113 protein-coding genes, 1 tRNA gene, 4 pseudogenes, 2 riboswitches and 1 other annotated feature (2 of these 121 cut by a window edge) are annotated in these 115,343 nt (G+C 38.9%); of the genes and pseudogenes, 39 read left to right on the top strand and 79 right to left on the bottom strand.

Features of this window, described 5'->3' with window-relative positions; translation table 11 throughout:
• Positions 1-1,329, top strand: partial view of a polysaccharide deacetylase family protein gene (locus ACXAE4_RS08505; protein WP_108674282.1) — the 3' portion only. Its footprint begins 81 nt before the window's first position; the window shows 1,329 of its 1,410 coding nt (coding positions 82-1,410); its start codon lies off the left edge, out of view; its stop codon occupies positions 1,327-1,329.
• Positions 1,330-1,357: 28 nt separating this feature from the next.
• On the opposite strand, the gene ACXAE4_RS08500 is transcribed toward ACXAE4_RS08505, so the two are convergent.
• From ACXAE4_RS08500 to ACXAE4_RS08490, 3 genes are read right to left on the bottom strand one after another with little or no spacing between them, the layout of a single operon-like run.
• Positions 1,358-2,473, bottom strand: coding sequence for a GerAB/ArcD/ProY family transporter (locus tag ACXAE4_RS08500; RefSeq protein WP_028415005.1), 1,116 nt, complete (start codon positions 2,471-2,473; stop codon positions 1,358-1,360).
• 17 nt (positions 2,474-2,490) lie between these two features.
• On the bottom strand, positions 2,491-3,720 hold the full coding sequence (locus tag ACXAE4_RS08495; protein WP_028415006.1) for a Ger(x)C family spore germination protein: 1,230 nt from the start codon (positions 3,718-3,720) through the stop codon (positions 2,491-2,493).
• Positions 3,710-5,332, bottom strand: coding sequence for a spore germination protein (locus ACXAE4_RS08490; protein ID WP_028415007.1), 1,623 nt, complete (start codon positions 5,330-5,332; stop codon positions 3,710-3,712). The genes ACXAE4_RS08495 and ACXAE4_RS08490 overlap by 11 nt, the downstream gene beginning before the upstream one ends.
• Positions 5,333-5,489: 157 nt before the next feature.
• On the opposite strand from ACXAE4_RS08490, the gene ACXAE4_RS08485 reads away from it, so the two are divergent.
• Complete coding sequence (locus ACXAE4_RS08485; RefSeq protein ID WP_028415008.1) at positions 5,490-5,723, top strand: YczF family membrane protein; 234 nt, start codon at positions 5,490-5,492, stop codon at positions 5,721-5,723.
• A 167-nt stretch (positions 5,724-5,890) separates the two neighbouring features.
• Positions 5,891-7,063 carry a hypothetical protein gene (locus tag ACXAE4_RS08480; protein WP_223546227.1) on the top strand — a complete coding sequence of 391 codons (1,173 nt, stop codon included), beginning with the start codon at positions 5,891-5,893 and terminating at the stop codon, positions 7,061-7,063.
• A 50-nt stretch (positions 7,064-7,113) separates the two neighbouring features.
• Here the strand turns inward: ACXAE4_RS08480 and ACXAE4_RS08475 are convergent, their stop codons facing one another.
• The 4 genes from ACXAE4_RS08475 to ACXAE4_RS08460 all read right to left on the bottom strand — a co-directional run bounded on the left by ACXAE4_RS08475 (position 7,114) and on the right by ACXAE4_RS08460 (position 13,053).
• Positions 7,114-8,547, bottom strand: a complete 1,434-nt coding sequence (locus ACXAE4_RS08475) for an amino acid permease (protein ID WP_028415010.1) — start codon at positions 8,545-8,547, stop codon at positions 7,114-7,116.
• Positions 8,548-8,777: 230 nt separating this feature from the next.
• A complete protein-coding gene (gene rocF, locus ACXAE4_RS08470) occupies positions 8,778-9,677 on the bottom strand; it encodes an arginase (protein WP_034270538.1) in 900 nt (299 codons plus the stop codon).
• Positions 9,678-10,067: 390 nt separating this feature from the next.
• Positions 10,068-12,146, bottom strand: coding sequence for a gamma-glutamyltransferase (ggt, locus tag ACXAE4_RS08465; protein WP_028415011.1), 2,079 nt, complete (start codon positions 12,144-12,146; stop codon positions 10,068-10,070).
• A 409-nt stretch (positions 12,147-12,555) separates the two neighbouring features.
• Positions 12,556-13,053, bottom strand: a complete 498-nt coding sequence (locus ACXAE4_RS08460; protein WP_028415012.1) for a tetratricopeptide repeat protein — start codon at positions 13,051-13,053, stop codon at positions 12,556-12,558.
• Positions 13,054-13,226: 173 nt separating this feature from the next.
• Between ACXAE4_RS08460 and ACXAE4_RS08455 the strand changes: the two genes are divergently transcribed.
• On the top strand, positions 13,227-13,313 hold the full coding sequence (locus ACXAE4_RS08455; protein WP_016765201.1) for a YjcZ family sporulation protein: 87 nt from the start codon (positions 13,227-13,229) through the stop codon (positions 13,311-13,313).
• Between the two features lie 188 nt (positions 13,314-13,501).
• Here the strand turns inward: ACXAE4_RS08455 and ACXAE4_RS08450 are convergent, their stop codons facing one another.
• The 4 genes from ACXAE4_RS08450 to ACXAE4_RS08435 form a co-directional block, all read right to left on the bottom strand.
• On the bottom strand, positions 13,502-13,582 hold the full coding sequence (locus ACXAE4_RS08450) for a YjcZ family sporulation protein (RefSeq protein WP_016765202.1): 81 nt from the start codon (positions 13,580-13,582) through the stop codon (positions 13,502-13,504).
• A gap of 327 nt (positions 13,583-13,909) precedes the next feature.
• Complete coding sequence (locus tag ACXAE4_RS08445) at positions 13,910-15,229, bottom strand: TrkH family potassium uptake protein (protein ID WP_154973208.1); 1,320 nt, start codon at positions 15,227-15,229, stop codon at positions 13,910-13,912.
• Positions 15,230-15,232: 3 nt separating this feature from the next.
• Positions 15,233-15,892, bottom strand: a complete 660-nt coding sequence (locus ACXAE4_RS08440; RefSeq protein WP_098999628.1) for a potassium channel family protein — start codon at positions 15,890-15,892, stop codon at positions 15,233-15,235.
• A 124-nt stretch (positions 15,893-16,016) separates the two neighbouring features.
• Positions 16,017-16,161: riboswitch (cyclic di-AMP (ydaO/yuaA leader) on the bottom strand.
• Positions 16,162-16,276: 115 nt separating this feature from the next.
• Entirely contained in the window at positions 16,277-16,735 is a 459-nt protein-coding gene (locus ACXAE4_RS08435; protein WP_028415015.1) for a carboxymuconolactone decarboxylase family protein, read from the bottom strand.
• Between the two features lie 120 nt (positions 16,736-16,855).
• Between ACXAE4_RS08435 and ACXAE4_RS08430 the strand changes: the two genes are divergently transcribed.
• The gene (locus ACXAE4_RS08430; RefSeq protein WP_028415016.1) at positions 16,856-17,311 is read left to right on the top strand and encodes an Lrp/AsnC family transcriptional regulator; all 456 of its coding nucleotides are present in this window, start codon (positions 16,856-16,858) and stop codon (positions 17,309-17,311) included.
• 288 nt (positions 17,312-17,599) lie between these two features.
• On the opposite strand, the gene ACXAE4_RS08425 is transcribed toward ACXAE4_RS08430, so the two are convergent.
• Complete coding sequence (locus tag ACXAE4_RS08425) at positions 17,600-18,502, bottom strand: peptidyl-prolyl cis-trans isomerase (protein WP_289578293.1); 903 nt, start codon at positions 18,500-18,502, stop codon at positions 17,600-17,602.
• A complete protein-coding gene (locus tag ACXAE4_RS08420; protein ID WP_028415018.1) occupies positions 18,499-19,773 on the bottom strand; it encodes a S1C family serine protease in 1,275 nt (424 codons plus the stop codon). Before ACXAE4_RS08420 ends, ACXAE4_RS08425 begins: the two co-directional genes overlap by 4 nt.
• Before the next feature lie 222 nt (positions 19,774-19,995).
• Here ACXAE4_RS08420 and ACXAE4_RS08415 point away from each other — a divergent pair, with 222 nt between their 5' ends.
• On the top strand, positions 19,996-20,667 hold the full coding sequence (locus ACXAE4_RS08415) for a response regulator transcription factor (protein ID WP_028415019.1): 672 nt from the start codon (positions 19,996-19,998) through the stop codon (positions 20,665-20,667).
• Entirely contained in the window at positions 20,664-22,013 is a 1,350-nt protein-coding gene (locus ACXAE4_RS08410; RefSeq protein WP_028415020.1) for a sensor histidine kinase, read from the top strand. Before ACXAE4_RS08415 ends, ACXAE4_RS08410 begins: the two co-directional genes overlap by 4 nt.
• Before the next feature lie 35 nt (positions 22,014-22,048).
• On the opposite strand, the gene cuyA is transcribed toward ACXAE4_RS08410, so the two are convergent.
• Positions 22,049-23,041 (bottom strand): D-cysteate sulfo-lyase, encoded by a 993-nt coding sequence (gene cuyA, locus ACXAE4_RS08405; RefSeq protein WP_475235839.1) that lies wholly within the window; start codon positions 23,039-23,041, stop codon positions 22,049-22,051.
• Between the two features lie 150 nt (positions 23,042-23,191).
• On the opposite strand from cuyA, the gene ACXAE4_RS08400 reads away from it, so the two are divergent.
• The 3 genes from ACXAE4_RS08400 to ACXAE4_RS08390 all read left to right on the top strand — a co-directional run bounded on the left by ACXAE4_RS08400 (position 23,192) and on the right by ACXAE4_RS08390 (position 25,403).
• Positions 23,192-23,710 (top strand): acyl-CoA thioesterase, encoded by a 519-nt coding sequence (locus ACXAE4_RS08400; protein WP_154973201.1) that lies wholly within the window; start codon positions 23,192-23,194, stop codon positions 23,708-23,710.
• Positions 23,711-23,784: 74 nt separating this feature from the next.
• The gene (locus ACXAE4_RS08395; RefSeq protein ID WP_028415023.1) at positions 23,785-24,465 is read left to right on the top strand and encodes a GntR family transcriptional regulator; all 681 of its coding nucleotides are present in this window, start codon (positions 23,785-23,787) and stop codon (positions 24,463-24,465) included.
• A complete protein-coding gene (locus ACXAE4_RS08390) occupies positions 24,462-25,403 on the top strand; it encodes a DMT family transporter (protein WP_028415024.1) in 942 nt (313 codons plus the stop codon). The genes ACXAE4_RS08395 and ACXAE4_RS08390 overlap by 4 nt, the downstream gene beginning before the upstream one ends.
• A gap of 41 nt (positions 25,404-25,444) precedes the next feature.
• Here ACXAE4_RS08390 and ACXAE4_RS08385 read toward each other — a convergent pair whose 3' ends face one another.
• From ACXAE4_RS08385 to ACXAE4_RS08375, 3 genes are all read right to left on the bottom strand, one after another.
• Entirely contained in the window at positions 25,445-26,023 is a 579-nt protein-coding gene (locus tag ACXAE4_RS08385; RefSeq protein ID WP_013084584.1) for a suppressor of fused domain protein, read from the bottom strand.
• A 224-nt stretch (positions 26,024-26,247) separates the two neighbouring features.
• Complete coding sequence (locus ACXAE4_RS08380; protein ID WP_033579912.1) at positions 26,248-27,348, bottom strand: M24 family metallopeptidase; 1,101 nt, start codon at positions 27,346-27,348, stop codon at positions 26,248-26,250.
• Positions 27,349-27,423: 75 nt separating this feature from the next.
• Positions 27,424-28,098, bottom strand: a complete 675-nt coding sequence (locus tag ACXAE4_RS08375; protein ID WP_028415026.1) for a hypothetical protein — start codon at positions 28,096-28,098, stop codon at positions 27,424-27,426.
• 312 nt (positions 28,099-28,410) lie between these two features.
• On the opposite strand from ACXAE4_RS08375, the gene ACXAE4_RS08370 reads away from it, so the two are divergent.
• Entirely contained in the window at positions 28,411-29,367 is a 957-nt protein-coding gene (locus ACXAE4_RS08370; RefSeq protein WP_372454540.1) for an LCP family protein, read from the top strand.
• Between the two features lie 225 nt (positions 29,368-29,592).
• Positions 29,593-29,958 carry a hypothetical protein gene (locus ACXAE4_RS08365; RefSeq protein ID WP_028415028.1) on the top strand — a complete coding sequence of 122 codons (366 nt, stop codon included), beginning with the start codon at positions 29,593-29,595 and terminating at the stop codon, positions 29,956-29,958.
• Positions 29,959-29,985: 27 nt separating this feature from the next.
• Here ACXAE4_RS08365 and ACXAE4_RS08360 read toward each other — a convergent pair whose 3' ends face one another.
• The 5 genes from ACXAE4_RS08360 to ACXAE4_RS08340 all read right to left on the bottom strand — a co-directional run bounded on the left by ACXAE4_RS08360 (position 29,986) and on the right by ACXAE4_RS08340 (position 34,509).
• Entirely contained in the window at positions 29,986-30,504 is a 519-nt protein-coding gene (locus tag ACXAE4_RS08360; protein ID WP_028415029.1) for an NAD(P)H-dependent oxidoreductase, read from the bottom strand.
• Between the two features lie 140 nt (positions 30,505-30,644).
• The gene (locus tag ACXAE4_RS08355) at positions 30,645-31,391 is read right to left on the bottom strand and encodes a YwaF family protein (protein ID WP_289578297.1); all 747 of its coding nucleotides are present in this window, start codon (positions 31,389-31,391) and stop codon (positions 30,645-30,647) included.
• A 306-nt stretch (positions 31,392-31,697) separates the two neighbouring features.
• On the bottom strand, positions 31,698-33,221 hold the full coding sequence (locus ACXAE4_RS08350) for an ABC transporter permease/substrate-binding protein (protein WP_154973198.1): 1,524 nt from the start codon (positions 33,219-33,221) through the stop codon (positions 31,698-31,700).
• Positions 33,221-34,171 (bottom strand): ABC transporter ATP-binding protein, encoded by a 951-nt coding sequence (locus tag ACXAE4_RS08345; RefSeq protein ID WP_014458647.1) that lies wholly within the window; start codon positions 34,169-34,171, stop codon positions 33,221-33,223. Before ACXAE4_RS08345 ends, ACXAE4_RS08350 begins: the two co-directional genes overlap by 1 nt.
• Before the next feature lie 265 nt (positions 34,172-34,436).
• Positions 34,437-34,509 (bottom strand) — tRNA-Thr (locus ACXAE4_RS08340).
• Between the two features lie 210 nt (positions 34,510-34,719).
• On the opposite strand from ACXAE4_RS08340, the gene ACXAE4_RS08335 reads away from it, so the two are divergent.
• Entirely contained in the window at positions 34,720-35,772 is a 1,053-nt protein-coding gene (locus tag ACXAE4_RS08335; RefSeq protein ID WP_108674290.1) for an aromatic ring-hydroxylating dioxygenase subunit alpha, read from the top strand.
• A 32-nt stretch (positions 35,773-35,804) separates the two neighbouring features.
• Here ACXAE4_RS08335 and ACXAE4_RS08330 read toward each other — a convergent pair whose 3' ends face one another.
• The gene (locus ACXAE4_RS08330) at positions 35,805-37,328 is read right to left on the bottom strand and encodes a DHA2 family efflux MFS transporter permease subunit (protein WP_028415033.1); all 1,524 of its coding nucleotides are present in this window, start codon (positions 37,326-37,328) and stop codon (positions 35,805-35,807) included.
• A gap of 265 nt (positions 37,329-37,593) precedes the next feature.
• Between ACXAE4_RS08330 and ACXAE4_RS08325 the strand changes: the two genes are divergently transcribed.
• Positions 37,594-38,514 carry a TetR/AcrR family transcriptional regulator gene (locus ACXAE4_RS08325; protein WP_028415034.1) on the top strand — a complete coding sequence of 307 codons (921 nt, stop codon included), beginning with the start codon at positions 37,594-37,596 and terminating at the stop codon, positions 38,512-38,514.
• Between the two features lie 109 nt (positions 38,515-38,623).
• On the opposite strand, the gene ACXAE4_RS08320 is transcribed toward ACXAE4_RS08325, so the two are convergent.
• The 6 genes and pseudogenes from ACXAE4_RS08320 to ACXAE4_RS08295 form a co-directional block, all read right to left on the bottom strand.
• Positions 38,624-39,445, bottom strand: a complete 822-nt coding sequence (locus tag ACXAE4_RS08320) for a carbohydrate ABC transporter permease (RefSeq protein WP_014458643.1) — start codon at positions 39,443-39,445, stop codon at positions 38,624-38,626.
• A gap of 17 nt (positions 39,446-39,462) precedes the next feature.
• Positions 39,463-40,365: a carbohydrate ABC transporter permease gene (locus ACXAE4_RS08315; RefSeq protein ID WP_098113586.1), complete on the bottom strand. Its 903-nt coding sequence runs from the start codon at positions 40,363-40,365 to the stop codon at positions 39,463-39,465.
• Between the two features lie 23 nt (positions 40,366-40,388).
• Positions 40,389-41,630, bottom strand: coding sequence for an ABC transporter substrate-binding protein (locus ACXAE4_RS08310; protein WP_165636141.1), 1,242 nt, complete (start codon positions 41,628-41,630; stop codon positions 40,389-40,391).
• A 72-nt stretch (positions 41,631-41,702) separates the two neighbouring features.
• Positions 41,703-43,823, bottom strand: coding sequence for an amylo-alpha-1,6-glucosidase (locus ACXAE4_RS08305; RefSeq protein ID WP_289578300.1), 2,121 nt, complete (start codon positions 43,821-43,823; stop codon positions 41,703-41,705).
• 87 nt (positions 43,824-43,910) lie between these two features.
• Positions 43,911-44,926: pseudogene (locus ACXAE4_RS08300) on the bottom strand (LacI family DNA-binding transcriptional regulator).
• A 146-nt stretch (positions 44,927-45,072) separates the two neighbouring features.
• Positions 45,073-46,347 (bottom strand): ATP-binding protein, encoded by a 1,275-nt coding sequence (locus ACXAE4_RS08295; RefSeq protein WP_028415039.1) that lies wholly within the window; start codon positions 46,345-46,347, stop codon positions 45,073-45,075.
• Positions 46,348-46,618: 271 nt separating this feature from the next.
• On the opposite strand from ACXAE4_RS08295, the gene ACXAE4_RS08290 reads away from it, so the two are divergent.
• Positions 46,619-47,383, top strand: a complete 765-nt coding sequence (locus ACXAE4_RS08290; RefSeq protein WP_028415040.1) for a sulfite exporter TauE/SafE family protein — start codon at positions 46,619-46,621, stop codon at positions 47,381-47,383.
• A 233-nt stretch (positions 47,384-47,616) separates the two neighbouring features.
• Positions 47,617-48,969: a cation:dicarboxylate symporter family transporter gene (locus ACXAE4_RS08285; RefSeq protein WP_028415041.1), complete on the top strand. Its 1,353-nt coding sequence runs from the start codon at positions 47,617-47,619 to the stop codon at positions 48,967-48,969.
• Between the two features lie 27 nt (positions 48,970-48,996).
• Here ACXAE4_RS08285 and ACXAE4_RS08280 read toward each other — a convergent pair whose 3' ends face one another.
• Complete coding sequence (locus tag ACXAE4_RS08280; protein WP_028415042.1) at positions 48,997-49,392, bottom strand: hypothetical protein; 396 nt, start codon at positions 49,390-49,392, stop codon at positions 48,997-48,999.
• Positions 49,393-49,462: 70 nt separating this feature from the next.
• On the bottom strand, positions 49,463-50,434 hold the full coding sequence (locus ACXAE4_RS08275; protein WP_289578301.1) for an NAD(P)H-dependent flavin oxidoreductase: 972 nt from the start codon (positions 50,432-50,434) through the stop codon (positions 49,463-49,465).
• Between the two features lie 172 nt (positions 50,435-50,606).
• On the opposite strand from ACXAE4_RS08275, the gene ACXAE4_RS08270 reads away from it, so the two are divergent.
• Both ACXAE4_RS08270 and ACXAE4_RS08265 read left to right on the top strand, forming a co-directional pair.
• Positions 50,607-52,649 (top strand): catalase, encoded by a 2,043-nt coding sequence (locus ACXAE4_RS08270; RefSeq protein ID WP_289578302.1) that lies wholly within the window; start codon positions 50,607-50,609, stop codon positions 52,647-52,649.
• 122 nt (positions 52,650-52,771) lie between these two features.
• Positions 52,772-53,485 carry a YoaK family protein gene (locus ACXAE4_RS08265; RefSeq protein ID WP_063248327.1) on the top strand — a complete coding sequence of 238 codons (714 nt, stop codon included), beginning with the start codon at positions 52,772-52,774 and terminating at the stop codon, positions 53,483-53,485.
• A gap of 26 nt (positions 53,486-53,511) precedes the next feature.
• On the opposite strand, the gene ACXAE4_RS08260 is transcribed toward ACXAE4_RS08265, so the two are convergent.
• Entirely contained in the window at positions 53,512-54,009 is a 498-nt protein-coding gene (locus tag ACXAE4_RS08260) for a GNAT family N-acetyltransferase (RefSeq protein WP_028415046.1), read from the bottom strand.
• 200 nt (positions 54,010-54,209) lie between these two features.
• Here ACXAE4_RS08260 and ACXAE4_RS08255 point away from each other — a divergent pair, with 200 nt between their 5' ends.
• Positions 54,210-54,791: a YitT family protein gene (locus ACXAE4_RS08255; protein ID WP_013058630.1), complete on the top strand. Its 582-nt coding sequence runs from the start codon at positions 54,210-54,212 to the stop codon at positions 54,789-54,791.
• Between the two features lie 37 nt (positions 54,792-54,828).
• Here the strand turns inward: ACXAE4_RS08255 and ACXAE4_RS08250 are convergent, their stop codons facing one another.
• The 7 genes from ACXAE4_RS08250 to ACXAE4_RS08220 form a co-directional block, all read right to left on the bottom strand.
• The gene (locus ACXAE4_RS08250; RefSeq protein ID WP_028415047.1) at positions 54,829-55,797 is read right to left on the bottom strand and encodes an LCP family protein; all 969 of its coding nucleotides are present in this window, start codon (positions 55,795-55,797) and stop codon (positions 54,829-54,831) included.
• An 87-nt stretch (positions 55,798-55,884) separates the two neighbouring features.
• Entirely contained in the window at positions 55,885-57,807 is a 1,923-nt protein-coding gene (ltaS, locus tag ACXAE4_RS08245) for a lipoteichoic acid synthase (protein WP_028415048.1), read from the bottom strand.
• A 406-nt stretch (positions 57,808-58,213) separates the two neighbouring features.
• A complete protein-coding gene (locus ACXAE4_RS08240) occupies positions 58,214-58,567 on the bottom strand; it encodes a cupin domain-containing protein (protein WP_028415049.1) in 354 nt (117 codons plus the stop codon).
• Between the two features lie 52 nt (positions 58,568-58,619).
• The gene (locus tag ACXAE4_RS08235; protein ID WP_028415050.1) at positions 58,620-59,519 is read right to left on the bottom strand and encodes a DMT family transporter; all 900 of its coding nucleotides are present in this window, start codon (positions 59,517-59,519) and stop codon (positions 58,620-58,622) included.
• A 151-nt stretch (positions 59,520-59,670) separates the two neighbouring features.
• A complete protein-coding gene (locus tag ACXAE4_RS08230) occupies positions 59,671-60,798 on the bottom strand; it encodes an NADH-dependent flavin oxidoreductase (RefSeq protein ID WP_289578305.1) in 1,128 nt (375 codons plus the stop codon).
• 194 nt (positions 60,799-60,992) lie between these two features.
• Positions 60,993-61,178 (bottom strand): Fur-regulated basic protein FbpA, encoded by a 186-nt coding sequence (locus tag ACXAE4_RS08225; RefSeq protein ID WP_033580328.1) that lies wholly within the window; start codon positions 61,176-61,178, stop codon positions 60,993-60,995.
• A gap of 109 nt (positions 61,179-61,287) precedes the next feature.
• On the bottom strand, positions 61,288-62,163 hold the full coding sequence (locus tag ACXAE4_RS08220) for a DUF4405 domain-containing protein (RefSeq protein WP_247807428.1): 876 nt from the start codon (positions 62,161-62,163) through the stop codon (positions 61,288-61,290).
• Between the two features lie 246 nt (positions 62,164-62,409).
• Positions 62,410-62,641: a binding site (T-box leader), on the top strand.
• A gap of 67 nt (positions 62,642-62,708) precedes the next feature.
• On the opposite strand from ACXAE4_RS08220, the gene ACXAE4_RS08215 reads away from it, so the two are divergent.
• Positions 62,709-64,079 (top strand): amino acid permease, encoded by a 1,371-nt coding sequence (locus ACXAE4_RS08215; RefSeq protein ID WP_028415053.1) that lies wholly within the window; start codon positions 62,709-62,711, stop codon positions 64,077-64,079.
• A gap of 42 nt (positions 64,080-64,121) precedes the next feature.
• Here ACXAE4_RS08215 and ACXAE4_RS08210 read toward each other — a convergent pair whose 3' ends face one another.
• The 4 genes from ACXAE4_RS08210 to ACXAE4_RS08195 form a co-directional block, all read right to left on the bottom strand.
• On the bottom strand, positions 64,122-65,348 hold the full coding sequence (locus tag ACXAE4_RS08210) for a DUF819 family protein (protein ID WP_289578306.1): 1,227 nt from the start codon (positions 65,346-65,348) through the stop codon (positions 64,122-64,124).
• A gap of 131 nt (positions 65,349-65,479) precedes the next feature.
• Positions 65,480-66,046: a TetR/AcrR family transcriptional regulator gene (locus tag ACXAE4_RS08205; RefSeq protein WP_289578308.1), complete on the bottom strand. Its 567-nt coding sequence runs from the start codon at positions 66,044-66,046 to the stop codon at positions 65,480-65,482.
• 121 nt (positions 66,047-66,167) lie between these two features.
• On the bottom strand, positions 66,168-66,806 hold the full coding sequence (locus tag ACXAE4_RS08200; RefSeq protein ID WP_028415056.1) for a hypothetical protein: 639 nt from the start codon (positions 66,804-66,806) through the stop codon (positions 66,168-66,170).
• Complete coding sequence (locus ACXAE4_RS08195) at positions 66,803-67,702, bottom strand: LysR family transcriptional regulator (protein WP_028415057.1); 900 nt, start codon at positions 67,700-67,702, stop codon at positions 66,803-66,805. Before ACXAE4_RS08195 ends, ACXAE4_RS08200 begins: the two co-directional genes overlap by 4 nt.
• Positions 67,703-67,858: 156 nt before the next feature.
• Here ACXAE4_RS08195 and ACXAE4_RS08190 point away from each other — a divergent pair, with 156 nt between their 5' ends.
• On the top strand, positions 67,859-68,608 hold the full coding sequence (locus ACXAE4_RS08190; protein ID WP_028415058.1) for a sulfite exporter TauE/SafE family protein: 750 nt from the start codon (positions 67,859-67,861) through the stop codon (positions 68,606-68,608).
• 21 nt (positions 68,609-68,629) lie between these two features.
• On the opposite strand, the gene ACXAE4_RS08185 is transcribed toward ACXAE4_RS08190, so the two are convergent.
• From ACXAE4_RS08185 to ACXAE4_RS08170, 4 genes and pseudogenes are all read right to left on the bottom strand, one after another.
• Positions 68,630-69,124 carry a GNAT family N-acetyltransferase gene (locus ACXAE4_RS08185; RefSeq protein WP_028415059.1) on the bottom strand — a complete coding sequence of 165 codons (495 nt, stop codon included), beginning with the start codon at positions 69,122-69,124 and terminating at the stop codon, positions 68,630-68,632.
• Between the two features lie 72 nt (positions 69,125-69,196).
• Positions 69,197-69,838, bottom strand: a complete 642-nt coding sequence (locus ACXAE4_RS08180; RefSeq protein WP_028415060.1) for an NAD(P)-dependent oxidoreductase — start codon at positions 69,836-69,838, stop codon at positions 69,197-69,199.
• Positions 69,839-69,888: 50 nt separating this feature from the next.
• Positions 69,889-70,086: pseudogene (locus tag ACXAE4_RS08175) on the bottom strand (hypothetical protein); the annotation flags it as partial.
• Positions 70,087-70,216: 130 nt separating this feature from the next.
• Positions 70,217-70,879 carry an MgtC/SapB family protein gene (locus ACXAE4_RS08170; protein WP_028415061.1) on the bottom strand — a complete coding sequence of 221 codons (663 nt, stop codon included), beginning with the start codon at positions 70,877-70,879 and terminating at the stop codon, positions 70,217-70,219.
• A gap of 105 nt (positions 70,880-70,984) precedes the next feature.
• Between ACXAE4_RS08170 and ACXAE4_RS08165 the strand changes: the two are divergent.
• A pseudogene (locus ACXAE4_RS08165) lies at positions 70,985-71,083 on the top strand (class I SAM-dependent methyltransferase); the annotation flags it as partial.
• Positions 71,084-71,138: 55 nt separating this feature from the next.
• Positions 71,139-71,858: a poly-gamma-glutamate hydrolase family protein gene (locus tag ACXAE4_RS08160; RefSeq protein ID WP_028415063.1), complete on the top strand. Its 720-nt coding sequence runs from the start codon at positions 71,139-71,141 to the stop codon at positions 71,856-71,858.
• Between the two features lie 51 nt (positions 71,859-71,909).
• Here the strand turns inward: ACXAE4_RS08160 and ACXAE4_RS08155 are convergent, their stop codons facing one another.
• Positions 71,910-72,419 (bottom strand): hypothetical protein, encoded by a 510-nt coding sequence (locus ACXAE4_RS08155; RefSeq protein ID WP_034270643.1) that lies wholly within the window; start codon positions 72,417-72,419, stop codon positions 71,910-71,912.
• Positions 72,420-72,441: 22 nt separating this feature from the next.
• Complete coding sequence (gene pdxR, locus ACXAE4_RS08150) at positions 72,442-73,851, bottom strand: MocR-like pyridoxine biosynthesis transcription factor PdxR (RefSeq protein ID WP_289578310.1); 1,410 nt, start codon at positions 73,849-73,851, stop codon at positions 72,442-72,444.
• 112 nt (positions 73,852-73,963) lie between these two features.
• Between pdxR and ACXAE4_RS08145 the strand changes: the two genes are divergently transcribed.
• Together ACXAE4_RS08145 and ACXAE4_RS08140 are read left to right on the top strand one after the other, a co-directional pair.
• Positions 73,964-74,362 (top strand): GNAT family N-acetyltransferase, encoded by a 399-nt coding sequence (locus tag ACXAE4_RS08145; RefSeq protein ID WP_028415066.1) that lies wholly within the window; start codon positions 73,964-73,966, stop codon positions 74,360-74,362.
• 233 nt (positions 74,363-74,595) lie between these two features.
• The gene (locus tag ACXAE4_RS08140; RefSeq protein WP_028415067.1) at positions 74,596-76,689 is read left to right on the top strand and encodes a TerD family protein; all 2,094 of its coding nucleotides are present in this window, start codon (positions 74,596-74,598) and stop codon (positions 76,687-76,689) included.
• 65 nt (positions 76,690-76,754) lie between these two features.
• Here ACXAE4_RS08140 and alaP read toward each other — a convergent pair whose 3' ends face one another.
• From alaP to ACXAE4_RS08125, 3 genes are all read right to left on the bottom strand, one after another.
• Complete coding sequence (alaP, locus tag ACXAE4_RS08135) at positions 76,755-78,158, bottom strand: alanine permease AlaP (RefSeq protein ID WP_028415068.1); 1,404 nt, start codon at positions 78,156-78,158, stop codon at positions 76,755-76,757.
• 316 nt (positions 78,159-78,474) lie between these two features.
• The gene (locus ACXAE4_RS08130; protein WP_016765258.1) at positions 78,475-78,633 is read right to left on the bottom strand and encodes a DUF1540 domain-containing protein; all 159 of its coding nucleotides are present in this window, start codon (positions 78,631-78,633) and stop codon (positions 78,475-78,477) included.
• Positions 78,634-78,733: 100 nt separating this feature from the next.
• Positions 78,734-79,078 (bottom strand): hypothetical protein, encoded by a 345-nt coding sequence (locus ACXAE4_RS08125; RefSeq protein ID WP_230624677.1) that lies wholly within the window; start codon positions 79,076-79,078, stop codon positions 78,734-78,736.
• Between the two features lie 63 nt (positions 79,079-79,141).
• A riboswitch (SAM riboswitch) is annotated at positions 79,142-79,243 on the bottom strand.
• A 121-nt stretch (positions 79,244-79,364) separates the two neighbouring features.
• Between ACXAE4_RS08125 and ACXAE4_RS08120 the strand changes: the two genes are divergently transcribed.
• Positions 79,365-79,634 (top strand): hypothetical protein, encoded by a 270-nt coding sequence (locus ACXAE4_RS08120; RefSeq protein WP_475235818.1) that lies wholly within the window; start codon positions 79,365-79,367, stop codon positions 79,632-79,634.
• Positions 79,635-79,672: 38 nt separating this feature from the next.
• Here the strand turns inward: ACXAE4_RS08120 and ACXAE4_RS08115 are convergent, their stop codons facing one another.
• The 6 genes from ACXAE4_RS08115 to ACXAE4_RS08090 form a co-directional block, all read right to left on the bottom strand.
• A complete protein-coding gene (locus ACXAE4_RS08115; protein ID WP_028415070.1) occupies positions 79,673-80,119 on the bottom strand; it encodes a GNAT family N-acetyltransferase in 447 nt (148 codons plus the stop codon).
• 81 nt (positions 80,120-80,200) lie between these two features.
• Positions 80,201-80,641: a hypothetical protein gene (locus ACXAE4_RS08110; protein ID WP_028415071.1), complete on the bottom strand. Its 441-nt coding sequence runs from the start codon at positions 80,639-80,641 to the stop codon at positions 80,201-80,203.
• Between the two features lie 107 nt (positions 80,642-80,748).
• Positions 80,749-81,738 carry a glycosyltransferase family 2 protein gene (locus ACXAE4_RS08105; protein WP_028415072.1) on the bottom strand — a complete coding sequence of 330 codons (990 nt, stop codon included), beginning with the start codon at positions 81,736-81,738 and terminating at the stop codon, positions 80,749-80,751.
• A gap of 12 nt (positions 81,739-81,750) precedes the next feature.
• On the bottom strand, positions 81,751-83,436 hold the full coding sequence (locus ACXAE4_RS08100) for a DUF6044 family protein (protein WP_028415073.1): 1,686 nt from the start codon (positions 83,434-83,436) through the stop codon (positions 81,751-81,753).
• Positions 83,437-83,473: 37 nt separating this feature from the next.
• On the bottom strand, positions 83,474-83,893 hold the full coding sequence (locus tag ACXAE4_RS08095) for a GtrA family protein (protein ID WP_028415074.1): 420 nt from the start codon (positions 83,891-83,893) through the stop codon (positions 83,474-83,476).
• A gap of 158 nt (positions 83,894-84,051) precedes the next feature.
• Entirely contained in the window at positions 84,052-85,377 is a 1,326-nt protein-coding gene (locus ACXAE4_RS08090; protein WP_034328197.1) for a metallophosphoesterase, read from the bottom strand.
• A 221-nt stretch (positions 85,378-85,598) separates the two neighbouring features.
• Between ACXAE4_RS08090 and ACXAE4_RS08085 the strand changes: the two genes are divergently transcribed.
• Entirely contained in the window at positions 85,599-86,984 is a 1,386-nt protein-coding gene (locus ACXAE4_RS08085) for a protoporphyrinogen oxidase (protein ID WP_028415075.1), read from the top strand.
• A 474-nt stretch (positions 86,985-87,458) separates the two neighbouring features.
• On the opposite strand, the gene ACXAE4_RS08080 is transcribed toward ACXAE4_RS08085, so the two are convergent.
• The 4 genes from ACXAE4_RS08080 to ACXAE4_RS08065 form a co-directional block, all read right to left on the bottom strand.
• A complete protein-coding gene (locus tag ACXAE4_RS08080; RefSeq protein ID WP_154973190.1) occupies positions 87,459-88,310 on the bottom strand; it encodes a VOC family protein in 852 nt (283 codons plus the stop codon).
• Positions 88,311-88,517: 207 nt separating this feature from the next.
• On the bottom strand, positions 88,518-89,456 hold the full coding sequence (locus tag ACXAE4_RS08075; protein ID WP_154973188.1) for an MBL fold metallo-hydrolase: 939 nt from the start codon (positions 89,454-89,456) through the stop codon (positions 88,518-88,520).
• A 24-nt stretch (positions 89,457-89,480) separates the two neighbouring features.
• Positions 89,481-90,407, bottom strand: a complete 927-nt coding sequence (locus ACXAE4_RS08070; protein ID WP_289578322.1) for a DMT family transporter — start codon at positions 90,405-90,407, stop codon at positions 89,481-89,483.
• Positions 90,404-90,886 (bottom strand): GNAT family N-acetyltransferase, encoded by a 483-nt coding sequence (locus ACXAE4_RS08065; protein WP_154973186.1) that lies wholly within the window; start codon positions 90,884-90,886, stop codon positions 90,404-90,406. Before ACXAE4_RS08065 ends, ACXAE4_RS08070 begins: the two co-directional genes overlap by 4 nt.
• A 220-nt stretch (positions 90,887-91,106) precedes the next feature.
• Here ACXAE4_RS08065 and ACXAE4_RS08060 point away from each other — a divergent pair, with 220 nt between their 5' ends.
• Together ACXAE4_RS08060 and ACXAE4_RS08055 are read left to right on the top strand one after the other, a co-directional pair.
• Positions 91,107-91,727 (top strand): LysE family translocator, encoded by a 621-nt coding sequence (locus tag ACXAE4_RS08060; RefSeq protein ID WP_028415080.1) that lies wholly within the window; start codon positions 91,107-91,109, stop codon positions 91,725-91,727.
• A 277-nt stretch (positions 91,728-92,004) separates the two neighbouring features.
• On the top strand, positions 92,005-93,438 hold the full coding sequence (locus tag ACXAE4_RS08055; protein ID WP_154973184.1) for an alanine/glycine:cation symporter family protein: 1,434 nt from the start codon (positions 92,005-92,007) through the stop codon (positions 93,436-93,438).
• Between the two features lie 61 nt (positions 93,439-93,499).
• Here the strand turns inward: ACXAE4_RS08055 and ACXAE4_RS08050 are convergent, their stop codons facing one another.
• Both ACXAE4_RS08050 and ACXAE4_RS08045 read right to left on the bottom strand, forming a co-directional pair.
• A complete protein-coding gene (locus ACXAE4_RS08050) occupies positions 93,500-93,952 on the bottom strand; it encodes a CBO0543 family protein (protein WP_028415082.1) in 453 nt (150 codons plus the stop codon).
• Between the two features lie 157 nt (positions 93,953-94,109).
• Positions 94,110-95,075, bottom strand: a complete 966-nt coding sequence (locus ACXAE4_RS08045) for a bile acid:sodium symporter family protein (protein WP_048019912.1) — start codon at positions 95,073-95,075, stop codon at positions 94,110-94,112.
• Positions 95,076-95,367: 292 nt separating this feature from the next.
• Between ACXAE4_RS08045 and ACXAE4_RS08040 the strand changes: the two genes are divergently transcribed.
• Positions 95,368-96,474 carry a mechanosensitive ion channel family protein gene (locus ACXAE4_RS08040; protein ID WP_025750169.1) on the top strand — a complete coding sequence of 369 codons (1,107 nt, stop codon included), beginning with the start codon at positions 95,368-95,370 and terminating at the stop codon, positions 96,472-96,474.
• 40 nt (positions 96,475-96,514) lie between these two features.
• Here the strand turns inward: ACXAE4_RS08040 and safA are convergent, their stop codons facing one another.
• The 5 genes from safA to ACXAE4_RS08015 form a co-directional block, all read right to left on the bottom strand.
• Positions 96,515-97,138 (bottom strand): SafA/ExsA family spore coat assembly protein, encoded by a 624-nt coding sequence (safA, locus tag ACXAE4_RS08035; protein ID WP_074677042.1) that lies wholly within the window; start codon positions 97,136-97,138, stop codon positions 96,515-96,517.
• Positions 97,139-97,275: 137 nt separating this feature from the next.
• Positions 97,276-98,640: a hemolysin family protein gene (locus tag ACXAE4_RS08030; RefSeq protein ID WP_289578326.1), complete on the bottom strand. Its 1,365-nt coding sequence runs from the start codon at positions 98,638-98,640 to the stop codon at positions 97,276-97,278.
• Positions 98,641-99,253: 613 nt separating this feature from the next.
• Entirely contained in the window at positions 99,254-99,484 is a 231-nt protein-coding gene (locus tag ACXAE4_RS08025; RefSeq protein ID WP_016765278.1) for a YuzI family membrane protein, read from the bottom strand.
• Between the two features lie 114 nt (positions 99,485-99,598).
• On the bottom strand, positions 99,599-100,318 hold the full coding sequence (locus ACXAE4_RS08020) for an NAD-dependent protein deacylase (RefSeq protein ID WP_098626901.1): 720 nt from the start codon (positions 100,316-100,318) through the stop codon (positions 99,599-99,601).
• Positions 100,319-100,330: 12 nt separating this feature from the next.
• Positions 100,331-100,729, bottom strand: coding sequence for a universal stress protein (locus ACXAE4_RS08015; protein ID WP_013058676.1), 399 nt, complete (start codon positions 100,727-100,729; stop codon positions 100,331-100,333).
• Positions 100,730-100,887: 158 nt separating this feature from the next.
• On the opposite strand from ACXAE4_RS08015, the gene ACXAE4_RS08010 reads away from it, so the two are divergent.
• Positions 100,888-101,031 carry a hypothetical protein gene (locus ACXAE4_RS08010; RefSeq protein ID WP_013058677.1) on the top strand — a complete coding sequence of 48 codons (144 nt, stop codon included), beginning with the start codon at positions 100,888-100,890 and terminating at the stop codon, positions 101,029-101,031.
• A 26-nt stretch (positions 101,032-101,057) separates the two neighbouring features.
• Here the strand turns inward: ACXAE4_RS08010 and pfkA are convergent, their stop codons facing one another.
• On the bottom strand, positions 101,058-102,017 hold the full coding sequence (gene pfkA / locus ACXAE4_RS08005) for a 6-phosphofructokinase (RefSeq protein WP_028415086.1): 960 nt from the start codon (positions 102,015-102,017) through the stop codon (positions 101,058-101,060).
• Positions 102,018-102,362: 345 nt separating this feature from the next.
• On the opposite strand from pfkA, the gene ACXAE4_RS08000 reads away from it, so the two are divergent.
• Complete coding sequence (locus ACXAE4_RS08000) at positions 102,363-103,040, top strand: C40 family peptidase (protein ID WP_155010509.1); 678 nt, start codon at positions 102,363-102,365, stop codon at positions 103,038-103,040.
• A gap of 134 nt (positions 103,041-103,174) precedes the next feature.
• Positions 103,175-103,717 carry a 5' nucleotidase, NT5C type gene (locus ACXAE4_RS07995; RefSeq protein ID WP_475235809.1) on the top strand — a complete coding sequence of 181 codons (543 nt, stop codon included), beginning with the start codon at positions 103,175-103,177 and terminating at the stop codon, positions 103,715-103,717.
• A gap of 150 nt (positions 103,718-103,867) precedes the next feature.
• On the opposite strand, the gene ACXAE4_RS07990 is transcribed toward ACXAE4_RS07995, so the two are convergent.
• The 3 genes from ACXAE4_RS07990 to ACXAE4_RS07980 all read right to left on the bottom strand — a co-directional run bounded on the left by ACXAE4_RS07990 (position 103,868) and on the right by ACXAE4_RS07980 (position 105,208).
• On the bottom strand, positions 103,868-103,993 hold the full coding sequence (locus tag ACXAE4_RS07990) for a hypothetical protein (protein ID WP_013058681.1): 126 nt from the start codon (positions 103,991-103,993) through the stop codon (positions 103,868-103,870).
• Positions 103,994-104,575: 582 nt separating this feature from the next.
• Positions 104,576-104,701, bottom strand: a complete 126-nt coding sequence (locus ACXAE4_RS07985) for a hypothetical protein (protein WP_016765283.1) — start codon at positions 104,699-104,701, stop codon at positions 104,576-104,578.
• A 102-nt stretch (positions 104,702-104,803) separates the two neighbouring features.
• A complete protein-coding gene (locus tag ACXAE4_RS07980) occupies positions 104,804-105,208 on the bottom strand; it encodes a secondary thiamine-phosphate synthase enzyme YjbQ (protein WP_098249144.1) in 405 nt (134 codons plus the stop codon).
• Between the two features lie 118 nt (positions 105,209-105,326).
• Between ACXAE4_RS07980 and ACXAE4_RS07975 the strand changes: the two genes are divergently transcribed.
• The 3 genes from ACXAE4_RS07975 to ACXAE4_RS07965 are packed head-to-tail and all read left to right on the top strand — an operon-like array spanning position 105,327 to position 109,000.
• A complete protein-coding gene (locus ACXAE4_RS07975) occupies positions 105,327-106,763 on the top strand; it encodes a spore germination protein (protein WP_289578329.1) in 1,437 nt (478 codons plus the stop codon).
• 15 nt (positions 106,764-106,778) lie between these two features.
• Positions 106,779-107,876, top strand: a complete 1,098-nt coding sequence (locus ACXAE4_RS07970; RefSeq protein WP_098113576.1) for a GerAB/ArcD/ProY family transporter — start codon at positions 106,779-106,781, stop codon at positions 107,874-107,876.
• Positions 107,873-109,000, top strand: a complete 1,128-nt coding sequence (locus ACXAE4_RS07965) for a Ger(x)C family spore germination protein (protein ID WP_289578331.1) — start codon at positions 107,873-107,875, stop codon at positions 108,998-109,000. The genes ACXAE4_RS07970 and ACXAE4_RS07965 overlap by 4 nt, the downstream gene beginning before the upstream one ends.
• A gap of 5 nt (positions 109,001-109,005) precedes the next feature.
• Here the strand turns inward: ACXAE4_RS07965 and ACXAE4_RS07960 are convergent, their stop codons facing one another.
• Positions 109,006-109,374: a hypothetical protein gene (locus ACXAE4_RS07960; protein WP_033579870.1), complete on the bottom strand. Its 369-nt coding sequence runs from the start codon at positions 109,372-109,374 to the stop codon at positions 109,006-109,008.
• A 230-nt stretch (positions 109,375-109,604) separates the two neighbouring features.
• On the opposite strand from ACXAE4_RS07960, the gene ACXAE4_RS07955 reads away from it, so the two are divergent.
• Positions 109,605-110,207 carry a DUF3885 domain-containing protein gene (locus tag ACXAE4_RS07955; protein ID WP_013058688.1) on the top strand — a complete coding sequence of 201 codons (603 nt, stop codon included), beginning with the start codon at positions 109,605-109,607 and terminating at the stop codon, positions 110,205-110,207.
• A 38-nt stretch (positions 110,208-110,245) separates the two neighbouring features.
• Here ACXAE4_RS07955 and ACXAE4_RS07950 read toward each other — a convergent pair whose 3' ends face one another.
• The 5 genes and pseudogenes from ACXAE4_RS07950 to ACXAE4_RS07930 all read right to left on the bottom strand — a co-directional run bounded on the left by ACXAE4_RS07950 (position 110,246) and on the right by ACXAE4_RS07930 (position 114,140).
• Positions 110,246-110,941 (bottom strand): hypothetical protein, encoded by a 696-nt coding sequence (locus ACXAE4_RS07950; protein WP_033579869.1) that lies wholly within the window; start codon positions 110,939-110,941, stop codon positions 110,246-110,248.
• Positions 110,941-111,809, bottom strand: a pseudogene (locus tag ACXAE4_RS07945) (ABC transporter ATP-binding protein). Before ACXAE4_RS07945 ends, ACXAE4_RS07950 begins: the two are co-directional and overlap by 1 nt.
• Complete coding sequence (locus tag ACXAE4_RS07940; RefSeq protein WP_028415095.1) at positions 111,806-112,174, bottom strand: GntR family transcriptional regulator; 369 nt, start codon at positions 112,172-112,174, stop codon at positions 111,806-111,808. The pseudogene ACXAE4_RS07945 and the gene ACXAE4_RS07940 overlap by 4 nt, the downstream one beginning before the upstream one ends.
• Positions 112,175-112,279: 105 nt before the next feature.
• Complete coding sequence (locus tag ACXAE4_RS07935; RefSeq protein ID WP_289578333.1) at positions 112,280-113,035, bottom strand: alpha/beta family hydrolase; 756 nt, start codon at positions 113,033-113,035, stop codon at positions 112,280-112,282.
• A 214-nt stretch (positions 113,036-113,249) separates the two neighbouring features.
• Positions 113,250-114,140 carry a YitT family protein gene (locus ACXAE4_RS07930; protein ID WP_013058693.1) on the bottom strand — a complete coding sequence of 297 codons (891 nt, stop codon included), beginning with the start codon at positions 114,138-114,140 and terminating at the stop codon, positions 113,250-113,252.
• Positions 114,141-114,400: 260 nt separating this feature from the next.
• Here ACXAE4_RS07930 and ACXAE4_RS07925 point away from each other — a divergent pair, with 260 nt between their 5' ends.
• Positions 114,401-115,210: a DUF4397 domain-containing protein gene (locus ACXAE4_RS07925; protein ID WP_033579867.1), complete on the top strand. Its 810-nt coding sequence runs from the start codon at positions 114,401-114,403 to the stop codon at positions 115,208-115,210.
• Positions 115,207-115,343, top strand: partial view of a class F sortase gene (locus tag ACXAE4_RS07920; RefSeq protein ID WP_028415098.1) — the 5' end (the start) only. 487 nt of this gene lie beyond the right edge of the window; only the first 137 of its 624 coding nucleotides appear in the window; its start codon is at positions 115,207-115,209; its stop codon lies off the right edge, out of view. Before ACXAE4_RS07925 ends, ACXAE4_RS07920 begins: the two co-directional genes overlap by 4 nt.

The following is a 115,343-nucleotide window of genomic DNA, read 5'->3' as shown; positions in this document are numbered from 1 at the left end:
AAAGCAAACAGTACAGAGAAAAAAACGGCAAGTATTCAAACAGATCAAACCTATCCAGACGTTGAAATTCAAACGCTAGTTAAGGACCTTACCGACGGAGGCTATGCCATTAGCTACCCTTCCTTTGGTAAAAAAGAAATTGATCAATCCATTCAAGCTTACGTAATAGATCAAGTGGCACACTATGAAAAAAAGCTGAAGAAGCAGTCAAAAAAGAAAAAATCTGAATTAACGATTACATATAAAATCGTCCATTACAGCAAGCAAACGCTAAGCGTTGTCTTTGATGAATATGAATCTGTAAATGGAGAGAAAGGAACGTCTTCTCTCAAAACCTTTACATTTGACCTGCCTGCTCAAAAACAAATGACGTTAAAAGATTTATTTAACGAGAATGCAAACTATTTAGATCGCCTTTCGGCTATTTCATATGCTGAATTAAAAAAACAAATGAAAAAAGCTGATTTTGACCCGGGCCTTCAAAAAGGAACTCAGGCAGCCAATCAAAATTTCAGTCAGTTTGCGCTGCTTGAAAACAGTATTGTGATCTACTTTAAGCCTTATCAGCTAGGTGCTGAACAAACGAAAACCAAAACGATCGCTATCCAAAAAGATTTATTTAAAGACATGCTGAGCGATGCTTACAAAGACGAAGCAGCAAATAAAAATAAAGTCAAAGAAACGCCTCCAAAACATATCGTTAACGAAATGCCGCAGCAAGGAGCGCCTATTGATCCAACTAAAAAAGTCGTTGCGATGACCTTTGATGATGGACCTAACCCTGCATCTACCAATGTGATTTTAGATGGATTAAAAGAAGTGAACGGACACGCTACCTTTTTTGTGTTAGGAAGCCGCGTTCAATATTATCCTGAAACAATCGAACGTATGGTGAAGGAAGGCAACGAAGTCGGAAATCACTCTTGGGACCACCCTCAGCTCACACGTTTAAATGAAGCGCAGGTCAAACACCAAATAGGCGATACCCAAGCCCTTATTAAACAAGTGAGCGGCTATGAACCACTGCATGTACGTCCTCCTTATGGAGCTGTGAATGCAAATGTAAGACGTTATGTCGGAAATGTTGGCGTGACTCTATGGGATATCGATCCTGAAGACTGGAAATATCGAAACGTTCCTCACTCCGTTCAAGCAGTTATGAGCCAAGTCGGAGACGGAAAAGTTATTTTAATGCATGATATTTATCAAACAAGTGCCGAAGCAGCGGTTGAAATTATGAAGCAGCTTCACGCACAAGGATATCAGCTTGTTACGATTTCACAGCTAGAACAAGTAAAAAAAGAGCGGGAACAGCTGCACTTGCAGTAGAGGATCGCAGACGAATGCGCTGCAGCCATTAGGATGGCTGCAGCGCTTTTGTTTTTTTTATGCGATGTTTAATAAAGGCTATACAGAGCAGCGTAAGCGGAATCACTACGTGAAAAGGGATAAAAAGTAGCACCGGCATAATCGTTAAGCCTTCTTTTAAATGCTCTTGAAAATTACTTGCAATCGTCAGAGAAAAAAATAAAATCACCGTGCCAACAGGATATGTCAGCGCAGAAGGTCGTTTTACCTTAAACAGCGTGGAAAGCCCCACAATTACCGCGTAAAAAAAGACGCTGATTTTAACAAACCCTCCAATGACTAACGCAATCATAAAAAACACGTCTAGCCGCTCTAAAAAATCAGCTACTCTAATGCTCTCTACCGTACTTAAAAGCGGAAAGACCGACCTGTTAGTCAACCCTATCCCTAATACACTCACGTTGATCGCCATTGTAATTGCTAAATTAATGCCGCTTAACACAATGCCGCAAAGGCCTACAAGCTTTACTTTTTTAGGATCTTTTACATATGGAAAAATCATCGTAAACACAACAGCTTCTCCATACGGAATATACAGAGTCTGAGTGGCGACTGTTTTTAAAACCGGCCAAATCCCATCTCCAAGTATCGGTTTTAAAGAAGTAAAATCAATTAATCCTGAAACAAAAATAAGCACAAATCCTGCTACAGCCAAGATATACATCAAAATAAACATGAGCTCTCCTGCCCGAGCCACTACTTCAAGTCCTTTGTGCACAGTATAAATAATCAACAGCATCAGCATCGCGTTCACGACAAACAAAGGGCTGTCGGGGTAGCCAAATGTCAGCAGCATTTCTCCAAAATCACGAAGTACGCGAGCGGCAGCATATGAAAAATGAAGCAAATATAAAAAAGCAAGTGCAGATCCCAAGACTTTCCCTAGCAGCTTTTGCATGTATTCTGTCGGCAGCATGTTAGGATAGTACCTATACAGCCGGTAGTAAATGAGGTAAAGCAATAAGCTCCCAAACATACCGAGTAAAATAGCAAGCCAGGCGTCTTGTTTTGCATCCATTGCAAGCGGAATGAGCAATGCGCTTCCATGTTCAAAAAGGACGATTAAAATAAAAAACTGCACAGAGCTAATTTTCACTTTTTCCACTCATTGCTCCCTCCTGTTTACTGGCGTTGTTTTACCGCATCAGACATAAACGACTTGTTTCGCAAACCTGCTCGTCTTACATACGCTTCTACTTTCACATCCATCTCCACTTCAGGAAAATACACATCGCTCCACTCATGCTGAAGCCTTTTCCACTGCCTCGGATAATTTTCGTGCACGACTTCTCCAAATCCCACAACATCCGTCTGTTTTTTTTGAGCAAAAGCAAACGCTTCTTTTATTTCGTTTTCAATCGCTGCTTCTATTTTTTTTTCAATATCAAGAATCACAAATGGATTTTTAATATCTATAGGTACTTCCATTTCACCAATATCTCCTTCTACTCTAGTTCGTACAATCATCTTTGGTTTGCCGTTTACCATATTTGCACTCACGTTTGTTCGCTGACGGACGACTTGATAAGCAATGGCTTTCTTTTTATCTTTCCATGAAATATTCACATCTGTTCCCTGCACTTTATCCCGCAGCCACATCACGCCTCGCGCTTTTTTTCCATATAAAAATGTAATCAACTTCCCATCTTTAAACATGCCGAGTCCTTCTGCACGAAGAGTCGATTCAGGAGCAGTTTGCTGAAGATTTTGCAGCGTTTGGGCTTTTTGAGCGCTACCTCTTATTCCAAACCCTGACATCAGCGCTTGACTTCCCGGGGATTCAAGGTTTTTCATAACTTCTTGAGCCGATACTTTCATATGTTCTCCCCACTTTTGTTCGGTGAGTTCCAGCGTTTTAAGGACTTTATTAGCTGGAATTTTATCAATTGGCGTAAGAGATTTTACAAAACTGGAAGCTTTTACGCCGTTTGCAATGACCATATCAGATGTAATTCGAAATTCCGGATCTCGGTCAATGCCATCAATAATAACATCAATGCCCTCCGTTCTCGCTAGGCTTTCTCCGATCACAATTAAGTTTGTATGAGCGTAGTACAGTCTTCTTGATACCGTGCTCGATGCTCTTCTGCTTGCTTCTACTAAGTTTGCGCCTTTTGCTCCGTATACGGAAACAGACGGACTTTGGGTACCACCCCCGCCGCCTTGAAGACCGCCGGCTACGTTACCTGGATTAATAATTTGTAGCGTGATTTGATACTGACCATCTTTTGTTTTATCAATTCCCATCGCTGCGACAATCGCTAAATCGGTTAATTCCTTACTGCTCCAGCAGCTTGAAAGGATGCAAATCGAAAATGCCATAACTGTACATAAAAGCCCTTTACGCATCACTTTGATCGCCTTCTTTCACCGTAGTGTTTGCCATTCCCCGGCTTTTAGGAGGCATTGGGCGCTGGTTGTCTCCTTCTCTCACCATATTTCCACTACTGATGAGCCTTGGTCTTTGTCTAAGCGTCCACCACGGCATGCGAACAATGGTATCACCTGAATTGCTCGGAATAAATGGAGCAAGAGGCGTCATGTATGGAACACCGAATGAACGAAGACTGCAGAGATGAACAATCATCATTAAAAAGCACAGGATAATGCCATAAAACCCGAAAGTAGCCGCTGCAATCATAAAAACAAAGCGAATGAGCCGAGCAGAAATCGCAATGGCAAATGAAGGCGTCGCAAAGCTTGCAATCGCCGTCATCGCTACAACAATAACCATCGCTGGAGATACAATCCCTGCTTGAACCGATGCTTGCCCAATCACGAGCGCTCCTACAATTGAAACTGCAGAACCGATCGCCCTTGGAAGTCGAATACCAGCTTCTCGCAAAATTTCAAATGTGACTTCCATAATGAGCGCTTCAACCAAGGAAGGAAACGGAACATCTTCCCGCTGTGCAGCAATGGCGATGAGCAGCTTCGTCGGAACCATTTCTTGATGAAAAGTTGTGATCGCTACATACGTAGCCGGTGCAATCAGTGAAATAAAAAAAATAAGAATGCGTAAAAAACGAATCGACGTGGCAATATCAAAGCGTGAATAATAATCTTCAGGAGACTGAAAAAACTGAATGAAGACAGCAGGTGCAATCAGCACGAATGGCGTTCCGTCTACAAAAATCGCAATACGCCCTTCTAAGAGATTTCCTGCAACGATATCGGGACGCTCCGTGTGATACATTGTAGGAAAAGTAGTGTACGTTTGGTCTTCAATAAGCTGCTCTACATAGCCTGATTCTAAAATGCTATCGATATTAATTTGGTTAAGACGCTTCTTTACTTCTTTTACGATTTTGTCATTGGCAATCCCATTAATGTACATCATTGAAACGTCTGTCTGCGTTACTTTCCCAATCTTCATCGTTTCTACCCATAAGTCAGGCGATTTGATAATTCGCCTGACCATGGGCATGTTTTTAGCAATCGATTCCGTGAACCCTTCCTTAGAACCCCGAACGACAAGCTGTGTAGTCGGTTCTTGAATGGAACGCCACTCCCCGCCTTTCGTACCTGCACTCATCGCATGGTTGTTTCCATCTATCAAGATAAGCGTGTCTCCTGACATCAAGGCGGGAAACACTTCACTCCACGTATGTAAAATCGCAATGTCTCCAATTCCTACTACATCTTCTTTTAATAACGTAAAAGCATTTTGAGGTGTTATTGGTTCAGAAAACACGTCATCTTTCATCATGGTGTCTACTAAAAGCTCTTGGATAGACTGATTGTCTACAATTCCGTCTATATAGATAACAGCGGCTTGAATGGCTGCCCTTTCCCCAATTTTTATATAGCGGATCACCATATCCGAGCTGTTCCCCGTTCGCTTTTTTATGTTAGCTATATTACCTTCAAGCGACTGCATCAGCAGTTCTTGTTCCTCTGGTAGCGAACCTTCTGTTTCCTTTTTATTGTCTTTGCTTTTTTTATTTTTAAATAAAGAAGGCACGATTAAAAACACCTTTCTTTTCTTTTTTTTAGCTTTTTCCAAATAAATGCTTTGTATGCAATTTTTAATAGAACAATCAAAGCGTAAGACCAAAAAAATAACAAAAACTATCAGTAGAATGTTTTTAAGAAAAAAATAAAAACGGAGAGTGAGACATATGAAAATCGTTTGGATATCAGCTTTGCTGTTAGGATGCTTAATGGGATTTTCTATCGGTGTGGATATGATGCAAGGATTTAGTTTTTCCATGGCCTTGCAAAATGCCTACAGTCCGTTTCGTGTTATGGAGTTTGCTGAATTATTTGTCCTTTTTTTCCTTTTGTTCTGTTTTGTAGTTGAAGTATTTTACCGCTCATTTAAAGTAAAAAAAGCAAAACAGCAGCAAAAATAAAACTCCGTAAAAAACACATATTTCTCCTTTTTACCACCTATTCTCCTTTCCATTTAAATGTTATAATTTTCATAATTGGAGAAACTTTTACACGCCTTTCTTCATGGAAAGCTGTACGCTTAAACTACAAAATAAATATTAACTTTGAACTAAAAGGTGAAGAAATGATGAAAAAAAAATTAGCCGTTATTAGTACAGCTTGCTTACTTATTCTTGCAAGTGACCCCATCTCTTCTTATGCTACTCCTGATTCCCCGGATTCCTCTTCCGATGTTTTGGACCAGTCAACGGACGTGGATACAACTGAAGATGTAAAAGCTATTTTTGACTCTCTCTATCAAGAAGGCTATTCGCTCGGAGAAGAAGATGGATACGCACAGAAAAAATTCGAGCAGTTCGATCAAACAACAGGACTGGACAAATCTTCTGAAGAATTCACGTGGTTTATGATGGGGTATACGGTAGGATATAAAAAAGGACAGCAGCAAAAAGAGGAAGAACTCAAGACTGAACAAGAAAATGAAATGGCTGCCGGCGAAGAGGAAGGCTATCAGCAAGGCGTCCTTGATTACAAACATGCTACTATTCAATCGGAAATCGACCCTTTCCCTTCTAAGTCATCCGACTGGAATAAAGGTTATGTTCAAGGCTACAAAAAAGCTATTTCTTTAATGGACCTATCTGTTAAAGCAAAAAAAGAAGGCTATGAACAAGGTCTTGAAAATGATTCGATGAGTGTTCCCAGCATGTATGATGATGAGGATGTCACACGTCAGGCTTTTACAGAAGGCTTTGAAACCGCTCAAGCCGAAGTACTGAATCAGCAAAAAAAGCAGTTTGAAAAGCAAGGCTACGTACAAGGCTATCACGACCTTCCACTCGAAGTACCTGCAGAAGCAGAGGGCGAATTGCAAACAGCCTTTGAACAAGGATATGAAAAAGGACAGAAACAAAAACAAAAAGACGTAAAAGCAGATGGATACGACTCAGCTTTCACTTATCAGACCTATAGAGCGCCTAAAAGTCTTCAGGACAAGCCTCAACTAGAAAAATGGTACAAAGCAGGTTTTTATTCGAATAAAGATGTGAAATCTTTACAGCAAAAAGCTTATAAAGACGGCTGGAAACTAGGAAAAGAAATGAGCGTTCCGAAAAAATACAAGCAAAATAAAGCTGCGGTGGCGATGTACAAGAAATATTTTGAACAAGGCCAAAAAAAGCAGGATAAAACAGTGAGTCATATCCTGCTCGGCAGCGGTATCGTTCTTACACTGCTTGCCCTTATCACGCTATGGAGACTTCGCCGCCGTAAAAATGAAGATACAACACTAGATAGCTAAAGACAAGTACATAAAAAACCCGAAAAATCATGATTTTTCGGGTTTTTATGTTAAATAATCATTCGTTTATTTTCCGCAAGCTGAACTTCTTGCTCCTGTTTTGACTGATTTTGTTTTCGAATTTTCAAATAATAATAAACATAACAGCCTATAAAGAAGATACCTCCGCAGTATAACGCCATTCGCTGCTCAGGATCAAACGCAAGACTGATCATAACAATACAGTTCGTAATAAGCGCTACGATAGGCAGAACCGGATAAAGAGGTGTTCTAAATTTCAGATCTTCTACTTTTCCACCTTTAGCCACGTAAGCACGACGGAATGCAAGCAGTGAAGCTGTAATCGCAATCCAGCCAATTTGAGCGCCAAGTCCAGCGAGTGAAATCAGCCATACGAAAACGGTTTTAGCTGCCACTACGCTTGAAAGCAGCGAAAAGCATGAAATCACAAGCGTAATTAATAGTGCATTAAACGGTACACCTCTTTTGTTGACTTTTCCAAGCGCAGGACTTGCCATTCCTTCTCTTGAAAGAGAATAAAGCATACGTGTAGCCGCGTAAAACCCAGAGTTTGCGACTGAAAGAAGAGCTGTTAAAATGATAAAGTTCATAATATCCGCCGCGTAAGGTACACCTACACTATCTAACACAACAACAAACGGGCTTTCTACAACGCCTGCTTTTTCACGAGGAATCATGCTTGCTAAGACAAACACGGATAAGACGAAAAAGAAAAGCGTACGCCAAACCGTTTGCTTGATCGCTTTTGGAATTGTTTTTTCCGGATTTTCACTTTCTCCCGCCGCAATTCCAATCAATTCTGTTCCTTGAAACGAAAAGTTCACCGTAATCATTGTAATCAGTAAAGCCGTTACACCGTTTGGAAACAGCCCTTCGGCAAAGAAGTTTGATAGAAGCGGTGCTTCCTGTCCGCTTTTCATATCAATAAGTCCAAACATTGCCGCTCCGCCTACCACAATAAACATAATGATGGCGAAAATTTTAACGCTTGAAAACCAAAATTCTGTTTCACCAAATGCTTTGGCTGAAAGTGCATTTAGTGAAAAAATTAACGCTCCAAAAATGGCGCACCATAACCAAACGGGCGAGCCTGGGAACCATCTTTGCATTAATTGTCCGGCAGCTAAAAACTCAAGTGCCACCGTTACTGCCCATCCTAGCCAGTACAGCCATCCAATCGCAAAACCTGTTGCAGGGCCGATAAATTTAGTGGAGTACGTTTGAAACGATCCTGCAACTGGCATAGCAACGGATAATTCTCCAAGACACAGCATCGTTAGATACATAATGATCCCTCCTACTAAGTAGGAAATCATTGCTCCCATCGGACCTGCTTCATTGATGGTATAACCTGAACCAAGAAAAAAACCGGTACCAATACATCCTCCTAGTGATATCATAAAAAGATGCCTTGTTTTCATCGTTCTTTTTAATTCTCCTGGCTGTCCCTGTGGAATATTCATCCCATTTCCTCCCTTTGCTGCACAAAAATGAAATCGCTTTCATTTTTTTAGGTTTATTTTGTTTTTATAGCCGCTTATTAGGCAGCTCTTCCTGACTGAAGTCAATTGGTGCCGGATGATTTTCAAATGGCGCCACCCCCGTAGCGAAGATGGCAGCCGCTTAGTCCTGCATGACCGTTTCTTGGATCACAACAGATTTTCTCCACACGATACCTGTAAGTAGCTTTTTCCTATAAAAGCTTATCGCCAAACAATGAACTCATTAACGCAACCGCTACTTCTGCAGTTTTGTTATGCTGATCTAAAATGGGGTTCACTTCTACAAATTCAGCAGATGTCACCATGTCTGCTTCCGCTAGCATTTCCATTGCTAAATGACTTTCTCGGTAGCTGATGCCGCCTTTTACAGGTGTACCTACGCCTGGTGCATCATCTGGATCTAAGCCGTCTAAGTCCAGCGACAGGTGCACACCGTCTGTACCGCTTAAATAATCAATCGTTTCTTTCATCACTTGCGTCATACCTAAACGATCAATTTCATGCATCGTATACACTTTAATTCCTTTTTCTTTAATTAACTCTTTTTCACCATCATCTAGTGAGCGTGCACCGATAATAACTAGATTTTCAGGTTTAATTTTTGGTGTATACCCTCCAATATTTAAAAGTACAGGATGTCCTATACCCAGGCTCACCGCTAACGGCATGCCGTGAATGTTGCCCGATGGAGATGTTTCAGCGGTATTTAAATCACCATGAGCATCATACCAAATAACGCCTAAATTTTCTGAACCTTTCGCCACTCCTGCAAGCGTTCCAATTGCAATACTGTGATCTCCGCCTAATATTAACGGAAAGCGGTCTTGCTCTTTCACTTCTTCAACTCTTGCAGCAAGCTGTTCATTTCCGCTGGCTACAGCCGCTAAGTTTTTCAAATTCGTATTTTTATCCACGTCTGCCCGTTCTTTAATCTCTACTTTAATATCGCCTTCATCATGTACGGTATAGCCAAGAGCTTCTAAGCGTGTATTCATGCCCGCATAGCGGATTGCGCTCGGCCCCATGTCTACGCCCCTTCTTGTTTGCCCGTAATCCATTGGTACACCGATAATTGAAATTTCTTTTTTCATTTTCTATACCTCCGTTGCATGTTAGTCTGTGTGAAGTAAACATAGGCGTTTATTTAACTATGTATTTTTTCATTGATACAGCCCCTCATCTATTTCTTATGCAAAAATGATGCCAACTTTGTTTGTAGCATTCTATCAGTCTTTTTATCACAGTTTTTCTTACACATGCCAAAAAAACTGTCGATTTCTACAACTTTTTGGCAAACTACGCAAATTTTTTTGTCGTTTGGTTTAAAATCGCCAATTTTATTTGCTTACTTAAAAAGGAGTGAGCCAATATATAAATGAAACCTACGTTTACCATCGCAATAAAAAATCCGAACGCTTTAGATTCTCTATCAAGAATCAAACGCGTTCGGATTTCCTTCAACTAAGCTACTTTTATCCCATTTAATTTGTAATAACGTCTCCGTCTTCATCATCGCCGGTATCGTTTTCACCAGGATCTTTTTCTAATGAGACTACTTTCTTTTCTTCATCCCATTTCACTTTGTAGCCAAGTGATTTGGCTACTTTGATAACCGATAAATAGGAGTGGTGATTTGGCTTATACAGCTTTAAATCACTCGAATCAATGACGCCTAATCCTAGCAGCAGGCGGTCGGACTGAACGTAAGGCTTTCCATCAATCAGTTTTACTTGCTTATCAGTAAATGGATACACGGCACGGTTGACTTCGACCGTAAACTCTCCTTTTTTCTCTTCTTTAATTGGTTTTGGCTGTTTGGATACATATTTAATTGCGTCTACTCCTAATACCGTGCCTTGGCGCGTATTATCAGCACCTCCGTACATTTTCCCCGTTTCATAGTCATAGATAACCGCTTGGACATTTCCAATATGCTCTGGCTTTTCTTCAAACGCATGTCCTTTAGCCATCATTTCAAGGAGTGTATCTTGGCTAAAACCAGGTTCCCATCTTACGGTTGGATAGCCGCTTGAATAAATACGAGGGGTTAAAATCGCTTTTTGAATCGGCATCTTATGGTCAATAACATTCATAATCGTTTCTGCTACAGACGCAATAATGGTTGGGCCTCCCGGTGAACCAATTGCCATGAACGGATTTCCGTCTTTTAACAGCATCGTTGGAGACATGCTGCTTCGAGGGCGTTTTTTAGGCTCAACCTGGTTCACGCCTCCCGGAGTGGCATCAAAATCCGTCATTTCATTGTTGAGCATAAATCCGTAGTCAGGAACCATAATTCCTGAACCAAAAACTTGTTCAATGGTAGTCGTGTAAGAAACCATGTTTCCCCATTTGTCTACAACAGAGAAATGAGTCGTTTGGCCGATTGGATTTTCTTCCGTTACCGTTGCTTTATTTGGATTTTCTTTTCCTTCATATTTCCAAGGGTCTCCTTCTTTAACATTAGGCGTTGCTTTATTTGGATTAATTAATTTACGACGTTCTTTAATATAATCTTCATCTAACAGGCCTTTTTTCGGCACTTCGTAAAAGTCTTCATCTGCCATATACGCCGCGCGGTCCGCAAAAGCTAAGTGCATCGCTTCCGTTAAATGCTGCAAATACTGTGGCGTATTGGAACCCATTTTTTCTACATCATAACCTTCCATTAGCTTTAAAATTTGCTGCACGGTTAATCCGCCGGAGCTAGGAGGAGCCGCACTAACCACATCGTAGCCTCGATAAGTTGTTTTGACCGGCTCGCGTTCTTTTACAACATAATTTTTTAAATCATCCATGGTCATGCTTCCATCGCGTTTTTGAACTTCTTTAACAAGCGCTTTTCCAATTTCTCCTTTATAAAGAGCGTCTGACCCTTCTTTTTGAATAAGCTTTAATGTTTTCGCAAGATCAGGCTGAACAAGCTTATCTCCTTCTTTTAACGGCTTGCCATTCGGTACAAATACATTACCGGCCGTTTGGTATCTTTCAAGCTTGTCCGCATTTTCATCGATATACTGAGCCATCGACCAATTCACTTTAATTCCTTGTTCCGCTTGAGTAATAGCAGGTTTAATAACATCTGATAAGTCCATGGTTCCATAATCTTCAAGGGCTGTTTCTACTCCTTTTAACGTACCAGGAACTCCAACTGCTTTTCCTGTTATGTGACGCTTACTGAAAGGAATGACTTTTCCTTTTGAATCTAAAAACAGCTTAGGCGTGACATCAGCCGGTGCCATTTCACGGCTGTCTAGCATCGTAATTTTATCTTTCTTTTTTTCATAAATCATCATAAAACCGCCGCCGCCGATACCAGACATCATCGGTTCCACAACGTTTAGAGATAGTTGAATGGCCGCTGCCGCATCTACAGCGTTTCCGCCTTCAGCTAACACTTTCCTCCCCGCTTCAGCAGCCAGCGGGTGAGATGCCGCTACAATTCCTTGTGTAGCACCCCGTTTCATTGAATGGTCGACACCCGGAACTTCAGCAGCAGCTGGTGTGACAACTAAACATAAACTAAATAACGTAATAGCCAACATCTTCATAACCTTCATCTGGGTCTCCTCCTTCAAATACATTATTTCACATCGCCTGAGACGATGGATTTCACGAAGAATAAATTGGTTTATTATGATATTTTTTACATATGCGTATAAATAAAAAGCAAAGTAAATCATACCTTTGCTTTTTTAGTTAATCGCATGTTTAACTTTTCTCTCTATTCATTTACAATTATCTATATTTTCTAACAATTTATCCATAGGCTGATAGTTTCTTACTATTTTTGGAACTATGTAGACTGAACGCTCTAATAATGTAGAAAATCTAGCAGTTAAGAAGTCGTTCGACTTACATGCACTTCTTAAATTTTTTATAAATATTCTTATTGTTATATAAAAAGCAATCCTTTATGAAAATCAGCATACGTTTTCTGAAAATCAAAAATAAAACAGGACTTTAGATTCATCGTCCTGTTTGGAGCATGTTTTCGACTTTTTTAATGTCCGCGTGCGTAGGATTGATTTCCCGAGCATAGGCGATTTGTTCTTTCGCTTTTTCCATTTCTTTTAATTGAATATAGGTTTTGGCGAGTTCGAGCGGCAGCATAATCCCTTCAAAACCAAGATCTTGCGCCTTCTGCAAATAAAACAGCGATTTTTCGTAATTCCCTCCAAACATAAGCGGAGTTTCCCGATATTTTATTCCTCGAACGAAGTGCGCCAAGCTTGAAGATGGATTTAATGTTAATGCCTGATGAAGAGCCCGGTCCATTTCTAAGTTCAATACCATTTTTTCAAAGATAATTGATTCTTCGATTTGCTTTGCTAAACAAACGGCTAAGTAACAGTACAAATCAGATGCTTGAGGTTTTTTCTTCATTTCTTGTTGAATTTCGCGCTTGATCTCTTTCCACTTTCCCTCTTCTAGCTGATTCATGACGTATTGTGCATGTATTCCCACCTGTTTGCCCTCCTTTTCCTCTTTATCATAAAGGATTTCTGCGCAAATGAAAAAAGTAAGTGTTCTTCATTCTTCACAAAAAACGTTACCATTAAAAAATAGGCAAATTTCTCAATCACTTAACCCAATTAGTACATAGGATATAGAGACTTTTATTAAAGGAGGTTACACATATGGGCGCAAAAGGCGGTTTTGGTTTTTCATTTATCGTTGTTTTATTTATCCTATTAGTAATCGTAGGGTGTTCTTGCTACTACTAATTTCTAGAGAGGATGAACATCATTCATCCTCTCCTATTTCAAAAAAACCATGCTTTCGCATGGCTACATACCGATTAGATGAATGAGTAGAGGAACTCATTGTTCGGCAATATTGAAGAAATTTTTGGTTTTTACTTCCGCCTAGTATGCCTTTTTTGAAGGGGACTATGCGCAAATAAAGTTAACGTTTAAAAGCGAAAGCCAGACGCACCTACAATAACAAGTAAAACAAATAACACAACGATTAACGCAAAATTTTGTTTTCCCACGTACCATCCCTCACTTCCTGTTATCTGCTTTTAGTGTATGCAACAGCTTGGCAAAATGTTTAGGACAGGGGTGCGGATTTTTCCAATGAGAAAAACCTTCAAATTTCGCCAAAAAAAGTGAATCATATTTTTGTTTCTTTCGTTATATATAGTAAGAGATTTTTTTACTATAAAAAAGGAGGGGCTTTAATGCGCCGACATTCCAAATTGCCCATTGTTCTTGTTTTTGCCTTCTTTTTATTCATCGCAACTGTTTTGTGCGTAACCTCTTATATGTCTTGAACGTATAAATAATATAAAAAAATCGCCTCATCGAAGGCGATTTTTCTATCCTAGCATTATATCTTCGTTTGGATAGCGAACGGCTTCACGCTTTTGCTTAGATAATGAAAACGCAAGGGTTAATGGCCCCACTTTTCCTAAAAACATGATAAAGATAATAATCACGCGTCCAAAGTATGAAAGCTCAGGAGTTGCTCCCATCGATAACCCCACTGTTCCAAACGCAGAAACCACTTCAAACATAATTTTTATAAACGGCAGGTTTTCTGAGATATTTAATAGAAAAATGGCCCCAAACACAAACATAATCGAAATCATCGTAATGGCTAGTGCCTTAAACACATGAAGAGGAAGAAGCCGTCTCTTTAACAGCACAATATCTTCCCTGCTTCGTAAAAATGCCCATACAGAAAAGACAATCACCACAAACGTTGTTAGTTTAATACCTCCTCCTGTTGACGCACTCCCTGCACCTATGAACATTAACATAACCATTAAAAATATGGTGGAATCATGTAGACTTCCTATATCGATACTATTAAAACCTGCTGTGCGTGTTGTTACCGCTTGAAAATAAGACGCCCACACTTTGTCTCCTAATGACAAACTTCCAAGTGTATGTGAATTGCCGTACTCTAAGAAAAAAATAAAAAGCATGGCAATCATGTTAATGGCAAACGTGCTGATAATCATAATTTTTGAATGCAGCGTTAGTTTTTTATACGATTTTTTTACCCACATATCAGCAAGAACGGTAAATCCTAACCCACCAATAATAAACAAAAAGGAAATCGTTATGTTAATAATAGGATCTCCTACATACTGAACTAAGCTGTCAGATAATAGTCCGAACCCTGCGTTATTAAAAGCTGAAATTGAATGAAACAAGCTAAAGAATAGCCCCTTAGACCATCCGAATTCCGGAACCCAGCGTATCGCTAAAAAGATAAGTGCAACAAACTCAATTAAAAATGAAAAGATAAACAGCCTTTTAACTAGCAGGACAACTCCGCCGACGCTCGTTTGATTTAATGCCTGCTGAACGAGCATACGCTCTTTAAATCCAATTTTTTTACCTAGCATCATAAAAATCAGCACGGCAAATGACATAATGCCAAGACCGCCTATTTGAATTAACAGCATAATAATCGTTTGACCGATGACGGTAAAACGCGTACCTGTATCTACGACGGCTAAGCCGGTCACTGTCATAGCGGAAGTAGATGTAAAAAGGGCGTCTACCCACCGGATTGGCTCAGTAGTAGAAAAAGGCATCATTAATAAAAGAGCACCAATAATAATTCCTCCGCCAAAAATGGAGACAAGCAGCTGCGGCGGCGTAAGCCTAACAATTTTTTTTTTCATAAGTTAAACTCCTTCTTCTTCAAAACGGTTTAAATCGCGATTATGTCCGATAACAATCAGCATATCTCCTTGTTCAATTGTTTCATGCGCCGTAGGCGAAATCACCATTTCCCCGTCTTTTCGCTGAAAACCGATAATATTACAGCCGTACTTTGCACGAATATTTAAATCAAACAGCGTTTTATTATGAAGTTTCTTAGAAGCGACAATTTCAACAATACTATAGTCTTTAGACAGTTCAATATAGTCAATAATTTTTTCTGACACCACGTGATGAGCAATCCGCTTCGCAATATCGCGCTCAGGATGAATGACTTTGTCCGCTCCTATTTTCTCCAGCACTTTTTGATGATACATATTCACCGCTTTTACCCATACTTGCTTAACGCCCATATCTTTTAAAAGCATCGTTGCAAGCACGCTTGCTTCGATATCGTCTCCAAACGAAATAAGAGCATGATCAACGTTACGAATGCCTAGCCCTTTTAAGCTAGCTTCATCAATTGCGTTCGCTTGCACGACATATGTAGCTGAGTTGCTATATTTCTTTACTACCTCCTGATTGCGGTCAATAGCGAGCACATCCACATCCAAATTAGCAAACTCTTCAACCAAACTGCCTCCAAAACGACCTAATCCCAATACAGCAAACTGTTTTTTCATAATGTATTTATTCCTTTCTTCAACTGCTGTGTGTTCTCTTAGCTTATACTTTTTCTAAAAAATTACATGTTTTTCTTAAAAAAAGCGCAAAAAAACACAGGAAGGCTCCTGTGTTTTTTCACACTCTTCCCCCTCAAAACGCTTGCGAAGTTAGCTGTCGGGTTCGGGTTTTAAGAGTAACCCTACCTTTTTAAGGATTCACCCCGGAGCACAATATGTGCGTAAATAATGGGTCCTCCGCTCCGTAATGGATTAAGCGATTTTTATTCAAATGTCTATGATCTATTTTTTAGAATAATCGATTCGATTCATGATACGTTTCACTTCACGAAAGCTATCTTACTCCTGTGGATTTTGTCTGTCAAGATATTTTTAGGGAAGACATCACTTGCGCTGCAAACTGCAAAAATCATATAAATCTAAACTGACAATCAGTTTGTGAAATTGATCAAACAAATTAATAACAGCCAAAAGCTCTAATAGCTGCGTATCACTGTAAAATTTCTTTAATTGATCCATATCAGCATCCGTCAAATCCCTTGGACGCACTCGGTATACATCTATAAATCGAAACAGCAGTCGATCTTTTTCTTCCAGCTCTTTTTCTCTTAACACTTTTTGATTAAGCGTCTTATCGCCTACATATGACATGCTCATACACGTCTCACAGCCGTTAACACCTGCTAGATAAAGCCTGATTTTTTCCTTAGTCTCTCTTTTTACTATATCACTGTTCCAAAGCTTGTCGTATAGCTCATCATACAACCTTTTTACATCTGGAATTAAATTCAGTGCTTTTTCAAAATTTGTTCCCTCTTCGTTTGTTAACAAAACTCTTGCCATTTTTTACTCACTCCTTTTTAATTATTATAGTAAGAAAAATGGAGATTTCAGATAACAAATAAAACATATTATCTGCTATTACTAATCAAATAAAACATTAATATGAAAGAAGGTTTTCAATTGAAAATTGATGAAATTGATTTATCGATTTTGCAGGCACTGCAGCAAAACAGCCGTCTTTCCTTAAGAGAGCTAGGAAAACAAATTAACCTGTCTCCTCCTTCAGTGGCAGAGCGAGTAAGACAGCTAGAGAGCTTTGGTATTATAAAAGGATATACAATCGATATTGATTATGAAAAGCTGCAGTTGCCCGTCTCGTGTTTTATTGAAGTAACCATGAAAAACGGAGAGCACGAGCGTTTTAAAAGATTTATTTCTCAGTATCCCTATGCTTTATTCTGTGAACGCATCGCCGGACAGGCTTGCTTCATTACAAAGCTTCAGCTTCCTCACCTGCACGTACTCGAGCAATTTATTAACGAAATTACACCTTATGCCAAAACGATTTCACACATCGCCCTTTCTCACGTGGAGATGTCTTCTGCATTATTGAGTCATTTAAAAGATGAAAAGTGATTGAAACATACGTTCACCGTACTAACGAAAAGATCCGAACGATTCATCGTTCGGATCTTCTTTCCACTAAACTACTTCTGTCCTAGCCTCTTTTATTCGTCCAAAAGCATAAAAAATAACCCTCCAAAGCTGGAGGGTATAAATTTTCCGAATAATGAAAGTTTTACAACTTCATTCTATCAGGTACCGACATTTCTGTCTACTTAAAAATGTAAAAGAGCTCTCTATTAATAGAAAGCTCTTTTACCTGCTTGTTTTTTGAAAACAATCAATCTATATAAAAGGGAACTACCTAAGGCTGAAAGTCACGTGAAACCTTGGCAGTTGATCCTGGATATACCGGTTGATATGATTCAAAACAAGTTCTTTCATCATTTCTTCTTTGACTTCTGATTCCGTTTTTTTATCTTTTTGTTTTAAAATAAGAATATAATAGACTTTACCCATTTTAATGGGCTTACTACACTCTCCGATGTGCTGTTTTTTTAAAACATCTATAAAAGAGGGAGATAGATTCGAAAGCTTTAGATTATCATCATTCTCTATTTTGCTGATGGTCTGGACATCAGCATATTTTTTTTGAACGTCTTGAAGCGATGTTCCTTTTTGCAGCTCAGCCGCAACGGTCTCGGCATCATGTAAAGTTGTAAAAGTTAGCTGCGAAAAAGATACGCTCGTTACATCGTTCTCAATACGTGTATAGTAAGCGTCTAGTTCATCAGACGTAATTTGTTTACGGAAATATTCTTCTAATTTAAACTGATTTATTAGCTGTTTAGTTACATCGCTAGAACGAATATGCAAGACTTCATAGCCTTGTTTTCTTGTATCTTCGTCATATGAACGTTTGATTTGTTTCCACATATCCTCGACTTTTTTCTGTACCCTGTCACTTGTCTTTAGATGCGAAATTAAGATTTTTTGCATGACAAGCTGCCGCAACAACTCTTTGCGGTAGCTTGTATCATTTAGCGGCGCATCGGGATTTAAGAACCCTTCAACTGCTAAAAAACGATTGAATTCAGCTCCTGTCACCTTTCCTCCTTCATACGCTGCCACTTCTTTGGCAGAAGATAGCTGACTAATTTCTACAGAAGGAAACATCGTTTTTGAATGCTTCCCTCCGCAGCCTGTTAAAAATCCGAACGCTGTTAATACTGCTAGCAGCAGCTTTAACGGTGCTGAACTCATCCATTGTTATCCTGCTGCTCTGAAAGCTTCAGAGAAATAGTTTGTTTTTTTCCATTTCGGTACACGTCTAATTTTACCGTGTCTCCTACTTTGCGTTTTGTGTATAGATATTGACGTAAATCACTGGATGTTTTGACTTCATTTCCATCGATGGCAACAATCACGTCTTTTGATTGTAAACCAGCATCAGAAGCAGAAGAGAACGGTTCAACCGTCGTTACGACAACTCCTTCAGACGTATCGCTTGTTAGGCCTAGCTGATCTTGTTTTGTTGCAGCTGAAAGCTGACCTACATCTTGAAGACCTACCCCCATATATGGACGCGTTATTTTTCCGTTTTTCATCAGCTGTTCAATTGTTGGCTGCACTTCATCACTTGGAAGAGCAAAGCCGATTCCTTCTACATTGTCTTCTGAAATTTTCATACTGTTGATACCAACTACTTCACCGGAAGAATTGATCAAGGCACCGCCGCTGTTTCCTGGATTAATCGCCGCATCCGTTTGAATTGCATCTACGTTCCAATTCTCTGAAATAGGGACAGAGCGTTTTGCTGCGCTCACGATACCTTGTGTGACCGTACGAGAAAATTGTTCACCAAGAGGGTTTCCGATTGCAAGAACCGTTTCACCCGCCACTAAATCTGATGATTTTCCGAACTTCGCCACTTGTTCAACATTTTTGTCGGACATTTCAAGCACCGCTAAATCCGTTAGCGCATCAGCTCCCACAATTTTAGCTTTTTCTTTTTGCCCGTTTGAAAGTGACACTTCTACTTCGCTTGCGCCATCGATAACGTGGTTATTTGTTACAACGTATGCTTTTCCATTTTCTTTTTTGAAAATAACACCGGAACCCGTTCCTGCTTCTTGCGTTTGGGTATCTCCAGAAAATGGATTTGTTTGCTGCTGGATGTTGTTCACGCCTACAACAGCGGCTGATACTTTATTTACAACTGAAACAAGATCTGACTGATTCACGGTGGTGCTTACTGTTCGAGGCGTTGTGCTCGTTGTTGTTGCGGTTTGAGTCTGCGTTGTTTGATTCACTGTATGCGTATCCGCTGAATCCATTAACCCTAGCTGCGGAGCGCCGTATAGCACAATTCCTCCCCCTAGCACTGCTCCCGCGATGGAAGATGCGATCACTGGAAATAAGCGTCTTTTTGGAGGCTGTGATGATGACGCAGGCTGATACTGATCATAGCGCCGCTGGCGGTTTTCATATTCTTCTTTTCGTTCTTCCTCTCTTTCATAATCACGTGGATCCATGAAAATCACTCCTTTTAACGTAGCAAATTTTATGTTATCTATACTATAAAATAAAAGTTTGGGATAAGTATCAAAACAATATGTGAAATTGTGAAAAATTTCTTTATAACAGCAAACACGTAGTATAATAGCGGGTACATAAACCTTTAAAGAAACGCGCATAGATGGCGTAATATGCTTTATTTACCTTAATTTTCATATATTCAGAGGAAGGTGTCAAATTTGAGCTTTACACTATATTTAGTAGAGGATGAACAAAATTTAAACGAAGTTTTAACCCTTTACCTTCAAAAAGAAGGCTGGGACGTTCGCTCATTTTTTAACGGCACGGACGCAAAAGAAATGATTGCAACTCCTCCGCACCTGTGGATTTTAGATATTATGCTGCCTGATATTGACGGGTATCAGCTCATTCGCGAAATCAAGCAGCAAACGCCACATGTGCCTGTTATTTTCATTTCAGCACGCGATGCCGATATTGACCGGGTTCTTGGACTTGAAATGGGCAGCGACGACTATTTATCAAAGCCTTTTTTGCCTCGTGAACTAGTTATTCGAGCAAACAAACTGCTAAACCTCGTATATGGTTCCAATCAAAAGAAAACCGATACCATTACGCTGACTCCTTATGAAATCGATTTACATACGCGTACAGTCAGTGAAAATGGAAAGCCGATTGATTTGACGTCTAAAGAATTTGATTTTCTTGTCACTATCTCAAAAGACCTTGGACAGGCTTTTTCAAGGGAGCAGCTGTTGAATCTCATTTGGGGAGAAGATTATTTCGGCACAGACCGAGTGGTGGATGATTTAGTGAGGCGCGTGCGTAAAAAAATGCCGCAAGCACGAATTGAAACGATTTACGGATACGGATACCGGATGATGAAAGCATGAAAAACAAGTCGCTTGCATTTCAAATTTGGCTCGTCATCTCGGGTATTTTACTGCTCATTTCAATTTTGCTCGCTATTTTATTCCCAACGACGCTCAGGCAGTTCTTCACGAATGAAATTTATACCACTATTGAAAATGAACAGCATATTTTAAAAGAATACGGCCTGCCAAGCCGCTCAGGTGAATACTACTTTAGCAATGAAGACAGTGAACCAACGCTTGGCAATCGAACCGTGGATCATATTTTATTGCCTGAACATGCGGATATCTCTTATTTTTCATCACGGGTGTTGCCTCAAGACTTTTTGAGAAAAGCACAGGAAGATGCAATCAGTCAGCGAAAAATCGTCGCTCGCTATGAAAAAGATCTCGGCAACCGGACGCTTTTTTATGTGATTCGAAAAGTAAGCGTAAACGGACAGCCTGCTTTTTTACTTTCATTTTCGTGGGATACGTATCGCAACGCGCTCACTTCTACTCTTTTTAAACAGCTGCTTCTTGTCATTTCAATTGTATTTCTATTCAGCTGGCTTCCATCTATTTGGCTATCAAGATACTTAAGCAAGCCGCTTGTATCGCTTGAAAAAGATGTAAAAAAAATCGCCGAACAAAATTGGCATGAACCTGTTACAGTCAACCGTTCCGATGAAATCGGCAAGCTAGGCGCGTCCATCGAGCAAATGCGCAAAAGGCTCGTATCTAAAGATGAAGCACAGCAAACGCTGCTTCAAAATATTTCACATGATTTAAAAACACCGGTAATGGTTATTCAAAGCTACGCTCAGTCGATTCAAGACGGCATTTATCCAAAAGGTGATTTATCCCAAACGGTAAAAGTCATTGAAGATGAATCCAAAAATCTTGAGAAAAAAATCCGCGATTTGCTTTACTTAACCAAGCTTGACTATATGTCCACTCACCAGCTTGCACAAGACGACTTTGATTTTACTGCACTACTTCATGAAGTAGTGGATCGCTTGCGGTGGAGGCGCCCTGAAATACAGTGGGAATTTGACGACGTAAATGCAACGATTAAAGGAGACAAAGAGCTGTGGACAAAAGTCCTTGAAAATGTACTCGACAATCAGCTGCGCTATGCTGATACGAAGGTTTCACTTTCACTTACTAAACACCAAACGAACGTTCAATGTACCATCAGCAACGATGGTCCGCCGATTGATCAAAGCGTGCTTCAACACTTGTTTGAACCGTTTAAAAAAGGAGCAAACGGTGAATTCGGTATTGGCCTAAGTATCGTAAAGCGTATTGTTACGATGCACGATGCAGCCATTACGGCTGAAAACACAGACGCCGGAGTGACGTTTTCACTTACTATTCCTATATAAACTAAAAAGGCAAGGGAGTCGACTCCCTTGCTTTTTTATGAAAAAACCGATGTATATGCATAAAGAGCTGGTGAACCCCCGGAGTGAATGAACACCACATTCTCATCTTTTTTAAAATAACCTTTTCGAATTAAATCAATTAGGCCGGCCATCGCTTTTCCCGTATACACAGGATCCAATAAAATTCCTTCCGTACCGGCCACAAGTTTGACTGCTTCCACCATCTCTTCTGTTGGAACAGCATAGCCTGGACCGACATATTCATCCATACAAACAATATCTTCTTTTTTAAAAGGCGTTTTGCTATGTAAATGATCATAAAGTTCACTCGTCAGCTTGGCAACTTTCATTTCTTGCTCTTCTTTAGCACGACTCACATTCATTCCAATAACAGACACCCCGCTTTGAAGGCCTTGAAAGCCTGCCACTAGCCCTGCGTGCATGCCTCCGCTTCCGCTTGTGCAAACTACGTGGCTAAGCTTTATTTGTTGCTCATAGCTTTGCATAAGCAGCTCCTGTGCGCAGGCAGCGTAGCCTGTTGCACCGATAACATTTGAACCTCCTACGGGGATTAGGTACGGCTTATGACCTTTTTCACTTAGCTCGCGCGCTACTTTTTCCATTTCCGCTGTCAAATCCGAACCTTCAGCGACAAACCGCATGTCATGAGCCCCTAATAAATGATAAAGAAAATAGTTTCCCGTCGGCTGATCACTTGCTTTATTTTCCACTTCTTCTAATACGAGCACGCATTTCATTTGCTCTTTTACGGCAGCAGCAAGCGTCAAACGACAGTGATTGGATTGTATCGCACCGCACGTTACAAGCACGTCTGCCCCTTGTGCTTTTGCATCAGCTACTAGATATTCAAGCTTACGCGTCTTATTTCCGCCCCCTGTCAGTCCAAGCATATCATCGCGCTTCATATAAATTGAAGGTCCGTTTAACTGCTGAGATAAAACCGATAGCTTTTCTAAAGGTGTAGGGGAATCCGTATATTTTCTTCTAAAAAATTGCGTTAAGTTCATGCTCTCATCCTCTCTTTCATATTTGTTCTATTTTACCATATAGAAGCTTTTGAAGAGCTTTTTACGAAAGGGCTTTCTATAACTTGTATACATAAGAACAAGTAGTCAACATACATTAAACCATATAAACAGTTTGAAGGAGTGTTTTCAATGAGTGAAAAAGCAGTACTTTGCAGCGTCTCACGAGTAGTCAAATCACAGCACATTTTTCCAAATGACCTAAACAATCACCACACCCTTTTTGGCGGCAAAATTGTCGCTGACATGGACATGACGGCTTCTCTTTCAGCAGCTAAACATTCCAGAAAGTCGTGTGTTACAGCTTCCATTGATCATGTTGACTTTATCGAGCCCGTCACAGAAGAAGATTTTATTTCATATGAGGCATTCGTTGTTGTCACAGGAAAAAGTTCCATGATTATTTTTGTTAAAGTCATTGCCGAAAATTTGTTAACGGGCATTAAACGTATTGCTGCTACTTCTTTTCTTACCTTCGTCGCATTAGAAAATGGGAAGCCTGCTCCCGTTCCTCAAATTATTGCTCAAACTGAAGAAGAAAAAAGCCTTCAAAAAGTAGCTCTTGAACGAAAAGAGTCCAAAAAAACGCAGGTTGAGCACAGCAAAGCAATTGCGCGCATCTTATCTAAATCTTTGCGCAGCAGTAATTAAGCTCTTCATCTAAAAAGCAGCTGTCTGCTTTTTAGACGAAGTTTTTTAATTTTCACATTGTTATTTAATGTGATATGCGATATATTGGTTTTATGAAAAATAACATTCAACCTCTCAAACGACTTTCCCTACGGGAGGAAGTCTATCAAACACTTAAACACAATATCGTTATGCTTGAATTTCAGCCGGAACAAAAGCTTCAGGATAAAGAACTGGCTGAGCAATTTGGAGTTAGCCGCACTCCTGTTCGAGAAGCATTAAAAAGGCTCGAAGATGAAGGCCTTGTACAAACGACACCTGGTTCTTCTACAAAAGTGGCTCCATTAAACCTTGAGGAGGCAAAACAATCCTTTATTGTCGTCGCAGCTCTTCATGCACTTGCTGCTAAGCTGGCTTGTACTTCGTTACAAGAAGAAGATATGGGCGAACTAATCAAACATAATCAATCTCTAGAACATGCAATCAAAACAAGAAATGTACTGAAAGCGATCGAAGCGGATGAAGCATTTCATTCCGTTTTTTTAAACCGGGCGAATAATTTAGAGCTAGAACGTGTTGTAAAACAAACAAGCGCCAAAATTCAACGTCTGGAAATCGCTCGCTTTTCTTCTCTTGCTAGCCTTGCTTCCGTTGATCAGCACAAAGAAATCATAAATGCTTGCCGTCAAAAAGATTCCGCACTGACATCACAGCTTGTCGAAACAAACTGGCTGACGCTAGGTGAAGCGCTGACAAGTGAGGAGGAAGCAAAGTGAAGCCTCTTTTATTAGGCGTTGCTGCATCATTCTTTTTTGCTTTTACATTCGTTTTAAATCGAGCGATGGATTTATCTGGAGGCAGCTGGGCGTGGAGCGCATCTCTACGCTATTTTTTTATGGTACCTCTTTTGCTTATGCTTGTTTATTTTTGGGGTGGCATCAAACCTGTGGTGGCAGAAATAAAAGCCCAGCCGCAAAAATGGCTGCTATGGAGCACGGTCGGATTTGGCTTATTTTACGCTCCTCTTTGTTTTGCTTCCGCCTACGGTCCCGGCTGGCTTATTGCAGGAACTTGGCAAATCACGATTTTATCGGGGTCTCTCCTAGCTCCTTTGTTTTACAAGGAAGGAAAAAAGCGAGGAGCCATTCCTTTCAAGCAGCTAGGTTTTTCGTTTATTATTTTAATAGGAGTTGTGCTCATGCAGCTTGAGCATGCGACTGAACTGTCGGCGGCTACTGCCTTGCTTTGTACGATTCCGATTTTAATTGCGTCTTTTGCGTATCCGCTTGGCAACCGTAAGATGATGGAGCTGTCGTCGCTTAATACGTTTCAGCGCGTGCTTGGAATGACGCTTTCAAGCCTGCCGTTTTGGATTATTCTTTCTGTCTATGCCTACTTGACCGATGGACTACCAAAACCAACTCAGATGTATCAAAGCAGTTTAGTTGCTTTACTTTCAGGAGTGTGTGCAACGATTTTATTTTTTGCGGCAACTGACCTTGTGAAAAAAGATTCTCACAAGTTAGGTGCAGTTGAAGCTACACAATCGATGGAAGTTTTATTTGCCCTGCTAGGAGAGGTCTTCCTTCTATCAAGTCCTTTGCCATCGATTCTTTCTTGGGTTGGAATGGGAGTTATCGTAGCAGGCATGGTGCTTCACAGCTACCAAACGAGTCATAAAAAAGCTATACCTCAAAAAGAATTGACCTACTAATCAATAACAAAAAAGAGCGTCTCAGTCGGCGCTCTTTTTGTTTATACAACAGATCTTCTTTCTAAATTGAAGACATTAACCTGCTCAGCATCAAAGCGGCTTAGCAACGAATCTACTCCGTACTCAAGTGCAAAAGCACGTTCATTTTCTGAAATCGGAACGGCCTGCAGGAACGTTACTTTTTTATCAGATAGTTCAATCGTTGAAAAATTATCCCATAAAAACGGCGGAATCAGCAAAATGTGCTGCATATGAAAGCTGTCATCAAGGACTGCAATAACGTCTTTATAAATAGCTCCTGGGAAAATGGAGACATGAGATTTCATCATATGGAAAATACAGTTTGCTAAAATAGCAGAATAAATACCGAACTCCTCATGACAAGCCCCAACGATTTCAATTCGAAGCGGGATCCCTCCAACTGTATAACCTGTCGGACATTGATGTCCACCGAGCGTTGCATACGCGGTTACGTCTTGACGCGGATGATTTTCACATGCCACAACGTGAATACCATGCTTTTTTCGTTCATCTGAATAATCTTCAATTCGGTCCTTTTGACCAAATACATCTATTGCTTTATGTATAATTAATTCTTCATCTTTTGTAAAATTACTCATAAAAAACCTCCTTGCTTGCGACCTTAAAAAGTCCCCTACTGTACAGCATATACTACCGCACTCGCTTACGATATAGTTTTTAGAAAATGTGATAGAAATGTTATCGTTTCGTAACATACTATGAAATTGTCTCAAGAAGCAAACAAGAAACTTTAACCAATTTTTTCTTTTCCCATAAAAAAATAGAGCCTGCACCATGGCAGCCTCTATTTTTTATGACATTATTATGAAATAATTTGTAATTCTTTTGGGTACTTCGTTAACGTTTCGTATCCATCTTTTGTGATGATTACATCATCTTCAATACGCACGCCTCCGAGTCCTGGAATATAGATACCCGGTTCAATCGTATACACCATGCCTTCTTGAAGCACATCATCATTGTTGCGGCTCATTGAAGGAAACTCATGCACGCTGATACCAAGGCCATGACCAAGACGATGCAAGAAATACTCTCCATACCCTGCTTCTGTAATAATATTCCGTGCTACCATGTCCAAGTCGCCAATGCGAGTGCCAGGCTTGGAAGCTTCAAGAGCTGCCTGCTCGGCGCGCTGTACCGTTTCATAGATTTCTTTTTGCTTATCATTAATCGACTTGTACGCGACTGTACGCGTAATATCTGAACAGTATCCATCTAGCACTACACCTAAATCGAAGAGAACCATATCTCCTGGCTTTAACGTGCGAAGACCTGGGTTCCCGTGCGCTTCTCCCGTTTTTTCACCAAATAACACCATCGTTGAAAACGACATCTCACGAATTCCTTTTCGCTTTAGCTCGTATTCAATTTTAGCCAGAACATCCATTTCCGTAACGCCTTCTTTTAAGGCAGCTACGCCTACTTCTACGCCAAAATCAGCTAATGCAGCTGCCTTTTGCAGAATCTCAACTTCACGCTCATCTTTAATTAAACGCAGCTGATTTAATTTCTCTTCTGCTCCGACTAGCTCAGCATTTGGATATAAATTAAGCAGTTCTTCAGCTCTCGCATACAGCAGCTGCTCTTTCTCTACAGCAACTTTTTTCACATCCATTACGTTTCGTTTATGTAAAGCTTCTTTAATAAGTTCCCAAGGATTTTGATGGTCTTCATATCCGATCACATCAAATTTCCAGCCGGCTTCTTTTGCTTGACCCACTTCCATTGATGGACAAACAAGCATCGGCTCCGCTTCATTAAATAAAAATAAACCAAGCAGACGCTCATGCGGATCCGTGTGAAATCCAGTTAAATAAAATACGTTTTCAGTTGACGAAATAAAGGCCGTTTCTACATTCTTTTCCTTCAGCCATGATACGACTTTTTGCAAACGTGCTTCCATTAAAAAAACCCCTTTCATTGTGCAATATTACTATTATAACATAGTTATTTAGCAATATTGTACAATGAATAGAGGTTAAGACAAAGCCGCGTGAAGAGTAGTAAGCTGCTCTTTAATCGCTTTTCGCTGAATACTTACTTTCATCAGCCAGCCATTTTCTCCGTATCTATAAATAAATTCGTACGTACCTTTAGGAAAATATTCTTTTACCAGCATGTCTCGGTTTTCAACAAATCCCGGATCGCCAATAAAATAGCTACCTTCTTCAAGCGGGAGCTCATGAACTTTTTTTTCTAGCTGCTTCTCTTCGTCTTCGTCATCATCTATCACAATGTGAAGACCACCTTCATCACGCACAACGTCAAATTCACCGTTTTGTTCAAGCTCAAGCACCGGTACCACTTGTCCATTTACCGTTAGCAGCTGCTTGGTTCCTTCAAGGACCTGGGACCAATGATCATCGTATAAAGTAGAAGAATAAAAAATATAGCCCTGAGATTTATATAATAAAAGCAGCTGTTCAAAATGATTTTTCACTTGTTCTTTATCAAATAGAATAACAAAATGCTTTCGATAGAAAAAACTTGTAAAAGGCAGAATAGACGATTGATTAAGCTCTCTAATTATTTCAGCACTATCCTTACCTGAAATAATAGCTCCGGTCAATTCCCCCGCGCCATAAGGTTTCCAATGACTTAACGCCGCTTCTGGAATCAGCACAAGGTTCGAAGATGACACATATATACTCATTCGCTTCACTCCTTTTTTCTACACTTAGACCTATATTTAATTCTCAACAAACAGAGACTTTTCTCTTATACCCTTCTTAAAAGACAGAACTTTTTCCCTAACTATGATAGATTATAACAAATATCCTCGAAAAAAATAACCTTTATTTCCTCTTTCTTCTATTTGTACACTTCTCTTATTTTAGCTGTCTTCGCAGATTTACTAGTGAACGTACTTGCTAATCTAATTCCTTAGTGTTAATTTTATTATGTCGTTTTATAATTTTTTGCATAATTGGTTTTAAACAAAAAAGTATTAATATTTTTGAATGCGATGGTGAGACATTTGGAAGAACGTACAGAACGTAAACAACATAAAAGAAAAAAGCAAAGAAAAAAGAAACGCTTTAGAAAGCTACTTCTTTTCTTTCTCATTCTTGTAATCGCCGCTGGTGCATATGTGTATTATCAATACCAACAAGGATTAGCAGAAGCAGACGGAGCTTTTGGGAAAGATGGACAGTTTGATTTTAATGGTGCAAGTGCCAATTTAGATAGCATGAATGTGCTGCTTCTCGGAATTGACTCTCGCGGTGAAGAACATTCGCGTGCCGATACAATCATGATTGCTCATTATGACAAAGACAGCAATCAGCCTAAAATTGTTTCTTTGATGCGTGATTCATATGTGGATATTCCTGGACATGGCAAAAACAAATTAAATTCAGCCTATGCATTTGGCGGGCCCGAATTAATGCGTAAGACAATTAAAGAAAATTTCGGCGTAGATGTAAACTATTATGCCGTTGTTGATTTTAAAGGTTTTTCTAAAGTTGCCGATACGATTGCCCCTGAGGGAATTACGGTTACCGTGCCACATGAAATGTCGTCAGGAATTGGCATGACGCTAAAACCTGGAAAACAAACTCTTCACGGAGATAAATTACTAGGATACGTGCGATTCCGCCATGATAGCCAAAGTGATTTCGGGCGCGTGAAGCGTCAACAAGAAGTGATTGGTAAATTAATGGATGAAGCTCTTCAAGTAAAGACACTGGCGAAAGCTCCTAAGCTATGGGGTGTCATTGATCCATATGTGGATACAAATATTCCGCCAAAAACATTTATTGTGATAGGAAAAGATTTTTTAGTTGGAAATCAGCCAGATTTAAAATCTCTTCGTTTACCGGTTGAAGGTTCCTATTCAAATGAACGAATATCCGGTATTGGTGCTGTTTTAAGCATCGACCTTGAAGAAAACAAACAAGCGTTACAGTCATTTTTAAATTAGGAAAAGGTGTCCATTAGAGGACACCTTTTTTTATACTATTCAAAAAAACTTCTGTTTTTCCTCCCTATCCTTCAAAAAATTTTCAGCTTCGACAAAAAATGGAGATAAAATGGAGTTGTTTTCTAGAAAACAGCTGTTTCTTTGGAGTTCTATTTTTTCTCCTGTATGCGTATATGAAAAGAGAAGGACTTCTTTTTTATATTTTTTAGTCAAGGAGATGAAATGATGAAATTATATGGTTTTCAATCTGAAGAAGAGCGTTCCTTTCTTCATTCTACCTATAAAGTAAACCCATTACTTTCTCATACTGGAGATGTCAAAATCAGCTTTTTATCTTTTCAAGAAAATGATTATACCCCCCGTCAAGAAGCTACGATTCCACAGCTTCTTTTAGTCGTTCACGGGGAAGGCTGGGTAGCTGGCGATAACGGACTGAAAATTTATATCAAACAAGGTGAATCAGCATTTTGGAGAGCTGGGGAATCTTTTGAAGTCGGGAGTCTAACGGCTATGACAGGACTACTGATTGAAGGATTAGATATTGCTCCTCAAAAGCTGCTTACTTCTTTCTCACGAACAAACGCAAATTAAAAAGCCGCTTTGACGCGGCTTTTTTTATTATCTTAGTAATTGAGCGTAGTTTTCTGCGCTATCTTGAATAACTTTGTCACTCAGGTCACCGCCTGCTCCTTGAAATAAAAATGGAGTTTGGAACTTCATACCTGTTAAATTTGCCATAGCTTGGAAAGGAAGAAGCAGATGATTCATTGGGTAACGGTTGTATCCCCCTTCTTGATAAGCTTCTGCAGGGCCTCCTGTCGAAGTAGCTACGACAAACTCTTTTCCCTGAAGTTTAGTACCTTTGCTTCCATAAGCCCATCCGTATGTTAAAACAACATCTTGCCACTCTTTTAAGAGTGCTGGTGAGCTGTACCAGTAAAATGGAAATTGAAAAACAATACGATCGAATTGAACAGCTAACTCCTGCTCTTTTTCTACATCAATTTTGAAATCGGGATAGTTTGCGTATAAATCATGAACGTACACATCCTCCTCTTTTTTTACTCGCTCTGCCCACGCTTTATTAATACGAGAAGATGCTAGATTTGGATGCGCTAAAATAACCAGTGTTTTCATTTTGATACTCTCCTTCTGATGTCTGTGCTTGCTTTTTTCTTTTCTATTTTTTACGCTTGCCTCTCACGGCTTGTTCACTCATTCTTTCCTTTTCCTTCAGGAAATCCGAGTTCGTTTACACTTATAAATTACCAGTATTATCATTCTACTTCAATAAAATTGACTTTGCTTTTATCACCTTTAATTTTTTTATGTACCCAAAACGGAAGATAAAGGACAAGAAAACTAAGAATCATGATTCCTTCAATCCATACTAAATACCAAGGATGAGGTCCAAGAACATCCAGCAAGGAAGCGTGCTCTGGCTTTTTCATCATGTATAAATAATTCGCACCCAGTAAACGATTCATGACATAGATAAAACCTCCGTACAGATTAACAAATACTACGCTTACCCATAAAGAACGAAACGTCGGCTCATATCTGCAGGCAGCAATTAGCATACAGCAAGCAAGTACCACACCGCCATGCGATACATAGAACTGCACATAGCGAAACTGGGCATACGCATAGCCGCCAAGGTCTGGGGTAATCATCACTTGAACAGAGCTGCTGATTCCTGCGAAGTACACAAAATAAAAAAGAAATCTGCTTTTGGTTATCAGCATAACAGCAGCCAGCAGCACGACTATATCACTCAGCTGAAGAGGCAAAGAAGTTTCAACGGACCACTGATGACATCCGATTTCCCAAGCCTGGTAGGCCGTTTCTGAAGCAATTAGAACGAGTGAAAGCAAAACGAACACAAACCTCTTTTTTCGCAGCTGCTTTCGACACAAAATAATAACTGTTCCTATGATCACGATAATGGCTAAAGTTACAAGGTGTTCAACTGAAAAAAGCTGAAAAGAATGTTGTACAGGATGACACGCAAAAAATGAATTCATAACGGCGCCTCCTCTCCATCAAAAAACAAATTTGGTACCTTTAGCTTGTTCATAAAATCGTATTTTCATTAATGCTTCTCTCACAGCAAAAAGAGATTGAAACATAACGAAATCACGCCAATATAAAGAAGAACAAATGGGGTAAATGATCGAGTATGAATTGCCTCTTGCGCTCCAATCAATTGCTAGAAGCACCTACATATATGAAAGCTACGTCCACCATGCCAATAAAAAGATCCGAACGATTTATCGTTCGGGTCTTCTTTTAGCTAAAATACTTTTGTACGGATCGTTTTGTCTTCATTTTTATTTTTTAATTAATCCTTTTTTTACTAAGAATTGATGAGCGACTTCTTCAGCCGTTTTTCCTTTTGCATTTACTTGATAGTTCATTTCACGCATTTCGTCGTCACTGATTTTACCACCCAGTTGATTTAAGATTTTTTTCAGTTCAGGGTGCTCTTTTAGCGTATCTTCACGAAGTACAGGCGCTCCTTGATACGGAGGGAAGAACTGCTGGTCGTCTTTTAAGACTTTTAAACCAAACTGTTTGATTTCAGGATCCGTTGCGTAAGCATCAAGCATGTTAATATCGCCTTTTTCAACAGCGCGATAGCGAAGCTTCGGCTCCATCGTTTTAATATTCGGGAAAGTAAGGCCATATTCTTTTTGAATGCCTACGTAGCCGTCTTCACGATCTTTAAACTCAAGCGTAAATCCTGCTTTTACTTTATCTGTTGCATTTGCCAAATCTGAAATGGTCGTTAGATTATTTTCTTTGGCAAATTCTTTTGTCACGGTCAATGTGTACGTATTATTAAACTTCATTGGATCTAAATAGACAAGCCCGAATTTCTTTTTAAATCCTTCTTTTGCCTGCTTGTACACCTGTGTTTCATCTTTGCTGTCCGGCTGTTCCTTTAGATGCGTCACAATGGCTGTCCCCGTATATTCAGGGTACAAATCAATTTCCTTGTTACGCAGAGCCTCAAATACAAATACCGTTTTCCCAAGCGACGAACGAAGGTTTACTTTCATATCGGTTTGATCTTCAATTAATTCTTTGTACATATTGATTAAAATATCTTGTTCTGCGCCAATTTTCCCTCCGATAACAAGGTCTGGTTTTGTTGCGCTCATCGCTGCAAACGGAGAAACAAGAATAAGTACTAATACGATGATCATGATGAACGAGCGTTTTTTGGACCCTTTTTTAGCAGAGTGTTCAATCGTTCGCAGAATTCCATCAAAAATAAGCGCTAATAATGCTGCTGGAACGGCTCCTAATAAAATCAAACTATTATCGCTTCGGTCAATACCAAGCAAAATTAAGCTTCCGAGTCCGCCTGCTCCGATAAGAGCCACGATTGTCGCTGTACCAATAATGAGTACCATCGCTGTGCGAATTCCGGCCATAATGACAGGAAGCGCTAGAGGAAGTTCTACTTTGATTAATCGTCTCCACGAGTTCATCCCCATGGCTTTGGATGCTTCAATTAAAGATGGGTCCACTTCTTTAATTCCGGTATATGTATTTCGTACAATAGGAAGAAGCGAATATAAAAACAGTGCAATAACCGCGGGAAAGGTTCCAATTCCGACAAGAGGAATCAGTAATCCTAATAAAGCGAGTGAAGGAATGGTTTGCAGTACGGCTGTTACGCCAATGATCGGTTCAGCAATGCGGTCATGCCTCGTTAAGTACAGTCCAAGCGGCACTGAAATTAATACGGCGATCACAAGAGCCAGTACTGAAATTTGAATGTGTTCAAGAAGAGCTTGAAACAGGGCATCTCCTCGTTGATCTAATAATGCGCTTAGTGCATTCATTACAGCGTTCCTCCTTCTTTCGTTTTATCAGAAAGAAACGCTAATAGAGTTTTGCGCGTTACAACGCCAATGCGTTTGCTCCCTTTTTTCACAGCTATTGCTTCATGGTCGTAAAGGGCGTCCATTGCCTGCTGAACAGTGGCGGTTGAAGCTAGCTCTTCAGTAGGTTCTACGTCTGGCTGTTCACTTTCTTTGACAAACATATCCAATGTCTCAAATAAAGCATTTCCTTGATTTCCAATAAATGTTTTTACAAACTCATTTTTAGGCTTTTGAATGAATTCCTCCGGGGTGCCAACTTGAACAATTTCCCCATCTTTCATCAGGCAGATACGATCTCCAAGCGTCATGGCTTCGCTCATATCATGCGTAACAAACACAAATGTTTTTTTGATTTTTTCTTTTAAGCTAATAACATCTTGTTGAAGCTGTTCGCGGCTTAACGGATCGAGGGCACTAAAGGGTTCGTCCATTAAAATAACGGGGGGATCAGCTGCGAGGGCACGTGCTACACCTACACGTTGCTGCTGGCCACCTGAGAGCTCAGACGGCTTTCGGTTTCGATATTGCTTTGGGTCTAGTCCTACCAAGGTAAGCAGTTCATCAATACGCGTTTTGATTTTGTTTTTCTTCCAATGCTTCATCTCCGGTACAATGGCTATATTCTCAGCAATGGTCATATGAGGAAAAAGAGCAATCTGCTGTAGCACATAACCAATGTTCCAGCGTAGCTCATGTATGTTGTGGTCCGATACGAGCTTATCTTTTATGTATAGTTCTCCTTCGGTAATATCATGAAGACGGTTAATCATTTTTAAGGTGGTTGTTTTCCCACATCCACTCGGACCAATTAAAACGAAAAACTCTCCTTCTTTTATTTCTAGATTAATATTTTTCACGGCGGTCGTACCGTCTGGATATTGCTTTGACACATTCTTAAACGTAATCAAATTATCGTTCACACTCCCTGTTGAAATTTAACCCCTAGTTTCGTGTACCCAATACTTAGAGGCAATAAACATTCTTTTAAGAATATTTCTAAATATGATTCATAAGACATAGTGGAAAAGATACACATGTTTTCTAACAGCCTCCTAATAAGGCTATCAAACTGTTAAAGTTTTCACAAGGCGGGGAAGAATAATTCGGAGAATAAATTTAAAGCCAATCCAAATAAAAAAACCTTCTTTCAACAAGAAAGAAGGTTTTTGAGTATGCTAGCGACAGGGATCGAACCTGCGACCTCTTGCTTACCATGCAAGTGCTCTACCTACTGAGCTACACCAGCGTCTTGGAAAATTATATCACGTTTAAATTTATTTAGGAAGCGCTTTTTTAAATTTTTTTATTGGTATATTCTCTAATTTGCGTCTTCTGAAATTCGCACTTTCTACAAAGTTCCATATTTCATGTTAGAACTTCTTACATAAATTGTGTGAATTTTCTTTTTTTATATTACCCTTAGTAAAAGAGCTTACAAAAGAAGGGAAGAAAATAGATGGAACAACAACCAACCATGACAAAATCAAAAACGGCAACTCCCTACCCAAGAGACTGCACGTTCAGCCTGGAAGATTGGACGACGCTTGCTAAGTATTGGTACCCCGTCGCACGCTGCAGTGATGTAACAGAAAAACCAACGTCCGTAAAATTACTAGATGTAAATCTAGTTTTATACCGCACCACACACAAAGTTGTAGCGGCACGTGATTTATGCGTTCACCGAGGCACCCCGCTTAGCATGGGCTGGGTGGAAGATGATGAAATTGTCTGTCCTTACCACGGCTTCCGCTACGCAACGGACGGCGCATGCACGTCAATTCCAGCTCACCCTGACGCCAACATTTCTCCCCGTCTCTGTATGGCCGTCTATCCAGTTATTGAACGATATGGATTAGTGTGGACGTCCCTGACAGGAGAACAAGATAACCTGCCTTATTTCGATGCGTGGGAGGACCCTGATTTTCAGCAAATTGTTTGTCCGAGCTTTGATATCATGGGTTCAGCCGGTCGTCAAATGGAAGGCTTTTTAGACGTAGCTCATTTTGCTTGGGTTCACACAGACACATTTGGTGATCGAAACAACGCCTTTGTGCCTAAATATAAAGTAAGCGATACAGACTATGGGCTTCATGTAGAATATACGAGCACCGTGAGCAATTATTCCAAAGAACAGCAGCATTTAAATCCAACTGATTTTAAATGGCTTCGCGTCTTTGATGTTTATCCCCCGTTTACAGCTACGCTAAAAGTATACTTCCCAGAAGGCGCAGAGCTGTGGATTATGAATGCAGTCTCTCCTATTTCAGCCCGCGAAACACGTTTATTCGCGCCAATCGCTCGAAACTTTGACAAAGATTCTCCCGTTGAAGGTGTGTATGACTTTAACCTTCGCGTCTTTGACGAAGACCGTGAAATGGTGGAAAACCAAAAACCTGAAGACTTGCCTTTAGACCTGCAGATGGAAGCGCATATTATGGCTGATCAAACGTCCATCGGTTACCGGAAATTATTAAAGAAAATGGGCTTAAGCTTTAGATATACAAGCTAAAAAAATCCCCGCTGTCTCAGCGGGGATTTTTTTTATTTAGCAAACTGCTCGCGTGCTGCTTTTTCCTTTATCACTTCATCTTCACTTGCCGGCGTTGCGCGTTTCATGAAGAATGAAAGAATTAAGGCAACCACCACTAGGACTACTGAGACAGCAAACGCATCGTTAATCCCTTGTACCATTGCCTGCATCCCAATCTGTTCTTTCATTTGAGCTGCCCCGGCTGCGGTTGCATTAGCTGCTCCTGCTCCGCTCATTGCATCTTGAGCGAGCTCTTTTGCATGAGTAGCTGTACGGTTTGACATCACCGTTACTAAAAGAGCCGAACCAATAGCTCCCGATACTTGTTGAAGCGTATTGTTCATCGCAGTACCATGCGGATTAAAACGCTGCGGAAGCTGATTTAATCCGTTTGTCATAACCGGCATCATCACCATAGACATTCCGAACATACGAAGCGTGTAAAGCGTAATGAGCGTTGTATAGGTCGTATCAAGCTCTAAGTTACTGAAGAAATACGTCGTAACGGCTGTAATCGTTAGACCCGTTACAGCCAATGCACGCGCTCCGAATTTATCAAATAATTTTCCGGTAATCGGTGACATCACACCCATTAGCAGCGCACCTGGAAGCATTAGTAATCCTGAATGAAGCGGAGAGATGCCTCGTACCGTTTGAACATAAATTGGCATTAGCAGCATGGCTGAGAATAATGCCATTGTAATTACCATCGAAATCGTTGATGATAAAGCAAACATTGGATATTTAAAAATGCGGAATTCAAGCATCGGTGTTTTAAGCTTGAACTGACGCGTAATAAATAAAATCAGAGCCACAGCTCCTACGATAATGGTACCGTATACTTCCACAGAATCCCAGCCTTTATCCCCTGCTGAGCTAAACCCGTATAGAAGTCCGCCAAATCCAATTGTAGATAGCAAAAGGGATAAAAAATCCAAATTGATTTCCACTTTTTCTTTTTTGTCTTTTAATAGGAAGAAAGCGCCTATTAATACAATGGCTGCGATTGGCGTAACAAGGTGGAACAGCATTCTCCACTCATAGTGTTCAATTAGCCATCCTGATAATGTAGGACCAATTGCCGGAGCAAAAATCATAACTAAACCGAAAATCCCCATCGCAGCTCCGCGTTTTTCTAATGGAAAACTTGTGAGCAATACGTTCATTAAAAGCGGCATCATAATAGCTGCGCCTGACGCTTGAATAATACGAGCGGTTAACAACACAGAAAATACTGGCGAAGCACCTGCAAGTATTGTTCCTGCTGTAAATAAAGTCATCGCCGTTAAAAATAAGCCTCTGACAGAATAGCGCTGAATTAAAAAAGCGGTAGTTGGAATCATAATACCATTCACTAACATATAACCAGTAGAAAGCCACTGGACAGTTGACGTTGTCACATCTAAGTCTTTCATAATAGACGGCAGCGCCACATTTAATAACGTTTCATTCAATAATGAGATAAAAGCGCCAATTAACAAAATAGCAATTATGCCATAAGGCGGCTTTTCCATTTGATTTATCGATCGACTCATTATTGTACCTCCTTATACTTTAGGTTCATTTTTTTAGACACGTGTTCTACATAGAGTATATTATACTGTGAGTTCAATTTATGCAAGTGAAAAATCTTACGTTCACGTTCTTTATTTTCTCAACTTTTTTAGTCCTATAATCCTTTTATACCAATATATTGTCGTGATATCGTTCAGTTTTCTGAAAAGAACATTTGTGTAAACGCTTTAAATCATGTATCATAAAGTTGGACCATGAGTCTAATTTTACATTTAGGTGATAATAATGAATAATCGAAAACAGCAAGTTGTAAAAAATGCACACCATCTCTTCGTTGAAAAAGGATTTCAAGCTACTTCTATTCAAGACATCATTGATTATAGCGGCATTTCAAAAGGAACATTCTACAACTATTTTTCTTCAAAAAATGAATTATTAATCGCTGTTTTTACATGGCTTCATACGACCATTGAACAAGAGCGCAATCAGCTGCTGGTTGGTAAAAGTCTGACCGATGTAGATGTATTTATTAAACAGATCGATGCGCAGATGAAAAACCATCACAAACATAAATTTTTTACGTTACTTGAAGAAGTATTTGTTTCTAATGATCCTGATTTAAAAGCATACATAAAAAAAACCCAGTTCATTGAAGTAAACTGGTTCTACAAACGGTTTATTGATTTATTTGGACAAGAAAAGAAACCTTATCTGCTAGATTGTGCAATTATGTTTCTTGGCATGCTTCACCGCAACTTTCACTATAATTTTATGGTCAACGGTACAAATACTGATCCCCATGAGATTATAACTTACAGCGTTAAGCGTCTGCTTCCTCTTGTAGACGAAGTAGCAAGTTCAGGAGACATTTTGCTCGATCCGCAAACGATCAAAGAATGGCTTCCATCTTGCCCAAATACTAAAAATCAAATAGAACAGGACATTTCCGCAGCACTTATCGATTTAAAAAAGCAAGCTCACAAACAATTTACGGATGAATTCGAACGTCAAAAATGCACAGAGCTTATTAGTTTTATTGAAGAAGAGATGTTTAAACAATCGAATCCACGCAAGTTTGTTGTGGATAGTGCCCTTCATTCATTAAAGCAGCTGCCTGTTAACAACCGTAAAACGAACCTAGAGGAACTGCAAACGATGATTGATCAGTATGTGAGTGAACTTCAATCAACAGCTAGAAGCAACTAAACATATGAAATTCACGCTCACCATAACAACAAAAAACGAACGATTATGATTTTTTAATTAATCGTTCGTTTGTAATTCCAACTAAAATACTTTTATCCCAGCCTCTTTTTTATTTTCCTCCAGTAAACGAAATTCCTTTAATGAAATATTTGTTAAAAAACGCATAAATGAGCAAAATTGGAAGTGTAAAAACCATGGAAGCTGCCATAATATAGTTCCAATAACTGATATACTGACCTTTAAATGTGTTAAGGCCTAAAGTCAACGTGAACATATTTTCATCAGACATCACAATTAAAGGCTTCATAAAATCATTCCAAAACCCCATAAATACAAAAATCGTTTGTGCTGCTAAGGCAGGTTTTGCAAGTGGAAGGACTATTTTGAAGAATGTTCCAAACTTCGATAACCCATCCAACTCCGCTGCTTCTTCAAGCTCTTTTGGGAAATTAATAAAAAATTGACGCATCATAAATATAAAAGTCGCATTTACCATTCCCGGTACAATCATTCCCTGATAGGTATTTAACCAGCCTAACTCTTTTAAAATTAAAAAATTAGGAATCATCGTTACTTGTCCAGGAATCATAAGCACCGCTAAAATAATAATAAATAAACTTTTCTTTCCCGGGAAACTGAGGCGTGCAAGGGCATAACCAGCCATTGAGTTAAATAGCAAATTCAGAGCTGTTCCTACTACGGCAATGAATAAGCTATTAAACATCCAGCGAGGGAACAGCTTTTGTTCCACAAAAATTTGTTTATAATTGTCTAGCGTAAAGTGTTTCGGAATAAAGTTCACCGTACCTGACACAATTTCTTCTAGCGTTTTAAAAGAAGCGGACAGCGCCCAAATAAATGGAATCAGAGTAATCAGCGCGTATATGCTTAAAATCGTATATAAAATGAGGACTCCTGTTTTTTTCTTCATCTTTTTCTTCCCCCCCCTTAGTACATACTTTCTTCTTTTGAAAACTTTCTCTGAATAACCGTTGCCACCAAAATCACGAGCGCCAGCATAAAGGCTAGTGCTGCAGCATACCCCATAGTACCTAAATTTTTAAATGCATATTGATAAATAAGCAGAACAACAGTCAGAGTCGAGTTATTAGGACCTCCTGAACCTCCTGAGAAAATAAACGATTGATCAAATAACTGAAACGTACCAATCAGTCCCATGATCACTACGAATGATGTAACCGGTCGCAGATTCGGAACTGTAATATGCCAAAACCGTTGAAACACATTAGCCCCATCTAACTGAGCTGCTTCATAAAGCGAATCTGGTACGTCTTGCAAAGCTGCCAAATAAATAACCATAAAAAATGGAGCTGTTGCCCAGATGTTCATAATCATAATGGCAATCAAAGCGACCTGAGGATCTCCAAGCCAATTGTAAGTTGGAAGACCAACAAACTTTAAAAACTCGTTCACAATTCCATTTTGATTGTACATCCACATAAAAATAAGCGTTAATACAGCCGATGATGTAAGTGTAGGTAAAAAATAAATAATGCGAAAAACTTTTTCTGCTTTTAGCCCTGCATTTAATGTGGCCGCCAGTATAAGTGCCAATGCGGTTTGTACCGGTACAACAATTACTACATACTTCACCGTATTCCAAAGAGCAATTTTAGCTTTGTCATCTTCAAGAACCTTCATGTAGTTCTCAAGCCCTCGAAAATGAAACTCAGTTCCTCCCAGCAATTGAACTTTATGTAAAGACAAAAAGATGGCATAAAAAATAGGTGCAATAACAAACAGCAATAGTACAAACAGTGTAGGTGTCATAAAAGCATATCCTTGCCCTACATCACGAGGTTTGTACGTTCGTATTTTTCCGTCTTTCATTTCCTCCACTCCCCCGCCAAGCCTTATTCATAAATACTAATCTCTTGATTTGCCTGCTTTTGTGCTTTTTTCAAAGCTGTTTCTAAATCACTTTGTCCCAAAAAGGCGCTTAAAAACTGGTTATTAAAGTTATTCATGATAATAGGCAAATACGGACCATCTTGCCAGACAGTTGCATAAGCAGCTCCTTTTACTAATGGACCTCGTTTTTCGTCTTCAGCAAAACCAAGCTTATCCGCTACGGATTTTCTTGTTGGCAATGCATAACCCTTGCTTGTCCAAGTTTCCATTCCTTCTTTCCCGGTTAAGTACTGAATGAGCTCCCAAGATGCTTTTTTCTTTTTTGAGTCAGCATTCATTACATACGCGACCGTAAATGCCATCGTATTTTTGTGACCGTTTATTGTCGGAACTTCCGCTGTACCGTAATCAAGTTTTGGGAAGGACTCCTGTAAAAATGGAATCATCCAATTCCCTTCAATCACCATAGCTACTTTTTGTTGTGCAAACATGTCCGTACCTGAATTTGCGCCTACATCAGAGGGCTGTACAGACGTTTTATCTTTTAAATGCTGATCGATGAGCGGCTGAAGAGAATCCACGACTTCTTTCGTAGCAAAGTTTGCCTTATTGTTCTTTACAACGTCTCCTCCGTTTGCCTGCGCCATGTAGAAGATACGCGCTAATTCCGGCGTGACACCAAACGCTTGAATCCCTTTCTTTTTAAATACTTTTGAAACTTCTTTAAACTCATGCCATGTTTTTGGTACTTCTACTCCTGCTTCTTTAAATAGCTTTTTGTTGTAAAATAAGCCTAATGTGGAGTAATCTTTCGGAAAACCATAAGTCTCTCCATTTTTTTGAAACGCTTTCAATAATGGTTTCTCAAAATCCTGAACATCAAAATCAGATTTTACATAAGAATTTAAAGGTTCTAAAACCCCTGTATTAATAAGACCCGGCGCTTCAAGTGCATCAAGATAAAAAACATCTGGACCATTTCCACCTATTAAACGCGTTTTTAAAATATCCATGTATTGATCAGTGATTACTTCATGCTTCACATGAATTGATGGATGGAGTTTTTCAAAGTCTTGAATAGTTTGATTAAGCAGCTTCGTCTCTGTTGGGTTGCCTCCCCAGCCGGCTAATACAATTTCGACTTGACCATTTTCCCCGGAAACTTCTTGTACATTTGAACATCCAGTTAAAGCTGCTCCAGCCACTGCCAGAACCAAACTTAAAGCGAGTATCCACTTCTTCATTAGCTGTCTCCTTTCATTTCATTGACCTGCGGCTTATTAATTGACGCTTAATAAACCGAGGTCGAAGTAACATTAACCTACATAATTTCTTACCTTACATTGAGATAGAAGCTCGTATTTTGTCGTATTTTCTTTCACGTAAATAATAGTTTCGCTTTCTTCTTTTTTAACCGTTAATGAAAGTTTCCCACTGCCAATCCCAAGGTTTTCTACAGAGATTTCATTCATATCGTCTATGAGCAAAGGATTTATCTGTATAGTACCTGCTGTACTATCAGGAAACAGTCTCAGCATCGCCTGTACGAAAGCTAAAGGCGTGCCGGCTGCCCAAGCTTGAGGTGAGCAGGCAACGGGATATTTGACAGGCTTGCCAAGGTTACTTGAATAGCCGCAGAATAGCTCTGGAAGACGGTCGTATTCAAAATGCTCAGCTGCATCAACCAGCCCTTTTATCACTTTATTGACTTCTGTTTGCTTGTTCGCTTTACTCAAACCGAGAACAATTAAACTATTATCGTGCGGCCAAATGCTCCCGTCATGATAACTCATTGGATTATAACCCGCTTCTCCTTCTGCCATTGTACGAATTCCATATCCCGAAAACATAGATTCTGATACTAGCCTTTCCGCTACTTTGTTCAGCTTCTCCTCATCCATCATCTCGGCTAAAAGTACATGACCTGGATTTGACGTAATCGTTCCTACTTGATGTTTATGTTCATCAAGTGCAATGGCATAGAATGACACGTCTTCCATCCAAAAGGCTTCATTGAACTTTTTACGCAGCAGCTCAGCTTCTTCACGTAAACTATTTGCTTCATTTGTTTTGTTTAACTGATCATATAAAGAAGCAATACCCATTTTCGCTTGATATACGTAGCCTTGTACTTCCACTAAAGCAATAGGAGTTTTTGCATATTCACCGCTGCGATGGACAACAGAATCCCCTGAGTCTTTCCATCCTTGGTTAGCAATTCCTTTACTTGATTCTTGATGGTATTCAAGAAATAAATCACCGTCTCGATCTCCATATTCATTGATCCATGTCAAAGCTCCATCGACAGTCATTTGCATTTCTTTTACAAACTCGAAGTCTCCCGTCCACTTCACATATTCCGTTAACAAAATTAAAAATAATGGTGTCGCGTCAACTGTTCCGTAATATGGAGTAAAAGGTATTTGATTTGTGTTGGCTAGTTCTCCGTAACGTATTTCATGCATAATTTTACCCGGCTGTTCATCACGCCATGGATCATTTGCCGTTCCTTGATATGCTGCCATAGTACGTAGCGTTCCTTTTGCTACTTCCGGATTAAAAGCCAGCATTTGAAGCGCTGCAATTAGACTATCCCTTCCAAATGGCACACCAAACCAAGGCAATCCAGCTACAGGAAAAGCACCGAATCCTACATCCGTTAGCAGTACGCGCAGGTCGTTAAGTCCTCTTGTAATAAGGCGCTGCATTGTCGGATGATCGGTTGTCACTTTTGTAGAAGATTTTTCCCACTTTTTATATGACTGCGTTAGTAAACTAAATGCTTCACCAGCTGATAAAATATTTTCATTGATGTCTTCGCCTATTTGCGGCTGAACCATTAATGTAATTTCTTCTTCTTCCTGATGGTTCAGTTCGAAAGAAAACATAACCTCTCCTTGTTCATACACGTGTGAGGCTTTTTTATCCCAAGAAATCCGTGTCGAACGCTTGATATCATCTGATCCTTCGTATGTATATATTAAACTGCTTTCCCCTTTTATTTGCCCTGTTCGTTTTCCGACATTTCCAGTTTGAAAACCTCTTACGATAAACATATCGTTAAAATCGACATCTGCTTGGATACTTAATGTAAAAGCAATTTTTTTAGGAAAATAACTTTTCAATTTTATTTTTTCATAGAAAATACCCTCATATATAAAGCGCTTTCTTTCTATTTCTACAGACTCTCGCCACAGCGATAGTTCTCCTTCTTTTTCCATATGCGGATTAGTAAGAAGAATTGTGGCTAACAGGTTTTCGTCGGCACTTGAGGACAATAACACAGGATCTGTACCGTTAATTTTCAAATGAAATTTGCTCAAAAAACGCGTATCTTTCATATATAGCCCTAAACCATACTGATGGTTTTCAATGATATTTCCTGCTTGATCTGTTAGTAAAAATAAGTCATTTTCTTTAATCACACGGTAATCCATTTCCATCCCCCTAAATTTCACCGAAACGTTTTGGAAAAACGAAACACAAAACCGAAACGTTTCGGTTTTTACATTATATAAAAACCACTAGCCGTGGTTTTTAGCTGTTGATTCTCGAATAATCAGCTGTGTATCAAGATAACGCTTCATATTTGTTTCTTTTCCTTCTAGCATCTCAATTAGTAAATCTGCAGCTTCATAGCCAATCTGATATACTTCCTGCCCTACAGTCGTCAAATTTGGAGACGAGTAAGAAGCAAGAACAATATTATCATATCCGACAATCGAAACGTCTTTTGGTACATCAAGGCCAAGTTCTTTGCATGCTTTTAATGCTCCCAGTGCCATTAAATCACTTGCACAAAAAATAGCGGTGAGCTCTTCATACTTATTTAAAAGCTCACTGGCAGCTTTCTCTGCTTTCTTTTCTTCAAACTTTCCGCTTACAACCCATTCAGACCGAAACGACAAACCGCATTCTTTGAGGGCTTGTCTGTATCCGTTGAGACGTTCTTGGCTGACAAATGCGTCTTCATGTCCGTTAATCATCCCAATATGCTGATGGCCAAGACTCGCTAAATGTTCAACCGCTTTTTTAGCTCCCAAGGCATTATCGGTGGTGACATAGCCTACTGAACTAGAATGGACGGGAATATCAACTAAAACACAAGGAATATCGCTTTCTACTACTTCTTTTAAATAAGGATCTCTTTTTTGATGCCCTGAATAATTGCCCCGTCCACTCTTCGCTCTCGACAAAGCTGAGTATACGTTTTTTCTCGCTGCATCATCGTGTTTGTATTAAATAAAATCAAGTCATACCCCAAAGTAGATGCACGCTCATTTACACCGCACAATACTTCAAACGTGAAATTATCTTTTACGCTCTCTCTGCTGATGCCTGAAACTAGTAGTCCAATTGTCTTTGACTTTTGCATAACCAATCCTCGAGCTAACGTATTGGGGCTATAGTCCAGCTCTCTTGCTACGGCTGCAATCTTTTGCCTTGTTTTTTCATTTACATCTGAATAACCATTTAAAGCCCGAGACACCGTTGTTACAGATACGCCGGCAACTCGCGCTATATCTTTAATCGTTGTCAATCAAAATTCCTCCAAAACGTTTCGGATAACTTTAAATAGATTGTAACGCTTTCATTTCTTAAATTCAATACTTTTTTAATAATCAGTTTACTTTTATCTATTTTTAAAATTTTTGCATATAAAAAAAGCAGCCCTAAAGCTGCTCTTTACTCACAAAGAGGAAATTGAAGTGAAAAGCACGTTTCTTTTCCTTTTACGCTAGACACACTTACTTTTCCCTTCATATAATGAATAATACTGAAAGATACCATCGTTCCAAGCCCCGTACCTTTTTCTTTTGTTGTAAAATACGGTTCGCCTAACCGGTTGACTTGTTCTTGCGTCATACCGCAGCCTGTATCCATAATATCAACGATCACAACTCCGCCTTCTTTTCCTACTTTAATAGTTAACGTGCCTCCGTTTTGCATGGCTTCAATACTATTTTTAAATAAGTTGATTAGACACTGCTGAAGCTTTCTTCTTTCTCCCATTACGAAGAACTTCACTTCTTCATCGAATGTAAAATCAATCGCGACTCCGTTCATATTGGCAAGAGGCGTCATAATATGGGTGACGTGATGAATTTCTTCTGACATATTCATTTTTTCATTTCGTTCTGGAGCGGAATTGGCAAATAGCAAGTAATCATCAATGATTTCTTTTGCGCGGTCTAGTTCATTAATCGCAATCGAAATGTAGCGTTTTTTAGCAGGTTCTTTTTCATCTTCTTGCAGCATTTGCATAAATCCTCTGCTTGCAGTTAGAGGATTTCGCACCTCATGAGAGATGCTGGCGGCTAAATGACTGACAATTTCTAGCTTTTCTGCTTTCATCAGGCGCTGCAGCACTAATAAATTTGCCCGTATCGCTTCCCACAGTATGGTAATCACAAACATGCCTGCCACATCTAAAACAGCGAACTGAACCCACACGCTAATAGGAATGCTTGTTACGTGTAAGACGAAAATAGATACAAGCATAGCTAATAAAGAACCAATTACACTAAGACAGGTGCTCACGATAATTCTATTTTTTAATGAGAAATGTAAAAAGTATTTTGTTATGAAAAATAAAGGAATGGATAAAATCGGAAGAGCAATTAATGTTGATAAAAATCCTACATCGTACCCGCCAATTAGCAAGCGCAGCAGTAAAATAAAGACAAAAAGCAAGCTTCCTAGCGGCCAGCCTCCATATAACGTTCCTAAAATATAAGGAATTCTTCGTAAATCCATTCGATAGTCATCCGGGACATAAGCTCCGTTAACCGGAAACAAAAGGCAAAAGGTAATAGCTAAAATCGGAAATACCGCGATATAGTGATCTTTCCACCAATGAACTTTTTTAGCATACTTGATCAAATAAAACATCTGCACTAAAAACAGCGCCAATAAAATAAATAAAAAATTAATTAACAAATCTTTCGTAACAAAACTCATGCATTCACCGGTCTTTCAAATGAGATAAAAATAAACTCTTTTATTGCATTTACATTTGTAACACAAATTAGAGCGTAATCATAGATAAATAAACGTATTCTATTTACTTTTTTATAACTTCCTATGACTTTATCGTCCGTTCCCTAAAATAGTGAAGACTAAGAAAACCTTTTCAACTTCACTAAAAATATTCAGAATTTTATTTACATACGGGTTACAATGCTCTATAATCAGATCAATGTACTTGGTTTTGAGAGTAGGAGGACAAAATATGGAACTATCAATTACCTTAATGGGATTATTCGTTGGAACCCTTGTAGGCTTAACGGGGGTTGGAGGTGCCGCTTTATTAACACCTTTACTGATTGTACTCGGCATTAACCCTTCCATTGCCGTAGGAACAGATCTTGTCTACAATTCTATCACAAAATTATTCGGAGTCGCTCAGCACTACAAACAGCGAACCATTAACTTTAAATTAGCAAAATATTTAGCTTTCGGAAGTATTCCGAGCGCTGTGCTGGCTATTGTCACACTTCATGCATTCCCATCTTTTCACGAGCATCAAGAAACGATTATTAAGCACGCTCTCGGGTACGTCATGACGCTGGTTGCCATCTCAATTATCTTTCGCGTCTTTTTTGATAAATTAATTCGCCCAAATCGGTTTCAGGAAATGGACTTAAATCAGAAAAAAGGATTAACAATCGGAATTGGCGTAGTCTTTGGGTTCATTGTCGGACTAACATCGATTGGTTCTGGCTCATTATTTGCCATTGCAATGCTGTACTTATTTAAGTTAAAAACATCTGAGCTGGTTGGTACTGATATTGCACATGCGTTTCTTCTCGTTACGGTGGCTGGTATTTTAAATGCAAGCTTTGGAAGCGTTGATTATATGTTGACTGCTAACCTATTAACTGGATCTATTCCGGGTGTGTTACTCGGAAGCCGTTTATCAACGAAAGTGCCTTCAAGACCGCTTCAAGCCATTATGGCGACCATCATTTTAATTAGCGGAATTAAACTAATTTAATAAATAAAAAGCACATGCCTTTGCATGTGCTTTTTATTAGTTTTTTTAAAGATCTACATTAAAAATAATAATGTTTTAAACCACTCTCTTCCCTTCTTATACACTTCAACTAATATTTTTATTGAATTTTAGTCAAAGAGACCAATGACACCTCAAATAACCTTACGTTAAAATGTAAAAAAACATAACATCTATTGTAACATCAAAAAAATTGTACGACGAAGGGAGAACACATGACACAAACAGCGGCAAAAAGTAAGCAAAAACCTTTTTATAAAGGTCTTTTCTTTCAAATTATGATGGCAATTGTACTTGGCGTAGCCGTAGGATATCTATGGCCAAGCTTTGGAAATGCTGTGAAACCGATTGGAGACGGTTTTATTAAGCTCATCAAAATGCTGATTGCTCCTCTTATCTTTGGGGTAGTCGTTGTCGGAATTGCCAAGGTTGGAAACATTAAAACAGTTGGGCGTATTGGTGGAAAAACCATTCTTTACTTCGAAATTGTCACAACATTCGCTCTACTTATCGGTCTATTAGTAGCAAACGTAATGAACCCCGGCGCCGGTATGAATGTTGATCCTTCAAGCTTAAGCACAACTGAAGTGGACGCGAAGACAAACGGCTCCGAACTTCCGAGCGAAGGTGATTTTTTTCTTAATATGATTCCAGACAGTGCAGTTGGTGCTTTTTCAAACAACTCCATGCTTCAAGTGCTTTTAATTTCGTGTTTGTTCGGAATCGCTCTTGTCCATATAGGTGGAAAAACAGCGGAGACCCTTCTACACGTATTAGAAAAAGTAAATGATGTGTTATTTAAAATTATGGGATACATCATGAAGTTAACGGCTCTTGCCACGTTTAGCGCCATGGCATTTGCGGTTAGTCAGTACGGTCTTGGAACACTTGCTGCATTTGGAAAGCTATTTATCGCTATGACAATTGCTTGTCTAGCATTTGTTCTTGTTTTAGCTGTTATTTTACGAACCTATTTAAAATTAAGCTTGTGGAAAGTTATTCTATATATACGAGAAGAAATTATGCTGGCATTTGCTACGGGTTCTACTGAAGCCGTTATGCCGCAGCTCATGGATAAATTTGAACAAGCAGGATGCAACAAAGCAGTCGTTGGCCTTGTTGTGCCTACGGGCTATTCGTTTAACCTAGACGGTGCTTCTATCTACCTGTCTCTTGCTCTCGTCTTTTTAGCACAAGCAACGGGCGTGGACTTGAGCCTCACTGATCAGCTTTTAATGCTTGGTGTTCTTCTTCTTACGTCTAAAGGAATGGCTGGCATTCCAGGATCAGCTTTTGTTGCTCTTTCTGCTACCGCAGCAGCAACCGGATCCATTCCGGTAGCTGCCGTTGCTCTGATGCTTGCTCCTGATCGCTTTATGGGTAATTACCGAACCACAGTTAATATTATTGGTTATGCGGTAGCCGCTTTTATTATCGCACGATGGGAAAATTTATTAGACCTACAAAAAGCCAATGATGTGCTGGACGGAAAAATTACGTATCAGCCCAAAAATGCTGAAATTTCTCTCCCTGAGAGTATTCCAGCAGCCAATGAAAAAGCATTTTAATAAAAAAAATTCCTGGCCGAGACAAGTCTATTTTGCTTGTTTTTCGGGCAGGAATTTAATTGTTACATGAAAGGCCTTTTGCTGAAATTTATTTTCTTCCAGTATTTTATATACCATTTGTTTAATCGTTTCTTGCGTTTTGGCATCAGCTGAAACGGAAGGCTCCATATACACATCCAGCTCTACTCTGTCTTTTGAATAAAGGGAAGAATTCACACCCCTTGATTCATAGCCCGCTTCAGTTAAACCGCTGCTGATTTTATGCCAAATATCCAGTTTGTCCATTTGTTTAATAACAGGCTTTGCTTCTTCGTACACTTGTGCTTGCTGAGTCTTGGAAACTTCTTCTTTTTTAATAAAAACTGCATATCCTGAACCTACTATTAAAAACGTCATGATAGCAAATGCTCGCATTCTTTTCATTCTCTCACCTCATTTAGAGATATAGATTATAAATATGCGAACAATTGCTACAGTATGACGGCTTGTATCTCTACTTCTTTTCTACTATACTCAACAGTCGTTTAGAACCGGCGTGCACTTCTTCTATCATACTGTTAAACAGCTCTTGCACCGTTGGAATACTATCAATCAGTCCAACGACTTGGCCTGCCCATCCATAGCCTTCATCGATTTTATTTTCATAAATATACCGGCAGTTTGCCCCTCCGCTAATGACGTCTTTTAACTCTTCGTATCTCTCTCCTTGCTGTTCACGCTCAATAATGTCAAGAGTGTAGTGGGACTTCAATACGCGTCCAGGTGCCCCGAACGAACGTTTAATAACCACAGTATCGGTTTCTTTCGCTTCCACAATAGCTTGTTTATACGCATCATGGGCATCTACACATTCTTTTGTCGCGATAAAACGTGTTCCCATTTCTATCCCTTCAGCGCCTAATGATAACGCTGCCAATAATCCTTGTCCGTTTCCAATCCCTCCGCTTGCCAAGACCGGAATTGACACAGCCGCAGCTACTCCAGGAATTAATACCATTGTGCCTAGATCCTCACGTCCGATATGTCCTCCGGCTTCTTGCCCTACTGCCATGACAGCATCTGCTCCTAGCTTCTCAGCTTTTTGAGCTTGACGTACGTTGGCTACCAGCACGAGCGTTTTAATTCCCGTTCCTTTTAATCTTTCAAAAATAGGTGTGGGATTTGCTCCTGTTATGGAAATAACCGGAACACCTTCTTCTACTGCTGCGTCGAGAAGTTCTTTATAAGAACCTTCTGTTTGACCTCCAACAGCAAAATTAACGCCAAAAGGACGCTCAGTTAAAGAACGTACTTTCTTAATTTCAGCTCGAAGTTTCTCAGGTGTTCGGAGCGTCATAGCTGTAATTTGTCCAAGCCCGCCTGCATTTGAGACAGCAGCCGCAAGTTCTGCGTACGCTAGATACGCAAGACCTCCTTGTACAATTGGATATTGAATTCCTAATAAATCTGTTACCCGTGTTTTCATCTATGTATCCCCTCTCCTTTTATTTTTGTATTTATGAATACTTATTCATAATCATAACAAGAAAATAACGGATTTCCTACGAAAAAATTCCAACATTTCTGTTTGCTTCAACTTTTGATAGGGTACACATTTTGTAATGATTATTAACTGAAGATCAAGGAGGAAGACAAGCATGACAAAAAAGCACCCTGTAAATGAAAAAAGCAAGCAAGAACAGCTCGAGCAGTTTAAAACAGACGATCGAAACCAAGCGCTCACAACCAATCAAGGGTTAAAGCTTTCCGAAGATGAATTTTCTTTAAAAGCAGGCGAACGTGGTCCAACCCTTATGGAAGACTTTCATTTCCGTGAAAAAATGACGCATTTTGACCACGAGCGCATTCCTGAACGCATCGTTCATGCACGAGGCTTCGCTGCTCACGGAGAATTTGAGCTGTATGACTCGCTCAGTGAATATACAAAAGCTAAATTTTTACAGAATTCGTCTGTAAAAACACCTGTATTTGTCCGTTTTTCTACTGTAGCAGGTTCTAAAGGTTCAGCTGAAACGGTTCGCGACGCACGTGGTTTTGCAACAAAATTTTATACAGAAGAAGGAAACTATGACTTAGTTGGAAATAACATTCCCGTGTTCTTTATCCAAGATGCGATTAAATTCCCGGATTTAATTCACGCTGTTAAGCCTGAGCCACACAACGAAATGCCTCAGGCGGCTTCAGCACATGATACGTTTTGGGATTTTGTCGCTAATAACCAAGAGTCTGCCCACATGGTCATGTGGACAATGTCAGACCGTGCAATTCCTCGCAGCTTGCGTATGATGGAAGGCTTCGGCGTACATACTTTTCGCTTAGTTAATGCGGAAGGAAAAGCTCATTTTGTCAAATTCCACTGGAAGCCTGTGCTCGGCACGCATTCCCTTGTTTGGGACGAAGCTCAAACCATTTCTGGGAAAGACCCTGATTTTCATCGCCGCGATTTATGGGAGTCAATTGAAAACGGAGACTATCCTGAATATGAGCTAGGGCTTCAAATCATAGCTGAGGAAGATGAATTTAAATTCGACTTTGACATTCTCGATCCAACTAAGCTTTGGCCAGAAGAAGACATTCCCGTCAAATTGGTTGGAAAAATGACCTTAAATCGAAATGTAGACAACGTATTTGCCGAAACGGAACAAGTCGCATTCCATCCGGGGCATGTAGTACCGGGAATTGATTTTTCCAATGATCCTCTCTTACAAGGAAGATTGTTTTCATACACGGATACCCAGCTTATTCGTCTTGGCGGCCCGAATTTTCACGAACTTCCAATCAACCGTCCAGTGTGCCCGTTTCATAACAATCAACGCGACGGTTACGGACGTCAAACGATTAACAAAGGGCCTGTCAGCTATCACAGAAACTCTCTTGCAGCCAATACGCCGGCTCCTGTACCAGAGTCAGAGGGCGGTTATTCTCACTATCAGGAAAAAGTGGAAGGAAGAAAAGTTCGAAGCCGAAGCGAAAGTTTTAAAGACCACTTTTCACAGGCAACGCTATTTTGGAATAGCATGAGCGACCCTGAAAAAGAGCATATTATCAGTGCTTTCAGCTTTGAGCTTGGAAAAGTGAAAAGCAAGTCTGTTCAGCAACAGGTTGTTGATATGTTTGCCAACGTCAGTACAGTGCTAGCTAAACAAGTGGCACAAGCGATTGGTGCAACGCCTCCATCAGGAGAAGACGCGCCAGTGACCAAGTCGTCTCCGGCTCTTAGTCAGGAACAGACGATTAAAAAGCCGAATACGCGTAAAGTAGCTGTCATTGTAGCTAATGACTTTAGCGGTGACCTACCACAAGTGTTAAACAGTTTAAAACAACAGGGCATTCAGCCTGAAATTGTAAGCACAACCCTCCAAAACGTAAAAGGAACAGACGGGTCAGAACTTGAAGTACAGCACACGTTCTTAACAAGTGATTCTGTCTTATTCGATGCGGTTTATGTTGTCGGAAGTTCGTCAGCTGATGAGAAGTTTCGTAAAGAAGCACTGACGTTTGCTCAAGAAGCATTCGAGCATTTTAAACCAATTGGCGCCACAGATGAAGGTGTTAAGTGGCTAAAAGCTGCTGGCTTAGATAGTAGTCCCGGTGTCGTAACTGGAGATTCTACACGTTTTACAGATGAATTTGTTGAAGCTGTTTCAGCTCACCGCCACTGGAATCGTCACGTTATATAAATGACAAAAAAGATAGGGATCTCCCTATCTTTTTTACATGGAGTTACAGCAATTGAAGAAAAGCCGATTTTTTGCTTATACTAGATAATGCACCTTAGATTTTCAGGAGGCAAAAGGAAGACATGCTCACAAACAAATCATCTTACTTTTTACAATTAACGAAACGATTCAAAAAAGCTGCAACGGCAAATTCAGTTATCCTTGGAATTTTGTTAGCTATTGTGGGAGGTTTTCTTGATGCTTATACGTATATAAGCAGAAACGGAGTATTTGCAAATGCACAAAGTGGAAATATCGTTTTATTAGGTGTAAAGGCAGCACAAGGTCAATGGACAGAAGCTTTTCTTCATATTCCGCCTATTTTAGCCTTTATCCTAGGCGTTGCTGTAACCGAAACATTTAAGCAGCCGCGATTTGTATCTGTACTCCCTGATACTTCTCGTATTGTATTGCTTTTAGAAATTGTCGTACTCATTATTGTTGGGTTTTTACCACCTAGTGTTCCTAATATGTTGGTTACAGTAACAATTTCATTTGTTGCTGCTCTTCAAGTTTCTTCATTTAGAACTTTGATAAAATGGTCATATAATACAACAATGACAACTGGAAACCTTCGTACTGCTTCTCAAGCAGCATACTATGCTATATTCAAACGCGACGAAAATGCTGCTTATCAGTGCCTTCGTTTTACGGCCATTATCCTCTCTTTTTTAAGTGGTGCATTGTTAGGCTCTATTTCTACTTTCACCCTCGGAACAAAAGCAATTTGGCTAGCTTCTGCTATTCTTTTTCTCGCTTTTGTCATTTTAAATTCAGAATCTCAAAAAAGCCTTTGAAATCAATGATTTCAAAGGCTTTTTTATTAAACTGATTTTCTAAATGCCATGACATGCAAATCTTTTACCGGATAAAAATCGTTATCAGGAAAGCGGACGTAACCTCTTTTAGTGTACAGCTTAATGGCATGTTCCATTGAATGATCTGTATGTAAACCTAAATAAGAACATCCTAGCTCCCGAGATTTTTTTTCACACGCTTCAAGAAGCGCATTGGCGACTCCTTTTCGGCGATGAGATGGAGCAACTGCCAGCAGACGAATTTCAGCCCATGGAAATGGTTTTAATAACCCTCCATATACATCCGTATTCGGCGGATAAAACAAAACGCTTCCTGCCATTTCTCCATCGATTTCAGCTACCATGCATTCAAATTTTTTTTCTTCACTCAGGGTATGTAAAATTCCCTTTCGATATCTTTTCCAGTGTGCTTCCGATTTTACAGCTGCATATTGCTCATAAGCAGCAAGCGTTACTGTTTCAATAGATGATGTTTCTTCTTCTCTAGCTTTTCGAACGATCAATTTTTTCTCCTCCATTTACCTTCTTCGTTAATTCTTATTGTCTATGGTGAAGAATGTTTATGCAACACATTTGCATTGCGAAACAGCTTCCTTTGCATATATTTAATCCGTGCATTATGGTTTCTAAAGCAGTCTTTGTGCTGAAACTCTGCTTGTCTTCATATACATATAAAGAGATTCATAGACAAGGATGAGACAGCATGTACAAAAAATTAATTGCAATTGGAATTGGCAGTGTGTTTGTTAGTATTGGAATTAACGTTTTTATTCTTCCGCTTCAGCTTGTAACAGGAGGCATTACGGGAATTAGCTTAATCATTAATTATTTACTTGGCTATAAAGTAGGCGTGATGATTTTTTGCTTAAACTTGCCGATTTACCTTCTCGCTCTAGGTTTTAACCGCTCTTATTTTTTAAATGCTATCTATGGCATGGTTCTCTCAGCCGTTATGATTGATTTGCTGTTTCCGCTTCACGGAATTTTTCACCTTCCCATTATCTTAAGCGCTTGCCTTGGAGGCGTTTTTAACGGAATTGGAACTGGCATCATGCTCCGGCAGCACGCAAGTCAAGGCGGGGTCGACTTATTTTCTCTGATACTTGCAAAATGGTTATCTTTAAACCCTGGCATCATCATTTTAGTGATTGACGCATCTATTATTATTTCAGGTATTTTACTGCTTCAAAACGATACAGCTATTTATTCATTATTCATTGTTGTATGCTCTGGTATAGTGACCAGTTTAATTACGTCATTCAAACGCATCATCGTCTATGTATAAGGAAAAAGCCTCGAGACATGCGTCTCGAGGCTTTTCTTTATTTGTCATTTAAGAATTCTTGCAGCGCTTCTTTATTTTTATCTAAATCAATATCAAGCACCATACCAACGCCGCTATACGTTTTGTTTTCAAATGATCCGTCTAAAGGCAGTCGTAGGCTTTGAACGTCTTTCATGTTTCCTGTTACCACATCTTTAGCTAGAAGCATCATGCTTTTTGTATCTAAATTTGTATCGATGTAAGGATCCATTACGCCGAGAAGCTTCGGTATTTTAAACACGCTGTTTAGGCTTGCTACTTCATCTTTGAGCTTTAAAACGACTTCTTGCTGGCGCTGAACGCGTCCAAAATCACTCATGTTATCATGGCGAAAACGTACGTAGCCAAGCAACTGTTCACCGTGTAAAACTTGGGTACCTTTGTGAAGCGTCATACCAATTCCCGAAGACATATCGTGAGGCACGGTTACTTCAATGCCATCAGGCGCAATCGTATCTACAATTTTTGAAAATCCTTCGAAGTCCACAACTGCATAATAGTTAATATCAATATCAAAATTTTGTTTGATCGTTTGACGCAGCAGCTCAGGACCTCCGAACGCGTAAGCAGCATTCAGCTTTTGCTTGCCGTGTCCTGGAATATCCACGTACATATCCCTCATAAGAGAAACAATTTTCGGGTGTTTGCTTTTAGAATCGTAGTGAGCAATTAAAATAGAGTCTGTACGAGAATGCTTTTCCCCGCGCGAGTCACTTCCTAACAGCAGCATATTTACTTCTCCGTTATTCGGGAGACTGCCTTGAAACTGTTCAAATGTCGTGCCGTCATCCGCAAATTTACCATCGCTTGCTATCGATAGCCCTTGCTTATATTGGAAATAGCTGTATATGCCCCCAACGATAATAAAAAGGAACAACAAAGCAAAGAACACTCTGCCCCATCGAACTCTTCTTCTTCTTTTGCGTCTTGTTCGCTCCACGTTTCTGTCACCAGCTTTCTTTTTCAATGAAGTTCTCATAAAACAAGCAAGTAGCTAAGCTTTTAAAAAGCTCCTCTACTTGCTTGTTTGGATTGTATGGTGTGAAAGCTTACATTATTTTTCTGTTTCTTGGTCTTTTCCATACATGTATTTTGATGGATCGACCGGTTTAAAGTCATCTAATTTATTAAATCGTAATAAATCACCGTATAACACTTTATCAGAAAGTTCTAGCTCTCTTCCAACTTTCTTTTTATAAGCTTTCGCTTCGTCTGTTGCTGTGATTCTTTCTCCTGTGTTTGTATCGTAATACTTGCCGTCAATTGACGTGTATTTCGGAGAAACATAATCACCGTTTCTAAATGCTACTACCTGATCATGGTCTTTTGATAATAAATCTGTACCGAATTGAACATACTCTTTACTATCAATTCCCACTAGGTGAAGAAGCGTAGGCACTACGTCAATTTCACCGCCGTACGTATGGTTTACTCCACCTTTTACACCTGGTACGTGAAGGAAGAACGGTACGCGTTGAAGCTGAGCGTTTTTATATGGCGTGATTTTCTCGCCAAGAACTTTTTCCATTGCTTTGTTATGATTTTCAGAAATACCGTAGTGGTCACCGTAAATCATAATAACTGAGTTGTCATATAAACCTGAAGCTTTTAGCTCTGTAAAGAATTCTTGCAGTGATTCATCCAAATAACGAGCCGTTTGGAAATAACGGTCTACCGTTCCATCTCCTGTGTTCGCCGGTTCAATGCTAGCATCACCTTTATCAAGAACGAATGGGAAATGGTTTGTTAATGTAATCATATGCGCATAGAACGGCTGCTTCAATGACTGTAGCATTGGCATAGATTCTTTGAAGAATGGCTTATCTTTTAATCCATAGTTTACTTTGTTATCACCAGTCATATTGTAATAACTTGCATCAAAGAATTTATCCACACCGAACTGTTTGTAAATTTCATTACGGTTCCAGAACGTTTTATAATCTCCGTGTAACACAGCACTTGTATAGCCGCCCTCTTGATCTAAGATCGCTGGTGCTGCTTGGTACGTGTTGCGGCCTTTTAAGCTAAATGCTGATCCTTGAGGCAAGCCATATAATGACGTATCCATCATAAGCTCTGCATCAGCTGTTTTACCTTGTCCTGTTTGATGGAAGAAGTTATCAAAATACATAAATTCATTTCCATTTGCTAATGAATTTAAAAACGGCGTTACTTCTTGTCCATTTAACTTGTAATTAATTAGGAATGACTGAAATGATTCTAGATGAATTTTAATAATATTTTTTCCTTTTGCTTTACCCGCATACTCAATATTCGGAGCTGCATAGTGACTTGTACTGAAGTTTTTCACTGTTGTTAAGTCATCACTGCTTGCGAATGCTCGTTGCTTTGAGTTTTGAAACGTTTGAACTGCATCATACACCGTGTAGTTGTATGCTCCTAAATATTTCACTAGGTAGTTGCGATCAAATGTTCTTGTTAATAATTCAGGGCGATCTTTTTCAGCATAGTGCAAGTTAATTGCAAATGCGACAGCTCCTGCCGCTAACACCATGAACGTATAGCGGAATTTAAGACGTGCTTTTGGCCATTCGATTTTTCTAACAAACAATAGCGCAATCAGTAAAATGATATCTACAAAGTAAAAAATATCGTGAGCTTTTACTAAATCAGCGATACTGCCTCCTAAATGACCCACATTGCTTGTTTGCGTTAAAGTAGGCAATGTCACAAAGTCATTGAAGAATCGATAATATAAAATATTGCTGTACAAAATGACCGTCATGATTGTACTAAGGATAAGCGTCCAAACGATGGCTCTTTTTCCTTTTGCAAACAATGCTAACCCTAAAAAGATCAAAGTTGAACTAATTGGATTAATAAACAATAACGTTTTTTGCATTGAGTCACTTATATCTAAGTTGAACTCCACTTTGTAAGACATGTAAGACTTGATCCACATGAATAAAACCGCTATAAAAAAGTAAAACAACGGCTTTGAAAATAGTTTTTTCATTTTCAAATTCCTTTCACTAAAAAGTAGAGATTTCATGTTCAGCTAACCTCAGGAAAGTCCCCTACATTAAATCGTAACGGTTAAGTCCTGCAAAAGATTACCTGAAAATGATTCAATTTGTCAAACAATATCATCTTCATCTCTTTTTTTAGTCATCTACAAAATTTACATTTTAACTTGTAATCTCTTATTTTTTATCGTGATGTTAATATTACACAATTGTTAATTTGTAAATTTTGTTCTCCCTATATTGCATACATATTAATTTACCACATTTCTGCTCTGCAATAAAAGTATTTTTATTTTATTAGGCATAATATTTCACTTGCTGAATGAAAAGGTACTATTGTACTGGACGGTATTCTTCGCTTACTGTTAGGACTAGTAAAAATAGACTTATCTATGCTTAGTCTTTATCTTCATCAACAGCTATGCGGTCTCCTTGTGCAAAAGGCTGTGAAATCACAAGAAACTCAATCTCCTCACTCGAACGATTCATCATTTGATGAAGAATCGAAGGAAATACTTCTACTCCTTCGTGTGCTTTTACATCGTAAATAACTCCGTCTATTTCTAGAGCAGCTGTTCCTTTTAGTACAAAGAAAAATTGATGTGCTTTCAAGTGATAATGCCTTACCTCTTCCGTATAAGGGGGCATGCGCTCATGAATAATACTTACGTCTTTATTTTTCACTAGGTGCCACCCATCGCATTTTCCTCCCCACACGTAGTGTTCTGCGTTTTGCTTACTAACTTTCATGACTAGCTCCCCTTTTTCTAATAAATGAACACCTGCAGATGAAATAGAAATTCTATGTGATCTTTTTTATCCTGCTATTGGAAATATTTTTTTCAGATGAAGGTTTTGGCTTCAAAGTAAAAAGCATTCCTAAAAAGATCAAAACAATGCCTGCAAGCTGCAAAAGCGTAGGGCGAAATCCCGTGAATGCTGTATCTAATAAAATGGCAACGGCTGGATCTAAAAACACCAGAACCGAAATCACCTGAGTTTTTAAATAGCGCAGGCTGTCGAAAAACAAATAATACACTAAACCAGTATGTACAAAGCCTGTTACTAAAATAGATGTCCAGTTGGCCGTTGTTAGGAAATGAAAATCAGTAAAATGAACAAACGGCAATAATAGAAAAATTCCTAAAAAAGTCTGAAGAAATGTAACAGCATAAGCACTCGTATGAATAATGCCTTTACCAAGCAGCGTCGTGCATGCATAAAACAAAGCGGCTAAAAGCGCCCAGAGTATTCCTGAAGACATGAAGCCGTCAATCGTAAGTTGCTCCACTCCAATAATTAGAAGTGTTCCTCCAAAACAAATGAAGATAGACATCACGCCAAGAACCGTTAATTTCTCCTTAAACATAAAGCTCCCCAGAAGCAATACTAAAACGGGTGCAAGATGATAAATAGAAATAGCAACCGTAACGGACATCATTTCAAATGCTTTAAATAGAAACACCCAGTTAAACACAAGAAATATCCCACACAGTAAAATCTGCTTTATTTCTTTAGCATTCCATTTTTCCCTTTTATATTCACCCGTTACGAACCAGCACATTCCGAGAAAAAGTGTTGCACAAATACAGCGAACAAATACTAAGTCAAAAGAAGGCAGTCCAGTTTGTGTGGAGAAAAAGCCAATTGAACCAAAAATACTCATTGAAATCATCATTTTCACCATTGGCTCTGCTTTCATTCTCTCACCTCACTTTCAGAAAACTATTACTATTCAAACATAAAGAAGCCCATTTGTAAATTAATGGTTCAAAAGCGCTATTCCATGAAAAAGCAAAAAGCGCAAAGACACGGGATCAGTCCCATCGTCTTTGCGCTTTTCTGTCTTTCTTTTAATCTTCAACCGGGAACCAGCCTGGTGTGTTAATAACGGCTTGCCACAGCGGGTCAGGAATCACAAGCTTTTCCTGATCTTTTTTGCTTAATGTTGTCACAATTTCATTTTCACGGCCTTCTTTTACTTTTTGAACCCAGTCTGGATCCATAATTAATTCGCGGCCAATCGCAAGCAGTGGAATGCCCGTTTCAAGAGCGGCTGCTGCTTCGGCTGCTGTATGAATAGAACCTACGCCCATTACAGGTACACGGCTTCCTACTCGCTCTTGAATAATTTCAATACGTGAACGAGTATCTTCCACGCCTCGGCGCGGTTTTGACCAGAATTCCATTAGCGATACGTGAAGGTAATCAAGGTCTTTTTCTGCTAGTGCATCGACTAACTTCAACGTATCAGCCATTGTAATTCCTGGCGTTTCAGGCTCTTCTGGCGAGAAGCGATAGCCTACTAAAAATGATTCTTTTGCATGCTTAGAAACGGCTTGCTTTACTTTGTCTACGATTGCAAGCGGGAATGTTAAGCGTTTTTCTACGCTGCCGCCCCATTTATCTTCGCGGCGATTAGAATGCGGAGAAAAGAACTGCTGAATTAAATAGTTATTTGCTCCGTGAATTTCAACTCCGTCAAATCCTGCTTCAATGGCACGGCGCGTCATTTCACCAAAATCGTGAATAATGCCTTCAATTTCTTCATTTGTTAACTCTCGAGGTACCGGAGCTCCTTCTTGTTCTGTAGCAACAGCACTTGCGCTAACAACCTCTCCATTTGGAACAAGCTCAGGCGGACACATGCGGCCTCCGTGAAAAATTTGAAGAACTGCTTTTGCTCCTTGATCTTTAATGGCTGTTGCTAATCGACGCAGGCTAGGAATCATTTCATCGCTGTCTGCAGCAAACTCTCCGTGAAATCCTTTTCCGTTCGCCGTTCCGTATGTACATGCTGTAATGACCATGCTAACACCTTTTGAACGTCGTACGTAGTAGTCTACTTCTGCATTTGATACTGTCCCATCTTCATTTGATGAAAAATTTGTCATAGGAGCAAGAATAACGCGGTTATCTAATTTGATGCCATTTGAAAAAGTAAATGGCTGTAAAAGCGGCTCATACTTTTTATTTGTCATTTTATTTCCCTCCAAAAATGATACGGTCAAAAATAGTGGCATATTATAGGTAGAGACTGTTTTCTTTCCTATAATATGTGTCATTTAAAACTGTAACTTTAAAATATACTGTGATTTTAATCTGTACAGTTTTGCCTGTCAAAGAATAAGACTTTCTAACACAAAAAAGCACTCATATACTGAGTGCTTTTTTATCATTGCGAAAGAGGTTCCTGATTATACATAAATGATTTTACTTTTACATATTGAGCTTCTAACTCTTGAAGTGTCAGTTCGTATAGATGCCGATTTCCTTTTTTATAAATACCAAAATTCAATAGCGCATTAATAAACCAATTTTTCTTATGTTCCGTTTCAGGCTGTGTATGTTGTTTCACGATTTCCACCACCTAAGGTTCTCTCATTTTAATTTTGCAAAGCATTCGCTTTTACATAAATGATTTTACTTCTATACGATGAAAAAACGGTGAAATAGAAAGCTTTTTCATTTTAAATTTCCGCAGCAGGACCCGTTATTTTTTTACGTCTCTTCACACCTGCTAATATTTTTTCAATATAATAAATAACAATAATAAAAACTGACATAATAGCAAAATAAGTACCGATTACAACAAAAGGATTTGGACTTTCAAAGCCGCTTTCTTTTCCTTTCATTCCTCTTTCCGGACCTCCGCCATCGTGATCAAAGTTTGGACGTTCGTGACCAGCAGATGCCGTCGCAGAAGATTTGTTCTCGCTAAATGAATGGCGATCAAAATTCGGCTTCCCACCGCCTTTTTGCGGCATATCTGAGGAACTTACATTCAGTACTCTCGCTACTCCTCCAAGTTTTCCAAGAAAACCCGTTTCATTTATTTCGTATATGCCAATGACTAACAGCGCAGCGGTTGTGAGCTTAGCTGCTATGCTCAAGCTTTTCTTTGACTTTTTGAATTTCGTCATATTTTTACATACATTTATAACCCATTGCCAATGAAGACCTATGTGAGCGGCTACTAAAATTAACACTAAAAATGATACGGAAATATGCGAAACCTTAAACCACTGTTCGTTCCCAACATTAATATTTGGAAATACTACTCTTGAAATAAAAATACCGCTAATCATAATAAATGACATCGTAATCAACAGCATGATATTTAAAAAGTAACCGAACTTTGTTCTGCGCGGAAGCCTGCGGTCAAATAATTTAACCGTAACTTTCTTTACCCACTGCCAGTTTAGCAGCACGTGGGTAAAAAAGGCGACGGCAATCGCCAACCCCGCAATTTCATGAAATGTTAACCCTCCCAATACTTGCTTGTTAAAAAACAAAACAAACGTAACGGCCATTAAAAGATCCAGTCCAAACCGGACGTACATCATCTTTTTCACTCTATTCATTCTCCTCACCTATGTATTTGTCAAAACAACTCCTTTTTTATATTTCTTAATGTAAGCAGAGTTGGTGAAAATTAGGTGAAACGACTGATTTTTTTACCAAAATAACCAGTCCTGAGTTCTATAAAAGTAGAATGGAATCATTTTTGCTTTTTCGAAAATAGCTGTTGACAAAGAAAAAAGAAGCACGTATAGTAATGGTTATTCATCAAGAACTTTCAGATTTTAATCAAAAACACAGCGATTGGGAGTAGTAAAAGCTTATTATTCGGTCAAGAGAGCTACGGGTTGGTGTGACGTAGTCCAATAATACTTTGAACTCGCCCAGGAGTGGTAATTCAGAAAGAATGCAGAAGTGTTCTCTAAGTTTTAACGTCTAACCTTCGTTATCAGGTTTTAAGCAGGGTTCTTTAAGAGCCAACAAGAGTGGTACCGCGGTTAGCTAAAGCTTATCGTCTCTTCTCTCATTTGATAATGAGGTAGGAGACGATAAGCTTTTTTTATTTTATAAAAAAGTGGAGGGAAAAGTCATGAAGAAGGACAACCAAGGTTTGCAGCGAACAATGACTTCACGTCACATTATGATGATGGCGCTAGGTGGAGCAATTGGCGCTGGTTTATTTAAAGGAAGCAGCTCGGCTATTGATATGGCAGGACCATCAGTTATTATTGCCTATTTAATTGGCGGAATTATTTTACTATTCATCATGCAAGGTCTTGCTGAAATGGCGGTTCGAAATAGTGAAGCACGAACGTTTCGTGATTTAGTTCAGTCGATTTTAGGAAGCTATCCCGCTTACTTTTTGGACTGGATTTACTGGAAAATGTGGGTGTTAAACATTGCAGCTGAAGCCGTTGTAGCCGCTATTTTTATTCAGTACTGGCTTCCTGATTACCCAATTTGGATGCTTGCTTTAGGCGTATCCGTTATTGTTACAGCCATTAACTTGCTTTCAGTTAAAGCATTTGCTGAAACGGAATACTGGTTAGCTTTAATTAAAATCACGGTCATTGTGATCTTTATTATCGCTGGACTTTTATTATTGTTTGTATCATTCGGTCATCATACCGCAGCGGGTTTTTCAAATTTAAGCGATCACGGCGGTTTTTTCCCAAAGGGACCAACCGGGCTAATTACGGCGATGTTAGTTGTCATCTACTCATACGGTGGAACTGAAATCATCGGAGTAACGCTAGCTGAAACAAAAAACCCTGAAAAAGTAGTACCTAAGGCTGTGCGCAGTACATTAACGCGTATCATTGCTTTTTATCTGTTCCCGTTTTTTATCATCGTGAGCTTGATTCCTTGGAATGAAGTGAACGGCGTTTCTCAAAGTCCTTTTGTAATGGTATTTAAAATGATTGGCATTCCCGGAGCAGATCATATTATGAATGCCGTGATCTTGTTAGCCGTTATTTCTTCTATGAACTCAGGACTTTACGGTTCATCACGTATTTTGTATACGCAAGCAGTAGACGGTCGAGTGCCGAAGATATTTTCGAAACTTTCTGTTAACAAAGTTCCTGTCTATGCAATCTTAATGTGTACATCATCCCTTTATGTGGGCGTGTTGATTTCCTTATTTGCAGGAAGTAAGACATTTGATTATTTGATGGGATCTTTAGGGTATACGGTATTGTTTATTTGGTTGATTATTGCGATTGCACACTTAAAGTCCCGCAAAGTTCAGCCAGAAGCATCGAGCAGCTACTCTGTTAAATGGTTTCCTTATACAACGTGGGCTGCCCTTATTGCACTAAGCGCTATTTTAATTGGTGTTATCTGCACAACATCCGTTGTTATTACGACTATTACATTAGCTATCTATTTATTTATTACAGCTACGTATATCTTTAAAGGTCGTTTTTATCAATCTTCAGCAGTCAAGCACGCTAAATAAAAAAACGCCTCCTTTGAGTCATCAGAGGAGGCGTTTTTTTATTTAAAATGTTAAGTACCAATAGCCAAGTGCAAAGCCGATATAGTTACCAATAATATAGCCAAGCGTTCCTACTACCAAGATAGGACCAACCAAACTTCCCCATCCTTTAGCAATCGCCATCGCGCTTGCTGTCGTAGGTCCCCCTACCGTTGCATTGCTCGCCAGTAAAATATGTTCTAACTCAATTTTAAATACTTTTCCTAAAAGCAGCCCCACTATTAAATTACTCATCCCCACAATGAGCACAAATAGAATCAAAAGAGGTGCTTTTTCAACAATTAATGGAATGGACGCCGGCACTCCAATGACAACAAAGAAAATATAAATGAAGTATGTGCCGATTTCTTGGCTTCCGCTAATGTTTTTAAAATAAGAAGGAAACAGATAAATGACAAGAAACGTAAGTGTGGAAAGCAATAAGTATTTTTCGCTCAAAATAGTATGTAATAACGTTTGAACTACGGAAGCATTTGGACCGGCTGGAATGATTGTTCCAAACCATTCGGCTAATTTAAAAGATGCAACCACTAGAAAAAATGATGTACCAATGGAAGCCGCCACGTCTTTTAACGAAATTTCTTTTTTTGCCCAATATTTTTCTGCAAGCGTATGACGATCATTTTCTCCATATTGCCTGGCCTCTACTTCTTGAATATGAGGTGTCTTAAAATGTTTCCTAAAAAACTTCATAGAAGGAACAAACATATACACGGCAAACAGTAAAGCCATGACCATATTATCAGCAACCACCGTCGCGGAAACCATTTGACTTGATGGTTCAAATTTGGCCGTAACGGTAGCAAAGTTAACCCCTCCACCTACATAAGAAGCGCCAATAGCAGCTGCAATTTTTGCTAGTTCAGGAATATAATCTTTTAACAACAAGAAGCCTGCTGTGCTCCCTATGACCGTTCCTACTGCACAGATTAAGAAAATAAAAAGCAGTTTCCGGCTTTCTTGAAATAATTCTTTCATATTGACTTGAAATAACAATAATGGAATGGCAAGCGGTACTAGATACGCCCAAACCGCATCATAGACTGGAGACTCTGTTGGAATAATTTTTAAATTTGATAGGATAAGCGCTCCTGCTAGCGCAATAATAGCTCCTGACAGAAAAGAAGCCCACTTATACTTTTGTTCGAGAAAAATACTAACAGAAGCCCAAATCGCTAGAATTCCCCATAGTGCCCACGTATCATCAGCTTGAATAATAGTAAAAATCACGAGCTACTCCTTTCTTTCTTTTTAAAGAAATATAATTTTCAGAAAATATACCTTTAAATTTTATCAATATATGCCAAATTCCGTCAATCCATAAAAAAAAGCTTTCCACTCTAAAAGTGGAAAGCTTTTTTTTATTTGCGAATCAGAACCGGAATCTGCTGCTGAATCTGCTGCAAAGGAGCGCTCGTTTTTTCTGTTAACGAACGCAAAATACCGCCTTCTATCAGACAGTTGATTACAACTGCAAGCTCTCCTGCTTGCTTCTCTTGAAATCCGCTCTCTATCATTTTTTCTCTAAAAAGTTTTTCCCAATCTTGAAAAGCCACATAGCAGACTTCGCGCAGCGGTTCATTAATAAGCGCCGTTTCTCCAGCCATCAGTCCAACAGGCATACCAGCAATACTTTCTTCGTGTTCAAACTGCTTGGACAATTCTTCAATAAAATACTGAATAGCCTGTGCCGCGTCAGAAAATTTATTTAAACTTTCTTTAATTTGAACTTGGACGTATTTATTCGTATATTGAACAGCGTGAATCGCCAGTTCTTCTTTCCCTTTTGGAAAATAATAATAAAGAGACCCTTTTGGCGACCCGCTCTCTTTAATAATTTGATTTAATCCCGTTGCATGATAGCCTTGCAGCTGAAAAAGCCGCGATGCTGTTTCTAAAATCTTATCGCGTGCATTTGCTTTCTTCACAAAACGATGCCTCCCCTATATAATAAGTGGTTTCTATAACACTACTTATCATATAAGTAAATGAAATTTTTGTCAAAATAAAGTGAATATTTTACCATTTATTTTTCCTTATTTTCATTTCTTATGACCTAATAATTGTTTTTCTTACTTCTTCCGCTAACGGTTGAAGAGGCGTAATAATACGGTCGCTTACCTCCTCCGCCGCTTCTACCATCGAGAGCTGCGCCACTGAAACAACAGTGTTATGCTCTTTTATTAGCTCATCTAAGACATGTTTCACCTTCTGTTTATACTTCTCTAGGTTTCCAGTCATTACTAGTTCAAAAGCACCTTCTATCACAACAGGGTGAACTTTTATCTTTACATTTTGATAAAATGCAAATTCGTCTAGACGCTTCATCGTTCCTTCTACGGTCTCCGGATTTGTAAACACGATAAGCTGCGGTTCTTCTATTTCACATATTCGGCGAAAATAAGGCTCATCGATTTTAATAATTGGAACATCACTTGTAAATGCTTCTGGTAAAAGAGCAATGTAATTCGTACACGTAAGTAAAATGGCATCCGCTGAACATTCTTCCATCCACTTTAACTGCTTCTCTACTTTTGCACCTGCTGACTCCGCTGCAAATTTAGGATCGGTTTTTACCCGATGTACAAGTCCAGGGTCTACGAAATGCATACAGCTCGCAAACGGCAGCGCTTTTTCTATATAAGAGATGTTCGAATGATGAGCGTGCAGGCAAGCAATTTTCTTCATCGTTTTCCTCCTGTATGATGGTCTTTGAAATACTGAATTAAAAATTCCTGGAACTTTTTCGCAACAGGAGTTAAGTATTTATCCTTGTTCCACGCAATCCCGATTACCCTTGAAGCTGTGTCTTCTTTGAGCTTTATTTTTTTAATGCCTCGCAAGTCCACTCCCTTTATTTCAGGAAGCAAGGCAACCCCTAAATGAGCCGCTACAAAACCAATCACCGTCAAAAATTCTTCTCCTTCAAACGTAATATTTGGGACAATTTCAGCTTCTTCGAACAGCTGATCAAAAATTGTTCGGCTTCCGTATCCTTTTTTTAACGCGATAAACGATTCATGAGCCAACTCTGAAATCGAAAGCACTTGTCTTGAGGCAAAAGAATGCGTATCAGGGACATACGCGTACAGCTCGTCTTTCCATAAATATTCCCACTGAATTCCTGCCCTAGATTCCGTTACGGAAGACATACAAAAATCAATTTCTCCCGTTTGAAGCTGATCGAGCATGATGTTCGTCGCGTTCTCAAAAATTTGAAATTGAACGTTCGGATACTCTTGTAAAAAAGCATGAACTAGTTTCGGAACGGACGAAGCGCCTAATGATTTTAAAAAAGCAAACGAAATGCTGCCGCGATGAGGATGAATCAAATCTGAAAGCTCACGTTTCGCTTCTTCCATTTCGTTTAATACTTTAGCCGTTCGTTCATAAAAAAGCCTTCCGTATCGATTTAAAATAACTTGCCTTCCTTTTCGTTCAAATAGCGGTACGCCAAGCTCTGATTCTAATTTAGAAATTGAGCGGCTGAGCGTAGGCTGCGCAATTGATAATTGTTCCGCTGCATTTGTGAAATGTTCCGTTTGAGCTACAACATTAAAATATTCGAGCTGCTGCCATTCCATTTTTTTCACATCCTTTACTTATTACATAATACTATCGATTTCATATAAATTATACATTGGACGTCATAAAAAATTCATGTTTAAATGAAGAACGTAGCACTTGCCGAAAATGTTATGTGTCTGCATAGAATAAGTGTTGAAAGAAGGAATTCGTTTATGGATGTTTCAATTATTTTAACAATGTTAGCCGTCGGACTGATCTTAGGATTTGTCGGAGCAGGCGGATCAGGTTTTATTATTTCAATTTTAACGCTGCTGTACGGCGTATCTGTACACGTTGCACTCGCAACGGCTCTTACCGCAATGATTTTCTCTTCTTTATCTGGTGCCGTCAGTCATTACCGCGAAGGTAACGTATCTTTAAAATCTGGTATCTCTGTTGGTATCCTCGGTGCATTAGGCGCTTGGATTGGGTCTAACCTTTCATCCTTTATCCCAGAAGGCGAGCTAAAATGGCTCACAGCCGGCATGCTTTTATTATCTGGTGTTTTACTTTGGCTGCGAATGTTTTTATTTTCCCGTCAGCAAAAAGAACGTACTGTTCCAACAGGAGCTAAATTTGTCGTCTACTCTTTACTAATCGGCTTAATTACGGGCGCTCTGTCCGGAATGTTTGGAATTGGCTCAACTCCATTTATCCAGCTTGGCCTTATGATGGTGTTAGGCTTGTCTATTCGCCAGTCCGCCGGAACGACGATGCTCGTTATTATTCCGATTGCAATTGGCGGAGGAATGGGCTATTATCAGCAGGGCTTTTTAGATATCCCGCTGTTGATTCAAGTAGTTGTCGGCACAATGGTCGGTTCATATATTGGAGCAAAATTTACAAATCGTGTACCTGCTCCCGTATTAAAAACGTCCCTTGTAGCGCTGCCTATTTGCTCTAGCTTTCTCCTTGTTATATAAGAAAAAAGCTTGAACTCTTGTTCAAGCTTTTTTTATGTTCATCTGATAAACAAACTGCTTTCCTTGGCTTCCAAAAACATGCCGGTCTGTATCGACAAAGCCGCATCGTTTGTATAGGTGCTGCGCCGCCGTGTTTTTATGGTTCACGCCTAGCACCACTTTATTTTTAGTGCGAAAGTGATGGTTGATAAAAGAAGGAAGAAGTTTCAATGACTTTTTGCCAACTCCCTTTCCTTGATAATCAGGATGAATGGAATAAGACCGTATTAAAAGCGCGCCGGATCCCTCGGTATATTCTTTAACGGCTTCCCCTGCGTCGAGCACGAAAAAGCCGGCTAGTTTGTTTTCTGCCAAAATCAAAACGGGCGTTTTATCTCTTTCCTGCTTACACTTAGCTATAGCTTCAGCGGGAAGTGCCGTGTAAATGAGCTGCTCTTCAGGCAGCGTATAGCTATGTATAGATGACTCGTAGGCTTCACTATAAAACGTTAAGGCTACGTTTTCTTTATTCTCCATTTTCTGCTGGACTCCTTTTCTTTTTCCATAGTATAACATGCACAAAAAAAGCCGCATAAAGCGGCTTTTCCTTTATCTAGCGTCGGATACAACGGTAAAGCGTTCGTTTACATGCTCTCCTCGCTCAATTTCATCAATAACTGCAATGGCGTAATCCGCATAGCTGACATGGCTGTTTCCTTCTGAGTTTAAAATAACATGATCTTTCCCTGTTTTATAAGCATCCGTTCGTTTTCCTGAAGGATTAAAAAATGCTGCTGGGCTAATGAACGTCCAATTAATATCGCTTGTACTTTCTAAGTCTTTTAAATTTTGGGCTTGGTTGTCAGCTGTCGCTTTGTACTCTTTTGGAAAATCAGGCGTATCTGCTAGACGCGTCGTTTTCTCTTCATCTACAAACAAACTTCCTGCTCCTCCTACAACAAGAAGACGAACGTCCGGAGCTTGTTTAAATACATGAATTAACGATTGCCCCGCTTCTACATGCAGATGTTCCTTTCCTTCAGGAGCTCCAAACGCATTCACTACCGCATCGAAACCTTCAATATCGTTTGCCGTAATATCGAAGATGTCCTTTTCCAGTGTACGAACATCCTTTTCTTCTACTTTGCCCGCATCACGTACAATTGCCGTCACGTCATGCCCGCGATTTAAGGCTTCTTTCACGATAAAACTTCCTGCTTTTCCTGTAGCACCTACAACTCCAATTTTCATTTTATAACCTCCAGTAAAATTCTCTATATTTAGGTAATAGCCTTTTTTTGCTATGATAAAACACAGCAAAACGGTTTAAGCAAGATAGAGAGAACAAATTGGATAAATGAGTTAGTATGGATTACTTTTAACACCGCGGTTGATTTCCGTGCAAGGCTTCGCTTTCCGCAGGCGGCTGCTGAGCCTCCTCGTCGCTTATGCTCCTGTGGGGTCTCACCTGTTCCGCTTTTCCCGCAGGAGTCTTCGCCTTACCCTCCAATTAACCGCTAGAAGCACCTACATACACGAAATCTACGTCCTCCATTCATCGTTCGGCCCTGCTCTTCCTTCAACTAAAATACATTTCTTCCAGTCTCTTTTGAAAAAATAAATAAGTGCTTATTCAATTTCAATAAATAACACGTGAGCCATAGAGTGAATCGATTTAATCAATTCTACTTTATTCCCTTTCTTTTTTGCCTTTCCTTTTATTTCAACAAAATAGAGCAGCTCACCTTGATGATGATCTTGGTGAATTTCGTAAGACGAAATCATAATATTTTCTTTTTCAATCTTATCAAGCAGCTCATAAATATCCTCTTGATTTGCTGCACGAAACTTAATTAAAATGGAATGAGTAGAAAGAGATGTAAACATTACGTTCAATATTTCTAAGCCAATCAGCACTAATATAGTTGCGCTAATGCCGACTGTATACATACCGGCCCCAATGGTTAAACCAATTCCCGACGTTGCCCATACGCCTGCGGCTGTTGTGAGCCCTCTAATATGCTGCTTTTGAATAATAATCATACCTGCTCCTAAAAAACCAATACCGCTTACTACTTGTGCGGCCACCCGGCTCGGATCAAGAGCCATATGATCTTGATGAAGCACATCTGAAAAGCCATATTTCGAAATTAGCATAATCAGCGTGCTACCGACAGCAACTAAAAAATGAGTGCGAAACCCTGCTTCTTTAGCTCTAAACTCTCTTTCTAAACCAACCAAAGCTCCTAACAAACCTGATAGGGCTAGACGACTAATAAAAGCTGCGGTCATTCTTTCTCCTCCTTTCTCTTCACTTTTTCACAAATGTACCTATTAACTATTTCTATTTTTGTTATAATTTACTATAACTATTTTTTAAAGTGGAGGCTAATCAAAGTGGATAAAGTTATCGATTATTACAGCAGATTTGATGAGTGGGGACGGTTAGAACGAGAACCTATTGAGTTTCAAGTAAACTGGCATTTTATCAAAAAGCGAAAAAATTAATAATCACCTCTATTTATCATAGAATAAATAGAGGTGATTATTAATGAACCGTTTATTCAAATGGAGTACAAGCATTTTGCTATGTTTTATGTACTGCTTTTTGATTTCCCTTCCCTCTTATGCAAGCGGTGACTATTACTCTTCCTATGCAGAACTGCAGCAGCACGAAATTCTCCATCAAGACTACGATATTCGCTACGAACATCGCTTTAGCTATTTATCCATTATGGCCATTCACGGCGGCGGAATTGAACCAGGTACATCAGAAGTTGCCAAAGAACTCGCCGATCGTTTTTCTGCTTCTTATTATTTATTTGAAGGCATCAAGTCCACTAACAACGGAGTTCTGCACATAACCTCAGAAAATTTTGACGAACCGATTGCTAGAGGAATGGCTCAGCAAAGCATGTCCGTTTTGACGATTCACGGCTACAGCGGCAGTCAGCCTATCGTGTATATAGGTGGAAAAAATCAGCTTTATAAAGAGCTGATGAAGCAATCACTGCGCAAAAACGGCTTTACCGTCCGTGACGCTCCTTCTAACATAGCGGGAACAAGCGAACAAAACATTGTGAACGATAATCTGCTAAAAGCCGGAGTGCAGCTTGAACTCACAGCCGAACTAAGAAAATCATTTTTCGCAAACCATGACTGGTCGAGAAACAACCGCATGAATGTAACACCGCTTTTTTATACATTTGTTACTTCCTTACAAGAAGCATCCTCTTCCTATCAAACTTTCCTTTACCTACAGATCCACTAATTTTCAAAAATTCTCGATTTCCAGACAAAAAAACCAGCGCAGTCTGTGTAATCAAACGCGCTGGTTTTTATCTATTTCTCTCGCTAAAATAGATCGTTTAAAGCCTTTTTGCTCAAAAAATTCTTTGATTTCACTTGGACTTTGATAAGAAAGTCTAATCACATAGTAGTTAATATATTCAATCCAAGCAAACGCGTAAAGGCCTAGAAAAAAAGCAAGTCCCTTAACCCCTAACTGCATATAGTGGTAAATGAGTACACCTAAACCTAACGTAAGAAGAATTTTATTCATTTTTTTAAAAAGCAGAAACAACTGAATGTAGCTGGAGGGCAAATGAGAATCTTCTTTTCGGCTCACCCGCCTCCATTTCATAAACCAGTACAAGCTTCCTTGAAACAGGATAAACTCAAGTATAATAAAAGCATACACACTTGAAAACGTTGTTAAATAAAAAGCCAGATGAGAAAACTCATTTAAATACCCTATCCACAGCGCAGCAAACAGTAAAGCTGCCGTAAGCTCTCCTGTCCATAAACCAAACAATTTCCGCTTTACTTTCATAGAAATCCCCCCAGCGTACCTCTCAATCCTTCTGTTCAAACCAAGCTTTAAACAGCAGGTTTACACCTGTTTTTATTTCTCCATCAGACAATCCTGCAAATCCAAGCAATACATAGGGCGTGTTGTTTTCACCCGCACTATGATAATAAATAGATGTTGGATAAATCGTTACCCCTTGTTTGGCAGCTGCTTCAATTAGTTTCTGTTCACTCATTCCTTTTTTTACCCTAAGAAGAATATGCAAGCCAGAATGTTCTCCAATAACATCTACACGTTCTCCCATAATAGTAGTCAAACAATCTAGCATCAGCGCTTGTTTTTTACGGTATGCTGTTCTCATTTTATTCAAGTGACGTTCCCAGTGCCCTTCTTTCATAAACAGAAAAAGCGTATGCTGATGAAGCCTTGAAACAGGCTGTTTAAAAAGTCCACAGTGTTTCATATAACTTGTAAGAAGCCGGTGTGGCAGCACGGCATAACTTATTCGAAGAGAAGGCATCAACGATTTTGAAAACGTACCCGTATAAATAACGCGATCGTCTTGATCTAATCCTTGAAGGGCCGGAATCGGTTTTCCTTTATAGCGAAATTCTCCGTCATAGTCATCCTCTATGATATAGCCATTCGTTTCTGCCGCCCACTCTAATAGTTCAAGTCTTCTTGCTATCGGCATGACCATCCCAACAGGAAATTGATGAGACGGCGTAATGTACACCGCATCCGCTCCGCCTTCTTTCAGTTCCTTCACTTTCAAGCCAGAACTATCAAGAGAAATAGGGACGACCGACATGCCTTGTTCTTGAAAAACGTGCCTCGTTCGGTGAAAGCCTGGGTTTTCGAACCCAATTATCTTTTCTTTTCCTAGAATGACAGAAAGCAGCCACATGAGGTACTGTGTACCTGCACCTATCACAATTTGCTCCGCTGTGCAGCGCACTCCTCTTGAATGATAAAGATACGCTGCAATTTCTTGACGAAGAAGCAGTTCGCCCTGTGGATGTCCGCTATAAAAAAGCTGGCTTTCATCATGATAAATAGTTTGAACCGTTAGCTTTTTCCACGTGTTATACGGAAATTTTTCTACGTCTACCTTTCCATGGCTAAAGTCAATGACAGTTGATTTCCCTTCTTCTTCCGGTAAAGAGACATAGGCGGGAGGCTGTTTTTGAAGCACGACTTCATTTTTTATCTCTTTTACAAATGCTCCTTTCCTGGCTAGTATCTCGATATAGCCTTCAGCTTCTAACTGTACATAAGCCGCTTCAACCGTATTTTGGCTAATGCTTAAATGAAGAGCTAACTTTCGTTTAGAAGGCAGTTTTTCATGAGGCGGAATGGTGCCTTTTTGAATTTGTTTTTTTATGTAAGTATAAAGCTGCATGTATAAGGGATCTGCTTTTCTTTTATCGAGCAAAGGCATTAACTCTAACATGATGTTCTTTCCTTTCTAACTGACCCTATTAAATTTACTGTTTCTGACACTTATTCTCAGTTCAGATTCTTCATATACTGGACTATATCTTATAAATCAAGGAGATGACACAATGACCATTACTTACAAAACCAACGTCTCAATCCGTGCCGAACAAGCTGCTGAAGTGTTTGTACATTCAGGTATTAAACGTCCGGCACAAGATCTTGATCGGATTCAAAGAATGCTTGATCATGCTTCCCTTACTGTTACCGCTTGGAAAGACAGCGAACTCATTGGCATAGCCAGAGCGTTAACAGATTTTAGCTACTGCTGCTATTTATCGGATTTAGCTGTCGTAAAAGACTATCAAAATCAAGGAATCGGCACACAGCTCATCAAGCACGTTCAATCAGAAATCGGTGAAGAAGCCGCGCTCATTTTACTTTCCGCTCCTTCTGCTATGAACTACTATCCAAAAGTCGGCTTTCATCAGATTGATAATGGGTTTAAAATTGGGAGAATTCGATAGATAAAAAAGATAAAAAATTCCTTTTATTACTAAACTATTATTATTTTACATCTTTTTGATATGATGTTACAATATTCAAAGATTAAGGCTATGATACTTCTTCCTTCTCATCCAACTCTTAGAATTTAGAGGTATCGCTTTCCTTAATCTATTAACTTAACTATACATATATTCAAAGTCAGGAAGCACAGCGCCTGGCTTTTTCTGTGCAAATCATACATGGTGGTGTTTGAATGAAAAACGATATTTTTTTAAGAAGACAGTCTAAAGTAATTGTGAAGCAAGGATCAGATATATTACCCCCTGCTTATGTAGCTTCCATGTTAAAAAACATTGAGGCATTAGGATTTACAGCTTCAACTTCTTTAATTGATCGGTTACTCACTCTTCCGTTCTACGAATTTATGTCTTTTTATGAGCAGCTTCTCTTATCTTTAAAAAGACTTGTTGGCGCTCATGTCAAATATAAACCGATGTATCCTAACTTTCCAAACGAAGTCATGCAAGCTTCCGAAGCAGAACTATACATAAATGCCGTACTTCACTATCTGACTGGGGTTTTACCAAACAGTGAAAAACAAGATGTTTTTCCACTGTTAGATACTACAGATTTACGGATTATTGACCTCGGAACAGATGAAGAATTTGACCTTATGATATGCCAATTAATTGGTGCCAATACCTCATTATCGCAAACGGATCGAGCAGACATCGAATGGTCTCTTATCAATTTACCGGCATTAGATCTACTTCCAGCAGTCATTCCTCAAAAAGAAAATGCTGCATTTGTTAGCTCAGTGTTAATTAAGACAAAAAAACTACCTATTGATGTCTTGTCTTCTTATTTTAAAACAGCAACAGATGTCTTACGTTTGGCAACCGCTTTATCTGATGGCGATATTAGCCTTTCATCACCCACTTTATTTAAGAAGTTTAGTCGTTTTGAACGCCGAAGCTTGTTGCAGCTGCTAGAAAGCACTCCAAACGTAGAAGAAGATATGTTTCGTTATAAAGTAAAGTGGATTCGTTTAGGTGAAATTTTACATCCTGGAGAATACAAACATCGATTTCCTCATGCTGCTAAAGGATTCGATACTGTTCGGAATCATAAAAGACCATTGACGTTCTATAGTAAATTAGAGAAAGCACTCGAGCAACAAGACGTCTCAAAAGCAGTTTCACTTTTAGAAAAACGTCCAGGTGACTTTGCTAGACGAATTGACCATTTGCTGCGCTTATCTACTGGGGAACAAGAAGCTGCTTCTATTATTACAGCATTTGCAGCGGTCGCTCATCACGTCTCTACGCCAGTACTGCTTCAGCTCTATTCACATATGAAACATCGACATCATAGACAAGATATGCGCGTAGTGTTTCCAAAAGGGAATGTGTCCAAAGTAATGGCGCTTGATAATCCCTTACCCTCTCTTCGTAAAAATCTTTGTGATGGTGTAATAGATGCATGCAAAGATGCTTTACATGACCGTTTTGCTAAGTTGCCACCTCTTGGAAATGTATGGCTTGATGAACGTTTGCGTGAACAAACTATACCGTTTTCACAGCGTTCAAGCAGCAAAACATTAAAAACGATTAGCAGGGGAAGTAAATTAACAATTCCTGAAGGCGATACGCTTCGTTTTTTCATTTGGTGGAAAGAAGGCTTTGCAAATGGTGAACATACCGGTAGTGTAGATATTGATTTATCTGCCGGAATTTACGATGAAAACTGGCAGTATAAAGAGCATATTTCTTATACAAACTTATCTTCAAAAAGCTTCAAAGCTTTTCACAGCGGAGATATTACATCTGCTCCTAACGGGGCATGTGAATTTATTGACTTGCATATCCCTACGATTCTAAAAAAAGGCGGCCGTTATATATTGATGAACGTTTATTCATTTTCTGTCCAGCCTTTTGTTATGCTTCCCGAATGTTTTGGAGGATGGATGATGAGACAGCACATAGAGTCCGGCGAGATATTCGAACCTTCTACCGTACAAAATAAAGTAGATCTTGCTAGTGATTCCACCATCTCCATCCCTTTAATTTTTGATTTACAAGAGCGAAAATTAATCTGGACGGATATTTCGCTGCATCACCATGTTGAATTTGAAAATAATCTTGAACAAAACAATGGTTCGGTCTCTCTTATGGGAAAAGCCATGACAAAGCTGTTAAAGCCAACGCTTTATGATCTTTTTTCATTTCACGCACAAGCTAGAGGAACACTTGTCCATGACAAACAAAAAGCTGACACTATTTATTCGCTTGATGAAGGTGTTACTCCTTATGATATTGAAACAATTATTGAAACCTATCTAAACTAATTATTTATAGGAAAGTAAGAACAAATAAACGAAAAGACCTCTTTCCAAGAAAGAGGTCTTTTCGTTTACTTCACTAGCTTTTGCTCAGTCCCAGCTGAACCTTGACTTCGTTTATGAAATCCTTTTGCGTAGTACGCAATAATAAGACCGATAAACCATAGTGGTCCGATAACAACTGCAATTCTTGTATCTGGATTGTACGCCATAAGAACAACCACCAGCGCTAGGAACGCAAGTGACACATAAGACGTTAACGGAAATAAAGGCATTTTGTATTTTAACTTTGCCTCTTCACCTTTTTTTAGCGTTTTGCGATACTTAATTTGAGAAAGCAAAATAATTCCCCAAGTCCAAATCGCACCGAATGTTGCAATGCTTGTTACCCACGTAAATACTTTGGCAGGCACAATGTAGTTTAACGCTACTCCGACTAATAACGCACCCGCTGATGCTAAAACAGCTTTTCCAGGTACGCCGCCTTTTGTCAGCTGACCGTATCCTTTTGGAGCTTCTCCGTGCTCTGCTAAGTTAAACAGCATACGGCCTGTACTAAAAATACCGCTGTTACAAGAAGAAAGAGCTGCTGTTAGCACCACAAAGTTAATAATGCCTGCCGCTGCTGGAATCCCGATTTTTTCAAATGTTAATACAAACGGGCTTCCCTGTGAACCAATTTCTTGCCAAGGATAAATCGACATAATGACAAATAATGCACCAACGTAGAAAATAAGAATACGCCAAAAGACCGAATCAATCGCTCTTGCTAGAGATTTTTCTGGATTTTTCACTTCTCCCGCGGTAACGCCGATCATTTCAATTCCTAAATATGCAAACATAACCATTTGCAGCGACAGTAAAATACCTTTGAATCCGTTCGGGAACAGCCCGCCGTTGTCCCATAAGTTTTTAATACCCGTCGCAACGCCGCCGTTCCCGATTCCAAACACAATCATTAATAATCCAACGGCAATCATTAACACAATCGCTAAAATTTTAATAAGTGCAAACCAAAATTCCAGTTCACCATATGCCTTAACAGCTAAGAAGTTAACTGTTGTCATGATGACAAGCGCCGATAACGCCCAAATCCAGTTTGGTACATCCGGATACCAATATCCCATATAAATACCAACGGCTGTAATTTCAGCCATACATGTTACAACCCATAAAAACCAGTAGTTCCAACCTGTTAGATAACCAGCAAGGGGCCCTAAATAGTCGCGCGCGTACTTGCTGAATGAACCTGCAACAGGTTTTTGAATCGCCATTTCTCCAAGTGCTCTCATAATAAAAAACATAATCATTCCGCTAAATCCATACGCCAATAATATTCCCGGCCCTGCTAATTTAATAGCAGATGCAGATCCAAGAAACAGCCCTACCCCTATGGCTGCTCCTAAGGACATCAGCGTCACATGTCTTTCTTCTAACCCGCGTTTCAATTCTTTCCCCTGAGTTTTCCCCTGCATAAACGTCTCCCCTTTTTCCAATCTGTCAAAACGAGATGAATACAGCTTTTTTGTTAGCGCTTTCATATAAATTTATGCTAAAAGTCAGCTAGGCTGTATATTTGTATTCTATCACCTTTCTCTCGTTTTTCTTTTGTCGAAAAACAAAAAAATTATCGTATCATTTTGTTTAAACGCACAATTAGACGTAGACACTGCTTTTTTACTATGTATTTATTATCGCACCTAAGTAATAGTATTTTTTTAAAAATAGAAAAACGCCGACTCAACTCCGTCAGCGCATCGTTCATTTTATGCTTTTTTATAAAACTAGCATTTATCTCGCGGGTTCAAAAGTTTTACAGCCAGGTTCTTCCGTTTCAGAAACATGGTGACTACTTTCAGGACTCACAACGTAAATGGACTCTGCACTGCATTTATTTCCCGATTTCCAATACATGCACTCATTCACTTCACATAATACACCTTGGGCCACTGTTATCCCTCCTTTTTTTGTCTTATCTATTTACTACCCGAAATAGAACGCTTCTAACATTTACATGCAAAAAAACCGCTTGTTTATCAAGCGGATCCTTTTACTGCGTGTGTTCAACATACTGTTTTTTAGCTAAATATAATTCACGACTCAGCGTGATCCGCCGTTCTCTCAAGTTCCTTAATTTAACTTGAAACTGTTCATTAGTTGGCTCTTCTTGAATTAAGCGATACGTAAAAGAAATATCTTCATTTAACTGTTTAAAATCTTCCCATATTTCTTGAACGAGTGCGGATTGTTTGTCTTCAAATGAACGATTTTGCTTCGTTTTTAGCGCGGCTAAAATTTCCTGCTGCCACGTTTCGTCTTTTAGTTCTTTTGCTAACAAGTATAGATCTAAATAATCATCAACGCTTAGCGCCTGTTGTGTATTTTTCAATGTCATCACCTTTTCTATACGAAATGTTTCTTCCTAAGAAGAGGATTTCATCATAGAAAAAGATTCCTCTTCTTATCTGTCAGAGCTAGGCTATGCTGGAATTAGCACCATTCAATGATTGTGGTTGCTGAGGCTTCAAAGGGCCAGTCCCTCCACCTCTCTAGATAAGAATATTTCGCTTTTAAATTATTTCTGACTATTCTAATATGTTTTATAGGTTACGTCAATAGCTTTTCAATAAAAAGAAAAAAGAAGTAAAATATGGTATGATTTTATAAAGGATGGTGAGCACATGAAACGATATATGTTATCTGCTTTTTTGGGAAGCTTGCTGCTGCTTCTTAGCATTGCTTTTTCATCTACTTTCCACGTTGCAATTGTCAAAACAACCGGAAGCATTGGAGGGATTATTTTAGCAGCGGCGGCTTTAGTTATGAACGCGCTTGAAGATCCCCCTCCTCAGGTAATACAGGTGCCGGAGCTGTTGAATCACTGGATAAAAGCACCGTTTGGGCTACTTATTTGCTTTTACTTTCATTACCGAACCTCATCGCATGTATAACATCTTATGTTTTATGGACTCGCTGACATTCACCAACATTACGGACGTTTTGCCACCTGTAGGCTCATTGATATTTGTTTATCTACAAATCCAAGTTCACGGTACACATGCTGTGCAAAATTCCCAGCATGAACGCTGAGTCTGATTTCAGGGTATCCTTTGATAGACAATTCATCAATTGCTTTTTGCATTAACGGCTTGGCTAGACCTTGCCCGCGGTATTCTGGTAAAACATATAACTCGTAGATAAAGCCAATTTCTGCTTTTGAAAAGAAGTCGGCAGATGGACCGACAAAAACCCAGCCTGCAAGTTTATTTTCTTGTCTAGATACTAAATAATAACACCCTTTTTCAAGGGCATTATCAATTAGTTCATTTACGCGTTCAGTTGACGGTTGAAACTGATGCGTTGTTCCTTCAAACAGCGCATCAGCAGATTTCGTCCGAATTTCCTGTATTTCTTCTTCAGTAGCTTTTGCAATCATCACAATCTCTCCTTTCGTGTTCGTTTTCCACATACAGAGATAAATTCCTGCAAAAAAAAGTCTTCGCCTAAGCGAAGACTTTTATTTAAATTCAAAATGTTCTTGATGGTTGCCTTGTTCATCCGTCCAGTTAATCATGATGTCTAAGCCTGCCGCTTTTCCAGGAACAGCAAAATTGGCATAGCGAAAACGCTGACCGCTTTTGCTTAAGTTAGACCTTTCAATAGGAGAAAACAAGCTGTATTTCGCCTTATTTTTTCCTTCGTGCCTAAAAGCTTGGACCTGCACACGCTCTACGTCTTTTCCAATGTTTTCAACGGTTAATCCATATGTATGATAGACGTTATTTTTCCACTTTAGCTGATTATCTCCCGTCATGCTCGCTTTTGTCAGTTCGACCGACCATTGTTCAGATGATTTCTTCATTGGAAGTTTCTCAATCGAAAGAGCGCTGACATGAATGGTTGCAAAAGCAAGCCAAACAAAACAAAAAGTGCTGACTGTATAAAGTAGTCTTTTCATAGATTTTGATCTCCTTAGAAATTTTAGTAGTAGCATCTCCTATTACCTTAAAAATTATGATAAACACTTTAACAAAAAAGCCTCTCCATTCAGGAGAAGCTTCTTAATTAATGCATCAGCAAATCTTTTTGTTTGTCTAACGAGTGTTTTGTATATAAATCTCTTTCAATCGCATATTTAGGACGCTGTTTCACTTCGTTGAAAATCTTGCCAATGTATTCTCCGACAAGACCTATTCCCATTAGCTGCAGGCCGCCTACAAGCCAAATTGATAAAATAAGAGACGTCCAGCCAATTTGCGTATGATCTAAATATTTTTGAATCAGCGCATAAATGCCAAACAAAATACTAAAGAGAAACGAAGCTCCTCCAAGCAGCGTCAGTAAGCGTATAGGTGCTACGCTAAAAGACGTAATCCCGTCAAATGCAAAAGCGAGCATTTTCTTTAGCGGATATTTTGACTCACCCGCCGTCCGTTCTTTGCGGTCATATGTGACTTCCGTGGAGCGAAATCCTACTAATGGTACAAGGCCCCGCAAAAAGACGTTTCCTTCTTTATATTTCATGAGTTCACCAAGAGCACGTTTGCTCATAAGGCGAAAATCAGCGTGATTTTGAATGAGCTGAATTCCTAGCTTGTTCATAAAACGATAAAACCCTACTGCCGTGGTTCGTTTGAAAAATGTATCGGTTTCTCTGCTGTCTCGAACGCCATATACAACTTCATACCCGAGCCAATATTTCTCTACAAAAGTACGAATGACGCTGATATCATCTTGCAAATCCGCGTCAATGGAAATGACGCAGTCAGATTGCTTATGAGCTACTTCTAATCCTGCAAGCAAAGCATTTTGATGTCCTACATTTCGCGCTAACTTTAACCCTTTTACAAACAAATTGCTGCAGCTTTCTTTTTCAATAAGCGACCACGTGCTGTCTTTACTTCCATCGTCTACAAATAAAATAGTGCTTTCACTTGATACAAGTCGTTCATTAATCAGTTCTTTTACTACAGTAGTTAATTGAAAAGACGTCTCTGTGAATACTTCTTCTTCGTTGTAGCATGGAACCACGATCGTTAAAATAGGTCTGTTCATGTTATTGCCCCCTTACTTTGCTTCATATACATACACTTTCCAAGCGGACTGTTTATCGTTAAATGCTTTTAAAAAGTGCAAACCGTCGCTTTCAGCATTTTCAATTGGCACAGCTGAAAAAATATAGCGACCGCCCATTTTCTTAAATTGGCTGATATTAAGCTGCAAATGACGGATTTTTTTCGTTGAGTCTTTTCGGTAATCATATTTTTTCCCTAGCTCGCTAACAAACACATAGCAGCGATTGCCCCAATGATCATAGTAGCTTTCTAGTTTTTTATTTTTATCAAGCTCTTTGGCAATAATTTTGCGAAACTCATGTTTATATGTTAACGGATAGAAGTTGTTATACGTATCTAGCGTATAAAAGCCGTTATACTGAGCAATTGATGGATGAAGCCCTATGCTCGCTACGCGATAAGATGATTTAGGTTTTCCAATATATCTGCTTATTTCATCAAATTGATGCACAGCATAAAATTCTTTGACTGAAGGCTCGTGATTGTAGCGATAGTAAAGTTCAGGATTTGCTATAAATAACAAAAGCAGCTGTAAAATCAAACATACCCACACAAACTTTTTCCACGCCTTGCTCCTTTTCCACAAAACATAGCCGCCAACGGCAAACATCAAATAAATAATGAGCGGGCGTAAAAAGTGAAATCTAGCAAAGTTGAACGTATTAAAAAGCTGATATTTTTCTTTTAGCGGCTCCCAACCTTTATAAAACCAAAACGCATACCAAATCGACAGTAGTAGATTAAGAATAAATAACTGCAAAAACGTTTTTTCAAGCTTTTCCTTGCGATTTCGAGCAACAAACCACAATACGACAAAAGAAAGCGGTAAAATGACAAAAGTATGAAGCGTCATTACATGCGTATGCCCGAGCGTATAGTTCTTCAAAGCAAGGCGAACGGAATGTCCAAAGCTTAGAGTAGAGCTTAAAAATTCATTTCGACTCGTCGGGGCCTCCGGAAATAAAAGCGAATCAACAAGTCGGTATTCAATGAGCAGAAAGACAGCAGTCATCGCTGCAATACTGCTTAAAAAAGGAATATTCCACGCTCGTTTTTTTACTACGTCTCTTAGCCATAGCAGCCCCATCGCTGCTAAAAAGAAGAAAAACCCGAGCACAAAGCTCGCGTAAAACGGGAGCAGTAAAAGTGTAAGCCATTCCTTCCACGTTCCTTCGCGGTTTCGAATGGTTAAAAACGCCCACAGCGCCAGCGGCTGTCCTAATGTACTCAGCATGCCCGAAGGCCAAAATGGCGTAAGTGCAAAAGCAAGCGATACAAGCACTCGAATCGCATACGCATCCTTGCTTTTAATAAAATGCTTTTTTAATAACAAATACATTCCAATTAAAGCAAATACGCGCGTGATCGTTTGACTCAGGCTGTATGCAAGCATGGTCGGGAATAAACCATATAGCCACTGGATACCGCTAAATTCTGTTCCAAACGTATTCCTCGGCAATCCGTTAATAATTTGAGGTAATACGGCATGACTGGAGCCAAACAGCTCTCCGCTTCGATGCAGAACTTTATACCACGTAATATTTGAGTCTAAATTATCATGCACGCGTATATGTGAATTTTCCCCAAGCAAAAACATAGGAGATACATACGCAAGCAGCAAAAGGAAAGCGATAATAAGCAATGTTTTTTCTTTATTCATAGCTGTTTCTTTCTTCATCTGTTAACACCTATTTCCATTTCATAATGACTAAAAGCTAATCGTGGACGACTGCTTCTTTTTTTGTATTAAATACAAAGTATTTTTGACCCGTATAATTTAAAAGCGTATACAGACCTGTTCCAATTAATATACCGACGTCTTTTTTGAACGGACGCACCGCAACAGGAAGTTGATGCAATAACCAGCTGGAGAACTGCAGTCCAATATAGTAAGACAAGCCGTAGCAAATGCCAATAACTAAAATAAAACGCAGTATGCTTTTTGATAAATGAACTCCGCTTTTAAACGTAAATATTCGATTTAACACGTAGCTGACGACTGCCCCCGCTGCATTGCCAACGAACGTCGCTATCCAGTAATGATGAAAGATATGAAGCAACACATACATAATGGAGAGACCTACTGCTGTATTGACCAGTCCCACTACTAAAAAACGTACAAAAGATCCTTTCATATAAACTCCTTTTGATTTTGATACTTTCATAAAAATTACATATTATGACTTTAAATACAGTTTCAGTGTAGCAACTCCACTTAAAAATCTAATGAAAATAACATTAAAAACAGATGAAAAAAAGCTAAAAGAATCAATAAAAATCAGGATTCTTTCAGCTATTTAGTAGAGCCTTCAATCATTAATTTTTGATCGCTTTGATTATCAAACGCATCCACTGCCGCTACTTCTATTTGATACGCAGTATGAGGCTGCAAACCGGATAACGGAAGACTTAAAACATCCGGAACAGGATCGCTGTAATATTGAGAAAATGCATTATATGTTTTGACCACTTTTCCAGTTTCTTTATTTTTGACGGTAATGCGATAAGAATGAACCATCAGATTATCCACCGCTTGCGTAAACTGGATATAAAGCTGATTTGCTGAAGCTTTTTCTTGTATAACAGAAATAGTAGAGCTTGGAAGAAAAATCGGTTTTACTAAATCTCGCTCATTCGTGTAGTGAAATTTTTTTGTATCTGCAGGTGTGTCAATTTCCCACGCTTCTCCCGTCCACTTATTGGCGTGAAAATCCCGCCTTTTAACGACTACTTTTCGATTATAAACCTCTACAAGAAGACCTTGACTCACATCTCGGTAGCCAGGAGGAAGTTCACCTTGTAAATATCCAGCACCAGGCCATATATACCGAACAGAAGACGTTGCAAGAGAGGTGAAATCTCTTTGAAAAATAGTACGAGGGTCGTCCAACGGATGGTGGGTATGACCAGAAAACGTAATGACCTGCGGATAAGGTTTTAACGTATTGTAAAGAAGCTGTTCATTCACTTCTATCCCCCATCTGTTTTTCCCGTACAATGTATTGTTAATAGGCTGATGAATAAAGACAAAAATCGGTTTTTTAGGATCGTCTCGCTTTGCTATCTTCAACTGTTCAGCAAGCCAGTTAATTTGTTTGATTGAATAATCACCGGCGGTCAGACGGCTTTCTGTTCCAAGCATGATAAAATGATATCCTTTTATCACTTGATGAAAGTAAAGAGACTTCATTTTGGTTTTAGATAAAAAACGCTGCTGCGCTTGCTGATTGGTTACACTGTCCCGGTATTCATGGTTGCCAATTGTAAAAAGAGACACGGCCTGCGACTGTTTATTTTGATTATAAATAGAAAAAAAGCGATCGTATTCTTTTAACGCGCCTGTGTCGGCCAAATCTCCTACGACTACGAATGCATCTTGTTTCGGTGCCTGTTCATTTAATTGCGTTAATGCATGTTGAAAAGTACGCAAATCAAGCGTTCCTGTTTCCTTAATGTGAACATCACTGATCACAGGAAAAACTAGCTTTGGTTCGATGTATCCGCTTCGTCCGCTCTTCTCTTCAGCTCGTACATTTAAGGTAATCCCGCATATAAGAACACTTATTAATACTAAAGCGAGCCAGTCTTTTTTCAGCGTTTCCATAAAACCGCCGAGCATGATGCTTCCTCCTTCCTTCACTGCTGCGTCTCAGTCATTTTCTCTACGTGTATGAGCTTTTATTTTATGTAATTTCAAAATATATAATCGTATAGTTTCAATATTTCTTTTCGTGTTTGCATACACTATGTTCACAATCAATTCATTACACTTTTCCTAGTCATAGTGGTATGATTTTCGTATATTACAGACTAATTGTTGAAAATGTAGGAGTGAATATTTTGAAAACGGTCGCTGTTATTGGAGGAGGAATTACGGGCTTAACCACTCTGTACTATTTGCAGAAACTAAAACGAGAACGTAATCTTCCGCTTAAATTATTATTACTAGAGAAACATCCCCATCTAGGAGGGAAAATCAATACGCGTGAAGCTGGGGAATTTATTATGGAAACAGGGGCGGATTCTATTGTGGCTCGAAAAGAAAACGTTATGCCTCTGCTAGAAGAGCTGTACTTAACAAACGATTTAGTCTATAACGAAACGGGCAAATCATTTATTTACTCTGCTAATGAGCTGCTTCCAATTCCTGAAGATACCATGTTCGGTATTCCAACAAGCGTGGAATCTCTTTTTAAAAGCGAGCTGATTTCTTCAAAAGCTAAAATTACAGCTTTAAAAGACTTAATTACTAAAAATACAACGTTTACGAAAGACAGCTCGATTGGACTCTTTTTAAAACATTTTTTAGGAGAAGAGCTAGTAGAAAAGCAAATTGCACCTATTTTATCGGGCGTCTACTCTGGCGATTTAGACAAGCTCACGATTTCTTCGACTCTCCCGTATCTGCTCGACTACAAAAACACGTACGGCAGCATCATCAAAGGAATGGGCGCCAATGAAAAAAAATTTAAAACGGCAGGAAATAAAAAATTCATTTCGTTTAAACAAGGTTTATCAACGATTATTCACCGCTTAGAAGAAGAGCTTTCTGATGTAACGATTTTAAAAGATACGCCAACCACCAGCATAAAACAGTACGATGAGCGCTATCAAATCACTACGCCGGGGCAAGCCTATTCAGCGGATTACGTGGTGTTAGCTACACCGCACACGGCTGCTCAGCATCTGTTGAACGATCCCGAACTAAACGAAGACTTTGAGCAGTTAAAAGATTCTTCTCTCATTAGCGTGTACATCGGCTATGACGTTCCAGACGAATACCTTCCCGCTGAAGGCACCGGGTTTATTACCTCTCAATCAAGCAACTTAATTGCCAATGCCTGCACGTGGACGAGCAAAAAATGGGCTCACACTTCTAAGCGAGGGAATTTGTTAGTTCGCCTGTTCTATAAAAGCACAAGTCACCACTTTGACAGCCTGCGGACGATGTCAAAAGAAGAGCTGCTAGCAGTGGCACAAAAGGACATTAAAAACAGCTTAGGGATCAAAGAGCAGCCCATTGAAAGCGACGTAACAAATTGGGATAAATTGATGCCTACCTATCACCTTAAGCACGGTGAACTCGTACGCAGCTTGACTCGAAAATTGCATGACAAGCACCCCGCTATTACATTAGCCGGCTGTTCTTACTACGGAGTAGGCATTGCAGCGTGTATAACAAACGGCAAACAAACGGCCGAAGCTATCTCTCAACAGTTGACTTGAACAAGGTTTGAAAACAATAAAAGGCCTGAAAATAAATATATTATTTTCAGGCCTTTTATTACCTTTTCGTTAGCATATAAAGCTACTTTCCTTACTATTAACAACTCTTTTATCGCTTTTCTTTTTGCAAAGCAGCAGTAGCAAACAATACAAGATAGCGCTCGTCTGAAGTTAATCTAAGCCAATGTTTCACTTTATATCTCACAGGTTTCCGCTCCCTTCCTTCAAGGTTTTATATGAAAAGACTTTATATAAAGATTCAATAACGATAAGAAACGATGCTTGATATGTATTTTATTCCCACGCACGCTTGTTTACAAACTTTTTTAAGCATAAGACTCTTCGTTTATTTCCTTGAAAATAACACTATTTTCGCCATTATCATCTTACTATTTGAGAAAAAAGTGTACATTTCTTGCCTATTTTGACGAACATTGCGATAAATAAAAGCTGCCAACTGCGGCAGCTTTTATGTTAAAGGACTAATCTAATTATATTTCCTGATGGATCTTTTGTGATGAAATCTTGGTTTTCTTTAGACACAGCTGCTCCGATTTCACGAAGCTGATTTATTGCCTGTTCCCTTGCTTCTTCAGCTGGAAAAACAAGTGTAAATGAGTCCAAACCAACGCTGCTTTCAAGAGGACTAGGCGCTCCAATTCCATTCCAAACGTTTAGTCCGATGTGATGATGATAGCGCCCAGTTGAAATAAACAAGGCTTGATTATGGTAATTGCTCACAACCTCAAAACCTAATCCATTTCGATAAAAGGTTTCCGTTTGCTTTAATTCAGAAACGTGAAGGTGAATATGTCCCATTAAGGTAGCTGAAGGTAATCCTGTCCATGGTTTACCGTTCCCTTCAGCTAATATCGCTTCTGCATCTAAAGGTTTTGTAGCCATTACTACTTCACTGTCATTCCATTCCCATGTACTTGACGGACGATCTCGATAAATCTCTATGCCGTTTCCATCTGGATCTGCCAAGTACAGCGCTTCGCTCACTAGATGATCAGACGCCCCTTGAAGCGGATAACCGCTATTTAACAGATGCTGCAGAATACTTCCTAAATCAGAACGAGTCGGCAACAATAGAGCAAAATGATATAAGCCTGTTGTACGAGGATGTTTTGCTGTAACGTTTTCCGGCTGTTCAATCGATAAAAGCGCCGTGCGTCCATCAGCTGTTAACAAGGCTTTGTTCTCTTTTCTCCCTAAAAGTTTAAACCCGATTATTTGCTGATAAAAAGCAAGTGAACGCTCTAAATTTTCTACTTTTAAATTTACTTTCCCAACAAATACATGGGGTGCACGGTGAAAGTTCATGATTATTTCTCCTTTTAAATAGATCAATTTTTAATTAACTTACTTTATGTAACTTATTATATTTTTATAACTTTGTTTCGTCAAGTTATTTATTTTAGTATCATAACTTAAAACTCATATCACAGCATAACCAATTAAATAAGCCCGCCTGCTCATAATATAGTATGAACAGGCGGGCTTATTTACCATTATGCTATGCATAAACTATTAAAACAGTTCTCTGCTTTTACGTTTGACATTTCCATTAACAAAATACTGTATTCTCTCTTTTTGCTCATTTGTTGGCTTCTTATACGTTTCACATTCAAACTGAAAACATGCTTTTTCTAAATCGACTTCATTTCCTACAATTTCTCCAATCGCACTCAATTGGTTTAAATCTCTCCAAAGTTCCTCAGAAGTTTCAGGGTCAAAATGAGATGAAAGATAATACTGCGCATCATATTTTTTAAGTTCTCTCTGAATCCGCTCAAGGTCTTCTTTATCATAACTCCAGTCACCGCTATAAAAATCTGGACATAGACAATCACCTAAAAACAGTACTTTTTCTTTGGGGACGTAGATAACGGACGAGTCCTGCGCGTGTACCCCTCCAATATGCTGAATGCAACAAGTGATTCCACCTAGGTCAACTTCCATATGATGATGAAATGTTACGTCCGGCTCCCGTAAAATTAACGTCTCTCGACACGGCATTTCTTTCTTTATCATATCCCGGCAAAATTCGATTTCCTCCCCTTCCTGGACGCGTTTATCCAAGGAATCATCGTCCCAGCGCAGTGTCTTTAAATAGGCCAGCTTTTTCTTCGTCAAATGATGGCTGATTGTATATTTGTTCATTGCATGAATGCCAAATGTATGATCCCAGTGCCAATGCGTAATAGCTACTCCTTTGATTGGAGGGGCTCCCATTTTTTCCACTTCTTCTAAAAATGATGATGCATGCGCAGGAGAATTCCCAGCATCTACGAGGAAACTATACTTCTCCCCGCATATAAGCCCGAGCACCGGCCGATCCGTTTCTTCAGAATGAGGAAAGTAATAAACGTGATCCGTTAGTTTTTTCAGCATATTTACACCTGCTTTATGTAGTTTAATAAAAACCTCTTTACTAAATGGTAAATAATGATAAATAAACTGTATCATACTCGGTGCTGCTTGCCTATCCCATTAGCTGATATTCGACTTTTCTTGAAAAGCTATAACTTTTTTGGGCTCTGCTGCTTTGTACTTTAAGAAGATCATCACACTAATCATCACAATCATTCCTCCCGCTAGCTGAGAAATGGTTGTCATTTCTCCAAGCAAGAAATAGGCGAGAATGATGGCACCAATTGGCTCGCCTAAAATAGCCATCGAAATCGTTGTAGCACCTACAAACTTTAACAGCCAGTTAAATAAGGCGTGACCAAAAATATTAGGAATAAGCGCTAAAAGCAAAAAGATCCACCAATCCTTTGTGTCATACTGAGTCAGCGATACGTTTGTACAAATATTGTAAACAAATAGAACCAGTCCACCGATTAAAAAAACGGCGAAGCTATAGATGATTGGAGGCATTTTCCTGCATAGATCTTGCCCCGCCAGCATATGAACAGAAACGGCCACTGTACCTAAAACAGAAAGTAAGTCTCCGTAAAGAGCCGTTTTAGATACTCCGATATCGCCCGATGCGATAATCACCGAGCCGCTAACAGCCATTAAAATACTGATGACTCCTACTTTGCTTGTTTTTTCTTTAAATAAAAAATAAGCTCCAATCACTACGAAGACCGGCTCGAGCGCAGTCAAAATCATAGCGCTAGCAACTGTTGTATGTGAAAAAGATTCCATCCAAAACAGAAAGTGAAGCCCTAAAAACACGCCTGATACAGCTAGCATTAGCCATTCTTTTACCGTGCTGTTTTTAAAAAGAATTTTCATTTTTCTCCATGGTAAAAACGGTAAAAATAAAAGGACGGTAAACAGCAGTCTATACATTCCTAAAATAGAAGCAGGCGCATCCGACCATTTAATTAAAATAGAAGAAAAGGAAACGGCTAATACACCGATTAAAAGAAAGACAGGAGGCGGTAAAGGAAGAGTTGATTTATTCATGCCATTGCTCCTTTTAGAATCTCTTTTTTCATATTTACTACGGGAATATTCACTCCCCCTCTATGTACGATTTCTTTTTTCTCTATGTAAAAGCCGATTGATTCATACAAAGCTATATTACGAGAAACACTCATTCTCACCTTGCATGATAAACTTTCCTTACCACACTCTTTGGCGTATGTTTCTAACCATTGAATAAGCCGTTTAGCCAGTCCTTTTCCTTGAAAAGCAGGAATAACAGACAGACGGTAAAAATATAAGCTCGTTTCTTCTAGCGTAAAACGCGCCATCGCTACGGGCTTATTTTCGACGTATAAAATGACAGCTTCTTTTCCATGCTTTAACGATTGCATAATAGATTCCGTTGTTTCATCAAGAGCACTGGAAGGTGGGACAGAATCGCGATAGACGGAGAAGGCTTGCAGCATAAGATCGTGAACTGTAGCAGCGTCCTCCGGCTGTGCTAAACAGTAGTTCATAAATTTTACCTTCTTTCTATAAAAATTAAGTATATCGAATTATTATACAACACCACCTATTTTTTTCCTACACCTTTTATTGATTTTTATTAAGGAGAATAACCTCTTTTTACGCCCTTATATCCTCTTAGCTTTACTCCATTAATCTATTAATTCATTAGCACACACTCTTGAGAACTTTTTGTCGAAATGGTTAAAATTCTGTTGGGAGGGAATTATCATGACATTTTCTTGGCTTATACCTTACATAGCCGTGTCACTTATCATTGTCTTAATACCAGGACAAGACATGATTTTTGTAATGACACAAAGTATTGCTTCAGGCGTCAAAGCAGGCATCAAAACCGTACTGGGATCCATTACGGGAACATTTGTACATACTCTTTTAGCCGCAGTGGGGCTATCTATTATCTTTCAAAAATCAATTATTGCCTTTACGATTCTAAAGGTTGTAGGTGTTCTGTACCTGCTCTTTTTAGCCTACCAATCGTTTCGCGAAAAAAGCGGTCCGTTGGAATTAACAGAAAACGTTCAGCACCACCATCACTTTAGAAAAGGATTTGTTAGCAACTTAACCAATCCAAAAGTAGCTATTTTCTTCATTACGTTCTTACCGCAGTTTGTTAATTCGTCTCTTGGACATGTAAGTTTGCAGATGATTTTGTTTGGGATCATCTTTATCGCCGAAACGCTCATCATCTTTTCACTTATTGCGCTATTTGCTTCTGGCCTTGGGAAAAAAGTCAAAAAAAGCCGTATCTTTCAGCACACATTAAAATATGTAAAAGGAACCGTTTTTGGGGTACTTGGCCTAAAACTTTTATTTTCTAGCAACAATTAAGTAAAACAAAATGAAATTTCTTTCATCCCTGCTGTTATCACCTTTTCATACCCGCTTCATTTGTCATATCACCCTATTTTTCCATGTGAGGTTAGTTGACAAAAGACCAAAATTATTATTTTATATATATATAAGGTTCAGATTTAGCAACAAGATTCGACAAGGATAATGAAGAAAAACAGCGGGGAAATAGGGAGATCTATCTAAATAGAGGGAAAATTCTATAAATTCACGTTTTTTATTATTATTCTACTATAATTCATGAAGAGGTGAAACTATGCAAGAAGTAGTTCAAGGTTTTGTTAGTTCAATCAACGAATTTCTTTGGTCCTACTTACTGATTGCGATGCTGATTGCATTTGGTTTGTTTTTTACATTCAGGTCAAAGTTTTTACAAATTCGGTTATTAAGAGAAATGATTCGTGTATTAAAAGAAGGTGCGGATAGCTCTTCTAAAGACGGAATTTCGCCATTCCAAGCGTTTTGTATCAGTATGGCAGCCCGCGTTGGTACGGGGAATATTACAGGTATTGCGATTGCGATCGCTTTAGGGGGACCTGGTGCTGTATTTTGGATGTGGGTACTTGCCGTTATTGGTTCAGCTTCAGCATTTGTCGAGAGTACGCTAGCACAAATATACAAAGTAAAAGACAAAGACGGCGGCTTCCGAGGCGGACCGGCTTACTATATGGAAAAAGGGTTAAAAAAGCGCTGGATGGGCGGACTGTTTGCTGTCTTAATCACTTTATCCTTCGGCTTAATTTTTAATGCTGTACAATCGAACACGATTACCCTTGCGTTTGAAAATGCGTTCGGAACGAATCGTCTAGTGTTAGGAATTATTATGACAGTGGCTTTCGCTGCCATTATTTTTGGCGGAGTTAAGCGTATTGCAAAAATGTCAGAATACATTGTTGTGGTACTAGCTGTTGCCTACATTGCAGTAGCACTCTTCATTATTATTATGAACATTCAAGAAATGCCTTCTCTTATTGCGTTAATCGTTAAAAATGCATTTGGTTTCGAGCAAATTGCTGGCGGTTCTCTTGGAGCAGCTCTTATGCAAGGAATTAAACGCGGATTATTCTCAAACGAAGCGGGTATGGGTAGTGCGCCAAACGCAGCCGCAGCTGCAACAACAAGCCACCCGGTAAAACAAGGATTAATTCAAGCCTTTGGTGTATTAACGGATACGCTTATTATTTGTAGTAGTACTGCCTTTATCATTTTACTTTCAGGTACTTATACAAATAAAAATTTAAGCGGTATTGAATTAACACAAGCTGCTTTAAGCACTCATATTGGTTCTTGGGCAACAGGTGCTCTTGCAATTATGATTTTCCTATTTGCGTTTAGTACATTAATTGGTAACTACTACTACGGAGAAACAAATATTGAGTTCTTGAACACAAATAAAGCTTGGCTGATGACTTATCGTGTTGCTGTGCTTGCAATGATCGTGTTCGGTTCTATTTCTCAAATTCAGCTTGTATGGGACTTAGCAGACCTGTTTATGGGCTTTATGGTAGTAGTCAACTTAATCGCAATTCTCCTGCTCTCGAAAGTGGCCTTTGCCGCACTCAAAGATTATCTTGCCCAAAAGAAAGCTGGAAAAGACCCTGTCTTCTATCAAGACAGCATTTCTGGACTTGATAATATTGATGCATGGGATCATTCAAAAGATAAATCTAGCTCTAAAGAAGCGATCTAATAAAAAAAGCCGTGAATACTCACGGCTTTTTTTATTGTGCAAATTTACTTCTTTTTTTCTTCTAGTGAAGCAGTCTAAGACTAACCAAATACCTATAGTATAAATAAATTACGCTGTACGGAATCCAGTAGGAAAAAAATGTCCAGCCGAGATTCCATCCGTTTCCGTATATAACTCTTTCCATATACATATACGTTCCTTCTAAAAATGTTGTAAACAGCGCTATAAGAAAAATAAAAAAATGAGGCTTTCCGATTCGCTGGATTAAAAAAATCATATAGCTGGCCAATACAGGATAAACACCTAAATTAAAAGGCAGCGCTTCTAATGCTTCATTTTCTAAAGAAGTCCGGAGTTTCCAAAAGCCATAATAGCTCCCTAATTCATTGATAACGATTGCTAAAATGCAAAAAGCAGTTCCTACTAAAGGCAGTAAACGACGATTTCTAGGATGTAAATAGAGGGTGCCAAAAATCCAAGGTAAAACAAACGCCAGCGCTATATTGATAAGCAAGAATATCCGACCTTTTTCTTTCTAGTATGCCACACCGCAGCTTTTTCTAATCATCTCATTATCTTGAACGCAGCAAGTGTAAAAGTATCTTATCTCTGATCGTTAAACCAGAGTGCTTACTTTATGATTACTGTGGTTCGTCCCTTGCTTTTTTAATTTATTTTAATGAAGCAAATTCAGCGTCTTTTTTCTGGTAATAGTTTTGAACTAAACGCCCTGATAAAGCAGCTAATACCTGCTGAAATAACATCCCTAATACGACCGGTACAGCAACGGGAGCTGGAAAATAAGATACGGCTAATACGGCTCCGGCGCTAATATTTCTCATGCCTCCGCAAAACGTAAGCGTCACAACTTTTGCTCGGTCCCATCTTAGCCATTTGCCAATCATCCAGCTGAAGAAATAACCAGCTGAACTCATTAAAAAGACGATCACGATAATAAACAGCAGTTTTTTATCAATATGTTTTAAATAAGGTGCAATCACTCCCCCGTTTACCATAACCATCACACTTAACCCTATTTTCGAAACAGGTGCCAGCTTTGGTCCTAAGGTCTGCTTAATTGTTCCTTTTGTATATTGATTTAAGCACATGCCTAACAAAGATGGAAGGACAATCATAAAACATAAATCTTTGACTAACTTTAGCGCTTCCAAATGTACGGTGTCTCCAACCACCAATAAAAGCGTATAAGGAACGATAAGCGGTGCTAAAAGAGTATCAATTAAAATAATGGATAGTGCAAGAGGAATGCTTCCTTTGTAAATCGAGACCCATATAAAACTAGTCACTCCCGTTGGAATAATTGCTGCTAGCAAAAGACCCGTGCTTGTAAATACATCATGTGGAAAAATCACTTGGCCAACGCTCCAAGCCCATGCTGGCATAAAAATATGTAAAACAAACAGAGCCATAATGATTGGAAATGGACGGTGTATCGTGGCATTTAACTGGTGAAAGTTTGAATTCAAACTTCCGGCAAACGTCATTAATGCAAAAAGCCATGGAATTAAGAAGGTATACTGACTTAATGATGAACCGATAAGAACTCCTATGAGCAAGCTGACCGGCGTAATAAACGGCATCAATTTTTCTAGCATTCTATTTAATTGACTTAACAAAGCTTTCTCCCTCCAACGAACGTTTTAAATAAATAATAAGATAAATTAATGTTTATAATATCACCTATTTATTATACAACTTATTTTCAGACTATTGTCTGTCTCTTTTACTAAAAAGAGATATATTCATAATTATCACTTAAATAGATTTACAGGTATTTTTGTGCTATTTTAATAGGGAAGAAGCTTTTAAAAAGCATGAATTTAGGGTAAAGAACACTCTACATAGGAATGCTTTCAATTGACGGATATAAATGGACTGTAGCACAGTTTTGGTAACTAGGAGGATTGTATGGATTTTTTGAAATCTCTATCATCATTAGATGATTGGAAAAAAATCGTGATTGCGATTGGGATCTTTTTGATCTTTTTAATTCTTCGCAAACTTTTCACGACTTATTTGTTTAAGTTTATTATTGGTTTTGTCAAAAATAAAAAAATCAATTTAATTACGAGCGTTTTAGAAGCTTTTGAAAAGCCGCTGCGCTGGATTTTTGTGATTATTGGTTTCAAGCTTGCTCTTCCCTATCTTCCCTTTGATGTTTTAACAGCCGACACGGAAAGACATTTAGTTCGTTCAGCTTCTGTTGGCCTTGCAGGATGGGGCTTGTATAATTTAGCTGCTTCTACCAATTTATTTTTTGCAACGTTTGCCAAAAATTTTGATATCCAAGTGGATCGAATCATTATTCCTTTTATTGAAAAGTTCATCCGCATCGTTGTTGTTATGCTTTCTATCTCCATCATCGCAGAAGAATGGGGTTTTAACGTAAACGGCTTTGTAGCAGGTCTTGGCTTAGGTGGTCTTGCTTTTGCCCTAGCCGCAAAAGACACCGTTAGTAATTTATTCGGCGGAATCGTAATTATTACTGAAAAGCCTTTTACCATTGGAGATTGGATTAAAACACCAAGTGTTGAAGGCGTTGTAGAAGATATTACGTTTCGAAGCACCAAAGTTCGAACGTTCGCTCAAGCAGTCGTAACGGTTCCAAATGCTACTCTTTCTAATGAACCTATTATTAACTGGGCTAAAATGGGGAAACGTCAAATTGCCTTTCATTTAAACTTGAATTATAATACACCAAAAGAAAAGTTAGAAACCGTAGTGGCAAGAATTAAAAAGATGCTGACTGAGCACGAAGAAATTCACAATGAAACGATTCTTGTAAATTTTGACGGTTTCTATGAATCTAGTTTAAATATCTATCTGTATTTCTTTACAAATACAACCGTTTTTGCTGATTACTTAGATGTAAAAGAAAATATAAACTTCGAAATTATGGACATTCTTGAAGAAGAAGGCGTAGAATTTGCTTTCCCTACACGCACACTCATCGTTGAGCAGGACGGAAAGCTTTCTGGCAATCCAAAAGAATTTCTAGAAAGTGCTCGAAGCTAAAAAAAGCTGACTTAGTAGTCAGCTTTTTTTCCTTTCTTCTTTAGTTTGAAATGAACATTTGAGTCCAGTAATGACCGTAGCTTCCGCCTTTAGCGTAACCTACTCCGATTTCGGTAAATTGACTTGATAGTATGTTTTTACGGTGACCTTCGCTATTCATCCATGCGTTAACCACTTCTTTTGGAGTTGCTTGTCCAGCAGCGATATTTTCACCTGCTGTACTGTATGTAATGCCAAATTTTTTCATCATGTCGAACGGACTTCCATACGTAGGCGATGTATGACTGAAATAATTTTTATCAATCATATCCTGCGATTTATAGCGAGCCACGCGAGCTACTTCCCAATTAGACTTTAAAGGCTTAAGCCCTACTTTAGCACGTTCTTGATTCACTAGCTGAACCACTTGCTCTTCGTATGAACTTCCCGCTTTATCTGTTGGTATGGTAATTTTTTGTCCCGGATAGATCGAATTAGGATTTTTAATAGCAGAATTCGCTTCAATCAGCTCGGAAACGCCCACCTGATATTTTACTGCTATTTTCCACATCGTATCTCCCGATTGAACGGTATGTACGGTTGCTGCTTGCGCAGTGTTATTAAGACCAAAAGCTAGAGTGACAGACAACAATGTTACTAATAAAAGTTTTGATAGAGTTTTCATACTTTTATTAAAGCAAATTGATTTCAAGATTCATAGCGGTAATATTATCCCATAGTTCCATCATATGACTTTGTCATCTTCCCTCCACACTTTCTTTAAAAAAAAGACGCACTGCTCTTTCGCAATGCGCCTTCTTATTATGAAGATAAAGCCTGTGACTGGTTCATGTCCGACACATTAACCGCTTCATCCGTACTTTGATGTACCTGACGTTTTTTAATCACATCAATATATTGAATGTGATGGCCTTCCATTTCCGTAACGGTAAAATCATACTGATCAAAGCTAAGGCTTTCTCCTTGTTTGACGTCATATTTTTCCGTTAAGACCCAGCCTCCAATTGTATCAACATCCGTATCATCAATTGTCGTGCCAAGCAGCTCGTTAAGCTCACTTACTAATAATTTTCCATCTACAATATAATGATCGGGTTTGACTTTCTGAATTAATGGAAGTTCATCCGCATCAAATTCATCACGAATTTCACCGACAATTTCTTCTAAAATATCCTCTACTGTTACAATCCCTGCTGTTCCACCGTATTCATCAATTAAAATAGCCATATGGATGCGTTCACGCTGCATCTTAAGCAATAAATCATGAATAGGAATCGATTCAATTACTTCAATAACAGGACGGATATACTGTTTTAAATCTATTTTTTCCTTGCTGTTGTTCATGACAATCTCGGTTAAAATTTCTTTCATATTGACCATTCCAATAATATGGTCTTTATCTCCATCGATGACCGGATAGCGGGTAAACCGTTCTTCTTGGACCATCTCAAGGATGTATTCGACCGTATCTTCCTGGTCAATTGAAACGACTTCCGTACGCGGCACCATAATCTCCTTGGCAACGCGATCATCAAAGTCAAAAATTTTACTTACATATTTAAACTCCGATTGATTGATTTCACCGCTTTTATAGCTTTCTGATAACAAGATGCGAAGCTCTTCTTCACTGTGTGCAAGCTCATTTTCTGAAGCAGGCTTTAGACCAAATAACCCTGTTATTAAACGAGAAGAACTGTTTAATAGCCAAATGAAAGGATAGGTTACTTTATAAAAGAGTATAAGCGGACGAACAAATAATAAAGTGACTTTCTCTGCTTTTTGAATTGCAAATGTTTTCGGAGCAAGCTCTCCGACCACAACATTTATAAATGTAACAACCGCAAAAGAAATCGCAACAGATAGTACTTTTGTTAACGCTCCGCTTATCCCTAGTTGATCAAGTAATGGTGACAGGAGATGCGAAAGCGTAGGCTCTCCTAACCAACCAATTCCCAGCGCAGTAATCGTAATACCAAGCTGGCACGCAGATAAGTATTCATCTAAATTTGAAATAACTTGCTTCGCAGCTTTTGCATTGCTGCTCCCTTCTGCTATAAGCTGATCCACTTTGGAACTCCTCACGCGAATAATCGCAAACTCGGTAGCAACGAAAAAAGCAGTTAATGCAATCAGTACCGCTAGTAAAATCAAGTTAAATATGTCCAATCAAGTTCCTTAGCTCGTTTAAAAACGAGTAAGGACTCACCTCCTAAAAAATAAAAAATTTGGATAAAGAACTCTATCCCTGTACTGATCACTTGGAAAAGTGCATATAAGGAGGAATCACATGATAAATGTATAAACATTTTTATATGGAGCAAAACTGCCAGCCTTTCTTCCTTATCTCACGTTTCACTCGTTAATGTAGCAGGTCATTCTTTATTCTGCTGTTCTAGATGTGAAGCAATGGCTCACATCGCTTCATTTCATGATGTTGCTTCAGCGCTGATTCTCTCTTCCAATTCATTTATAAAAAATTTAGTAGTTTCCAATCTTTATAAAGTTAAAGTCTGTTAACGCCTTAAAAGAGCGATTATGTGATAAAGAGCGATATGCGTGAAGCAAATGTAGGTTTGTATAATACTGTATTGTACGCTTTGACACTGGTGCATATAATGCTACTTCGCCAACGTGGTACACTGCCCCATCCAATCACCTCTATTTCCGTATATCTAAAAAGATTCAGGAATAATTATCCTATTTCTTTTTAAACTTATTGACTTTATTTTAAATGTTAAAAACTTTGCAGTCAAACGTTTTAGTTAGTCTCCTGCCCTTGCTATTTACTGGTGCGGCGATTTTTAGCAGGCAAATAAAAGCTTGCTGCTACACAAAAAAAACCAAGGACAAAACAGATAATGGGGAGTTTCATACCTATCGCTTCAGCATAATAAGTGAGACTCCTTCCGTGAATAGGGACAAGATTCATTTCAAAAATCAAAGTCAAAACAGCTGTCACTTTGAGTGCAATACCAACAATGAAAAGACAAACTCTCAGGCCTCCACTCATATGCAAAAACATCCCTTCTATCCATTAGCGAATGGATGATGTACTACACCATATGATACATCCCTACACTTTATCACTAAATGCTAAAAAAGCGCTATGTCCATGCATAGACGCTTATAAATTTGCAACCACTTGTCCAATGGAATCATAGATAACCAAATCAAACAAATAATCGTAATGCGTAGGTTCTTTATTAATGATCACCATATTTGTACGATTGTACCGGCTCACAAGCAGCGGAATCTGATTAATCGGTGCTACTTCAAGCGATGAACCAAGCACGATGAATAAATCAGATGACAGCGCTGCTGTAACTGCTTCATCGAACTGATGAATGGCATCTCCAAAGAGAACAACATTTGGCTTTAAAAGGCGCTCACACGCTGTACATTGTGGAAGAGCTGACTGATTTAAATACGCTAAGTCATACTCTTTTTTACACCTCGGACAATGAGCTCTCTTAATGGACCCATGAATTTCAAAAACGTTCGTGCTTCCTGCATCTTGGTGCAGCCCATCGATATTTTGCGTAATCACATGCACGGTTTTGGCGTCTTCTAGTTCAGCAATAAAGCGATGGCCCGTATTTGCTTTATACTGATGCAGCATTTTAATATGAAAAATTTCTTTAAACAGCGGCCAAAATTCATGAGGATACTGTTCATAGAAGTCAGCAGCTACTATGTCCACAAAGCTTTTGTTTTGGCGATATAAGCCATTTTGAGAGCGAAAGTCAGGTATGCCCGACTCTGTGCTCATTCCTGCTCCCGTAAAAAAACAAATGTGTTTAGCATCATCAATGAGCTGTTTTAATTCTTTGTACTGGTTTGACATTGCATTTCTCTCCTATTTAACAATTAGCACAGGAATTGTTACTTGCTGTGCTATCTTAGAACTAACGCTTCCAAGCAGCATGCCTTTTACAGGATTTAACCCTCTGCTTCCTATTACTACAAGGTCAAATGAATTTTGATTAGCAAATTGAATCACTGTTTTAGCCGCGTCTCCGTGCATAAAGGTAATCTCATACTCCACGTTTCCTTGCTTTAAAATTTCATCCGTTGTATGTATCCGACTTTCCCGTTCCTCGTCGCGGCTAAGTGATTTTAATCTTGAATCACCTTCTACTGCATAAATAACTTGAATAAAACTGTTTTCCGTAAGCTGAGCCAGCTGAACGGCTTTTTCTGTTGCTTTAGCTGCATGCTCTGAGCCATCTGAGGCAAGTAAAATTCGTTTAAACATCACGCTTCCTCTCCTCTTTTATAAAATGGTCTTCTCTCTTTACTATATCACTCGCTGTTCAAATGTAATCATTTTTTTGATTATTTCTATAATTTTTAAAATTATTTGTCTACTTTTATGATAAACTGAAAGAAAACGTGTACAGAGGGGATGAACCAATGTTTGGTTTTGAATTAATTTGCACTTTTTGCAAAGGGCTCGGAAAGCTAGCTGTTATTCCTGGTATCGGTTACATGAAAACATGCAAACACTGTGAAGGGACAGGCATGCAATCAAAAAAAGACGAAACTCCTTCTATATAAGAAGCTTCGCCTCAGAAACACTGGGATTAAATTGAAAGTTCTTTAGATAAACGGTACATATCAGCATTGATATGGTGAGGTTCACCTAAAATTTCCATAATATCATAATCTACAATTTCATTTTTACGGATACCGATTGCACGGCCGCCCTTACCTTCTAGTAGAAGTTCGACTGCGCGACCGCCGAAACGGCTTCCTAGCACACGATCTTGAGCAGTTGGAGAACCACCGCGCTGAATGTGTCCTAATACTGTTACACGCGTTTCAATACCTGCAGCTTCATGAAGCTGCTTCGCTACTTCATTACCATTAGCTACACCTTCAGCTACTACGATAATGCTGTGCTTTTTACCGCGCTCTTGTCCTTTTCTCAAACGATCAACCATTTCTTGGAACTCATCTTTTGCTTCTGGGATAAGGATTGTTTCCGCACCGCCAGCAAGACCTGACCAAAGAGCAATGTCTCCTGCATTACGACCCATAACTTCAATAATAAACGTACGCTCATGAGAAGTCGCCGTATCACGGATTTTATCAATTGCATCGATAACCGTATGAAGAGCCGTATCAAATCCTAGTGTAAAATCTGTTCCTGGAATGTCGTTATCAATTGTTCCTGGAATACCGATACAAGGGAAACCAAGCTCTGTTAGTTTTACAGCTCCCATATATGACCCGTCTCCACCGATAACTACTAAGCCTTCAATACCGTGCTTCTTAAGGTTTTCAATACCTTTTAAACGCCCTTCTTCTGTTTTGAATTCTGGACATCTTGCAGAATAAAGCATCGTTCCGCCGCGTTGAATGATGTCACCAACATCTCCAACTTCTAGCTTTTTAATATTTCCTTCTATTAATCCTTGATATCCTTGGAAGATACCATAAACTTCCATACCTTCATGAATTGCTTTACGCACAACAGCACGAACCGCAGGATTCATACCTGGAGAATCTCCGCCGCTTGTTAATACACCTATTCTTTTCATTACTTTCACCTCATCAAAGTCACATACGTGACTACTATATTATAGTTCTACATTTTACCCGAGTTCGAACTTTTTGTGTAGTAATTCACAACATATTTCTTTGTTAAATTTTAAATGTACATACTTTTTCATATCTTTTAGTTATTTACCGTCAAATATTCAAAGTTTTTCTAGTAAAATTACACGCCTAAAGAACCCTTTTAAACACAGCTTTTATACGACTATATTCACCGTTATATTTCATTTTTTTCATATATGTAATGAAATTGTAACGTAGAACACTGTCGAAAGATGATATGATGAATTTACTCAAATCAGGAAAAATTTTCAGGGGGTACTAGTTTTATGAAAAAAGTAATAGCAGCTCTCACGCTTGCTGGCGTTATTGTTTCTACTAGCCCGATTGTCAGCCAAGCGGCTCTAGGCGACCAAACGCTGCGCCAAGGCATAAATCACCAAGATGTTAAACAACTACAACAAACGTTGAAAAATAAAGGTTATTTTAAAGGGAATACGACTACATACTTTGGGACTGTTACAACTTCTGCTGTAAAATCATTTCAGCGCAAAAATGGACTAGCAGCAGATGGTATTGTCGGAAAAGGAACGTACGCTAAACTAGGCGTTTCAGCAAAGGGCAAATCGCCTTCTAGCTCAGCGCGCTATAACCCTAACGCAGTGATTAACAAAGGAAAACAGTACATGGGCGTTCGCTATCGCTGGGGCGGAACAACGCCAAGCGGCTTTGACTGCAGCGGTTTTATTGGCTATGCGTTCAAACATGGCGGCGGGGTTCAGCTTCCTCGAACAGTAGCTCAGATTTATCAAAAAGGAACGCGCGTCTCAAGTCCAAAAGCTGGAGATATTGTGTTCTTCCAAACCTATACAAAAGGGCCTTCCCATGCAGGAATTTATTTAGGAAACAACCAGTTTCTTCACTGTTCTTCATCTAAAGGTGTGAGCATCTCTTCTCTAAAAGAGAGCTATTGGAGCAAACGCTATTTAGGTGCTAAAAGAATGTAGTTTCGATAAAAAGGGCAAGCTGTGCGATTTTGATGCGGCTTGCTCTTTTTCTGCATGTAAAAGATTTGGTATAGTAGAAGCAGCGCATTGCAAAACCAAGCGTGTAGATGAATACTGTAAAGGAAGTTGAATAAATGCACACCCTTTTAATTGACATGGATTCTGTCATTTGTGATCTTATGACGGATTGGCATAACCAATATAACAAAGATTATTGCGACAGCTTATCGGTTGAAAAGTTAAAATGCTGGGAATCAGAAAAGTATGTAAAGCCGGAATGCGGCACAAAGATTTATGACTACCTCAATCAGCCGGGGCTTTTTTTACATTTACAACCTCTGCCTCATGCTGTTGAGGTTCTTAAACGACTTTATGAAAGGTTTTCCATTTTAATTGTCACAAGCAGCCGTACCTATGCTTATACAGAAAAAGAGCAGTGGGTTGAAAAACACCTTCCGTTTATCGGAAAGTACAATATCGTGTTTACACACCAAAAAGATAAAATATACGGAGACTTGCTATTTGATGATGCACCTCATAATTTGAAAGCTTTTCAAGCTACAGGTCGCCATGCTGTTGCCATGAGCTACCCGTATAACGAAGAAGTAAATGTCCCTCACGTGGACGATTGGCTTCAGTTTGAACAGTACGTAAATACTTATTTTAACGAATGTTAATCAAAAAAACACGTAGACTTTGTCATCAGAGAATGAATACAGTGCGTTTGTGAGCACAGCTATAAGCATAAAAAAACCGCCTTTTGGGCGGTTTCTGACGGATAGCCCCCTAAGGGTTATCCGCTTTTTATTTAAAAAAGATATCGTTTTTTAGTACTTATCAGCTGATGAAAAAAAGTCCATAATGGCATGGATAATTTCAACGGACTGAAAAGAAAACAATGATATGGCTGTTAATGAAAAGAAACCAATCATGGCCATACGTACAAGTAACATAGACTAATCGCCTCCCTGTTTTGAACTAAATGAACGCACCCAAAACAATTCGCTATCTGTCTTTGTTTGTACGACGTTTTCGCCAAGCAAAGGCAGCTCATTCACTGCGTGTAACAATGACAATGAATCTTCATCTTTCTCTTAAAGACTAAGCGTATAGTTAGTATATCAAATGAAACTTTTTCTTCAAGGCTATACTAGCGGTAAAAAAGGAAATAGTATGAAACGATGCGTTTTATCTTTATTTCATACAATTCAGTACCCTAATATTTATTATATTAAACCTTTTAGAAAAATTGCTACTATTATATCTTTTTTATAAAAAAGATATTAAGACCTAACTAAATTATTCCAAAAAGACGAACAAACGAGATAAATAATCTCAACTGCTTGCTACGTTGCTGTTGATTTCCTTATAAGACTTCGCTTTCCCCAGGCGGCTGATGAGCCTCCTCGTCTACATACATAAAATCTACGTTCACTATATCAATGAAAAAATCCGAATGCGTTGGATTCTCCAGCAAGAATCAAACGCGTTCGGATTTCCTTCAACTAAAATAATTTTGCCCCAGATTCTTCACATTATCGACACGTACTGTAATACTCATTAACAATGTCTAAAATAGTTGGGTATTCTTCCACCCATGTAAAGTTTGTTTTTTCGTTTTCTTTTTTTACTGTTTCTTGTTCTGCACCAATCTTTTCCATTGTTCAATCTCTCCCTTTAACTGTTATATAACATTTATATTAACTAAACTTTGTTTTATAACAACTTTAAAAAGAAAGTTGGACAATGAGTATGAAAAAAAGTTATTGCAGGGATAAAATTTTCACATAATACGTACGGTTCCTTGGTCCATCAAACTCACAAAAATAAATTCCTTGCCACGTTCCTAGCAGCAGCTGCCCATCGTGAATGATTATATGCTGAGAGGAGCCGACCGTGCTCGCTTTGAGATGCGCCGCCGTATTTCCTTCCATATGAAGATCTAACTGATGTTCCCAAGGATATACTTCATCGAAGCGTCGGATCATATCCGTTTTTACATCCGGATCCGCATTTTCATTAATTGTTATACCAGCGGTTGTATGAGGACAGTAAACAACTACAGCCCCTTCTTTTAATCCTTCTGTTCTTATTACTGCTTGTACCTGACTCGTAACGTCGATCATTTCGTCACGCTTATTCGTTTTTAAAGTAAATGAATGTAGCATACCATCACCTCTTTTCTTTACCATAACATATCTTTTCTATTCTTCCACATTTTTCGTATAACTCGTTTTTACATCGCAAACACTAAGCTCATTAACACAACAGGCGGTGAGTTTATTTATGCTCGATTCAAAATTTCAGCCCAATGCAGACTACACCGTTCAAACGTTTCTAGATTTGGTGGGTCAAAATACAGATGTTGGTTCCAAAAAATTATGGCTGTCCCCCACAAAATATATATGTATTATTTACCTCCAAGGATTAGTAGACGGAGAAAAGCTTGATAATCTTACTCAGCATGTTGTTGAGACAAAAGCAAAAAGTGAAACGCAAACACTCGATGACATCGATTCATTTATTTCTGTCATTAAAGACAAAGAAGTTTATACATACAAGCAAGCAATCTCGTGTTTTTTTAAAGGTCAGCCCTTGCTGTTTATTAGCGAAAGCACCACGGCATACTCATTGAATATGTCTATGACCAAACAGCGCTCTTTAAGTGAACCTACCACAGAAAAAGTAGTGCGTGGCCCTAAAATTGCGCTTATCGAAAACTTAGATGAAAACCTTGGTCTTTTAAGGCAGCGTTCTACCGAAGAAGAAATGGTTATTGAAGACATTTACATTGGAAATGCAAAGGAACATCGAACAAGTATCGTTTTTCATAATAAACACTGTCAAACTCACATCGTGAATCAAGTCCGAGAGAAATTATTAGATATTCCTTTAGATAACATTCAAGACTCAGGAATGATTGAAGAATTTTTAGAAGAAGCACCCTACTCACCGTTCCCTCAAGTACAAAACACAGAAAGACCAGATCGCGTTCTCGCTGCGGTGAATGAAGGGCGAGTAGCCATTTTAGTAGATGGCTCTCCTTTTGCTCTTTTAGTACCTACAACTTTCGATATGATTATGAAATCACCCGATGATTATTACGAAAGATGGATAGCGGGTTCGTTGCTGAGATTACTAAGGTACTTGTCTATTTTTATTACCCTATTCTTTTCAGCTATTTATATTTCACTCGTTTCGTTTAACCAAGGTCTGCTTCCGACGGAGCTGGCTATTACTATTGCAGCCACACGAGAAAACGTTCCTTTTTCTCCTTTTATCGAAGCAGTGGTCATGGAAGTGACGCTTGAATTGTTGCGCGAAGCCGGGCTGCGTCTCCCTACTCCTGTTGGACAAACAGTTGGACTTGTAGGAGGGGTTGTGATTGGTCAAGCAGCGGTAGAAGCACATATCGTTAGTTCTGTGATGATTATTGTTGTATCTGTGTCGGCAATCGCGTCCTTTACCGTTCCTCAGTACGGAATTGGCCTTTCGTTTCGAATTTTGCGTTTCGTATCTATGATGATTGCAGCAATCTTTGGATTATACGGAGTTACCATGTTTTTCCTTGTTCTTGTCATTCATCTAACTAAGCTCGAAAGTTTTGGTATAGCCTACTTTAAACCGTTTTTTGCGTTAAATAAAAAAGCATGGAAAGACTCTTATGTTCGTCTTCCAAACAAAAGCCTAAAACAGTCTAAAAATAAATCAAAACAAAACTAACAAAAGGAGGACCATATGCAACAATCACAATCAAGCAAGCTTCTTTCAGATTTTTACGCCATTTCAATTATTTCTTCAACTATGCTTGGCGTCGGTTTATTAACACTGCCAAGCAGTATTACAAACCAGACAAATAATGCAGACGGATGGATTGTACTGATTATGGACGGCCTTTTGTTTATTGGAATTGTTCTTTTTTTAGTCTGGATGGTTAAGTATTTTACAATCAGCTGTATGTTTGATTTTACACAGGAAGTAACCGGCAAGATAATTGGAAATATCTTCAACTTTGCTATGGTCGTTTATTTTACATCTGTAGCAAGCTTTGAAGTAAGAGCTATGGCAGAAATGATTCATTTTTATTTACTGGAAACGATGCCCATTGAATTAATTATTCTTTCGTTTATTTTGACAGGCGTTTATTTAATCACGGGAGGTATTGATTCTATTGGAAAAGTAATGGCACTATGTTTTCCTGTAACGGTCATCATTCTTCTTACCTTATACGCTCTTAGCATCGGTATGGTGGATTTAAAAAACTTGCAGCCTGTATTAGCTGACGGATTCAGCCCGCTTCTTGCTGCCTTTACAACCGTCTCTGTTTCTTTTTTAGGGATTGAAACCATTGTATTTCTTCCGAAGCATATGAAAAATAAAAATCACTTACGAAAAGTTTCGATCATCGGATTTTCTATTCCTTTACTTTTATATATTATCACTTACGTATTAGTTGTAGGCGCTTTATCCGTTCCGGAAGTAAAAACAACCGTTTGGCCTACGATTGAATTTGTTCAGACGCATGAAGTAAAAGGAATTTTCTTTGAGAGGCTTGAATTATTTTTACTTATTGTCTGGCTTCTTCAGTTTTTTTTAACCTTTGTAATGTATTTCTTTTTGGCTGTTTCAGGATTTAAAAAGATTTTCAAAAACCGGTCAACTACCAATATTATCTTTCTTGTGCCCATTTTATTTATGAGCTCGTTAGCCCCCAAAACAGCAAGCGACGTGTCCCATTTTTCAACGGTATTAGGCTGGGCATTTTTAGTGACATTTTTAGTTATCCCTCTTTTTTTCAGCACGTTAATGAAAATAAAAAAGGTTGTGTTCAAATGACGAAAAAATGTCTTCCTGTCATGATGACCGTTTTTTTATTATGCGGCTGTATGAGCCATCGGAATATTGAACAACTTGCTCTTGTTATAGGAGTGGCAATGGATATTACACCAAAAATCGAACCAAAAACAGGAAAAAATCAGCTTGTGCTGACTCATCAAACGTTGACCGAAACGGAATCCGGAAATATGTCTTCTTCCATTCCATACAAGAACATTACAACAGCTGGTCCTACCATTCATGAAATCACGCGAAATATTTCGCTGAAATCTGACCCTATATACAGCCAGCATCAGCGAGCGCTTTTAATAGGAGAAAAAGCAAGCAAGACGATCCCTCTGGATGCGCTTATCAATCAGTTTGTCCGTGATAATGAAATACGGCGCAGCAGCCTTGCGTTTGTTACAAAAGGCGATGCTAAAAACGTTTTAACGATTCAAGGAATGTCTGTGCCTCCAGTCAACTTAATTTACGAGCTTGTTTACAATAAATTCAAAACGAATAAAATTCTAAATCCCTTAACCATGGGAGAGCTATCGGCTAAGTTAAAAACCGATCAAAGCTTTTTAATACAGCGGCTTTCTAAAATAAAAAACAGCGTTGAACTAGACGGTGCGGCGATCATCAAAGATAAAAAAGCAAAATTCATCTTAACTCAGCACCAAGTAGAGGCTTTAACGTGGTTAACGGGGAATATTAAAGGCGGAATTATTTACGGCAAACACGGTCCATATCCCTTTTCCTATGAAATTGGAGATGTTCAGCAAGATGTGAAGGCCCGCATTGATTCAAATCACTCCGTTCATTTTGACATCAACGTCCAAACAAGAGGCAGACTATCAGAAGATTGGGAGACTTCAAAACAGTCTCTTGCCGCCTCTAATGTAAAAAAGATCGAAAAAAAAATAGAAAAAATCATTCGAAAAGACGCGAAAAAAACACTCGGCTTACTGCAAAATAACTACAAAGCTGATGTGATTGACCTGCATGATTACGTACGAATTCATTATCCTCATTTTTGGAAAAAACATCAGCATGAATGGGATGAAATATTTAGCCAGTCGACCATCGACTATCATGTCGATGTTCAAATTAAAGATTTTGGGACACAGGGCAGAGATTAGTCTTATTACTCAACGCCAGCTTCAGTCAGCTCTTTTTTCTTTAGTTCCATAATCGTGAACTTATCGGTATAGTTTTTGCTGACGAACAGCTGGCGTTCATCATCGTTATTAAAATAAAACTTTTTATCGTCTTGATATTGAAAATTCACTTTTTTCTTTTTCATTTGTTTAATAAACGTTAAATAGTCATTTGAATGAATGAGATACCTCTTAGGCTTATCAGATATTTGAACAACATCTTCACCTGAAGACTTTAATTTTACAATACTCCATGCAATGGGAAGAGGATTACCTTCTTGAAAGATCGTTTTGTGAAAAATAAGCACAAAGAAAGCAGCTGTAACAATTGAAATAAGAACAAGCTGTTTTTTCACCGTCTATCACCCTTTCTTCACGTCGTTACTACGTTAAGTAATACGACAGGCGTATGAAAAAACCTGTTCATCCGCAAAGGTTGTGTAAAGAAATAATGCAAAATCAACAAAATATAACAGTTTGGTTACCTTTTGATTAAATAACATTACTTCTTTACAAATTTAGCTAATCACGTGATAGACTAAATTCAACATATTAAGTCAGGACTAAACTAAATGAGGTGTTGCGTATGACCACAATGCGGCTTCAATCATACTTAACAACAATGTTTCCAAATGTTCAAATGAAAAGACCTCTTTTTTATAACGCGCCCGCGGGTATTCGCTTTACGCTTACCAATCAAAAAGGCGTATGGGAACGAGAATACATGAAAAATGTGTACGCACGCGCTTACGAAATTTTTGAGACACTCCATGAAAAAAATGATGAGCTGCTGCTTGTTTTCAAAGCGAATGCTGCACAGGATGATTTACTTTTAAAAAAGAAAAAAGAAACAGCTATTAAAAAATTCATCCGCTCTCGCCTGAAGAAACAAGAAGTTCAATCCGTAGCATTATTAAATAACGCTGAGTATATTATTGCTTGTAAAACAAATGATGTGAAAGAAAAGCTTCTTTTACAATCAATTGCCAACCGTGATCTTCATATTCATCCGGCTATTGAAGAAGAGTGTTACATTGTGAATTTGAATAAAGAAACCATCTTCCACCTATACGATGAGCGCGGACTGGACATTGTATCGAACAATCAGTCTTCTCTTCAACTTCTTCAGCAAAAGTTTCACGACTGGATTCTAGATATTGATGCAGCTTGTTCAAAAAAAGTACAGTAAAAAAGCAATCATTCAGTAAAGGAATGATTGCTTTTTTATTAGGCTTGATGGACAGGAGACGCTTTTTTTAAAAACAGCCAGTTGATAAGAAAGAGTAGGAAGCTTACGATAACCATTGTTCCGAATGTAAGCAATAACGACCCGCTCGAAAAGCTTTTTATAAAATGAATAATCGGTTCTTTTGTTACTGGAATTGTGAACAGTAACACCAGAACAGCACCGCTAATCATCCCTCCTGTTTGCCCGAATTTGTAGACAATGCTGCCAAGCAAACACGCGGCTGCTGTAATAAAAAAGATAAAGACAGCGTCCGTTAAAAAGTGAACAGCGAGAGTAGGATCATGGAAGATAAAATCACTTGCATAATAAAGCTGAACATTCATTAAATTCAAACTATTAATCACCTTCATTGAAATGCTCATGATGACAACATTGATAAAAGACATTACAATTGCAAATAGAGCAAAAACACAGGTCATCGTTGAAAGATATGCTTTACGAGTAGCTCCTAACTTTAAGCAAAAGGAAAAACTTTTTCGAATGATAATAAAACTTACAATACCTGAAAAGATATACTGCGGCATACTTGTTACTAACAGAAGATGCTCATTCACCTGACTGAACACTAAAATATCTACTGCAACAAAAGCTAGCAGAATCGTCCAAAAGCGAATCATTAAATACTTTAGTTCAACGTAGAGCGAATAACTAATGGCTGCAAACTGTCCTTTCATTACGCTACACCTCCACGATTGGCTGTAAGATAAATCATAATATCCTGTATGTGAACGGCTTCTACATGAAACGAACTGTCGACAAGTTCTTCAGCATAAATATCTTCATTAAACAGCACTATTTTTTTCTCTCCCCCGAATACTTGTTCATGGATGACTTGCTTTCCTTTTTCATATTCTTCAATTTGACTTTTAGGTCCTTTCACACTTACACAGCGCTGCTGCAAATTTTCTGCTGTATCCTGAAGAATCAGCTTTCCTTTTTGCATAATAAGTACTTCTTCAAACAAATTACTTACTTCATCAATTAAGTGCGTTGAAATAATGAACGTGCGTGGATATTCTTCATATTCATCCAATAAAAGCTCATAAAAGCGCGCTCGCATCGCAGCATCAAGTCCAATATAAGGTTCATCAAAAATTGTGATGCTTGTGCGAGAAGATAACCCAACAATAATTCCTAACGCTGATTCCATACCTTTAGACAATGCTTTCACTTTCCTATTACAATCTAAATCGAACTCTTCCATAAGCCTCTCAGCAGCTTCCTGGCTCCAATAAGGATAAAAAAAGGAGGCAATTTTTAGCACGTCTTTGACTTTTAATGTTTTTTTGAAATTTCCGCTTTCGTTAATTAAGCAGATGTTTTGTAGAACAGAGCGGTTTTCAAACGGAGATTGATTTCCCACTTTTACCTCTCCTGTTGTAACTGGAATATGTCCGGCTACAATTTGCATCAGAGTCGTTTTACCCGCTCCGTTTCTACCTAGCAGTCCGTATATTTTATTTTGTGCTAGCGTAAGTGAAATATCCTTTAACACTTGCTTAATCCGTAGCATTTATTTAACAGCTGCGCTTCTATATTCATTCTATTTCCCCCTTGTCTAACAGCTCTTTTAACTCGGTTACCGTAATTCCTAAATGCTGTGCTTCTTTTTTCAGCGGAACGATAAAACGGTTATAAAATTCTTCTTTTCTTTGTGTAAGCAACACTTCTTTGGCACCCGCACATACAAACATCCCGATCCCTCTCTTTTTATACAATATTCCGTGGTCAACTAGCTGATTAATTCCTTTAGCTGCCGTTGCAGGGTTAATGCGATACATTTTGGCAAATTCATTCGTAGACGGTACTCTTTCTTCTTCTGGAAAAGCATCATTTAAAATATTCTCTTCGATGGTTTCTTTGATTTGTTGAAAAATTGGTCGCTGATGATCTAATGATTGTTTCATTTTGACTACCTCACTTAAGTGGTTCATTACTCATGTAACTAACTATATAACTAACTGGTTATTTTTTCAAGTATTATTTCCAAAAAAAGAAAAAAAGTCCGTCAGTTAGTTACTGACGGACTTTTTCATTTGACTGTTGAACCACTTTACCGTTCTTTTTACTAGCTCATCCTGCTGCTCTTTAGGAGAAATACTGGCTTTGTTGTCGCCTTTTTGTTTCCCGTACATTCCAAACTGTGCGTGATTAGCTCCTTTTACTTGGACCAGCTCAGTATTTTTTGAAAGTAAATGCTTGGTTTCTTTAATTTTTTCAGGCGTCGACAAACCATCTTTCTCACCGGTTAAAGACAAAATAGGGTAAGTGGAGGTTGAAAAATCATTTTTATTCATCGGATACGATGCTAAAAGAACTAAGCCTTTTATTGAGTTTTGATGATCATACGCATAAGACGCTGCACTCACTCCTCCAAGGGAATGCCCTCCGATAAACCATGCGGCAATCTTCGGGTAGCTCTTCACAATATCCGTCGCTTTATTTTGACTAAAGAAGCTCATATTAAACGGAGAATCTAAAACAGCAACAAGATATCCTTCATTTGCAATTTGCTGAGCATAATAGCCATATGCTAACGGCTCTACTTTAGCACCTTGATAAATAATATAGCCGGCCTTTATCTCTTTGTTCGTTTGAGGCTTAAATACGTAATAATCGTCTTTTTTCACTACTTTTTTCTCATCTACCAGTGAGTGAAGCTGTTTTGAAGGTTCATAATCAAAACCCGACCATATAACAAAAAAAGCCGCGGTTACTGCAACAAGAACGGCAAGACTGACTCCTAGTATTTTTAACGTTTTTTTCATGTCACTCCCTCTTTCTGTTTTTTTACTATGTACTCTTTTTATATCTTTTAGACATTTTACATGTTTGTTTCAAAGACATACAAGAAAAAAGAGGGGCTCAATATGCATGAAGCAGCAAAAGTAACGTAAACCATTACAAACAATCAAGCAGAGAAAGCTAAAAATTCGGCTGTAAGCTATAATAAGGGGCAGTCTCATTAGCAGACAACCTTCATTAATGAATATCTCGTTTCTTAAACCTTCCTCCCCTGACTTCAGCAATAGCTGCTACAGCAAAAAAAGCAGATGGATCTATCTCATCGATAATCGCTTTTAACTTTGCTTCTTCAAGCCTAGTAATAACACAAAAAATCACTTTTTTATCATCTCCCGTATACGCACCTTCCCCGTTTAAATACGTGACGCCTCTCCCTAAACGAGCAAGGATTGCTTCACCAATTTGTTCATATTGTTCGCTAATAATCCAAGCTGACTTGGACTCATCTAAACCTTGAATCACAATGTCAATCGTTTTAAAAGCAATGAAGTAAGCCATTAAAGAATACATAGCGCGGTCCCAGCCAAATACAAAACCGGCACTTCCCAAAATAAATAAATTAAAAAACATAATCGTCTCACCTACGGAGAACGGCGTACGCTTATTAAATAAAATAGCTAATATCTCGGTGCCGTCTAAAGAACCTCCGTATCGAATAACAATTCCTACTCCCACACCGAGAACAATTCCGCCAAACACAGTTGCTAAAAGAGGGTCGCCTGTTAAGACCGGCAAGTCGTGAAAAATAGAGGTAGCAATGGATAGAATGATAACACCTAATAGCGTAGATAGCGCAAATGTTTTTCCAATTTGCTTGTATCCAATAAAAAAGAATGGAAGATTTAATACGAAGATATAAAAGCCGATTTGAACATCCGTTAAGTGGGATAAAATAATAGATATACCTACAATTCCACCGTCAATAACCTCATTAGGGACAAGAAAAAATTCTAGCCCGACGGCCATTAAAAGGGCCCCCACTAAAATAAATAGCATACGCTTTACAATCATTTTAGCTGATAGCGAACGATGAACAACCTTTTTTATTTCATGATTCGTTTGCAGCACATAACTTCCCCTCCTTTTTGTGATAGAGACATCAATTACTAACTAAACGCTCTATTTTAATATTATCACAAAATTCAAACTATTTATCTGCTCTTTTACAAAAATTTCATCTAATGAAATAAATTATGCATATATTGGATAAAATTGTAGATGATAACAAGTGAATAAATGCCCGAGTACGTTCAAAAGTGAATGCACCCCGACCACTTTTCATACGGGATTAACAGGACAAACTTAGATTAAAAGGAGAGTAAAACGTTATGAACCGTGTAAAGATTATTGCTGCTTCTTTACTCGCAGTTTTATTGCTAGCTTTTTCAGATAATTTCACTTCTGCAGCTGTGCAGGAGGCAATGATACGAGTTGTGCATGCATCACCTGATGCACCTGAAGTAGATATATATGTGGACAATCAAAGCATCGTAGTCGGCGCATCGTTTAAAGATGTGACAGATTACCTTAAGGTACCTGCGGGGTCTCATAAAGTAGAGGTATATGCTATAGGTACAAAAGGAAAAGAAAAACCTGTCATTTCAACTAATGTAACCGTCGAAGCAAACAAAGCCTATACCCTTGCTGCTATTAACCAAGTTGCACACTTAGAATTAAAAGTAGCTCAAGATGATATGAACGTAGCTAAAGGAAAGAGTAAAATCCGAATTGCTCACTTTTCTCCAGATGCTCCCGCTGTTAATGTAGGTATTAATCACGGCCCTACTTTGTTTAAAGACACTGCTTTTAAACAAATGACAAATTATTCTGAAGTAGATGCCGGAACTTATGATTTAACCATCGCAACTAGTCAAGACAATAAAAAAATACTGGAAATTCCAAATCTTAATTTAGAAGCCAACACGGTCTACACGGTGCTCGCTATTAACAAAGCCGACAGCCTTGAAACGCTGTTATTAAAAGATAATACCGCTATGCCTTCCGAAATGCCAAAAACCGGTATGGGCGGTGCTTCAGAGGATAATTATAATTCAATTGTGCCTGTTCTTACTTTATTGGGAATTGGAGCGGTCGCTATATTTGTTGTTCGTCGTCACAGAGGATACGAAAGCGAATGAAATGGATAGGAGGGGTTTTCACCTTTTCTTTTATACTATTCATGAGCAGCTGGTTTGCCCAATCAGCATTTGCAAATAGCTCGACGGATTTTGTTGTGAAGATGGCTGAAACAAAATCGGCTCAATCCTTGAA

Source organism: Priestia sp. ABM2_011 (genome assembly GCF_056158845.1).
This window is presented reverse-complemented; position numbering and strand designations above follow the sequence as displayed.

Bases quoted from the DNA above. Each gene is read 5' to 3' on its own strand.
- ACXAE4_RS08070 (WP_289578322.1), bottom strand. From the start codon at position 90,407: ATGAATAAATCAACTCTTCCTTTACCGCCTCCTGTCTTTCTTTTAATC.
- ACXAE4_RS07955 (WP_013058688.1), top strand. From the start codon at position 109,605: ATGACCACAATGCGGCTTCAATCATACTTAACAACAATGTTTCCAAAT.
- pdxR (WP_289578310.1), bottom strand. From the start codon at position 73,851: ATGTTAGAGTTAATGCCTTTGCTCGATAAAAGAAAAGCAGATCCCTTA.
- ACXAE4_RS08265 (WP_063248327.1), top strand. From the start codon at position 52,772: ATGCTCACAAACAAATCATCTTACTTTTTACAATTAACGAAACGATTC.
- ACXAE4_RS08275 (WP_289578301.1), bottom strand. From the start codon at position 50,434: ATGAAAACACGGGTAACAGATTTATTAGGAATTCAATATCCAATTGTA.
- ACXAE4_RS08370 (WP_372454540.1), top strand. From the start codon at position 28,411: ATGGTGAGACATTTGGAAGAACGTACAGAACGTAAACAACATAAAAGA.
- ACXAE4_RS07925 (WP_033579867.1), top strand. From the start codon at position 114,401: ATGAACCGTGTAAAGATTATTGCTGCTTCTTTACTCGCAGTTTTATTG.
- ACXAE4_RS08360 (WP_028415029.1), bottom strand. From the start codon at position 30,504: ATGAAAACACTGGTTATTTTAGCGCATCCAAATCTAGCATCTTCTCGT.
- ACXAE4_RS08375 (WP_028415026.1), bottom strand. From the start codon at position 28,098: ATGAGTATATATGTGTCATCTTCGAACCTTGTGCTGATTCCAGAAGCG.
- ACXAE4_RS08185 (WP_028415059.1), bottom strand. From the start codon at position 69,124: ATGGAGAATAAAGAAAACGTAGCCTTAACGTTTTATAGTGAAGCCTAC.
- ACXAE4_RS08190 (WP_028415058.1), top strand. From the start codon at position 67,859: ATGGATGTTTCAATTATTTTAACAATGTTAGCCGTCGGACTGATCTTA.
- pfkA (WP_028415086.1), bottom strand. From the start codon at position 102,017: ATGAAAAGAATAGGTGTATTAACAAGCGGCGGAGATTCTCCAGGTATG.
- ACXAE4_RS08425 (WP_289578293.1), bottom strand. From the start codon at position 18,502: ATGAGTTCAGCACCGTTAAAGCTGCTGCTAGCAGTATTAACAGCGTTC.
- ACXAE4_RS08120 (WP_475235818.1), top strand. From the start codon at position 79,365: ATGAAACGATATATGTTATCTGCTTTTTTGGGAAGCTTGCTGCTGCTT.
- rocF (WP_034270538.1), bottom strand. From the start codon at position 9,677: ATGAAAAAAGAAATTTCAATTATCGGTGTACCAATGGATTACGGGCAA.
- ACXAE4_RS08145 (WP_028415066.1), top strand. From the start codon at position 73,964: ATGACCATTACTTACAAAACCAACGTCTCAATCCGTGCCGAACAAGCT.
- ACXAE4_RS08160 (WP_028415063.1), top strand. From the start codon at position 71,139: ATGAACCGTTTATTCAAATGGAGTACAAGCATTTTGCTATGTTTTATG.
- ACXAE4_RS07965 (WP_289578331.1), top strand. From the start codon at position 107,873: ATGACGAAAAAATGTCTTCCTGTCATGATGACCGTTTTTTTATTATGC.
- ACXAE4_RS08310 (WP_165636141.1), bottom strand. From the start codon at position 41,630: ATGAAGAAGTGGATACTCGCTTTAAGTTTGGTTCTGGCAGTGGCTGGA.
- ACXAE4_RS08100 (WP_028415073.1), bottom strand. From the start codon at position 83,436: ATGAAGAAAGAAACAGCTATGAATAAAGAAAAAACATTGCTTATTATC.
- safA (WP_074677042.1), bottom strand. From the start codon at position 97,138: ATGAAAACTCTATCAAAACTTTTATTAGTAACATTGTTGTCTGTCACT.
- ACXAE4_RS08435 (WP_028415015.1), bottom strand. From the start codon at position 16,735: ATGGCAAGAGTTTTGTTAACAAACGAAGAGGGAACAAATTTTGAAAAA.
- ACXAE4_RS07990 (WP_013058681.1), bottom strand. From the start codon at position 103,993: ATGTTACTTGTACGTATGGCCATGATTGGTTTCTTTTCATTAACAGCC.
- ACXAE4_RS08010 (WP_013058677.1), top strand. From the start codon at position 100,888: ATGTTTGGTTTTGAATTAATTTGCACTTTTTGCAAAGGGCTCGGAAAG.
- ACXAE4_RS08485 (WP_028415008.1), top strand. From the start codon at position 5,490: ATGAAAATCGTTTGGATATCAGCTTTGCTGTTAGGATGCTTAATGGGA.
- ACXAE4_RS08420 (WP_028415018.1), bottom strand. From the start codon at position 19,773: ATGGATCCACGTGATTATGAAAGAGAGGAAGAACGAAAAGAAGAATAT.
- ACXAE4_RS08350 (WP_154973198.1), bottom strand. From the start codon at position 33,221: ATGAATGCACTAAGCGCATTATTAGATCAACGAGGAGATGCCCTGTTT.
- ACXAE4_RS08215 (WP_028415053.1), top strand. From the start codon at position 62,709: ATGAAGAAGGACAACCAAGGTTTGCAGCGAACAATGACTTCACGTCAC.
- ACXAE4_RS07995 (WP_475235809.1), top strand. From the start codon at position 103,175: ATGCACACCCTTTTAATTGACATGGATTCTGTCATTTGTGATCTTATG.
- ACXAE4_RS08040 (WP_025750169.1), top strand. From the start codon at position 95,368: ATGGATTTTTTGAAATCTCTATCATCATTAGATGATTGGAAAAAAATC.
- ACXAE4_RS08285 (WP_028415041.1), top strand. From the start codon at position 47,617: ATGACACAAACAGCGGCAAAAAGTAAGCAAAAACCTTTTTATAAAGGT.
- ACXAE4_RS08060 (WP_028415080.1), top strand. From the start codon at position 91,107: ATGACATTTTCTTGGCTTATACCTTACATAGCCGTGTCACTTATCATT.
- ACXAE4_RS08330 (WP_028415033.1), bottom strand. From the start codon at position 37,328: ATGAGTCGATCGATAAATCAAATGGAAAAGCCGCCTTATGGCATAATT.
- ACXAE4_RS08270 (WP_289578302.1), top strand. From the start codon at position 50,607: ATGACAAAAAAGCACCCTGTAAATGAAAAAAGCAAGCAAGAACAGCTC.
- ACXAE4_RS08325 (WP_028415034.1), top strand. From the start codon at position 37,594: ATGAATAATCGAAAACAGCAAGTTGTAAAAAATGCACACCATCTCTTC.
- ACXAE4_RS08235 (WP_028415050.1), bottom strand. From the start codon at position 59,519: ATGAAAGCAGAGCCAATGGTGAAAATGATGATTTCAATGAGTATTTTT.
- ACXAE4_RS08025 (WP_016765278.1), bottom strand. From the start codon at position 99,484: ATGAGTGGAGGCCTGAGAGTTTGTCTTTTCATTGTTGGTATTGCACTC.
- ACXAE4_RS08195 (WP_028415057.1), bottom strand. From the start codon at position 67,702: ATGGAATGGCAGCAGCTCGAATATTTTAATGTTGTAGCTCAAACGGAA.
- ACXAE4_RS07940 (WP_028415095.1), bottom strand. From the start codon at position 112,174: ATGAAACAATCATTAGATCATCAGCGACCAATTTTTCAACAAATCAAA.
- cuyA (WP_475235839.1), bottom strand. From the start codon at position 23,041: ATGAACTTAACGCAATTTTTTAGAAGAAAATATACGGATTCCCCTACA.
- ACXAE4_RS08105 (WP_028415072.1), bottom strand. From the start codon at position 81,738: ATGAACAGACCTATTTTAACGATCGTGGTTCCATGCTACAACGAAGAA.
- ACXAE4_RS07950 (WP_033579869.1), bottom strand. From the start codon at position 110,941: ATGAAAGGACAGTTTGCAGCCATTAGTTATTCGCTCTACGTTGAACTA.
- ACXAE4_RS08080 (WP_154973190.1), bottom strand. From the start codon at position 88,310: ATGAACTTTCACCGTGCACCCCATGTATTTGTTGGGAAAGTAAATTTA.
- ACXAE4_RS07980 (WP_098249144.1), bottom strand. From the start codon at position 105,208: ATGCTACATTCATTTACTTTAAAAACGAATAAGCGTGACGAAATGATC.
- ACXAE4_RS08000 (WP_155010509.1), top strand. From the start codon at position 102,363: ATGAAAAAAGTAATAGCAGCTCTCACGCTTGCTGGCGTTATTGTTTCT.
- ACXAE4_RS08445 (WP_154973208.1), bottom strand. From the start codon at position 15,229: ATGAAAAAAAAAATTGTTAGGCTTACGCCGCCGCAGCTGCTTGTCTCC.
- ACXAE4_RS08115 (WP_028415070.1), bottom strand. From the start codon at position 80,119: ATGATTGCAAAAGCTACTGAAGAAGAAATACAGGAAATTCGGACGAAA.
- ACXAE4_RS08110 (WP_028415071.1), bottom strand. From the start codon at position 80,641: ATGAAAAGACTACTTTATACAGTCAGCACTTTTTGTTTTGTTTGGCTT.
- ACXAE4_RS08125 (WP_230624677.1), bottom strand. From the start codon at position 79,078: ATGACATTGAAAAATACACAACAGGCGCTAAGCGTTGATGATTATTTA.
- ltaS (WP_028415048.1), bottom strand. From the start codon at position 57,807: ATGAAAAAACTATTTTCAAAGCCGTTGTTTTACTTTTTTATAGCGGTT.
- ACXAE4_RS07935 (WP_289578333.1), bottom strand. From the start codon at position 113,035: ATGAAAAAAACGTTAAAAATACTAGGAGTCAGTCTTGCCGTTCTTGTT.
- ACXAE4_RS08365 (WP_028415028.1), top strand. From the start codon at position 29,593: ATGAAATTATATGGTTTTCAATCTGAAGAAGAGCGTTCCTTTCTTCAT.
- ACXAE4_RS08320 (WP_014458643.1), bottom strand. From the start codon at position 39,445: ATGAAGAAAAAAACAGGAGTCCTCATTTTATATACGATTTTAAGCATA.
- ACXAE4_RS08240 (WP_028415049.1), bottom strand. From the start codon at position 58,567: ATGAAAGTTAGTAAGCAAAACGCAGAACACTACGTGTGGGGAGGAAAA.
- ACXAE4_RS08095 (WP_028415074.1), bottom strand. From the start codon at position 83,893: ATGAAAGGATCTTTTGTACGTTTTTTAGTAGTGGGACTGGTCAATACA.
- ACXAE4_RS08200 (WP_028415056.1), bottom strand. From the start codon at position 66,806: ATGAAGAAAATTGCTTGCCTGCACGCTCATCATTCGAACATCTCTTAT.
- ACXAE4_RS08055 (WP_154973184.1), top strand. From the start codon at position 92,005: ATGCAAGAAGTAGTTCAAGGTTTTGTTAGTTCAATCAACGAATTTCTT.
- ACXAE4_RS08335 (WP_108674290.1), top strand. From the start codon at position 34,720: ATGGAACAACAACCAACCATGACAAAATCAAAAACGGCAACTCCCTAC.
- ACXAE4_RS08220 (WP_247807428.1), bottom strand. From the start codon at position 62,163: ATGATGTACGTCCGGTTTGGACTGGATCTTTTAATGGCCGTTACGTTT.
- ACXAE4_RS08395 (WP_028415023.1), top strand. From the start codon at position 23,785: ATGCGATATATTGGTTTTATGAAAAATAACATTCAACCTCTCAAACGA.
- ACXAE4_RS08065 (WP_154973186.1), bottom strand. From the start codon at position 90,886: ATGAACTACTGTTTAGCACAGCCGGAGGACGCTGCTACAGTTCACGAT.
- ACXAE4_RS07970 (WP_098113576.1), top strand. From the start codon at position 106,779: ATGCAACAATCACAATCAAGCAAGCTTCTTTCAGATTTTTACGCCATT.
- ACXAE4_RS08315 (WP_098113586.1), bottom strand. From the start codon at position 40,365: ATGAAAGACGGAAAAATACGAACGTACAAACCTCGTGATGTAGGGCAA.
- alaP (WP_028415068.1), bottom strand. From the start codon at position 78,158: ATGCAGGGGAAAACTCAGGGGAAAGAATTGAAACGCGGGTTAGAAGAA.
- ACXAE4_RS08075 (WP_154973188.1), bottom strand. From the start codon at position 89,456: ATGATACAGTTTATTTATCATTATTTACCATTTAGTAAAGAGGTTTTT.
- ACXAE4_RS08400 (WP_154973201.1), top strand. From the start codon at position 23,192: ATGAGTGAAAAAGCAGTACTTTGCAGCGTCTCACGAGTAGTCAAATCA.
- ACXAE4_RS08170 (WP_028415061.1), bottom strand. From the start codon at position 70,879: ATGACCGCAGCTTTTATTAGTCGTCTAGCCCTATCAGGTTTGTTAGGA.
- ACXAE4_RS08290 (WP_028415040.1), top strand. From the start codon at position 46,619: ATGGAACTATCAATTACCTTAATGGGATTATTCGTTGGAACCCTTGTA.
- ACXAE4_RS08305 (WP_289578300.1), bottom strand. From the start codon at position 43,823: ATGGATTACCGTGTGATTAAAGAAAATGACTTATTTTTACTAACAGAT.
- ACXAE4_RS08475 (WP_028415010.1), bottom strand. From the start codon at position 8,547: ATGAATATTCCACAGGGACAGCCAGGAGAATTAAAAAGAACGATGAAA.
- ACXAE4_RS08480 (WP_223546227.1), top strand. From the start codon at position 5,891: ATGAAAAAAAAATTAGCCGTTATTAGTACAGCTTGCTTACTTATTCTT.
- ACXAE4_RS08230 (WP_289578305.1), bottom strand. From the start codon at position 60,798: ATGACAAATAAAAAGTATGAGCCGCTTTTACAGCCATTTACTTTTTCA.
- ACXAE4_RS08180 (WP_028415060.1), bottom strand. From the start codon at position 69,838: ATGAAAATTGGAGTTGTAGGTGCTACAGGAAAAGCAGGAAGTTTTATC.
- ACXAE4_RS08455 (WP_016765201.1), top strand. From the start codon at position 13,227: ATGGGCGCAAAAGGCGGTTTTGGTTTTTCATTTATCGTTGTTTTATTT.
- ACXAE4_RS08255 (WP_013058630.1), top strand. From the start codon at position 54,210: ATGTACAAAAAATTAATTGCAATTGGAATTGGCAGTGTGTTTGTTAGT.
- ACXAE4_RS08020 (WP_098626901.1), bottom strand. From the start codon at position 100,318: ATGTCAAACCAGTACAAAGAATTAAAACAGCTCATTGATGATGCTAAA.
- ACXAE4_RS08380 (WP_033579912.1), bottom strand. From the start codon at position 27,348: ATGGAAGCACGTTTGCAAAAAGTCGTATCATGGCTGAAGGAAAAGAAT.
- ACXAE4_RS08410 (WP_028415020.1), top strand. From the start codon at position 20,664: ATGAAAAACAAGTCGCTTGCATTTCAAATTTGGCTCGTCATCTCGGGT.
- ACXAE4_RS07975 (WP_289578329.1), top strand. From the start codon at position 105,327: ATGCTCGATTCAAAATTTCAGCCCAATGCAGACTACACCGTTCAAACG.
- ggt (WP_028415011.1), bottom strand. From the start codon at position 12,146: ATGAAGGTTATGAAGATGTTGGCTATTACGTTATTTAGTTTATGTTTA.
- ACXAE4_RS08280 (WP_028415042.1), bottom strand. From the start codon at position 49,392: ATGAAAAGAATGCGAGCATTTGCTATCATGACGTTTTTAATAGTAGGT.
- ACXAE4_RS08155 (WP_034270643.1), bottom strand. From the start codon at position 72,419: ATGAAAGTAAAGCGGAAATTGTTTGGTTTATGGACAGGAGAGCTTACG.
- ACXAE4_RS08385 (WP_013084584.1), bottom strand. From the start codon at position 26,023: ATGAGTAATTTTACAAAAGATGAAGAATTAATTATACATAAAGCAATA.
- ACXAE4_RS08015 (WP_013058676.1), bottom strand. From the start codon at position 100,729: ATGTTTAAACGAATTTTACTTGCCTCAGATGGCTCAGAGCATGCAGCT.
- ACXAE4_RS08090 (WP_034328197.1), bottom strand. From the start codon at position 85,377: ATGCTCGGCGGTTTTATGGAAACGCTGAAAAAAGACTGGCTCGCTTTA.
- ACXAE4_RS07985 (WP_016765283.1), bottom strand. From the start codon at position 104,701: ATGGAAAAGATTGGTGCAGAACAAGAAACAGTAAAAAAAGAAAACGAA.
- ACXAE4_RS08295 (WP_028415039.1), bottom strand. From the start codon at position 46,347: ATGAGTTTTGTTACGAAAGATTTGTTAATTAATTTTTTATTTATTTTA.
- ACXAE4_RS08440 (WP_098999628.1), bottom strand. From the start codon at position 15,892: ATGAAAAAACAGTTTGCTGTATTGGGATTAGGTCGTTTTGGAGGCAGT.
- ACXAE4_RS08140 (WP_028415067.1), top strand. From the start codon at position 74,596: ATGAAAAACGATATTTTTTTAAGAAGACAGTCTAAAGTAATTGTGAAG.
- ACXAE4_RS08355 (WP_289578297.1), bottom strand. From the start codon at position 31,391: ATGAATTCATTTTTTGCGTGTCATCCTGTACAACATTCTTTTCAGCTT.